The sequence below is a fragment of the Myroides odoratus genome (assembly GCF_965118575.1).
GTDB classification, from domain to species: Bacteria; Bacteroidota; Bacteroidia; order Flavobacteriales; family Flavobacteriaceae; genus Flavobacterium; species Flavobacterium odoratum_B.
This window is the reverse complement of the sequence record NZ_CBCPHW010000002.1, coordinates 1-115,343: the sequence shown is the minus strand read 5'-3', so window position 1 is coordinate 115,343 and position 115,343 is coordinate 1. Positions and strand designations below refer to the sequence as shown.

Genomic DNA, 115,343 nt, shown 5'->3' with positions numbered 1-115,343 from the left:
AAGAATTCGATCCGTGATTAATCCCTGAAACACATAAATCAGGTTTGCGATCTAGAATTTGCCCTAAAGCAATTTTTACACAATCTACAGGTGTACCCGAACAAGCATATTCATGCGTTAATTCTGGGTCGATATTTACCTTCTCTAGCGTTAGTGTATTATTGATGGTAACCGCATGCCCCATTCCAGACTGAGCACTGTCAGGAGCGACCACAACTACTTCCCCTATTTCTTTCATCACATCAATCAAAGCACGGATTCCTGGCGCCGTAATACCATCGTCATTCGTAACAAGTATTAATGGTTTTTGCATCATTTCAAATTTTTAATTACTTTCGTAAAAGTAATAATTATTATGTGAAACACTTCGTTATTTTAGACTTTGTAAACAGTAAACAAAACGATATAGCGCCGTAGGTTGTGATTTAACAAATAATTATCGGCTTACATAATAATTACTTCGCTTTTTTAACTACTTTAGTTCAAAACTATTTAATGAATACTATTTGGTCATTTATGAAAAGAAATTATAAGGTTATCATTCTTCTACTTGCAGTTTCAGCAGCACTCTGGAGTTTTATGCCTAAACAAGAGACTGAAGATCCAGAAAAAGACCAACTTTTATTAGAGTTAGTCACTTATTTAATGGAACGTACCCATTATGATCCACCCAAGTTAGATGATAAATTTTCACAGCAAGTGTACAAAGAGTATATCAAAGCCCTTGATCCGATGAAACGCTATTTTCTTCAATCTGATTTAGATGAATTTAGCAAATATGAGCTTTTAGTTGACGATATGATTCAATTGAAAGAGCTTTCCTTTTTTGACTTAACCTATCAGCGGATTACAGCTCGAATGAATGAGGCTAAAGGAATATATAGTGAAATTCTAGCTGAACCTTTTGACTATACAAAAGACGAGTCTTTTGATGCGGATTACGATGCAATTGGTTATGCTAAAACACCTGAAGAATTAAAAGACCGTTGGAAAAAGCAATTAAAATTAAATGCTTTATCTACTTTGACAGACAACATCAAAATTCAAGAAGGCAAAGACGTGGTTGAAGCAGAGGAAGACGAAGTGGATGATTATGGCAATACGGTAGAAACAACCAAGGCAAAGAAAAAGAAAAAAGACGATAAGCCTAAAGAAATTAAATCGTTTGAGCAATTAGAAAAAGAAGCCCGTGAAAGCACAAAAAAGTCCTTGGATGAATACTTTGATGCTTTAAATGATTTAGAACGCAAAGATTGGTTTTCTGTTTACTTAAATTCGATTGTAGAGCGTTTTGATCCGCATTCATTTTACTTTGCTCCTGAGAACAAAGAAAAATTTGATGCGAGTATGAGTGGTAGCATTGAAGGTATTGGCGCTGTTTTAAGAAAGAAAACAGAAGGCGTTGAAATCAATGAACTTGTACCAGGGGGACCTGCATGGAGAGGAAAAGAAATTGAAGTTGGAGATATCATTATTAAGGTAGCACAAAGTAAAGAAGAAGAGCCTATTGATGTAGTAGGCGTTCGCTTAGACAATGTGGTTAAATTAATCAAAGGTAAAAAAGGAACTACGGTTTACTTAACGGTTAAGAAGATAGAGGGTACTATTAAAACTATCGCCATCACGCGTGAAGTAATTGAACTTGAAGAGACATTTGCTAAATCGAGTATCATCGAGGATGGTGGTAATCGCTACGGAATTATTCAATTGCCAAAATTCTATATCAATTTTGAGAATAAGGATAATCGCAATGCCTTTACCGACGTTCAAAAAGAAATCATGGAGATCAAAAAGCAAAATGTAGATGGAATTATCATGGATTTAAGAAACAACGGCGGAGGATCACTTCAAACGGTGGTTGATATGTTGGGGTTATTCTCTAAAGAAGGTCCGGTGGTTCAAGTAAAATCTTCGAAAGGCAAGCAACAAATATTAGATGATAAAGGCACTCAAATTGTTTGGGATGGTCCTTTAGTTGTATTGGTAAATAACTTCTCAGCTTCAGCTTCTGAAATTTTTGCTGCTGCTATTCAAGATTACAAACGTGGCTTAATCATTGGCAGTAAACACACCTATGGAAAAGGGACGGTTCAAAATTTAGTTGACCTAAACGAATTATTAAAAAAACAACCTTTTGGTGATTTAGGAGCTTTAAAAATTACACTTCAGAAATTCTATAGAATCAATGGAGGATCAACTCAAAGAGAAGGTGTATTAAGTGATATCGTTTTACCAGATCGCTATTCTTATATCGATATGGGAGAAAGAGACATGGACAACGCTATGCCGTGGGATAAAATTGACCGTGCGAATTACACGCCTTATAACAATGATTTCACTTCTGTTATAGACAAAAGTAAATCAAGGATTGCAGGGAATGATCAATTCAAATTAATCGATGAAAATGCTAAGTGGATTAACGAAAGAAAGGATGAAAAAACCTTTACGTTAAACTTAAAAGGCTATGAAGAAAAACAAAAAGAAGTTGACGAGAAAGTAAAAAAATTCAAATCAATTTCAAAATACAACAACCATTTAAAATTCTCTTCTTTACCAAGTGAGATGGAGCGCGTTAAAACCGATACAATTTTAGAGCAAAAAAGAGATAGATGGCATGAATCTTTAGGTAGTGATGTGTACGTTGAAGAAGGAGTAAAAATCTTAAAAGACATTCAACAGGTTACTAAAGCGCCTAAAAACACAAAAACATTTACAGATAAAAAACTATAATCAAATAGTTTAATGGCTAAAAATAAGAATAGTAACACAAATATTGCGCTCCGAAAATTCAAAAAGGATTTTCGGGGCGTTTTGTGTTTTTGGATAATTATCGCTTTTATCTTGGTAAGTATATTTGCTTATTTTATCATTCCTGATTCTTCAGCAAATGCCAATGCAGGTGATTTAGCTATTCGCTCCAAACACCCTGGTTTTACGACTGCCATGCTGGTTTATCCCGATACCACTAAAACAGCCTGGTCTGACTATTGGTTTGGCAAAAAAAAAACCCGTGAGCAACTCCCACTGAGCGACTATCACATTCAGAACGATACTTTATTTTATACCCCTTATACAGATTTAAAGCATTTAGCGCTAGAGCAAACCTTAGCCTTAACTGCATTTACGGATCAAGAAAAGCCCCACCTCATCCAATCCCAAACCTTTTGGTTAGGCACGGACAATCAAGGAAGAGATTATTATAGTCGCTTAATACTAGGCTCCCGCATTTCCCTTTCTATTGGTTTTATTGCCGTATCCATTTCTTTGCTTATTGGCATTGGTCTTGGTGCTATAGCAGGGTATTATGGCGGTAAAATAGATGCTTTTATCTTATGGATAATCAATATTTTTTGGTCTATTCCAACGTTGCTTTTGGTCATAGCCATTACCTTGGCTTTAGGGAAAGGATTTTGGCAAGTTTTTATTGCCGTTGGTCTAACCATGTGGGTAGAAGTTGCTCGTGTAGTTAGAGGGCAAGTTATCACCGTCAAACAACAGCAATATATTACTGCTGCCAGAGCGTTAGGCTATTCGGATTATAGAATTATAGCCAAGCATATTTTACCTAACTGCATGGCGCCTGTTATTGTGATATCAGCTGCTAATTTTGCTTCTGCTATTTTAGTAGAAAGCGGATTGAGTTTTTTAGGTATAGGCACGCAAGTTCCTACACCCAGTTGGGGTGCAATGATTAAAGAAAATTACAATTATATTTTAGTTGGAAAAGCCTATTTAGCTCTATTGCCTGGTTTGGCGATGTTTATCATTGTCATGTGTTTTACACAATTGGGAAACGCCATTCGCGATGCTTTTGACGTACGCAAGTAAATCACTATTTTACGAGTATATTTCGGATATCTGATTTTGTACCGTTGTAGATATTCAAATCCACTTTACCGTCGATTCCCTTAACCACCCCTTTTTCTGTGAATTGCCAAAAATGCCATTCTGGTTTTATCTCTTCTACAAAAAAGTTGTAATTGGCAATCCAAACGATGTGATCTGGAAACCATTTCTTTAAGTTATTGGTATAATAGTGTTCCCCTGAATAGAGAATAGGTTGTACGCCATAGTGTTTCTCCACCATTTCCATCCATCGTTTCAACCCTAAGACTAAGTTCTCCATGGATTGGTTTTTAGGTAAATCTTCGATATCTAATACGGGTGGAAAATCTCCTTCGGATAATTTTACAGTTGCGATAAAATTTTCGGCTTGTTTGATTGAATTTTCATCGGGACGATAGTAATGATAAGCTCCGCGAATAAAGTGATTCGCGCGTGCACCCTTCCAATTTAAATTAAACGCTTTGTCTTTGCCATCATCTCCCATTGTTGCGCGAACAAAAACAAATTCCAAAGGCGCTTGTTGTGCAACAGAATCCACAGCTCCCCAATCAATCACACCTTGATAATGAGAAACGTCAAATCCAATGAGGTGTTCTTTATGACGATGTAAGACTTCAACGGTTCTGAAGTCAAAAAAGGATTTATCCTCTGCTTCTTTGCGTTGGGAACTAAAAAAATACTTGATTCCATCTTGGAAGGTAATACCAAACCAAATTCCTAATCCCACCAAGAAAACGATGATACATACCCACTTCAAACGCGTTAGAGCATGTCCACCATTCTTTTTCTTCTTAGTAGGTTGTCTAGAAGATGGCTTTCTTCTAATTGGTTGTTTTTTATTCACAACCGCTATAGGAGAATTTTTCCCTGTTCCGTATTTTGTAGAAGCCATAAGTACAATAAAAAAACAAAAGTACACATTTTACTGAAATCCTCCGTACTAGAATTAACCAATAGGCGTTTGATCCACCTTTAAAACGGGTACTGGCAATGGAATATTATTCAATTTAAATTTTTTGTCAATTGCAAAGCGAATTTCACTTGAGATACGATCGTTATCAAAGGCATTATCAATGAAATAATAGAGAATAAAACGAATCGAAGAATCTCCAAACTGATCGATAAAAACAATCGCTTGTGGATTTTTTAATACCTCATCATTATCTTCCACAGCAGATAACAGCACTGCTTTTACTACTTCTACATCAGTACCAATATACACTCCTACATCAATTCGAGCGCGAATTATAGGGTCTTCATGTGTCCAGTTATATACAATATCATCAATCAACTTTCGATTGGGAATCACAATATCTTTTAAATTTCGCGTTTCTACAATCGTACACCTCAAATGGATGGCCTTCACACGTGCTACTTGTCCATTTACTTCAATAACATCTCCCATATTCAGTGTTTTATCGAATAGAATATAAATGCCCGCAATGATATCTCTAAAAATATCCTGTAAGGCAAATCCCAAACCAACAAATAACGCCGCCGAAGTGGTCAAAAACATACTAATATTTAATCCAATCACGTTGAGTATGAAAAAAAACATGATGATATAAATAAAGTAATTGACAAAATTAAAAACACTTCTCAACCGAAGGGTTACATCCGAAGGAGAGTTTCTAATGATGGTCCTTCTCAAAAAACCTAAACCATATTTGGTAATCAACCAGGTAAAAACAATAAAAAGAATAGTGCCTATTGTAATACTGATTGATTTACTTGCGTAAAGTTCAAATTCTAAAAACTTAGAAAGCAATAGTTTTAAATTCAAAATAAGTCGCTGTATTAGGTGTATCTATACTATTTTGGACGTGTAATCGTAGAAAAATTACTTTACATAAGCAATCCAATTGATAAATTTAAGGATTTATAAGAAATTAAGAAAGCGAATGCTTAAATAATTACCTGTATTCATCTATCGTTGACGACTCCAGAATTACTTGCTTACAAAAGTCTCGAAACGAGATTTTTATTTCTTATTTCAATTCTATTCTACCTTCCTAAAGCGAAGGATAAGCATGATAAATATCACGTTTTGAGCGAATTAATTTTATTATTTTTCATTCTTATAACTAAACTAAACCCAAATGAAAATAAAACCAATGCATTCCATCCACATCCCTGTGATGGGTCTTGCCTATACCATTGACAGTCCGATCCGTGTGGCTCAATATGGCCTAACCTCTACCTTGTCTGTAATGGATGATGAGCTCATTGAGCGCATGAATAAATTCTATTGTGAGAAGTTTGAATTGCCCTATTATGAAATCACAAAAAAAATAGAAGACTTCAGAGCCAAAAGAATTACTGCCTATCTCAATACACTAGATACGATTGTAAAGCGCAAATTTGACCATCTAAAAAAGGATTTGCTACAAAGCAAAAAGAACATTGAGGACTATATTGATCTATTACCCAATGTATCAGACATCCGCAAACAATTGCAAACGTATATCGATGACAAGATCACGATAGAAAATCTAAAACAGATTCTCGACACTGCTCTTACACCTGGAGATATTGATGTCAACATCATGACCAAAGTCGATCGAGAAAACTTTGACAAAAAAGAATCGCTTCCTGCAAAATACAACGATGCCCATGCTGCTTTACGCGGATTTAGCAACAGTACATTAAACTCATCCGTGGTTTTATCTGCGGGAATGAATCCCAAGCTATTCAGTTATTTTGAAGAATTTGAAGCTTTTTATCCAAGTCCCAATCAATCCCTTCAAAAAAGAATTATTCTGAAAGTTAGCGATTACCGATCTGCGTTAATCCAGGGTAGTTTCTTAGCGAAAAAGGGACTTTGGGTATCCGAATATCGCATTGAATCTGGATTAAATTGTGGGGGACATGCCTTTGCAACAGACGGTCATTTATTGGGTGTAATACTTGAAGAATTTAAAGCAAAGCACAGCGAGCTCATCCAAACCACACATGAACTCATGTGTAAGGCATTGGCACAAAAAGAGCGCTATGTTCCCGAAACTCCTTTAGAATTAAAGATAACCGCACAAGGAGGCGTAGGTACTGCGGCAGAACATCAATTTTTATTGGATCACTACCGCGTGGATTCTGTTGGTTGGGGATCTCCCTTTCTACTTGTTCCTGAGGCAACTTCTGTAGATGTAGCAACCCGACAGCTCTTGGCTAATGCCAAAGAAGAAGATCTGTATTTGAGTCATATTTCTCCTTTGGGAATTCCATTTAACAACATCAAAGGAACAACCAATGAGCTCCACAAAGCCCAACGCATTTCCAAAAACAAAGCAGGAAGCTCTTGTCCAAGAAAATATTTGGCTTTAAACAAAACCCATGATAACGAAGGGATTTGTACCGCATCTCGCAAATACCAAACCATTGAACTTGAAGCATTAACTAGCAAAAAAAGCGAAATGAGCGAGGAAGAATACCAACAGCAGTCGAATGCTATTACGGAGAAAGCCTGCTTGTGTATTGGTTTAGCTAATGCCTCATTTCTTGAAAATGACTTACAGATTAAAGGGGAAGCACAAGGGGTTGTTATTTGTCCAGGACCCAATATTGCGTATTTCACAAAAGAAGTTTCTCTTAAAAACATGCTCCAACATATTTATGGTAGAACTAATATCATAGATGTTGAGAATCGCCCTCATTTCTTTATTAAAGAATTGCGCATGTATATCGATCACTTCAAAGAAGAGAAACGTCAATTAAAAATGGATACTCCACTAGTAAAAGTAAAAAAAGTAGAAAAAATAAAAGAAAATCTACTCGCTGGTATTGATTATTATGTGTCTTTATTTGAACAAGACAACACGTATTTCAAAGAAAATAAATCGGCTATTCTAACTGAACTAACCGACAGTAAAATAGCGTTAGTACACGCATAGCCCCCTAATTAGTTTTTTAATTGTTAGCAGGTTCTCCTTCCCGGAGAACCTGCTTTTTTTATAAATAGCTATCCTTCACTACTCTAAAGGTTTTACAATTAAAATAGAAAACACCTAATACATATACATATCACACCTATACAAGGCATTACATTGTTTTTTACTTAGTTTTAAAACAAAAAATGCAGCTTGATCCCACACTAACGACTTTCTCTCTCTACCTTGTTCTTATACTAGTAATTGGCATTATTGCTTATCGAAAGACTAAAAATTTTTCTGATTACATCTTAGGAGGGCGAAGTTTAGGCCCTATAGTTACAGCTTTATCTGCAGGATCCTCTGACATGTCGGGTTGGCTTTTAATGGGTTTACCAGGTAGCATTTACACCTTGGGTATAGCCCAAAGTTGGATTGCCCTAGGCCTGTTAGTTGGCGCTTTTTTCAATTGGAAATTAGTAGCCGGACGATTGCGTATACACACCGAGCTGAATAACAATGCCTTAACCTTACCTGATTTTTTCTTTTATCGATTCGGCAAAGAGGGGAAAAAAATCAAAACAATTGCCGCATTTGCCATCCTATTTTTCTTCACACTCTATTGTGCATCGGGTATGGTAGCAGGCGCGCAACTATTTACGGTTATTTTTCATGTTACCTACCATCAGGCTTTATTCTATAGTGCCTTAGCGACAATTACCTACACTTTTATTGGAGGTTTTTTAGCGGTGAGTTGGAGTGATACCCTTCAAGCGACTTTAATGCTGTTTGCTTTGATTTTAACCCCTATTATGATCCTCTTTCATCTCGGTGGATGGGATATCGCCCAAGAACAGATCATCACAGCTATGGAAACGCATCATCTCGAATATACTAGTTTACTACACAAGGTAAGTTTCATAACCCTTATAAGTGCAGCAGCTTGGGGATTGGGTTATTTTGGACAACCGCACATCTTAACGCGTTTCATGGCTGCTGAGGGCGTTAAAACCATGAAAAAAGCACGTCTTATTGGTATGACCTGGATGTTTTTATGTTTATCTGGTGCCGTTGCTATTGGATACTTCGGTATTAGTTACTTCCAACTCCATCCCGATCAAGCGTATCAGGTCAATAAAAATAGAGAATTAATATTTATAGAACTGATTCATTATTTATTTAATCCTTGGCTCATTGGTCTTTTATTAGCTGCAATTTTAGCTGCAATTATGAGTACACTAAGTGCACAGCTACTTCTGTCATCAAGTACATTGACTCAGGATTTTTACTACTCGTATCTTAGGCGTCAAGCCAGTCAAAAAGAATTAGTTTGGCTAGGTCGATTCGCTGTCTTACTCATCTCTTTGATTGCAATTCTCATTGCCTTCGACGAGAACAACAGTATTTTGGCTTTGGTTGCTAGCGCTTGGGCAGGTTTTGGTGCTGCTTTTGGCCCGCTTATTCTATTTTCATTATTTTGGAAAAAAACAACCGGCCAAGCGGCCTTTTCAGGAATACTAATCGGAGGGCTTACCGTTATTTTTTGGCCTATTTTTCAAGAAAAAATATTGAGTGGGCAAATTTTTGGGTATCAAGAACCGCTTTATGAGCTAATTCCTGGTTTCTTCTTGAGTTCACTGAGTATCTACCTTATTTCAAAATATGGAACACCAGCTCCTGAAAGCATACAAGTCATTTTTGATCAAGCGAATGACTTGTATCATCAAGAAAAATAATTTTCAATCCGCAGGTGCGAATTGAAATTGATGCTAGTTATTCTCTAGCTAAAGCTATCTTAACTTTTTTATTTTTAAGTTTAGTATTCTCTAATGTTCGCAATAAAGGCTTTATTTTAGCTGTGCGAACAGCAACAAAGGCTTGAGTATCGCGAACATCAATTAAACCAATATCCTCTTTATTGAGTCCTCCTGTTTTAATTAAATACCCAACGATATCTACTTTATTCACTTTGTCTTTTTTTCCTGCACTAATATATATCGTTTTAAAATCAGTGCGGTTATCTATGCTATAGGTACCCTTTATCTCTTCAATAGGCATCTTAGGATCAATAAAGTTGAATTTATCTTCATTGGTAACAATTACATAGACTTTCCCTTCTGCCTTCATACGAGCCGTACGGCCATTTCGATGAATAAAGGCATCTTCCTTTTCTGGAATCTGATAGTGAATGACATGTCCAATTTCGGGAATATCCAATCCTCTAGCAGCTAAATCGGTAGAGATTAAAATATGACAACTTCTATTTCTAAATCTCATCAAAGCTCTTTCGCGATCTTCTTGTAGGAGTCCTCCGTGAAAAGCACCGTTGGCCACTCCGTTATTCGTTAGGGTTTCACTAATTCGCGCCACTGCATCTCTGTGATTGCAGAAAATCAATATCGTATCCTTGCCAATTTTGCCAATCAATTGAATGACGGTCTCTAATTTCTCTTCTGCCGTAGTGATAATTTTGCTAAAAGTAAGGGCCGGTTGATCTTCCACTTTATTCAAAAAATGAAGGTGTTCCGGATTTTCAATTCCTGTAAATGCGGGTATTCTTTTTAAAGCCGTCGCAGAAGTAAGCATACGGAAATCTAGCTTATCAAAGGCCTGAATGATATAATCCATATCTGATTGGAATCCCATTTCCAACGCTTTGTCAAACTCATCAATCACATAACTATGTACGTATTGGGTATCAAATGAATTTTCTTCCACATGAAAAGCAACTCTTCCGGGAGTACCGACTAAAACAGCTGGAGGTGAAGCTAAATTATTCAATTCTATTTTGGTGGAATGTCCGCCATAACACGCATTGATTTTAAAAGCTGTTCCAATCTTTTTAAAAACCGTTTCAATCTGAATAGCAAGTTCACGCGTAGGAACAAGGATTACGGCTTGTACTCCACGTACCGCAGGGTTTAATCGCTGTACAAGGGGCAATAAAAAAGCGAGCGTTTTACCCGAACCCGTTGGGGATAATAAAACAATATTGTTTTTTTTCTGTGCGGTGTTATAGGTTTGAAGCTGCATTTCATTTAATGCTGCAATCTCTAGTTTTTGAAGTATTTCTGCTTGATTCATACCGCAAAGGTAGGGTATTTTGTTTTTTGTTGTTATTTTTTTACTCTTCACTCTTAACCATTCACCACTCACTCTTCACTATTTACCCTTCGTTCTTCAGAAAACAAACAACAATCATCTATTCCATACTAATATCAAATAGAAAAAATCTTGTTTTCTTTTTGAGAAAAAATAATTTATTACAAGAATCACCCAACAATCCATGAAGTAGAATAATCGTTTTTTTCTGAGACTTTAAGGAATGATAGAGTACGCAACGATTCAAACCTTTGGTTTGATCTAAAGGCTAAATATTTTGCAAATAAACAATTTAAAAAAAACCGTCTATTCGAACGGGGTTTTATTTTTTAGCTGTTCTTCTTTCAAAGAGCCTTTGACTTAAAAAAATCACTAATTAGGTAACGTTCTCAATATATTCATCAACGTTCCTTTTTCAAAAAGATAGATACTCCCCCTATATTCGTCCTGTCTGACATTTCCTAAGAGATCTTCTTCAAAATATTTATTAGTATTCCACGCTCCTTTATAATATTCCTCATCAATAACTAAAAGAGGAGAATAGAAAAATTGATTATAAGACTCATCCAGATGATTCAGATCCTGCATTATCAGGAATAACTTATAGTTATTCTTGATCGCATAATCTTCATATACTTTTAATGGTACACAATAGTTCGATGTGCATTTATTTACAAATATAACCACCATTGAATTTTCATACTTCAACAATTCTGCTTTAAGTTTCTTTCCTGTAACAGGATAAATATAGCTCCTATCAAGCTTTTCTAAATCTTCTGTTCTAAGAATTCTTTCTTTCCACACCTCTGGCAACTTCTTGTAATAAGTTGCCGAGCATCCCATCAAAAGAAACATAAGAAAAATATATCTCATTTTTACAATGCCTCAAATATTATTCTATATCCGCCATACTTCCCCATATCAGGAGAATACTCTATTTCACCAGCTGGCAGTTTATAAATTTGTTTTCCAAGCTTTCTAACTATAGCCTCATCAATAATCATATTTGTTTTTTCTAAATTTAAATTGGGTTCAAGAACAAAAAGATCGATTATAGCTTTTCCACCTACCAAAATAACTGGAACAGACATTCCGCTTCCGTCACCTGTACTTCCGCCACCTCCAGGACCAGGACCCATTGGTGGAACTCCCCAATCTGGGGGTAAAGGAGGTGGAGGTAACGGAGGTAATGTAGGTGGGTCTTTAGGTCCCCATTCGAAGTTACAAATTCCAAATCCATTTTTACAATCCTTAGACGCTCTTCCCCAATCAAAGTTAGCAAGAACAATATCAACAAATTCTTTATAAGAGGTCTCACGTACCTCCTCTCTTACAACTTCCGTTTCACAAGAAATTAAAGTAAAAGCAAACATTGCCCTATGATAATTTTTCTCATAATTTAAAAATTTAACTAATTAATAAACTACAAACATAGTCAAATGTTTTACATTTTTATTAAAATAACAATAAATTTGTTATTTTAACATAACTAAAGAACTCCAAAAGACATTTACAAGCCAATACTTATAGTGAATACATAAACTTACTCAGATTCGTAAGCTGTTGTTCGATAATGATATTTAAGGAGCAATAACGACTATAATTCTACAGATATTAGCGTGTTCTTGAATTAATAGACATATAAACATATTCGTTAAATCAAATTTTAAAAGGAACAAATAGATCTTCAAAATATTGCGTTACGTCTAATTTTCTGTTTCCAAAAAGATCTAAATCTTCGATAATAGAGCGAATTAATAAAGGTTAACGCATATAGTCTAAATTAGTCCCTTTTGCACTTAATCCCTAAGTAGAAGATAACTTATAGGACGCGACCTCTCCTTGGTCGAGGTGATTACAAACTGGAAAAGTGAATCTAAAAAAAGACGATTTTTTGAGCGGTTTGTTGGGTTTGTTATTGCTGTTTTTTTCACTCTTCACTTAATTCTTCAGAAAACAAACAACTACCGCCTATTGCTTACTAATATCAAATAGAAAAATTATTGCTTTAGTATTTGCTGTAATTTTAATTAAAAAACAAATTAACATATTGTATTTCAATCAATTATATATTTTAATCTTTACCAAGAGATGTAAGATATACGACATCAAACTTATTTTAGTATGGATGTAGTCAGAAATACAGCAAGAATACGATGCAATCCTTATCATTTAATTTAGTAAAAAAGAAAGACCATGAAAAAATTAACTTCCTTTATTTGTTTCGTTTTTGTGTTGATTCTCTCTATCAGTTGTGAAAAAGAAGACTACCAAAAACCTTTGAGTGACAACTACTTCGAAGACGCTAAAGTACTCCAACAATTTGTTCAAATAGATAAACAGGAGATGCGTTACTATTTGGATCTAAACGCAAAACACGAGTTATTGAAGCTACTTCCAAACAATACCACTGAACAAGCGGCGCGTATAGGAGAAGTAAGCAAAAAACGCTTCATCGACCAATTGAATACATTGAACGCATATATCCAACAAGAAATTAAAAAAGGAGCAACCTATGTCGTGATGGCCACGGAGCAAGATTCTTGGTTTAAACAACTTGATTCAAGTGCTTCTTCCTTCTTCATTCAACCCAATTCTCCCCCCCTATCTCCGCTACAAAAAGCACTCAGTTTCATCTATTTCAACAAACCTGGAGAAGTTCCTACAGATACTGAATTTTATGCTTCTGATCACATCAATACTCAGGTGACGGTATCCTCTCAAGACGGAACGGGTAACATAGCTGCCACACTCAAATGCCGCACAGGTACAAGTCCACAAGGCGAAGTAACAGATTCTTCCACGTTGGTAATTACTACGCCTGGCACTACGTACGCGATGAGTTACTACTGGATCAATACAAGAACGGGAAATAACGTACAATGGATTTTTAAAGGAACGGTAAATCGAGACAACGTATGGGCTACTGCGGAAGTGAGTAATGATTGAGAGTTTATTACCATAAAAAAAGCCTCTTCTTTCGAAGAGGCTTTAGTGCGGGTGATAGGACTCGAACCTACACACCTTGCGGCACCAGATCCTAAGTCTGGCGTGTCTACCAATTTCACCACACCCGCAGTTGGCTCAGAACCTCATTACTGTTGTTCTTTTAAGACGTTGCAAATATACAACCTGTTTTTTAATGCGCAAGAAAAAAATAATTTTTTTTTATTCTTATGTTTGTAAGGCATAATATAACTGTATCTATACATACTATGAAAGATTCAAAGCAATTTGTTCAAGAAAACAAGCAACGTCTTCTAGATGAGTTAATTGAACTCCTTAAAAAACCTTCTATCAGTGCTGATAGTGCGTATTCTCAAGACGTAATTAACACCGCTGAAGCAGTAAAAGAAAATTTAATAAAAGCAGGGTGTGACAACGTAGAATTGTGTGAAACGCCAGGATATCCTATTGTTTATGGAGAAAAAATCATCGATCCTGCGCTTCCAACGGTACTTGTTTATGGTCATTATGACGTACAACCTGCGGATCCAATCGAACTTTGGACGTCTCCTCCGTTTGAACCTGTCATCAAAACGACGCCGATTCACCCTGAGGGAGCGATTTTCGCTCGTGGTGCTTGCGATGACAAAGGACAAATGTTCATGCACGTAAAAGCCGTGGAATATATGATTGCAACGAATACTTTACCTTGCAACGTGAAGTTCATGATTGAAGGAGAAGAAGAAGTTGGATCGGTAAGTTTAGGCTGGTTTGTAAAAAGAAATCACGATAAATTAAAAAACGATGTAATTCTTATTTCTGATACGGGGATGATTTCAAATCAACAGCCGTCAATCACAACTGGATTGAGAGGTTTAAGTTATGTTGAAGTAGAAGTTACGGGTCCTAATAGAGATTTACATTCTGGATTATATGGAGGAGCTGTTGCAAATCCAATCAATGTATTGACAAAAATGATTGCTTCATTACACGATGAAAATAACCATATCACGATCCCTGGTTTCTACGACAAAGTAGAAGAGCTTTCCCGTGAAGAACGCGATGAAATGGCGAAACGTCCTTTTTCTTTAGACGATTACAAAAAAGCTTTAGACATTGAGGAAGTATACGGTGAGACTGGTTATACAACCAATGAGCGCAACTCTATTCGCCCAACGCTAGATGTGAATGGTATTTGGGGTGGTTATACAGGTGAAGGTGCTAAAACTGTTATTGCTAGTAAAGCTTTTGCCAAAATATCTATGCGTTTAGTTCCTAATCAAGATTGGGAAGAAATTACTGAGCTATTCAAAAAACACTTTGAAAGTATTGCTCCAGCGGGTGTAACGGTGGAAGTAAAACCACATCACGGTGGACAAGGCTATGTAACGCCAACGGATTCTATTGGATACCAAGCCGCTGCAAAAGCCTATGAAGATACTTTTGGTGTACCCCCTATTCCAGTTCGCTCTGGAGGAAGTATTCCAATTGTGGCTTTATTCGAAGAAGAATTAGGATCTAAATCAATCATGATGGGCTTTGGATTAGATTCTGATGCTATTCACTCTCCTAATGAACACTTTGGTGTTTTCAATTATTTGAAAGGAATTGAAACTATTCCACTGTTCTACAAATACTACATGGAATTAGTAAAATAATTTATACAAAAAAGCGAGAACGTCAAGGTTACTCGCTTTTTTTATGCTTGTTTTTTTCTTCAATCCAAAGTGCCATGTATTTCGTACTTTGCGCACTATGATGTTTAAAGACTTCCAGTAAGAAATTGTCTTTTCTGTATTTTTCGAGATTTAAATCTACCGCTAGTAATTGTTTTCTTAACTGTTCGATATAATATGCCTTATCATACTTTGCTCTTAGCAAAGCAACTCCCTTTTGCTGTTTAGCTTTCCAAATTTCTTCCTCTTGGTATAGCGTTACAGCTTGGGCTACAAATTCAGCTACCTCATCACAAACAAAGCCACACCAATGCTCAATATCTGCCATAGCTTCTACGCCAACAGACGTAGTTACATTAGGTGTTCCTACGCGCATCGCATCGATAAATTTTCCTTTTATGCCTGCCCCAAAAGCAATAGGTGCTAACATGACTCTCGCTTTGCTAATAACAGCTAGGGCATCTTCCGCTCTACCCTCCACCAAAAAACCTTCTTTTTCTTGATGCAATTGCAAAACTTTCGCTGAAGGATAAGCCCCATAAATACGCAGTTTAGCCTTTGGAAGCTGTTTGCGCAGCAGCGGCCAAATTTCCGTTTTTAATCGCAAGACGGTTTGCCAATTGGGTTCATGAATAAAATTGCCAATAAAAACAAAATCCTCTTTTTCATCAAAAGTCAACCAGTTTTGCTGTTCACTTTCTGTTAGTTCTGGCTCCAAAAAAGGCAGTACAAAAAGAATATCACTCGGAAGTTTAAAGACTTCTTTTAAGAGATTATATTCAAATATTGAAATTAAAAGGGTCAAATCACAACGCATAATACTTGCTAATTCGCGCTTGGTTCGCTCCGTGTACAAATGGGCTTCTAAGGAATCGCTACCCTTTTTATACTGCTCCTGACGGGCGTAACGCAAAAAGTGCAAGTCTTCCGTATCGAGAATCGTCATCGCTAGGGGGCATTGTGCTGCAACCCGCCAACCAAATTGTTCTTCAATCATAAAACGGTCATACATTACCCAATCTGGTTGTAAAGCGGCTAACATTTGATCTGTCCGTTCATCATTGAGGAAAATGGATACTTCTTGCACAGCAAATGCACTCAAATCATCACTATAAGGCGTTTTAAGGGCAGTTGATCCAAAATAGATCTGCATCTGCCAGGATTGAAATACGTCTAACAATTGCAACATACGCTTACCCGCAGCTGATGAGCGCGATTCGGGCCAAACTTGACCGATAATTAGTATTTTCTTTGCCTGTACTGAATTCTCCATCGCACAAAAATACAGCTTCTTACGCAGTATATTTTCCTAATTTTTAATCTCTATTATATTTAGTATTTTTGCTAAAAACGAAAAGGAATTATGTTAGGACTTAAACTTTTAACGGATCCCAGATGGGCTAATATTGCCGAATCAAATCTCGAAGAGATTTTGACGGATCACTGCTGGTGTGAACAAAAAGCGGCCACCAATGCCATTACCTTGATTGCATACAATTCAGAACACGAAGACTTAGTAACTGAATTAACAGAAATTGCGATTGAAGAAATGCAACATTTCCAAATGGTACATGAGATTATCAAACAGAGAGGATACACCTTAGGGCGTGAACGCAAAGATGATTATGTCAATCAACTGAATAAATTCTGTAAAAAAGACGGAAGTAGAAATGATGCTTTTATTGATCGTTTACTTTTTGCTGCCATGATTGAAGCTAGAAGTTGTGAGCGCTTTCGCGTATTATCACAAAATATTCAAGATGAAGAACTTTCCAAATTCTATTACGATTTGATGGTTTCAGAAGCGAATCACTATACTGCCTTCTTAAAGTTTGCTCGAAAATATACAGAACGCTTTGATGTGGATAAACGCTGGCAAGAATGGTTGGAATTTGAAGGGAATTTAATCCAGAGTTACGGAACAAAAGAACAGATACACGGATAATACTACAAATGCGAGGGACAGGCTCGCATTTTTTTATTCTGCGTATTTAATTCAATCTAATTGTCTAATTGTCTTCAATAATTTACGCGCCTGACTTTGATATGCAGGGGTCTTTTCGGAAAACCTTACCTCTACTACTTCGGCAATCGACTTGGCTTGCTCAGGAAATTTAGCAGCTAATAGTCGAACGATTTGCATTGCATTGGCTTCCGTTGCTACTTTAGCAGTAGAAGTTAACCACACTAAACTTTGATTTAAAAGTTGCTCTTCTAGTATAGGATTGAATAATTTTCGCTTTTTTTCAAGCAGTAAAACACTCATTTTACTTGTTAATCGCTTTACACTTTCGTCTTCGACCAAGTACAACTGCTGAATAAACTTTTCAATATAATGATCCAATGCGTGGTTATTTACTTGCACTAAATCATCTAAAATAACACTTGCTATTACCTTGACTTTACAACCAACATCAAACGTAAAATCTACTAAAGTAGGTATGAGATTAGGTTGATGAATCAACTTTTCTATGGTATTTTTTCTGCTTGCCAAACTTGTATTACCTGCTGCTAAGACCTCGTAAATCATAGAACTATTAGTTTATAGGATTGTCAATCACCCTTTTAATACGCTAAAGATAATTCGTTTTATTAAAAAAAGTATAGAATTCATTTTGTTTTTATTTTTTTATTCTATATTTGTAGAACAATATCTACATAGATAGATACTGTAGTAAATTCACTCTTAGTACTTATTTTTATTTTCAGCTACCAAGTGTACCTAAAAACAAAAGGAATAAAAAGTAAGTTGTTGGCATTATAAAAAATAAACAGTTGTACTACCATGATAAAATTACCCCAAACCGAAGAGCAGCTTATGGAATATATTTGGGATTTGAAAGAAGCCTTTTCGAAAGACTTACTTGAAAAATACCCGGATCCAAAACCTGCACAAACCACCTTAGCTACCTTGTTAAAACGGTTAGCAGAAAAGGGTTTTATTACCTATAAAACCTTTGGTAATTCTAGAGCCTATGCTCCCTTAATTCGAAAGGAAGACTATTTTGAAACTCATCTAAATACAATGGTAGAGCAGCATTTTAATAGCTCAGCCTTGTCCTTTGCCTCCTTTTTTACCAAAAAAAGTAAAATGAGCAAAAAGGAATTAGAAGCTTTGAAAAAAATTGTAGAAGACCAACTAAAAAAATAGAACCATGCTGTTATATTTAACTCAAACTACCCTACTTTTATTTTTGATTCTCGTCGTTTATAAACTTGTATTAGAGAACCAAAAAATACATGTATTCAAGCGCTATTATTTAGTGTTTGCCTTGGTATTGGCGTTTCTTTTACCGCTAATTAAAATTCCTACAACGGGGGTTTTAACGCTAGCTAATATGAAATTACAAGAGCTAAATGAAATTAGTATAACGCCTGAAAAGGCAACTGCATCCACTAGTTTAACAATAATCACTTTGCAGTACGTGCTACTTGGTCTCTATCTCCTCGGTTTTGGTGTTATGTTAACTCGTTTTATAGCCTCCCTGCTTCATTTTAAAAGATTGGAAAAACAAGGCAGTATTATCTATGATCAAGGACAAAAATTTGTTGTATTAAACCATTTAGATACCGCATTTACATTTCGCAACACCATCTACTTACCGCTTAATATCCCCATTGAATGGAACAACAAAATCCTTTTACACGAATACAACCACGTCAAGCAAAAGCATTCTTGGGATATCTTATTGATTGAAAGTCTCAAAATCGTATTTTGGTTTCAGCCGCTTTTGTATTGGTATCAACAAAACATAGCTTTAAATCACGAATTCTTAGCCGATGATACACTGAATTCAAATCCAGCAGAAACGCAAGCCTATTTACAACTATTAGTAAGCCAAACTTATAAACAAAATGAACAACGCTTCAGTAGTTCGTTCAATTTTAACCTAACCAAAAAACGTTTTATTATGTTAACTAAATCAAACAATCCCATGAAAAATGCATTCGCTTCTATGGGGGCTATTGCACTACTATGTACCATGAGTACCTATACCGTTTTTGCGCAAAGTAAGCCTCAAGAACCGGTTGTAACTAAGGCTACTCCTGCTATTGAAGATCCCAATGAAGTTCACATCGCAGTAAGCGAACCAGCCAGTTATCCAGGTGGCATGATGGCTTTTAACCAAGACTTTATAGCTAATTTTGAAACGCCTCCTTTTGAAGGTGAATCGCTGCGCGTTATTCTCCAATTTATCATCGAAAAAGACGGAAGCTTAAATGAAATTAAAGTTGTTAGAGATCCTGGATTTGGCACTAAAGAAGCGGCTTTAAAAGCGATATCTAAAACCAAAAATTGGATACCTGCTGTAGATAAGGGTAAAGTAGTTCGCAGTCAATTTACCTTGCCAATTACACTACAAGCAGAGCAAACCACGGAGACAGAAGCTTAAATAGTTAGTAACACAAGTGATAGTCATCTATTACTTGTGTTACTTGAAACTACCTAATACAGGGCTCAAGAAGGTTAATGCTTTTATTCAAGTTTAACCTACAAAATGATTGTACTCAAAAAAAGGGATGCCCCTATAACCAGTCCCCTCGGCTTTATCCGACACTTTTGCCTATCTCCATTTTTTATACCTAGAATAAACAGTACCTTCGTGGTAAATTCATAAAACGACGACAATGCCGTTTACAACTAAAAACAACTATTTCATCGGTGTATTTTTTTTGCTATTCTTTACTTTTAACGGAGGTGTTAGCTACGCAAAAGAAACATTAACAAACCACAAAAATGTAGAATTTCAGGAAAACAGTCAAGCGAAGTATCCCGGTCCCTTTCTAAAAGATTTTCTACAAGCTTTTTACAAAAAGTTTAAATCTACCAATACCACTGAAGAAGCTTTTGATTTTACTTTAAGTTTTACGGTTAAGGCATCGGGTAAACTAGAGCGTATAGAGATTACGGGATTAACAGATACTTTGGTAAGTGAAGCAACAAAAAACATCGTACAAAGCATGAAGAAATGGAAGCCTGCCAAAGAAAATGGCGTTGCAGTAGATGGCAACTATAAGATTCCTTTTTATATCCTTGTAGAAGATGTTAAAGCGGGAAATTCTAATCCTAAATACTATGCGAAGAAAGAAGACACACGTTATCAACCAGCAAGCTATCCTACAGGAATAGATGGTTTTTGGGCAGAATTCCACAAAATACACGGACCTCAATCTTCAGCTAATTTTGTAGGGGATCAGATTAAATACACCATTATCCTTGCTATACAAACCGATGGAACCGTGACTGAAGTAGATTTAAAAGGTATTCAAAATGAAAAACTAAAAGAGACCTTTTTAGATGACTTTATTGATATAATCACACGAATGAAAAAATGGAATCCGGCTACTTATGATGGTACACCAATTAAGAGTAAACTCAATATTAAGTTTGTCCGCGACGTAGAGATTTTTATATTGTAACCTTGAGTTGCAACTAATTTTGACCGTGCTATTACAAACAAATAAAGGATAAAGTTAAAGTAAAACAAGCAATGCATTTATTGCTTGTTTTACTTTAACTACGCAGTCTAATCCACATAACTAGTCCTACCGCAAGGTTTCAATACTTCTACTCCAACTTAGTCCCTACGGGTTTAGGCAAATCTTAGGCTTATCCCCTATTTAGGACACCTATTGATTCTATAAATTTTTTATAGCCTGGAATACTCTTAGCTACCCATTCAACAGTAGTATCCTGTTCGATTCCATAGTAAGCATAAAATCCTATATAATTTGCCTTGACATAGTTAAAAGTCAATTCAAAAGGCGCTATCAGCTCTTTCAATGTATATCCATACTTTCCTTCTACACGGTATTCTATTTCATCAATTCCAACAGAAATAACCAAGCCTATTTTTTTTCCTTGTAACTTATATCCACTGGTACTTCCATACGCCCATCCATAGGTCAATACTTCATCCAACCACTTTTTCACCAAAGGAGGTGAACTAAACCAATAGAAAGGAAATTGAAATATAATTTTATCATAGGCTTCGATTAAAGCCTGCTCTTTTTCTACGTCAATTTTCTCATCTGGGTATGCTGTATATAAACAGTGTATATGAAAGTTTTCGGAATCCTTTTGAAGCTCTTCCATCCAAAGCTTGTTGGTCAGGGAGGTTTCTAAATTGGGATGTGCTATAATTACTAATGTTTTCATCTTTCTAATTATTTAATACACAAATTTAAAGCGGTTATCTTTAAATCTGTACATTAGCTATTAATTGTATGGTACTAACAAAAATGTAAGTATGGGAAAAATAAAGGAAGCCTCAGTAAATTACGAGAACAAGCAAACTTTAGGTGCGGAGTGTGCAGAGATCTATGCGTCAAATCTTATAGGTGGACAATGGACCATTGCTATATGTTGTATTTTACTCGAAGGAAAATTGCGATTTGGCGAATTAAAAAAACGACTGCCTAGAATAACAGAACGCATGTTGACGCTTCAATTGCGAAAAATGGAAGAAAATAAACTCGTAACAAGAACGGTTTATGCTGTAGTTCCTCCAAAAGTTGAGTATGAACTTACACCTATTGGCCTAAGATTAAATCCTATTTTAATAGATTTACAAAAATGGGGTGTAGCACATATGGAACTCATGGGGGTAGATACCTCTCGAGTAACTACTAATTACGCAACGGATCAAGATAAATAGTTTTTAGGACACTAATTTCTTTTCGCTTTAACCTACAAAGCATTCTTTTTATGTTTAAATGAAAAAAAATATTACATTTACAGCACCTAAATACTACAGATTGAGAATTCACCTTACTACATTTTTCTCTTTTTGTTGGTTTAGGTCTGCTTTGTGTAACTAAGTATTTTCTTCTAAACTCTCTTTTACTTTTTGAGTTAAACTATTGTAAACGAGTTCATACGAATGATCAATCAAGTCTTTCAGCAACGTCCATTGGACCGAACCTCCTAAATGCACACTGTTCCAATGTTTTTTACTCATGTGATAACCAGGTGTAATTTCATTGTAATCTGCCCGAAGCTCTTCGGCTTTTTCAGGATCGCATTTTAAATTTACAAAGCAATTTCCCTGCTCCCATTTGGTCAAATTGAGTAGCAAATAAATTTTACCTCCCACTTTAAAGGTTAGGGTTTCTTGATCAAAAGGAAAATCTTCGCGTGTTCCTTTTTTGTTTAAACAATAATCGTAAACAACATGTACATCCATAACACTCTATTTTAGGTAAATATCTGATAAATAATCGGTTTACTTGGTGAGGCATCATTCACAAAAGAAGCGATTTGCAAATTCAAAATATAAAAGCCATCTACAACAAGCTCAGGAACGTAAATCATTTCTGTAATCGTAGCATTAAATCGAGCATCTGCATTGACATCATTGACATTGGTCAGGTTCCAAAAAGCTTTATGCGCTACCAATTTACCTTCATCTTTCTCTTTATCCACACTAGGCAAGTCAATTAATAGGTGTTCAACTCCTTCTTCTCGCAAAAAAGTAGCTGCAGTTGCCTCTAAATACGGCGGATTGGTATGGGAATATTTGCTGTGTTTTTTTCCTTGTTGATTAGGTAAAGTGCGAATGACAATGGCCTTTTGTTGTTGATTATCCCACTGTTTTCGGATCTGATCAAGCGTTATAATAGCATCTCCATTATCTATTAGAATAGGTTCAACAGTAATAACTTGTGCTAAAAAAATAAAGGTTTTGAGTGTATCATTGATACTGTAAAAATCACGCGTAATGTGACCTAAGCATTCGGTATGTGTTCCATGTCCATGAGGATTAAACGCGATGGTATTAAAATTAGTAGAAGACTGTCCTTCACTCACTTTGCCAACCCAATCTCCCATACGCACTGGCTCAATAGACGGTTTATCCAAATACCAAGCAATGGGATTATCATCGGTATTGGTTAAAGGAATAGAGATATCAATTGGTTGTGAAAAATCAATTGCATAGGTAGAATCCGAAATAGAAATAGTTGCTTTCAAGGTTTTATTTCAAATCTAACCAAAATAAATCAGATGCAATACCATCACTTAAAAATTTTCCTTTGTCGGTTATGGTTAAAATATGGTCTTGCTTTTGCATGAATCCATCTGCAATCAAGGAGGCTGATCCTTTCAACAAATAATCCAAATAGGCTGTCCCGAATTCTTTTTGTACACGATCAATATCGACGCCCCAAATGGTGCGTAAACCCGTCATAATATATTCATTATAGCGGTCTGAAAGCGATAGCTCTTCAATTTCAGAAGGCAATGTACCTGCTTCAATTGCCTTGATATACAACGGATTATTGGCAATGTTCCAACTTCTGTATTTCCCATCAAAACTATGGGCAGAAGGACCTATTCCCAAATATTTTTTCCCTAGCCAATAGGCCGAATTATTTTTAGAATAATACCCCGGTTTAGCAAAATTAGAGAGTTCATAGTGCACATATCCATTTTGTTTTAACTTTTCAATCAATAGCATAAAATGCGCATGTGCTACTTCTTCTTTTGGACTGGGAACTAAGCCTTTTTGGATCAATTTATTCAACGCCGTACGTTCCTCAACGGTTAGAGCATAGCAAGAAATATGAGGAATACCCAAATCCAAAACACGTTGAATATTTTCTACCCAACGTTCATCAGATAAATTGGGAATTCCATAAATTAAGTCTACCGAAATATTATCAAAATAGAGTACCGCTTCTTGTAAACACAGGAGTGCTTCTTGGGCATTATGGGCGCGATTCATCATTTTCAGATCCTCCTCCCCGAAGGACTGAATGCCAATACTCAATCGATTTACCTTAGATTGAGCTAAACGGTGAATGGTTGCATGATCTAAATCATCTGGATTAGCTTCTAGCGTAATTTCCGGTTTTTCACTAACCCGATACCACTGATACACACAATCCAAGAGACTATTGATTTCCTCAACGCTTAGAATACTCGGTGTTCCGCCTCCAAAGTAGATGGTTTCAATCGGTTCATGCGTCAATTCATCTTTGCGCAAAAAAAGCTCTTTCTTTAGCGCAACCATCATCTCCTCCTTTTTCTTTAAAGAAGTGGAAAAGTGAAAATCACAATAGTGACAGGCTTGCTTGCAAAAAGGAATATGAATGTAAATACCTGCCATTATTTTTTTACTCTATCTTTATTTTGTTTGACAAAAGCATCCCAATCGGTATACGATTTACCAACCACTGTTTTACCAGAATTAAAAAAATGACAAACGGCTGCTGCTAATCCATCTGTACTATCTAAGTTTTTAGGCAATTCTTTTAGCCCTAATAATTGTTGTAACATTTTAGCGACTTGCTCTTTACTTGCATTTCCATTACCCGTAATAGCCATTTTTATCTTTTTGGGTTCATATTCAGTAATAGGAATACCACGAGAGAGTCCCGCCGCCATTGCTACGCCTTGTGCACGGCCTAATTTAAGCATCGACTGTACATTCTTGCCAAAAAAAGGAGCTTCGATTGCAATTTCATCGGGGCAATGCGTTTCAATCAATTCAATGGTACGTTCAAAAATTCGACGTAATTTAGTATAGTGATCGTCATACTTATTCAATTGTAATTCATTTAATTGAATGAACTCCATCTTTTTATTTACCACGCGAATGAGTCCAAAACCCATAATGGTCGTACCTGGATCAATACCTAATATAATTCTATCTAGTGTCAAATTTCTTTTTTTTTCTTTTCGATTCATCAAGACCAAAAAAATATGATTTACTTTGTATTGATGAAATTTCTATCTAGCAAAACTAAACAATTCCTTGTACTTCTACTTAAGATACTAGTTGTAAGTAGTGCATTTTATTATATCTATAACAAACTTTCAAGTGATCAAACGTTAGATTTCACCTTATTGAAAGAAGTTTTGATTAATCCTCAGCATACTTTTGCTTTATTGGCCTTGCTCTTTTTGACTTTTTCCAATCGATTTGTGGAAATTTTAAAATGGCGAAATTTAGCATCGTTGATTCAGCCTGTAAGTATAGGTCAAGCGACGAAACAAGTTTTAAGTGCCCTTACTTTGGGAATTTTCACACCTAATGGAATTGGTGAATATGCTGGTAAAGCCTTATATTTCCCTAAAAAAGATACAGGAAGGGTTATTTTTCTCAATATGGTTTGCAACGGAATACAGGTTATTTGTGCTATTGTTTTTGGCTTACTCGGACTTACAATTCTCAATTATACCCATCAATTTATTCCGCCCTACTATTTGTGGATTCTCTATGGAATTGCCTCCGTGATTATCGGTTTGGTTTTTACCCTTCGCCATTTGACTATTAGAGGATACTCCTTAAATACGGTGATACAAATGCTCCGCGAAATTCCAAAAGGCAAGCATCGCAAGAATCTGTTTCTGGCCTTATTGCGTTACGCTTCTTTTACCCATCAATATGTTATTTTGTATTATTTATTTGATGTCCATATTCCATACTTCGAATTACTATGTGCGGTATCTGCTATTTATCTCTTAGCTTCGTCCCTGCCTAATTTTCAGTTTTTGGAGTTTGCTGTAAAAGGAAGCATTGCTCTATTTATCTTTTCTGCTTTGGATGTCAATCAATGGGTTGTTGCTTTAGTGGCTACCCTGATCTGGCTATTGAACATTGTTCTACCTATTTCAATAGGCAGTTATTTTGTCTTGACTTTTAAACTCAAAAAATAATTATTGTTTGTTTAGAACCAAAGGCAATACAAATTGACTTGTTACAGGTACACCTCTTTTCATAGCAGGTGAAAGATTTTGAATTTTTTTGCCCTTTTCTGCCAAAAGGCTATCTACACTTTTTAATTGTAGCTTTAAACTGTCATTCAACTGATATAACGTCAGAGAAACTCGGGCATCTGATTGTATCGTAACTAACACTTTTAGCGTATCAATGGCTGCAAAGGTTCCGCGAAGCGTATCTAAACTAAGATTCTCTTCTAAAGCCGTTGTGATATAATTAAAAAAACAAGCTTTACGCGCCGTGGCATCAAAAATAGAGTCACACGTTTCCACACTAGGATAGGTATCTACCGTAGTCCAATCTACTTTATTTAATTCTTCTTCAAGCAGTTGTTGTTCGTCGGGAATTCGAGCGGACATCCATTGACAAGAAGTGAATAAAAAAGGCAAAAAGAAAATTATCCAACTCGATTTCATGAAACAATATTGTTGTAATTTGGTTACTCAAAAGTACAAAAAAAATAGAGATGGACTATTTCTTATTAGTTTTAAGCGTTTTACTATTCATTTTGGGTATAATTGGCAGCGTGCTTCCAGCATTACCAGGACCTCCAGTTAGTTGGCTGGGTATCTTGTGTTTGTATTTTGTCAATGGAATTGAACTCAGCGCATTCGCTCTTTGGGGTAGTTTATTTCTTACGCTCGTTATCGTTATCTTGGATTACCTTATTCCCGCTCAAGGAACCAAGCGATTTGGCGGTAGCAAATACGGTGTTTGGGGAACCAATATAGGTTTAGTCCTCGGTATTATTGCTCCTGTTCCTTTTGGCTTTATTCTAGGTCCCTTTCTAGGTGCTTTGATTGGCGAACTAATCTATGATAGTCGAGATGTTTCTCGTGCCTTAAAAGCGGCTATAGGCTCTTTCATCGGGTTTTTAGCTTCTACTTTTCTAAAGGTTGCCTTTGGATTCGCCTTTCTTATTTGGGGACTCATCCTGATTGTTCAGAAATTCTCCTTGTAGGCGTTAATGCTGTACTCGAAATAAAGGTTTATTGATAAAGGTAATTCCTATTCCCACTAGAATTATACATCCCCCTACAAGCATCTGCAAGGATATCGCTTCATCTAAGAAATACCACGCGAGTAGCGCGGCAAATAACGCTTGGCTTAACAAACTGAGTGATACCCTAGTTGCTCGCATATTTTGTGTAGCAAAACTAATTAACAACCACGCCAGTAATTGGCAAACTATACCCTGAACAAAAAGCGTCAGCCAACCCTGCATTGAAAAGCCTGTAAACGCTGAGCCTGCAACTAGATTTAAACCCGCTAAAAATAGGGTAGAAACACCGATACTGTAAGCCATAAAAGAAACAACACCTACTTGTTCCAACACTTTTTTACTCATCAAAATATAGGTAGCATACAGCAATCCAGATAGAATACTGAAAAGAAAAGGGATATCAAACGACAGGTTTACAAATACATCAATACCCACTAAGGTAATCATTCCTATAAGCGCCAATAAAGTGCCTACCCAAAAATTAATTGTCGGTTTAATTTGTAGGAAAAAATAACTCCCCATTCCCACCCACACCGGGGCTAAATTTCCCAATAAGGTGGCTTGAGTAGCGGTTGAACCTTGAATGGCTATATTCCAAACGCCAATATCCAAGCCAAAACAGACCCCACACAAAACAATCAATAGCATGGTTTTGCGATCATATACTTTTATTTGCTTGGTAAAAATCGCATAAGGAACTATAAATAAGGCAGCAATAGCCATGCGGTAAAAGGCAGAAATTAAACCCGGTACCAAAGCCATTTTTACTAAAACAGGAAAAATAGAGATGCACAAAATTCCGATAAGCAAAGCGATTCTAGGTTTAGCAGCCATTTGATTTTTTTATTTAACCATACAAAGTAAGTCGGTTTTTCCGTAAATCTACGCTTTTGATTTAAATCTATTAACACTTTGACTTGTTACAATAAAAAAAGCCCCACAATCTAGTGTAGGGCTCTCTAAATATTGTGTATTTATTCTTCTATAACATCAACTGTTAGTTTATCCATCGTAAAATACAAGGCTGTATTCGCATATCCTTGTGCATTAACATCTGTTGTTTCAAGGAAGAACAATAAATATTTCACTTCGCCTAAAGAAGATAAATCTACTTTACCCCATTCTTTACTAACTGTGTTTACGCCATTTCTGAAATCAACTAAGTAATGTGTTACAGGTTCTGCTGAAGTTAATTTCATATCTTCCCCTACCCCATAAACTTTAAGGGCAAAGGAATCTCCTGCCTCAAATTTAGTGGCAAAGTCATCGCCTTCAGTAATTCCATAGTAAGACCATGGACTAAGAGCCACTGACGTACTCACTGCTTTATATCTATTGCTGTCATCTAAGGTAACCACCGCACTGAAATTTTCAATCTCAATTGCTGCTCCTGGTTGTAAAACACTTGCATCTGGTTTATGATCTGCATACGCAACTAAGAATGGTTTTCCTTTTCCATCGACACCCCCTTGTGCCATAGATCCCCATTGATTTTTCACCCAACCTCCTTGCATTTCCAACTGATTGGTATTATCTGTACTATTAGAAACCGTAAATCCATACCACGTATTCCAATCTGTAATTGCCTTGTGGTTGAAGGTAAAAATAGACGCTTGCAATACTTCCTCTTCGGTAAACGTATCTTTCCAAATTTTTCCACCTGCTGTTGCTAATCCATCTGCAAGATTAAAATCTTTCAGATCCAAAGTAAGATAGTTATAGTCCGCAGATTTTGTCACATTTACCACATAGGTATATAATTTCAGATCTTTATTAGTATGCGCTACTTTTATTGATATCTTATGTGCACCAGGGGTTTTAAAAGCATGTCTTAAAACCGCTTCCGTTGAAATTACCTCATTCGTAGTATGATCAAACCAAGAGTAAACGGCTCCTTGCATTTCTAGTTTAGGATCTACAACAATTTCTTCAAAAGTAACTGCATTTAGCGTTCCTTGGTCAACCGCGATATTATATACACCGCTGTCATCGTTCGAACAGCTCGTTAGTAGAGCTGTTGATACACTTAGTCCCAAAACAAAAAGTGTACTAAGTCGTAGTAATTTTTTTTTCATACGTATTATTTAAGTGTTTCAATTGATGTTCCTTCAATATGCAAATCAATGGCACCTGCAACTTCCGTTGATGTTTCGCCCAACCAACCCGCTTCTTGATTTAAACCGGTATAAACTTTTACAAAATCTATGCCTGGCAAATATACTTTAGTCCCTTCTTTATCTACCGCCCAATCGATATCAAAGGTGGCACCATCCCGAGCATTCGGATAATTATCTGCATACCCCCAACCCAATGTTTTTAATTGCCAATCCTCTGCTGTATTCGTGGGATTAACCGCATTAGTAGGTAACAAAGTTCCCTTAAAGGTTATGCTTTCTTCTTTTACCCATTGCGGATAATACCTTTGTTTGTGAAACTTATTCTTTGCCTTCCATCCTGCATTTCCTTGGTTGTCTGTCCATCGAATATACAGTTCAATTTCTTCCTGTGTTTCATCTACATCCGCAGTTGGTTTATAATAGGTAATTTCGTAATTTCTGATTGTTGCTGGATTCAAATGTTCACTTCCGGCTATTTCATACCATTCCTCCTCATCGGGAAAACCATTTTTATTTTTGTCATACGCCACCCAGACAATTCCTGGCTCTGCATTGTTTGCAAAGGCATTGCCTAAAATTCGCAAATCTCTTTTTCCTGAAACATTTGCAATCGTATGATCAAAGCCAAAAATGACATAACCGCCAAATCCTCCCAAACTAATTACTTCATTATTCACTAGGGCTTTTTCCGCTTTTATTCGCATTGTTTCAGCCGTATCTCCAACTTCATATTTAGGTAATTCATTAATAAATTGGCCAAAAGCAGGAACATACGCCACTACTTTTGTAATCGTAGCTTTATGTTGCTCTGGTGCTTCTTCTTTTGAATCTTGATCGCTGGAGCAACTGATGCAAGTAAACAGCAAACTACTTACAAGCGCCCCTAGTCCTATCTTTCTTTTTATATTTTTCATTGCTTATTTTTCGTTGTTTATTTTTTAACAAAAGTGATATGTGCCGGAATATTCCCTGCGGTAGTCTTCCATTTTAATTTTCCTTCTGGAGAGAAGCAATAGATATATCCGGTTCCAATATAGTCTTGTGCATCAGTCAGATAAATCTCTTTGGTTTCTGGGTTCACTGCTAGCCCATAAGGCATTAGGATTTGCTGATCGGTTCCATCCGTGCTTATCGAATTGCGGAGGATTTGCTTGGTCGCCGTATCTAAGATTCCAAAAGCTTTGGTATTTTGATTGGTATTCGTTTGATAGCTTGTTCCAAAGTAATACAATTTATCGGCATCAATCGTCATCGTCGAAACTGAAATATTGAGTTTTTGTTTCACTTCATCTAAATGAGAATCAATAACATATAGATTGGGAAGTAGCTCCTTGTAATCCCCTCTGGAACTAACATAAATATCGCCCTTGCCGTCAATTTGCATCCGATGCAAATTGGGAGCTACCTCTATTTTCTTTTGCACGGTAAAAGTGGTTAGATCCACAACAGAAACCGTTGTATCATACTGAGGGGCTCGATATCCTCCTGAATTTGCCACATATAGTTTAGTGCCTTTAATCACCATTTCCTCCGGTTGGTAGCCAACCTCCACCTTTCTCGTTATCGCTAAAGATAGGGTATCTATTTCGGCCACAAAGCCAATTTCTGCATTGGGATCCGTTGCTATTTTTCCAGAAAAAGAACTCACATATACTTTTCCCTTATCAAAAGCTAAATACCTGCAATTAGGCAGGTGTATTTGTTTGATATGTTTGCCTGTCTCCACATCAAAAACTTCTACAAAATTGGAGGCATTAATCGTTGCATACGCCTTTTTTCCATAAATTTTGAGGTCATTGCCCACATCGCCTAATTCCCGAGGAATGGAGGGATTTCGCTCTGAAAAAATATCGCGTGTGTACACTCCTGTTTCATAGTCAAACCAGTCAATTGTGGCGCGATTCATTCCCATATTCCCCTCATTTAAAAGGTAAAATCCACGGTACGCTTCCAACTGAACTGGAATAGATACCGTTGAACTGTCAGAAACAAAAATGAGTTCGTCTTTGCGACAACTGACAAACGCCATACAAATACTTAAGACTATTAGATAGATACTATTTCTCATGGGCTATAAATCTACACGTACTGTTAAACGGAAATTTCGACCTGGCATGGGGAAATTAGTGACTACTTCATAGTACTGATTAGCTAAATTATTAGCTTCTGCACTGAGTTGAATGTTCCACTTGTTCCATTTTATCTTTTTCTGGACAGCCAAATCGTGTGTATACCAAGGTTGTAATTCATTGCGTTGACTGTTATTTTTATTGCCGTTATATCGTTTTCCGACATAAATAAAACTGTAATTCAATCCCCAATTACGGTAATCAATCCCCACAACCGAAGAACCCGAATGCCAAGGAGCATAGGGAATTTGATCTCCATAATACGAAGGTTTGCCTGAAGGCGTTACACTCAAATCCTTCGCAATCGTATATTCATAGGTCAATCCAACATTTACCTGTACCGCTTGTAAAACTTCCCAGGTTGATTTTACTTGACTTTCAATCCCGTAGTTTTCAACTTTTCCTAAATTGGACATCATCCAACGCATCATACTCGAAGTAGGAGAAGCAATAATTTTATCTGTAATACGCGCATAATAGGTATCTAAAGAGAGCTCCACGCTTTTTAATGCTTTCGATTTTACTTCTTGCTGATGGGTAAATCCAACATTCACTTGACGCGTATACTCCGGTTTCAAATGAGCCGTTCCAATTTGGGTGTAATACAGGTCGTTAAAAGTAGGTAAACGATAGATGTGTTTATAAAAAGTGTGAATTGTAAAATTTCGGTCCTCCCAAGGCTTATAACTCAAAAAGAGAGAAGGCGTAAAGAGAGATCGATTTGGTGCTTGATAGTTGTATTTGACTTTTTCGTTTGTAAAAGTTCCCAAAACAGAGGCTTGCGCTTTGAATGCTCCTAGATCTAAATGCGTGGATAACGCAGTATAAAAAGTATAGCGCTCCGGATAAGAAAAAGGCGTCCCTTGCCCTAAACGAGTAGCATTTAATTTCGCATACTGCAAATCCGTTGCTAAAGAAATTTTCCAAATGGGTGAAAGCGCAAAGAGATGAGCTGCCGAAACATACCAATCTTGTTGGCAATAGGTATTGTCAAATTGAGGATTATACGTTACTTCTTCGCCTTGGAAATCAACTGTTTTTCTGGATTTATAGTGCATTTTATCGTAGGCAAACTTCCCTTTAAGCAAAAATTGATAAGAGGCAGAAACCAAGCGCGTCCATTCACCTTGGATTCTAATATTGGTATCCTTTTGTTGTTCGTTGTTTTTTTCTGTTTCTAGGGTTGCTGTACTCTTTTTAATCACCGCTTCGGGTAAGCCTCGATGCGACTGGTAATAGTAAATATTGGCCTGCCACGTATTGACTTCGTCTTTTCCAAACCAGCTATTTTCAAAGCGATAGGATTCAATACCACTATTCTTGCGATGTCCAAGCGTATCGTAAGCGACAGAGCCATCCAAGTTGAATCGCTTTTGTCTAAACTTGTAATCTCCGTTAGAATAAAGGTATTCCGCACTGATACTCGTGCTAATTTTTTCATTGATTTTTAAATCCATACGGGCGGAAGGGTTGGTCCATTGGATCGATCCTAACTTATACTTGAAATAGGTGTGTATTTTTTCATCCGCAGCAAAATGAGGTTTCTTGGTCTGTATGTACAGGGAAGAAGCAGAAGCGTACTCTTTAGCTGCCTGAAGGGGTGTACTCCTTTGGCCTTGATACAAACTAATTGCCTCTATATTATCTAGGGAAAACTTGCTCAAATCAACAAGACCATTTTGGGCATTACCTACTTCAATTCCATTGTAAAAAACGCCCACATGATGGGTTCCCATATTGCGCACATCTACGGTTTTCATTCCTCCCATACCGCCATAATCCTTAATCTTTACTCCGGCAAAATAACGCAAGGCATCAGCCACACTATAACTATTTAAGCGTTGCAAGGATTCTCCTTCTAAAGTTTGAACGGGAATTAGATTAGCATACGCTTCTTTTCGAATCACGATTTCTTTTAATGAAGTAAGGGTATCCCGAGGTTGCTGAGCAAATCCCACGTGAACTAAACTACTCCATAAACCTCCTAGTAAAACACAGCGGTATCGTAAACGCATAAATTAAAGCTTTTTAAACTAGCCAAGACGCATAGCATTATCCTCTTTATAGGCATAAAGAAGAAGCTTTACGTTGTATGTCTTGGCATCGAAAACATCAAACAAATCCTAAAATGGCAGGTATTCTGACTTACTCTTCGCAAGGTCCTTCCCATTTGACAACAGTGGACAACTAAGCTTGCAAAACCAATGAGTTTACAGCAGCGGGCCTGTTGAAGATTTTCACTCCATTCCCTTTTGCATTATCCGTTTACAGATAAACCATTTTATTTGATGACAAAGATACTTAAAATAGTTTACGGAGGACAGTTTGACAGTAGGTTGATCACTTTTAACCAATTCGTATAAAATCAAAAAAGCTCTCCGTGAATTTCAGGAAAGCTTTTCATTGGTCTAACTACTAAACCTAGTGCTTGCGCACTTAACAACACAACTAAATTTTACAATCTAATAAGCAGTGATTATTAGAGGGCAAAAAAAGCCTCTCAAGAAATGAGAGGCTTCTTTTTACTGGCGGTCTGGACGGGACTCGAACCCGCGACCCCATGCGTGACAGGCATGTATTCTAACCAACTGAACTACCAAACCAGTATTAACCATTAAATCATTACAGCAGCAAAGATAGACTTTTTTTAAAAAAAACAAAGAATAAAATTCTTTTCTTCTTTTCGCTTGCTCAAAATCGCTTTTAAGCTTTGCGGTCTGGACGGGACTCGAACCCGCGACCCCATGCGTGACAGGCATGTATTCTAACCAACTGAACTACCAAACCTTGTCTTTATTGCTGTAACGCGGTGCAAATATACAACCATTTTCTACACTTCCAAATCCAACGGCAAAAAAAATCAAACTATTTTCAATCAAAATCAGGAGCCACCTGAGTTTCAACACTATAAAAGGTGTAAAAAAAGTAAACTTTTTTTACTGTTTTTGTCGCTTCTCTTACAAAAGGATCATTATAGGGTGTCTGTTGTCCATAAAAAAAGGACAGATTGTTGAATCTGTCCTCTTTTTATTTGATAAATCTGCTTTTTACAAAGCTCCGTTGATTAAATCTTCATATGCTTTTTTAGGAGCAACTCCTACTTGACGACCTACAACTTCTCCGTTTTTGAATACTAAAACGGTAGGAATGTTACGGATTCCGTATTTTGACGCAAATTCTTGGTTATTGTCAACATCAACTTTTCCAATTACTGCTGTTCCTTCGAAATCTTTACTCAATTCAGATACAACTGGAGCTAACATCTTACATGGTCCACACCATACTGCCCAAAAATCTACTAAAACGGGTTTGTCTGATTTTAATACTACTTCTTCAAATGTAGCGTCTGTTATTTCTAATGCCATGGTTCTTCTTTTTTACGTTATGACACAAAACTACTAAAATAATTATACTTACCTCTTCCTTTTTCATCAATTTTATCTATTCCAAAATATAGAAAGGCTATCTAATGCTTGTCATTAGTTCTAAAAATACTCTTTCTATTTTGCTCTAACCTCCTTTTTAAAACTAAAATACCGTACCTTTCCTCTGTGGAATCCCTTTGACAAATGCTCCATATAGGACGTCCAGAAGTTTATTCCTCTACTCCTTATTGAATAAAAACTATAGCATACAAATCATGCAAGCCGAATTAAAACAGATTGAAACACGCCTTCATCAACATTTAGGTTTACAACTCTCTACAGGTACCCAAGATAAAGAATGCGCAGACTATTTAGGGTATAACTATCAAGTAGACCAACTTGCCATTAAGTTTCGAAAAGCTAAAATAACACCTAAAAAAGCAGGTCAGTTTGTGACGTTGTGGAAAAGAAATGCTCAGCAAATCACAGTCCCATTCGATATAACAGATCCTTTTGATTTTTACTTTATTGTTGTAGCAAATCAAGAACAATGGGGTTGTTTTATCTTTCCGAGGCAGTTACTAGGTGATAAACATATCCTCACAACCGCAGGAAAAGAAGGTAAAAGAGGATTTCGCGTTTATCCGCAGTGGGATATCCCCACTAGTAAACAAGCCCTACAAACAAAAGCATGGCAAGGTGATTACTTTATTTCTCTTTCGTCTAAAATGGATTGTGCTATTGAAAAAGCAACCCATATTCTACAAAATACAATGGCTCACCCATAACCCATACCCCATAACCCATAACCCATACCCCATAACCCATAACCCATAACCCATAAAAAAAGCCTCAATTCTAAGTGGAATTAAGGCTTTTAAATCGGTTTATTTGAACGTTCTAATTTAATTTGAACATCACTTGTTGACGTTCCAATTCTTCTAACAAATCAGCACTAAGGGTAATTCGACTATTTCTACTTGCCATTTCTATGCGGTTGACAATTCTAAACTCTTCTCTTTTCTCTTCTACTTCAAAAGAAACATTCGCTTCTCCTTCCACATCATCCATACTTTCTTCCTCTTCATTGATTGGTATATTGACTATTGGTCTGGTTGTCGTTTGCTCTTCCAATGCTAGTTTTTCAAGCTCATAAATATCAAAAAACACCTGTTTATCTCCTCTATACTTCGTTAGGATTTCTTTGATTTGATTTAATTTCACTTCACTGAGGTCTTTTACATTCAGTTGAACCACTAATTGTTTAGCAAAAGCGGGAATTACCTCATGCAGCAATTTCATCTCCATAAACTGCAAACGGGGTTCTCCACGCTCGCCGGTATCTTTTCGAATCCATCCTTCATTTATTTGTACGCGAACAAACACAAACGTATTGATCAATAGAAAATGCCTGAATTTCAAGAAATCTTCGTTAAACAGTCGGAATTCAAAAGATTCGTCATAGCCTTCAATTGTAAAAGCAGCCCAATCTTTTCCTTTAGCGGACGTTCTAAATTGAACATCGCTAATCATTCCACCAAAACTCATAATACGTCCTGTAAAGTTTTCTAAACGCGTGAGTTCTTCTACTCGTACATTGCAAAAATTCTTCAATTCAAAGCGAAAATCATCTAACGGATGCCCTGATATATATATACCGACCACTTCTTTTTCTTTGGCCAGTTTCTCCATTGTACTCCACTCTTCACAAGCAGGTAAAAGGGGTTCTGGTATTTGAACCTCACTGCTATCGCCAAACAAACTGACTTGTGCTGAGTTTTCACTTTCTTGCGTTTTAGCCCCGTACTTAATTGCTTTTTCCAAAAAAGTATTCGGATCTGAGGGATCTGTATAGAAATACTGCGCGCGATGTGTATTTTCAAAACAATCAAAACCGCCTGCTAAGGCCAAGTTTTCAAAGGCTTTTTTATTGGCCGCTCTCAAATCAATTTTCTTGGCTAAATCAAAGATAGAACGATATGGTGCATTGGTTCGTTTATCGACAATGGTTTTCACAGCCCCTTGTCCAACGCCTTTTACGGCTCCCATTCCAAAGCGAATTGCATACTCATCGTTTACCGTAAACTTGTAAAATGACTCATTGACATCCGGTCCTAATACGTGTAATCCCATGCGTTTACATTCTTCCATAAAGAAGGTTACTTGCTTGATATCATTCATGTTATTCGATAGCACGGCAGCCATATATTCCGCTGGATAATGTGCCTTTAAATAGGCCGTTTGATACGCAATCCAAGCATAACAGGTAGAGTGAGATTTATTAAACGCATACGAAGCAAAAGCCTCCCAGTCTTTCCAAATCTTCTCTAAAACGACAGGATCATGTCCTTTTTGTGCCGCTTGATCCACAAACTGAGGCTTCATTTTATCAAGCACTTCTTTTTGTTTCTTTCCCATGGCCTTACGCAAAACGTCCGCTTCACCTTTGGTAAAACCAGCCAATTTTTGCGACAACAACATCACCTGTTCTTGGTAAACCGTAATTCCATAGGTTTCTTGCAGATACTCTTCACAAGCATCTAAATCATATACTATAGGTTCTTCTCCGTTTTTACGGCGAATAAAGGAAGGAATATACTCCAAGGGTCCTGGGCGATATAACGCATTCATTGCAATTAAATCACCAAAAACCGTAGGTTTTAGCTCTCGCATGTATTTTTGCATTCCCGCCGACTCATACTGGAATACGCCAATAGTTTCACCGCGTTGGAAAAGCTCATAGGTTTTCTCATCGTCAATAGGAATCAAATCGGGATCAATTTCTATTCCCGTTCTATATTTTACGAGCTTAACTGTATCTTTTATCAGGGTCAATGTTTTTAACCCTAAGAAATCCATTTTTAAAAGACCCGCACTCTCAGCTACAGAGTTATCGAATTGCGTGACATATAAATCCGAATCTTTAGCTACTGTAACAGGAACGAATTTGGTAATATCATCAGGGGTAATAATAACCCCACAGGCGTGAATTCCCGTATTTCGCATGGATCCTTCTAATATTTTTGCCTGCTGTATGGTTTCTGCTGCTAACGTATCTTCTTTTGCTAAAGCAATTAATTCTTTTACTTTATCAAAATCCTCGCTTCGCAACACCGCTTTAATAGCATCTTCACCTTCCGATAAGAAACGAGCCAAAGTCCATTTGGAAGGCATCATTCCCGGAATTAACTTGGCAATTCGATCGGCTTCAAATAGCGGTAAATCCAATACACGAGCTGTATCTCGAATGGCTGATTTGGTTGCCATTTTACCGTAGGTAATAATTTGCGCCACTTGATTTGAACCATACTTATTAATTACATAGTCCATGACTTTACTACGCCCTTCGTCGTCAAAATCAATATCAATATCGGGCATCGACACCCGATCTGGATTTAAGAAACGCTCAAAAAGCAAATCGTATTCAATCGGATCTAAGTTCGTAATTTTCAAACAATAAGCTACTGCAGACCCCGCAGCAGAACCACGTCCTGGCCCTACAGAAACACCCATTGCCCGAGCTGCAGCAATAAAGTCTTGCACAATTAAAAAGTAACCTGGATATCCAGTACGCTCAATCGTTTCTAATTCAAAATCTAAACGCTCTTGTATTTCTGGTGTTACTTCCGAATAACGGTGTTTCGCGCCTTCGTTAGTCAAATATTTTAAATAGTTATTTTCCCCTCGTTTCCCAGAGCCATCGCCTTCTAAATCACTCGCATCTTGAAATTCTTCTGGAATCTCAAACTTGGGAAGTAATACATCGCGATGGAGTACAAAAGGTTCCACTTTATCGACAATTTCTTGAATGTTGTAAATCGCTTCAGGCAAATCCTCAAACAGTTTTTTCATTTCTGCTTCCGACTTGAAATAGTACTCCTGATTGGGCAATCCATAGCGATAGCCTCTGCCTCTTCCAATAGGCGTGCTTTGTTTTTCACCCTCTTTTACACAAAGTAAAATATCATGGGCATTGGCGTCCTTTTTGTCTAAATAATATGCATTATTCGTTGCAATCATTTTAACGTTGTGTTTACGTGCCAATTCAATCAAAGCCTGATTCACACGCTTTTCATCTTCTTGACCGTGACGCATCAATTCAATATACAAATCCTCGCCAAATTGCTCTTTCCACCATACTAAAGCTTCTTCTGCTTGGCGCTCACCAATATTTAGTATCTTTCCTGGAATCTCTCCATATAAATTTCCGGTAAGTACTAGTATATCCTCTTTATACTGTTCAACCACACTTTTATCAATACGCGGTACATAATAAAAACCATCCGTATAAGCGATAGAAGCCATTTTTGCTAAATTGTGGTACCCCTTTTTATTTTTAGCTAAAAGTACCACTTGGTAACCGTTGTCTTTTTTACTGCGGTCTAAGTGATTTTCATTAATAAAAAACTCACAACCTACAATTGGCGTAAGGATAGGCAAAGCTGCTTCTCCATTGGCTAAACGCTCTTTGTTCTGGGCTTCTATTGCTTTATTGTGATTGCTCACCGCCATAACAAAATGAAACGCACCCATCATATTCCCGTGATCGGTCATTGCAATAGCAGACAAATTCATCTCCCCTGCTTTCTTTACTAAATTAGGAATACTTATGGTAGATTGTAAAACCGAAAATTGGGTATGCACATGTAAATGAGCAAATTGAGCATTTTGAAATTTCAAGCGTTCCTCCTCAGAAATAGTACCTGTAGCACTATTTTGCTGCTTCGCTAAACGCGCTCTTATTTCATCTGATGCCTTTTTTAGATTGATGTGTTTTAATCCAACCGGTTGAAAAGGTTCTGGATTAAAAGCTTTATAGCGTTGAATATACGTATCATCACAGTGCAATTCTGCTTTTGAAAACGTTTCGCGTTTCACCAACTCTAAAAAGCAACGCGTCGTTGCTTCCACATCAGCCGTTGCATTATGAGCTTCTGCAAAAGCATCCCCAAACAAATAGGTATGTAACTCCGTTAGTGTAGGTAATTTAAATCGTCCTCCACGTCCTCCAGGTAGCTTAAGTAACTCTGCTGTAACTTCCGTACAAGTATCTAATACAGGCATTTTAGTTAAACGACTATCTACCCCCATACGATGCAACTCACACCCCATGATATTGACGTCAAATCCAATGTTTTGTCCTACGACAAAATGTGCTTTTGACAAGGCAATATTAAATTTAGCTAAAGCTTCTTCCAAATCAATTCCCTGCTCCTGAGCTAATTCCGTAGAAATTCCGTGAATTCGCTCTGCATCATACGGGATATTAAATCCTGTGGGTTTGATTATATAATCTTGATGTTCAACAAGTCGCCCCATATCATCGTGCAACTGCCAAGCAATTTGCACACAGCGAGGCCAGTTATCAGTATCCGTTAAAGGGGCAGACCAACTCTTCGGAAGCCCAGTGGTTTCCGTATCAAAAATTAAATACATACTTGATTTATAGAATGTTAACCTAAAAATAGGGAGATTTATAACAATTTCAAAGGTACAAAAAAAGTCGCTTACTCGGTAAGCGACTTTTTTCAATATAAATAAATTTACAACTTTTTATTCTCCTCTCTCAAGTGGAATTCTATAGAAAACCCCACTGTCAAATGCTTTTCTATCTACGAAGCGCTTGATTTTTTTCCCGTTAACAGGATCTAGTACATCTTCTGGTAATTTTGATGCATTCATATTGATTACAAATGTCCCAGAGATTGTTCCTGGTACTTGTTTATCCGCAGGATCTAAGATTACGTATCCCGGACGATTTACTGGCTTGTTATCACTCATTCCCATAGCATCTGTAGCATAAGCAGAAGTAATATTTCCAAAATCGTTAGAGACTAAATAATCTGCCTTGATATTATCCGTAGCATTAAATTCATATTTCGCACCAAATTCATAATCTGGCAAATAAATTCTCAATTGTGTCGAATCTGTCTTAGCATCAATAATCAACGTTTTATCATTAACTACATAGGCGGTAAAGCTTTGTGGTTTATATTCAGCAAATTGACTATATGGATTCCCATTTATTCTTGTCGAATCAATAATTGCATCTACAGTCATTGTAGCATGCATGCCAGGGTCTGAAAATTTAACATCATTTTCACACGCCATAAATCCCAGAGCTAAAGCAAATATTCCTATTATCTTTCTCATATTGTACTAACCTTTATATGTTATATATACATCGCAAAAATATATTTTTTATTGTTCATAAAAAAATTTTTTTAATAAAACTTTAACTTTGAAAGGGAAGTTATATTACAATTTCTTTAAAAATAAATTTTAATCCTACACTATGCGACCTACTGTGGTTCATTCTTTTGAGAAAAATACATTTTTTATTTCTTATTCTTTCCTAAAAATCAATTTATTTTCACTTTATCCTAATTTTTGCAAATTATAAAAAAGACTTCCAGACAGAAGAACAAGAAATACTTCCTCTTATTTAGTCATTTAAAAATAAAAAGATACCCTCGATGCCTATTTTAACAAGAACTACCCGCTCACTAAATTACTAATACACTTAGAATCAAGGGACTTAAAAAACACATTTTTACATTTTATTATTTCAACTAATTAAAAAAGTTAGTATCTTTGCACAGATTTTTAATAGAGGTCGGGTACCTCAAACAAAACAAATAATTATGTCTGTAAAAATTAGATTACAAAGACACGGTAAAAAAGGAAAACCTTTTTACTGGGTAGTAGCTGCTGATGCGCGTGCTAAAAGAGATGGTAAATACTTAGAGAAAATTGGTACTTACAATCCAAACACTAACCCTGCAACGGTTGAGCTTGATGTAGATTCAGCTGTTAAATGGTTATTCAATGGTGCGCAACCAACGGATACTGCTAGAAACTTACTTTCTTACAAAGGTGCTTTATTGAAACACCACTTACAAGGTGGAGTTAACAAAGGTGCTTTAACTCAAGAGCAAGCAGATGCTAAATTTGCTGCTTGGTTAGAGGAGAAATCAAACAAAATCAACGCTAAAAAAGAGGGTTTAACCTCTTCTAAAGCAGTTGAAAAAGCACAAAAAATCGCTGCTGAGAAAGAAGTTAACGCTAAGCGTGCTGCTTCTCAAGTAGTTAAAGCTACAGAAGAAACTACAGTTGAAGAGACTGAAGTAGCTACAGAAGAAAGCAACGAAGAAACTCAAGCCTAATTTCTAAGCGATATGCGTAAACAAGATTGTTTCTATTTAGGCAAAATCGCAAAAAAATTTAGCTTCAAAGGGGAACTTTTGGTCTATTTAGACACAGATGAACCTGAGTTATACGAAAATTTGGAATCAGTGTTCGTTGACTTCAACGGACAATTGGTTCCTTTTTTTATTGAAGATGCTTTTTTGCACAAAAATGATTTCTTAAGAGTCAAATTTGAAGACAGCAACTCCGAAGAAGATGCTGAGCATTTAATTGGTTCGGAATTGTATTTGCCTTTAAACTTATTGCCTAAATTAGAAGGAAATAAGTTCTATTACCACGAAGTGGAAGGATTTGAAGTTATTGATACTACACTAGGTCCCATTGGTACCTTGGTTCGTATTAATGACCGCAATTACCAAGTTTTATTTGAAATTGATCACAAGGGAATTGAAATTTTAGTACCCATGATTGATCAGTTTATCGAGCAAGTGGATCGAGAAAACAAAAAATTAGTGCTAAATATTCCTGCTGGTCTAGTAGATTTATATGTAGATAACTAGTTTTACCATTCATAGTATGCAACACCTCAAGAGAAGAAATTCTTTTGAGGTGTTTTTTTTTGGTAGGTAGTGAACAAGGAAGAGTGAATGTTCCTAAATAGAGGTAGTAAACCTTTTATTCCATGCTCAACTTTCCTGCTGTAAAAAACCTTTCACCGCACAATTCACATCAATACGAAGAAAGATATACTTTTGAGAATCACTCAACACTTCCTCAACACTTCCTCAACCATACTTCAACATTCCTTCAACAAAATAACCTCTAACCTAGTATTCTCCAAGCATTGTCCTACTATCCTCGAAGGAACTCCGTTTCAAATAGAACAAAGCAAGATTTCAGATCCATGCATAGACTACCTCACCTGGGTTGGATTGTATTTTTATACGCGCTTGTCTGAAGGGTTTAAAGTAGTAAAAGTGTAAAAACAACAAACAAAAGAGTTGAAAACTCAAAAAGTCTTTCTACATTTAATAGAAAAAAATGAAAATAAGTGCAATAAGTAAAGTTACCATCAATCCAGGCGAAGACATTAGGGCTAAAGATATTAGAAAAGGTGTTTTCGAGTTGATTCAGCGCGATTATCCTACCTTTTCCAAAGAGGATTATATTACCTTAAACGAGCTCAATCGATATAGACGCCTTTACTTGGCCGACTTAATGCGCCAAGAAAAGGGAGAATTAGCCGTATTGGATAAAGATGTTTTAGAAGCGATTCAAAACAATTCTATTCTCTCAGAAAATATTCAAGATGACAATGAAACCCAATTGACCTTGGGGCAAAGAATTGCAGATAAAGTCGCTGATTTCGGTGGAAGCTGGACGTTTATCATCACTTTTTTTTCCTTTCTTATCGTTTGGATGATTATTAATATCTGGGTATTAACAACCAAACCTTTTGATCCGTTTCCCTTTATTTTACTCAATTTAATCCTCTCTTGTTTAGCCGCTATCCAAGCGCCCATTATTATGATGAGTCAGAATAGACAGGAACAAAAAGACAGGCAACGCGGAGAACACGATTATAAAATCAACCTTAAAGCAGAACTAGAAATTAAATTACTCAGCGAAAAAATAGATCATTTACTGGTGCACCAAAACAAAAAACTCCTTGAAATACAAGAAGTGCAAGTCGATTATTTAGAAGATTTAATGAAAGAACTCAAAAAGAAAGATAAACTATAACTTTGTACATTTACACCTAAAAAAGAATGAAACTCGAGCTTTTAGGCAAACGCATTTGTATTATTGGCACTAGTGCTGCAGGTAAATCTACGTTGGCACAACAGCTAGGTAACCACCTCAACGTAGCGATTTGTCACCTGGATCAAATCGCTCATCTTCCCCATACCAATTGGCAAGCGAGAGACCGTGAATTGATGAAACAGGATCATCAAGCCTTTTTAATTCAGCATGATCAATGGGTTATTGAGGGAAACTACAGTTACTTGATGCCTGAGCGCTTGGCTCATGCTACTTGTGTAATTTGGCTTGATTTTTCAAGGCGGAACTCCGTCTATTGGTATATCAAGCGCTGTTTGAGCAATCAACCGAATCGGGCAGGAAATCTCGATGGTGCGACTCAACAGTTTAGCTGGAAAATGGTGCGTCACATTTTGATTCACGTTCCTAAAAACAAGGTGAAATATCAACAACTCATCGAAAAAAGTAGACTGCCACTCATTCGGATTACAAGTTTTAAAGAATTAAATAAATACAACAAAACCTGGGAACTAGTATAAGATAAAAATATAGACCTACTCTTTTTTTTTCCTTTTCCTTTCCCTTTCTATCACAAAGACGCTTATCCTATTACCCATTCCTTTTTTGTACTTTTGAAGCATCGAAATTATATTTACTCTTATGTTTCAATTCAAACAATTCACCATACACCAAGATAAATGTGCGATGAAAGTAGGCACAGATGGCGTATTATTAGGCGCATGGACTCCCGTAGACCACAATCCAGTGAAAATTCTAGACATTGGTTCGGGCACAGGTTTACTCGCCTTAATGCTAGCTCAACGCACATACGCCGAACAAATTGACGCCGTCGAAATCGATGCAGATGCGCATGAACAAGCCATTGACAACTTTGAAAATAGCCCTTGGGGCGATCGTTTATTCTGTTACCATGCTGGTTTGGAAGACTTTGCTAATGGGATGGATGAAACCTATGATCTCATTGTATCAAACCCTCCATTTTACAGTGAAGATTACCATACCCCTGATGAAAAAAGAGATCAAGCGCGTTTTCAAGACTCCCTCCCTTTTGACTTACTCATAGAAGCTGTAGAATTCTTTTTAGCTGAAAAAGGAATATTCAGTATTATCGTTCCTGCCAAAGAAGAAGAACGCATCATATACCTTGCTGCAGAATTTGAAATCTATCCGTTAAAGGTTACAAGGGTAAAAGGAACCCCTACGAGTGAGATAAAACGCAGTTTAATTGCTTTCTCCAGAGAGCGAATAGAGAAAATTCCTCTAAATGAACTCATAATTGAAGAAAAAAGACACTGTTACACCCCTGAATTCACTACCCTATTAAAGAATTTTTATCTAAAATTATAGCATTCAAAGTTTTTATGCCTGCTATTAAAAATATTTTGTAGAAATTTGCTCTATAAATAGATAGATTCAAAGAACCTTAAAAAAAGGTTTTTTCATTTTATAACCTAAACCATGATTTTAAGAACTAACCCTTTGATGATGCCCCTAATGATGAACACGATGATGTTCACCTCTTGGTATGGCCGAAAGTCAATAAGTTAACCTGTTATATAGTAGGATAAATTAGTTGAAGTCTCATCGGTCTGCCGATGGGGCTTTTTTTTATGTCTTTTTCAAAATCTTTAAACAAAAACCATGAGCAATTTCAATTTTTCAACACAAGCCTTGCACGCAGGGCATCAAGTAGGACAAACAGCGGCTACAAGAGCGGTGCCTATTTATCAAACTTCATCTTATGTATTTGACAATGCAGATCATGCAGCTGGTGCTTTCAATCTAACTGTACCTGCTTATATTTATACGCGTTTAAACAATCCAACCAATGCTATTTTAGAGGAGCGCTTGGCTGCCTTAGAAGGAGGAATCGGAGCGGTAGTAACTGCATCTGGTGCTTCTGCTATAAGCACTACTTTGTTAACCCTTTTAAAAGCAGGGGATCACATCGTTGCCTCCAACAGTTTATATGGAGGAACCTACAATTTACTCAATGTCACTTTACCGCGATTCGGAATTCATACCACTTTTGTTGATCCTTCTGATTTGGAAAATTTCCGTGCGAATATTCAACAAAACACAAAAGCCATTTTCGTAGAAAGCTTAGGTAATCCTAAACTAGATGTGATTGATTTACAAAAGGTATCTCAAATTGCACAAGCACACAAAATTCCTTTTATCGTGGATAACACCGTTCCTTCTCCTTCGCTTTTAAGACCCATTGAGCATGGTGCTGATATTGTTATCCACTCCTTAACTAAATATATTGCAGGCAATGGAACAAGTTTAGGAGGTGCAATCATTGATGCGGGCACCTTTGACTGGAGCAAGGGCAAATTTCCTGAATTTACAGAACCCACAGCTGGCTATCACGGATTAATATACCACGAAGCCCTAGGTAATGGAGCTTTTATTGGCAAAATACGCTTAGAAGGGTTACGTGATTTAGGGGCTGCCTTGAGTCCTTTTAATGCTTTTCAAATTATTCAAGGGTTAGAAACACTGCCACTTCGAATCAAAAAACACAGTGAGAATGCCTTAGCCTTAGCGGAATGGTTAGAAAAACAGGAAGCTGTCGCTTGGGTTAATTACCCTGGACTAAAATCGAGTGCTTACCATACGTTAGCAAAAACGTATTTACCTGAAGGTCAAAGTGGTGTACTTACTTTCGGTTTGAAAAAAGGATTTGAAGCGGCTAAAAAAGTAGCCAATGAAACGCAACTTTTTTCTTTGGTTGCCAATATTGGCGATACAAAATCACTCCTTATTCACCCCGCCTCTACAACACACCAGCAATTGACTATTGAAGAGCAAAAAGCAACAGGGGTAACCCCTGACTTGATACGTCTATCTGTGGGAATTGAGTACATAGAAGATCTAAAACAAGATTTAAACCGCGTTTTTCAAACCTTATAAGATGAGTACACAAACCGATATACTAAATCACATTCCCATTGACCCTCATACAGGGGCAATTGCAGTGCCAATTTACCAAACGACCACGTTTGTACAAGAAGCACCAGGCGTTAATAAGGGGTATTCCTACACGCGTACTAGCAACCCAACGCGAGAAGCGTTAGAAAATTTAATTGCTTCCTTAGAAAATGGGACCCATGGTTTTGCTTTTAGCAGTGGATTAGCCGCGATTGACGTTGTAATTAAACTCCTTGCTGCGGGAGATGAAGTGATTGCCGTTAAAAATATTTATGGCGGTGCCTATCGGTTATTTACTTCGGTTTACGCAAAATTTGGAATTAAAACTACGTACGTTGATACCACGGATATCGAGCAAATAAAAAGGACTATTACTTCCAAAACCAAATTAATTTGGGTAGAAAGCCCTACCAATCCAACCTTGCAAATTTCTGATATTTCAGCGATTGCGCAACTGACAAAAGCACATCAAATACTCCTTGGTGTGGATAATACGTTTGCTACACCTATTGCGCAAAAACCGCTAGATCTAGGAGCCGATCTTGTGGTACACAGCGCCACCAAATACATTGCAGGGCACTCAGATGTAGTGGCAGGTTTGGTTGTCACAAAAAACGAGGCACTAGCTCAGTTAATTGGATTTCACCAAAACGCAACGGGTGCCATCTTGAGTCCTTTTGATAGTTTCTTAACGATCCGCGGGATTGAAACGTTGCTATTTCGCTACCGCATTCACTCCGCTAATGCTGGAGAAATTGCCTCTTATTTAGCCCATCACCCCAAAGTAAGAACGGTGTATTACCCTGGGCTAACCACCCATGTGGGGCATGAACTGGCTCAAAAACAGCAAAAGTATTTTGGAGGGGTGGTAACCTTTGATTTGCATCAGGATACCAAAGAAGCTGCGTTAACCGTCATTCAAAATCTGAAACAATTCAAACTAGCAGAAGGATTAGGCGGTATTAAAAGTACAAGCAATTATCCGCGTGAGATGTCTCATACCACAGTTCCTGAAGCAGACCAGATTGAAGCAGGTATAACCCCAAGTTTACTTCGATTGTCCGTTGGATTAGAAGAGGTAGACGATCTGATTGCCGATTTAAAACAAGCCCTAGAAAAAATAGTATAACTAACGTATGAGTCGTTTAAAACACCTTCAATTTCCGGATTATCCTTTACCAGATGGCACCAAGCAAACCATTCATTTGAGTTATGAAATATTTGGTCAGCCTTTGCATCAAGCCCCTCTTGTTTTGGTTAATCATGCCTTAACGGGTAATAGCACAGTGGCTGGTGAAAAAGGCTGGTGGAAAAACCTCATCGGTTGGGATAAAGTAATTGATTTAAATCGATATACCGTTGTGGCGTTCAATATTCCGGGAAATGGCTATGAAGCAAATGAAGAACATTTAATTCACAACTACACTTCCTTTACAACGGCACTAATTGGAACTTTGTTTTGGAAGGGACTAGAAGTATTAGGTGTAACCCATTTATATGCAATCATTGGCGGGAGTCTAGGTGGAAATATCGCTTGGGAAATGACCTTTCAAAAGCCAAATGCAGTAGAGCGATTAATTCCAATAGCCACAAGTTATCAGGCCTCCGATTGGCTAATTGGTCAAGTTCACGTGCAAGAGGCCATACTCAGTCATTCTAGTCATCCTTTAGAAGATGCCAGAAAACACGCGATGTTATTGTATCGAACCCCAGACTCCTTGGTGCAGAAATTCAACAGAAAACACCTGCAGGAAGAGCAAGAATACGCGATTGAAAATTGGTTAAACTACCACGGTAATGTTTTAAAAGAAAGGTTTCAACTGGTTGCTTATCGCTTGCTAAACCACTTGCTAAAAACCACAGGTACACAGCTTACTGAAGACTTTCTTTTGGCATTTGCCCAAACTAGTCCAACGGCAATTCACATCATCGCTGTCGATACCGATTATATGTTTACGCAAAGGGAACAGAAACAAGCCTATCAGAAAATGGCGCTCCACAAAGCAAACCTTACCTATCAAGAAATACAATCCATCCATGGACATGATGCTTTCTTACTAGAATACGATCAATTAAACCACTTATTAGAACAAATATTTTAAATCAGCAATCTTATGAAAATATTAAAATTTGGAGGAAAATCACTAGCATCAGGACAGGCTTTTGACCAGGTTATCCAAATCGTAAAAAACAAAGCCACTCAAGGTAAAATTACCTTGGTCGTTTCCGCTATTGGCGATACAACAGATACGTTAGAAACCATCCTAGACTTAGCTAAAAACCAAGGGGATTACCTTTCGGCCTTCCACAATTTTAAATTGAGAAGCTACCATTCCGCTGTGGATCTAGAAGATGAATTTAACGTGCTTAAAAAACTATATGAAGGGGTTTCACTCCTTGAAGACTTCAATCTAAAAATCAAAGACCAAATTTTAGCACAAGGTGAAATCATATCGGGTAAAGTATTAACCCATCATCTAACGAGAGAAGGCCTACCCGCTACTTTTGTAGATAGCCGTCATTTTTTTATTACGGATACTCATTTTGGCAATGCTCAAGCATATGAAGAAATATCAAAGGCTAAAACCCAAGTTTATTTCAAGAATTTAGAGCCAAATACCCTAGCTGTTGTCACGGGTTTTATAGGCGTAACGGAAAAAGGGGAAACCACAACCTTAGGAAGAAATGGCAGTAATTACTCTGCGGCCTTGTTAGCAAATTTTATTGGAGCTGAAGAATTGCAAAACTACACCCATGTAGACGGCATTTATACTGCTAATCCAGATTGGGTAAAAAACGCACAGAAGATTGAAGAGCTTCATTTTGATGAGGCCAATGAATTAGCTCATTTTGGGGCTTCTATTTTACATGCAAAAACTATTTTACCACTCGTAGAAAATAACATCCCACTGCGTATTTTAAATACGTTAAACCCCGAAAATACAGGAACCTTAATTTCTGCAAACCCTACGGCACAAGGAATAAAATCAGTATCGGTACAATCCAATGTTGCTTTAATTCAATTAGAAGGACGCGGTTTATTGGGTATTGTGGGTATTGATGCACGTGTATTTACAGCTTTAGCCCATGTAGGGGTCAGCGTAGGTGTAATTTCACAAGGATCCTCAGAACGCGGTTTGGGTTTTATTGTGGAAGATAAAGATGCTCCTCTTGCGGTTGAAGCTTTGAACAAAGAATTTAAAAATGACTTTTATACCAAAGATGTAAATGCGATTTCTATCCTCAATTCAATTGCTGTAATTTCTATTATTGGTCAGGATTTAAGCACCTTTGATAAACCTTATGCGGCTTTGGTAAAAAATAAAATAGTTCCCATTTTATTCAACAATACCGTAACAGGCAAGAATGTGAGTTTAGTGGTTCGCAAAGACGAGGCTCAAAAAGCAGTAAACGTCATCCATGGCCAAATTTTTGGTATTGCTAAAAAAATCAATTTAGCCATCTTCGGACATGGCGTAGTTGGCGGAACCTTAATTGATCAAATCCTAACCTCAGCCGCTGCGATTGAAGCCAAAAAAAACATCACCCTTCATATTTTTGCTATTGGAAACTCTAAAAAAGTATTGCTTTCGGATCAGGGCATAACAACCCAATGGAGAAATGATCTCCAAGAGAAAAGCATTCCCTATCAAATAGAGGATATTGTGGCATTTGCACATCAGAATCACTTGGAGAACCTCATCGCTATTGACAATACAGCTTCGGGTGTATTTGTTGAAAATTATCTTTCCTTAATCAACGGAGGATTTGATCTGGTGTCTTCCAATAAAATAGCCAATACCACTGCCTATACTTTCTACAAAGAACTTCGCAATACCCTAAAGAAAAACCACAAGGAATATTTATACGAAACCAATGTAGGAGCAGGTTTACCGCTCATAGACACGATTAAACTACTGCATTTATCGGGGGAAAATATCACCAAAATAAAAGGTGTTTTTTCGGGTAGTTTGAGTTATATATTCAACAAGTATTCCATTGAAGACAAACCCTTTAGTGCGATTTTAAAAGAAGCAATTACCCAAGGTTTTACAGAACCTGATCCGAGAGAGGATTTATCGGGTAATGACGTGGGACGAAAATTATTAATCCTCGCTCGCGAATTAGATTTACAAAATGAGTTAGAAGAAATCCAAATTCAAAACTTAATTCCATCAACCTTACAAACACTTAGTACCTCTACCTTTTTAAATAGTTTGGAACAAGTAGATCCCTATTTCGATCAAATCAAACAAGCGTTAAAACCGAATACCGTTTTGCGTTATGTAGGGGAGCTTTCGGGCGATCTACAACAGGACAAAGGCGTTTTAGAAACCAAATTAATAGCGGTGCCTATTCATTCTGCTTTGGGGCAACTGAAAGGTTCAGACAGTATTTTCGAAATATATACGGAGAGTTATGGCGAAAATCCAATCCTTATTCAAGGTGCTGGTGCTGGTGCATCGGTAACTGCCCGCGGTGTATTTGGCGATATTCTTCGCTTGGCAGATAAATAAAATAAGTATGAAAAACAACAGCAACACCCTCAATCTAGACTTTGAAACGCAAGCCATCCGCACACAAACGGAACGCACCCAATTCAAGGAACATTCTACACCTCTATACGTAACTTCTAGTTTTGTATTTGAGGATGCGGAAGCTATGCGTGCCACTTTTGCCGAAGAAATCGATTCGTATTCGTATTCCAGATACGGCAATCCCAATCAAACAGAACTAGTTGAAAAAATCAAACGCTTGGAAAAGGCCGAAGATGGCTATGCGTTCGCGACGGGAATGGCAGCTGTGTATTGCAGTTTATTTCCGCTGCTGAAAACCGGAGATCACATCCTATCTTGTTCGCATATCTTTGGCTCTACACGTGCTTTATTTAGTACAATGTTTCCCGAATGGGGGGTTGATACAACCTATTTTAGCATTCATGAAATTGATGCTATCGAGCAGTATATCCAAGCCAATACTACAATTTTATTTGTAGAAAGTCCAACTAATCCAAGTGTTGACCTCTTGGATTTAGCCTTTCTCGGAGCGCTTGCCCAAAAGCACAACTTAATTTTTATTGTGGATAACACTTTTGCAACGCCTTATTTACAGAACCCTATTGATTTTGGTGCGCATTTGGTGGTTCATTCCGCAACCAAACTTATGGATGGACAAGGCCGAGTTTGCGGAGGGATTGTTGTTGGGAAAAAAGAGCTAATACGCACTATCTATGTTTTTGCGCGAACCATTGGCACTTCTATTTCCCCTTTCAATGCCTGGGTATTATCCAAAAGTCTGGAAACATTAGCTATACGCGTGGATCGACATTGTGAAAATGCATTGAAAATTGCGCAATATCTCGAACAACACCCTCAGATTGAATTTGTAAAATATCCGTTTTTGCCCAGTCATCCCCAATATGAATTGGCAAAACAGCAAATGAAACAAGGGGGTAACATTATCGCTTTTGGTATCAAAGGGAAATTGGAACAAGGTATTCAGTTTATCAATCAATTGGAGTTGTGCAGTCGTTCTGCCAACTTGGGAGATAGTCGAACAATTGTTACACATCCAGCCTCAACAACACATAGTAAAATCCCTCCTGCAGAAAAACAGGCAACAGGTATCACTGATACTTTAATTCGATTATCAGTCGGCCTAGAAAGTGCAAAGGATATTATCGAAGATTTGGATCGCGCTTTAGCATCTTTATCTCAATACAAAGACACAACTCGTCTTCAGTAAGTCTTAAAAAAAATAAATCATGATAGCAATGAAAGTAAAAAGAGATATTCAAAACCTAATTCAAACCAAAACCTTAGTTCTCGATGGAGCTATGGGAACGATGTTACAGGCCTATCATTTTACGGAAGCTGATTTTAGAGGAGAGCGCTTTGCTGATTTTGCTCATCCGCTAAAGGGAAATAATGATTTATTATCCTTGACGCAACCTGAAGCAGTCAAGGAAGTGCATCGCCAATACCTTCTTGCAGGAGCGGATATACTATCTACCAATACCTTTTCAGGGACGACAATCGCCATGGCGGATTATCACCTCGAAGCGATTGTTTATGAACTAAATTATGCTTCTGCTCAACTCGCGAGAGCAGTTGCTGATGAAGTTGAATTGCTAACACCAAACAAACCTCGTTTTGTAGCTGGAGCCATTGGTCCAACTAACAAAACAGCGAGTTTATCTCCAGATGTAAACGACCCAGGATATCGCGCCATTACTTTTGAAGAACTGCGCATCGCCTATAAACAACAAGCAGAAGCGCTTTTGGATGGCGGTTGTGATTTGTTACTCGTAGAGACTATTTTTGATACCTTGAATGCAAAGGCAGCTCTATTTGCTCTTGATGAAATACAGCATGAGAGAGGTATTGACCTCCCTATTATGGTTTCAGGTACAATTACGGATGCCTCAGGAAGAACTCTCTCGGGGCAAACCGCAGAAGCTTTCTTGATTTCAATCTCACACATCCCTTTATTGAGTATTGGTTTTAACTGTGCCTTGGGGGCTGAACAACTAGAACCCTACCTCAAACAATTGAGTCAATATGCTGCTGTAGCGCTATCTGCCCATCCCAATGCGGGATTGCCCAATGCTTTTGGCGAATATGATCAATCGCCTCAAGAGATGGAAACCTTAATCGATCACTTCCTCCAACAAAACTTAGTTCAGATTATTGGTGGATGCTGTGGTACCACTCCGGAACACATCCGATTAATTGCTCAAGCCGTTGAACGCAATCAGCAAGCGCGCACTATTGTCAATCGAATTCCAACACCTCCTGTTCTTTCTTTATCAGGTTTAGAACCTTTGTATGTAACCAAAAACCTCAATTTTATCAATATTGGTGAACGCACGAATGTTACGGGATCTCGGCGTTTTTTGCGCTTAATCAAAGAAGAAAAATTTGATGAAGCCCTAGCCATCGCCCGAGAACAAGTAGAAGGGGGTGCGCAGATTATCGACATCAATATGGATGAAGGTCTATTAGATGGGGTACAATGTATGACCCATTTTTTAAACCTCATTGCTTCTGAACCCGACATCGCCAAAATCCCAATCATGATTGACAGTTCTAAATGGGAGATTATTGAAGCAGGCTTGCGTGTGGTACAGGGAAAAGGCATCGTAAACTCCATCAGTTTAAAAGAAGGCGAAGCTAAATTCATCGCCCAAGCTCATTTGATTAAACGCTATGGAGCAGCAGCGGTAATTATGGCGTTTGACGAAAAAGGACAAGCAGATTCCTATGAAAGACGTATTGAAATCTGTCAACGTTCGTATGAAATATTGGTTCATCACGTAGGGTTTGCACCTCAAGACATCATCTTTGATCCCAATATATTTCCAGTAGCCACGGGCATGGAGGAACACAACAACAATGCCCTTGATTTTTTTAGAGCCACGAAATGGATTAGAACTCACTTGCCGTATGCCAATGTAAGTGGTGGCGTAAGCAATGTTTCGTTTTCCTTTCGCGGCAACAATAAGGTTAGAGAGGCCATGCATGCAGCTTTCCTTTATCATGCCATTCAACAGGGCATGAATATGGGCATCGTAAACCCTGAAATGCTGGAAGTGTATGACGAAGTAGACCCTACCCTGTTGGAATACGTTGAGGATGTGCTGTTAAATCGCCGCGTAGATGCTACTGAACGCCTATTGGATCATGCAGAAACCTTGATCAACGACACCGATGAATCTTCCCAAGTGGTTAAGATTGAAATGTGGCGCTCAGGTTCGATTCAAGACCGGTTGACCCATTCTCTGGTAAAGGGAATTGAAACGCATATTCATGAAGATGCAGAAGAAGCGCGCTTAAGTGTAACTCAACCAATTCAAGTCATTGAAGAGTATTTGATGAATGGGATGAATGTAGTAGGCGATTTATTTGGCGCAGGCAAAATGTTTTTACCTCAAGTGGTTAAATCCGCTCGAGTCATGAAAAAAGCCGTGGCTTACCTGCTACCCTATATTGAAGAAAGCAAGCGATTAAATGCCACTGCCTCTACGGGAAATGCGGGCAAAATACTGATGGCAACGGTTCGTGGGGATGTCCATGACATCGGCAAAAATATTGTTTCGGTCGTACTGGCCTGTAACAATTACGAAATTGTTGATTTAGGGGTGATGGTTGCTCCCGAAAAGATCATCGAAACGGCCTTAAAGGAACAAGTAGACATCATTGGCCTCAGTGGGTTAATCACACCTTCTTTGGATGAGATGGTCCATTTGGCAAAGGAATTGCAAAAAATAAACGCTACCATTCCCGTTATGATTGGTGGTGCAACCACATCGCGTGTGCATACAGCGGTAAAAATCGCTCCCGAATACGACCATTGTGTCGTCCATGTACATGATGCCTCCCGTTCGGTAACGACAGTGAGTTCACTCTTGAAAAAAGAGACCAAAACACAATACCAACAAGCCATTAAAGATGAATATAACCAATTAAGGACGGACTATTTAGGCAGAGCAAGAGACAAAAACTACCTCTCTTTGGCAGAAGCACGCAAAAACAAAGTAAAGATTAATTGGAAAGAAGAGGAAATTCAAAAGCCCAATTTCATTGGAACAAAAATTATTTCCGTTGAACTTTATGAATTACTAGCCTTCATTGATTGGTCGCCCTTTTTTCGTTCCTGGCAATTATTTGGCAAATTTCCCCAACTATTAACAGATGAAATTGTTGGGGAAACAGCGACTCAGGTTTATGAGGATGCCCTCCAGCTGTTAGATCGCATTATTGAGGAATCGTGGTTTGAAGCTCGGGGAATCCTAGGTATTTTTCCAGCGAATCAAGTCAATGATGACGATATTGAAATCTATGATGCCGAAGGACAAGTGCTAGATCATGTATTGACTTTGCGCCAACAAGCCGTAAAAAATAGCAGAGCTTCCAATATTGCGCTTGCCGATTTTATTGCGCCCAAAGAAACAAACAAACGGGATTATGTTGGGCTATTTTGTGTAACCACTGGATTTGGCGTGGAAGAAAAAGCCAAAGCCTACGAAGCGCAACTCGACGATTATAATGCCATTATGGTCAAAGCGCTTGCCGATCGATTAGCAGAAGCCTTTGCAGAATATTTGCACCATAAAGTGCGTACAGAGCTTTGGGGTTATGCCTCTGGAGAAACCTTAAATAACGAGGAACTAATCCGTGAGACTTATATGGGTATACGACCAGCTCCAGGGTATCCTGCTTGCCCCGATCACCTTGAAAAAGGAACCATCTGGAAACTACTAGAGGTAGAAAAAAACATCGGCGTTACCCTAACCGAAAGTTATGCCATGTTTCCAACGGCTGCGGTTTCGGGTTATTATTTTGCCCATCGAGAAAGTCGCTATTTTGGCTTGGGCAAAATAGAACAGGATCAACTCGAGAGCTATGCGCAACGAAGAAAAATTACAATTGAAGAAGCTGAACGTTGGTTAGCACCCAATTTAGCTCAACAAAAAACACCCTCTAAAAAAGAAGCATGAAAGTAACTGAACATATCCAAAAAGCAAAAGGGAAAACTCAATTTTCCTTTGAGATTTTACCGCCTTTGAAAGGGCAAAACATCCAAGCAATTTTTGATTCTATTGAACCTTTATTGGAGTTTGAACCTCCTTTTATTGATGTTACCTATCATCGCGAAGAATATGAATACAAAGCAGCGAGCAATGATTTATGGGAAAAAAGAGTCGTTCGCAAACGCCCAGGAACGGTGGGTATTTGCTCCGCGATTCAAAGCAAGTTTAAAATAGATGCTATTCCGCATATTTTATGTGGTGGTTTCTCCAAAGAGGATACAGAAAATTTCTTGATTGATTTAGATTTCTTGGGCATTGACAATGTGGTTGCTCTGCGTGGGGATGCTGTTAAAAACGAAACGTATTTTAAAGCAGAGTCCAAGGGAAATAAATATGCTTCGGAATTAGTAACACAAATCTCCGATTTAAATCGAGGGAAATACCTCGATCCCGAATTGGAAAACAGCAATCAAACGAATTTCTGTATTGGCGTAGCGGGCTATCCCGAAAAACACATGGAAGCCCCTAATTTAGATACCGATTTAAAATACCTCAAACAGAAAATTGACCAAGGAGCATCCTACATCATTACACAGCTATTTTTTGACAATGCGAAATTCTTTGAATTTGTCGAAAAATGCAGGGCAATTGGCATTACTGTACCTATCATTCCTGGGTTAAAACCGTTGGTATCTTTAAATCAATTGAGTATCATCCCTCAACGCTTTAATGTTGACTTGCCTGATGCCTTAGTCAACGAGGTACTCAAAGCCAAAAATAACCAAGAAATAAAAGAAATTGGCATGGCCTGGTGTGCGGAACAAACCAAAGAGTTAATTCAAGCAGATATGCCTATTGTGCACTATTACTCCATGGGGAAAGCGGATACAATCAAAAAAATAATTACTCAAGCCACTTTATAGTTGTTGTTTTATTCTAAATTTCAAAATGAAAATGTCCTTCGATTGAAGGACATTTTCTATTATTCTAACCAGGCTTTGATATCCTCTTCCATATCTTCTGAATATCCCACTTGGATATTCTTTACCTTTCCTTGAGGGTCAAATAAAACATAATTGGGTGTACCTGTATTCCTATATTTCGCCAAAACGGTATCTAATCTGCCCTTTTTATTCCAGAGCAAAATCCCTTGATTTCCCTTCAGTTCATAGTACATATCCATGGTATCAAGTCTACTATCTACATAATACGTAACATAGGTGACTTTATCTTTGAGCTCTTCCGCCAATTTTGCTGTTTTAGGAGCTGCCTTTTGACAATAGCCACAATGCATGGTCGAAAAATCTAATAACACGTATTTTCCATTGAAAAAATCACTAAACTCTACCGATTTCCCTTGCTTATTCAAAGCACTAAAGTTGTAATACGCATCACCAATTTTCAATTCTTTATATTCCTGTAAGGTTTTTAAAAATTGTACTTCTGTTGTGTTTTCAAACTGGGGATCGACCAATTGCAACAATTCCCTCATTTGCTCATCCGTCAATTTAGCTGTAGTATACTGCAACATCGAACGCCCATAATCTGTATTAAGGTGTTCTTTTACAAATATAAAATCTCGTTCTGCTTGTTGATCAACAACCTGCTTCATTTTGCCCACAGGTTCAACCTCATTGTAAAAAACCTTAAAAAGACTATCTCTATCTACCCCATCCTCCAAAAGTTGCATTAGCTCATTTTGATACGTATCCATCAAATCACTTAAGTCTTTATTGATCAATTGATGCTCATATCGCAGCCCGTCATATTTCGAATCTAAGGCCTGAATCCTATGCGGGAATTGTTCGATGGAACCTTCAATACGCACCGATTCATTACCTAAATAAAAACTTGTATATTTAGAATCCTCAGCCTCATCGACATATAAATAAACCACTTGTGGAGCATCTACTACTTGCAACTCTACCTCAAAAATACCGTCTTTGGCTTGAAATTCTTTTTCTTGATCTCCCGCTATAAGGGTCCATTTTGCCTCATTTGAGATTCCTGCGATTTTTCCTTTGATGTGCAATTTCTCTTGGGCAAAAACAGTAAGGGACACCAATAAGAAAGAAAGTAATCCTATTTTCTTAAACATAACGTTTACTTAAATTATTAAAAACACATTCGCAATTTAACCTATTCTATTGAAATTTCAATTAACAAAACCGGAGACCTATTTCTGTCTTTCGCCTTTCGAAACCAAAATCACTATTTTTAGTAGTACTGAAGCTTCTTCTTTTCTCTCTCTTTTTTTATACCTTTACTTTGTGTATCTAAACTAGTTTTCTAGTTTAAGAACTAGATGAAATTTGCTAAAAAAGAAACTATGAAAAAAACGATTTCCCGTCTGATTATTGCCTTGTCTCTCCTGGTAACCCTATCGGCATGTAATCAAAAAACAAATCACGAGGCCAGTCTAGCTTTTGATGAAATGGCTCCTACTACAGCCCCTGCTAAAAATCTAGAAAACGCACAAACTGTAGAGCGCAAAATAATTCGAGAGGGAACGATTCGCTTTGAGACTGGCAATGCGGTCGAAACAAGAAAAAAAATCACGGAAACCGTTGCCCAATACAAAGGATATATCTCTCAAGACAATACGGATACCTATGGGGGTCGAACGGTACATACCTTAACCCTTCGAATACCCGCTGAAAACTTTGACACCTTACTTGCAACCGTATCGAGTCAAGCTAGTAATATAGAGGCCAAAGAAATCAAAGCTTTAGATGTAACAGAAGAATATATCGATGTTGAATCGCGCCTAAATACTAAAAAAGAATTAGAAAATCGCTATAAAGCACTTTTAACGAGAGCGAATAAAATAGAAGAAATTCTCGCTATAGAAAGAGAAATTGAATCTCTTCGTTCGGATATTGAATCCTATGAAGGAAGGTTAAACTACTTGAAAAACAGTATTTCATTTAGTACCTTATCGATTACCTTCCATGAAAAAGGGGAATCAACCACTTCTTTTGGCTTTGAGTTGTCAACGGCTTTTGCGGAAGGATGGCAGAACCTGGTTTCATTTACCTTAGGATTGTTCTATATCTGGCCGTTTATTTTGATCACAGTTGGTGTTTTATTCTTCGTGAGACGCAGACTGAAACGCAGAAAACAGAAAAATAAGTAATGAATAATAGGCCAAGCACATTCATAAGCTACACCCTATAAATCAACCTATTATAAAAAAATGAGCCGATTAGCGCGTTTAATCGGCTCATTTTTTTCGTATATTTGAGCCGATTAACTCCATTATTCGGCTCATGAATTACAATTGGCAACATAAAAACTGGCCCAACTTCAGTTATGATACTACTGCCCTAGATGCTGCTGTGTCGACTTTTACATTGGCATTTGGAGAAGTAAAAGGCATTCTTGATACCCTAAAAGAGGACGTTAAACAAGAAACGCTGCTTCAATTTATGCTAGATGAGGCAATGAAAACATCTGAAATTGAAGGAGAATACTACAGTCGTCGAGACATTCTATCCTCGATAAAAAACAAAATTGGGCTAGCCGTTCCCAAACATTTAATTTTTGATAAACGCGCTGAAGGAGTAAGTGAATTAATGGTCGAAGTTCGCGCTAGTTACCACATACCACTATCAGAAGACTTGCTTCAAACTTGGCATCAAATTTTATTTGCTCAATCCTTTACCGTCCGTTCTGGTTTTTACCGAGAAGGAACAGATCCAATGCAAATTATATCAGGATCATACGGAAGGGAGCTTGTACATTATGAAGCCCCCCCTTCGGGTCAAGTCCCGAAAGAGATGGAGCATTTCATTGACTGGTATACTCACTATAAGGTAGCTCCGCTAGATTTTAAAAATGCTTTAATTAAAACAGCTATTAGTCATTTGTACTTTGAATCTATTCATCCTTTTGAGGATGGCAACGGGCGAATTGGGCGTGCTTTGGCTGAAAAATGCTTAGCTGAATCTCTTCAATTCCCCCTGGTATTAAGTTTGTCCAAAACGATTGAAAAAGATAAAAAAACCTATTATTTAGCCTTAAAAGAAGCTCAAAAATCCCTCGACCTTACCGCGTGGATTATTTATTTTAGTCATATTCTTGTAGAGGCACAGCAACAAGCCAAGCAGACCATTCACCTTATTGTCAATAAAACTCACTTTTTGGATCTACATACCGCTCAACTCAACGAGCGCCAACACAAAGTCATCCTTAAAATGTTTGACCTAGGGCTTGAGCATTTTGAAGGGGGTATGTCTGCCAAAAAATACATGTCCCTAACAAAAACATCAAAAGCGACGGCAACGAGAGATTTACAAGATCTCGTAGAAAAAGGCATTCTTGTCCTAAGTGGCGCAGGTCGTTCGGTTCGTTATCACCTAACTGTATAGTTTATAGCTATACTTTGCCGTTAAGGCGTAAATTAACAGCAATTTACTTATAGTTTCACCTGCAAAAATTGCACATATCTAAATATTACTTATTTTTGTTGTCACAACTGATAAACTTAAGAATATATGAAACCAGATTTATTTCAGGCACCGGATTACTATCTTTTAGATGATTTACTTACCGAAGAGCATAAATTAATTCGCGATGCTGCGAGAGCATGGGTTAAAAGAGAAGTATCTCCAATTATTGAGGAATATGCTCAAAAAGCAGAATTCCCAAAACAAATTATCAGTGGATTAGCTGAAATTGGAGGATTTGGTCCTTATATTCCAACAGAATACGGCGGAGCAGGGTTAGACCAAATTTCATATGGTTTAATCATGCAAGAAATTGAAAGAGGTGATTCAGGTGTACGTTCAACTTCATCTGTACAGTCTTCTTTAGTTATGTATCCAATATGGAAATACGGTAACGAAGAACAACGCAATAAATACTTACCAAAATTGGCAACTGGTGAAATGATTGGTTGTTTTGGTTTAACAGAACCTGATCACGGTTCAAATCCAAGTGGAATGATTACCAATTTTAAAGATATGGGTGATCATTATGTATTGAATGGAGCAAAAATGTGGATTTCAAATGCCCCTTTCGCTGATATTGCAGTTGTTTGGGCGAAAAACGAAGAAGGACGAATTCACGGATTAATCGTAGAAAGAGGAATGGAAGGTTTCACAACTCCAGAAACACATAACAAATGGTCCTTGAGAGCTTCTGCAACAGGAGAGCTTATTTTTGACAATGTAAAAGTTCCAAAAGAAAATTTATTGCCAAACAAATCAGGATTAGGAGCGCCACTAGGCTGTTTAGATTCTGCTCGTTATGGTATTGCTTGGGGTGCTATTGGTGCTGCTATGGATTGTTATGATACCGCTTTGAGATATTCAAAAGAGCGTATCCAATTTGACAAACCGATTGGAGCTACTCAATTGCAACAAAAGAAATTAGCTGAAATGATTACTGAAATCACGAAAGCACAACTATTAACTTGGCGTTTAGGTGTTTTGAGAAATGAAGGAAGAGCTACAACTGCTCAAATTTCTATGGCAAAACGCAACAACGTTGCCATGGCTTTAGAAATTGCTCGTGATGCACGTCAAATGTTAGGTGGTATGGGAATCACAGGTGAGTATTCAATTATGCGTCACATGATGAACCTTGAATCAGTAGTAACCTATGAAGGTACACATGATATCCACTTGTTAATTACAGGTATGGATGTAACAGGTTTCCCTGCATTTAAATAATAATCTATTCTTAAATAGATAAACTTTATATAAAGAGCTTCTCCTAACCGAGAAGCTTTTTTACTTTTGTATAAATCTTTACTCCTTATGAATATTCAAACCGTCAATCAACTGATTACAACTGAGCGCCAAACGCTACTAGAACATCCTTTATATCAAAAAATTACGACAATTACACACTTGCAAAAATTCATGGAAGGCCATGTATATGCGGTTTGGGATTTTATGTCTTTATTAAAGGCTTTGCAGCAAAAATTAACCTGCACTACAGTACCCTGGTTTGCTTCTCCTTATCCTCAAACGCGTTATTTAATCAATGAGATTGTATTAGCGGAAGAATCTGACTTAGCGTTGGATGGACAGCGTTTGAGCCACTTCGAAATGTATATTGATGCCATGCTAAGCGCCAAAGCAGATGTAAATACAATAGAAACGTTCATTGGTCATTTACAAACAGGAAGTGACCTTAACGAAGCCCTTACAGCCTTACAGGTAGAGCCAGAAATCAAAGCCTTTTTAACCTTTACCTTTGAGGTTATTGCACAAGGTAAACCGCATGAAATTGCTGCAGCATTTACGTTTGGTCGTGAAGATTTAATTCCAGCGATGTTCACCGAAATACTCCAAGGTTTTCAACTTAACTTTCCAGCAACAGATTTGTCAAAATTAATTTATTATTTTGAAAGACATATTGAATTAGATGGAGATGAACACGGCCCTATGGCGATGCAAATGATTACAGAACTTTGCGGTTCTGATGACCAGAAATGGCAAGAAGTAGTTCACATATCCAAAGAAGCTTTACAAAAGAGGTATGGCTTATGGAATGCTATTGAACGCACCATCGAAACAAATTAATTACTAAAAAATAAAAAGCTATGCATACACTAAAAGGAAAAAATGCCATCATCACAGGTGGTGGAAGAGGTTTAGGAAAAGCAACTGCACTGGCCTTTGCTAAAGAAGGAATCAATGTTGCTATAACAGGTAGAAATGAAGCGCGTTTAAAACAAACCGTTGAAGAACTTATAAACTTAGGCGTAAAAGCTACGTATGCACAATTTGATGTGGTAGATAAAGAAGCGGTTCGATCAGAAATTGCCAAAGTCATTGCTTTTCTAGGCGGGATTGATATCTTAGTCAACAATGCTGGTATTTCAGAATTTGGGAAATTTGTAGACATGCCCGCTGAGCGTTGGGAAGAAATCCTCCTAACCAATGTAATGGGGGTTTACAATGTAACCCGTGAAGTATTGCCGCATTTAATCGATCAAAATGAAGGCGACATTTTCAATGTTGCTTCTACCGCTGGATTAAATGGAAATCCTACAACGTCCGCTTATTCTGCTTCAAAATTTGCGGTTATCGGTTTATCCGAATCCCTGATGAAAGAAGTGCGTAAAAACAACATTCGCGTTTGTACCTTAACGCCAAGTACGATTGCATCGGATATGTCTATTGAATTAGGTTTAACAGATGGAAATCCAGATCACATCTTGCAACCTGAAGATTTTGCAGAATTAATCGTAGCAGCGTTAAAATTACCGCGAAGAGCGATGTTAAAAACAGCCTCTTTATGGACGACAAACCCCGTATAAAACACCAATAAAAGCTATCTCAATCGGGTAGCTTTTTTATTGCATTTTTTTTTCTTACTACAGATTGCAATTCACAATATGTTACTACCTTTGCAAAAGTTTTCATATGTTATAAATCTATGGTTCGCAAACTTCTACGTCTTCTTCTAAGGCTTATTTTGTGGTTCTTTGCTATAAGCATCCTTTCTGTTATTGTATTCCGTTTTGTTCCGATTCCTTACACACCGTTGATGTTTATAAGGTTATACGAGCAAAAAAAGGAAGGCAAATCCTTTACTTTGGAACACGATTGGGTATCGTTGGACAAAATTAGTCCCAACTTACAAAAAGCAGTCATCGTCAGTGAAGATGGACACTTTTTAAGTCACAGTGGTTTTGATTTTAAAGCCATTGAAAAGGCGATGAAGAACAACGAGAAGGGAAGAAAAATCAAAGGGGGGAGTACCATTTCTCAACAAACGGCCAAGAATGTGTTTCTATGGCCAGGACGAAGTTATATTCGAAAAGGATTTGAAGCCTATTTTACTGTTTTAATTGAATTTTTATGGTCCAAAGAACGCATATTGGAAGTCTATCTCAATAGTATTGAAATGGGCAATGGCGTTTATGGGGCTGAAGCAGCTGCGCAACACTGGTATAAAAAGAGTGCCGCTAAGCTAACCCCACATGAAGCAGCAGGAATTGCAGTAATCCTACCGAATCCTCGAAAATACAACCCTATAAAATCTGGGCCTTATGTCAGTAAACGCAAACAGACAATTGCGCGATACATCAATGGGTATGGTCCTTTGGATTTGAAAAAATCGAAAAAGAAATAAAAAAAATTCACCTTTTCAATCAATTATTTTCATATAAACTAGATTTTTCATAACTTGTAGTCAAACTCAAATTAGTTTGTTATGAAAAAAATTGTATTATCATTAGCTATTGGTGGATTATTATTCGCTACAGCTTGTAAAGACAACAAATCTGAAGCTATCGAAAATGAAACAATAGCGACAGAATTATCAGAAGGAAAATCTGAAGCTGAGGTTAAGTATGAAGAAGCCAAACAAGCGCTTGAAGAAGCCGTAAAAAGCGGAGACAAAGCAGCAGAAGCGGCAGCTAGAAAAACCTTAGATGATGCTCAAAAAGCTTGGGAAACCACAAAAAACAAAACAGAAGAAGTGGTAAACAAAATGGGAGAGAAAGCAGATGAATTGAAAAAAGATGCTGAAAACTCCTTAGACGAAGCCAAAGACAAAATCAATGAGGTAAAAGACGACGCGAAAGATAAAGCGGACAAAACAAAAGAAAAAGTAAATGAAGCTGCAAAAGAAGCCCAAAAAGGTTTAGAAAATGCCGCTGATAAATTGAAAAAATAACAAGAAAAAGGACCTGGAAACAGGTCCTTTTTTTATGTCCCATACCAACGGATTCTTATAAAGAATCAGAAAAAATAATATTTTATCTTTTATTTATTATTTAACTCCATGGTTTTCTCTTCTTTTTTTCGTAATTTGTAAACAACTAAAAATCAAATACTATGAAAACAAACATTGGTCTAAAAGACGAGTCAAGACAAAAAATAACCGATACACTTGCTAAATTACTTGCAGATGAATTTGTACTTTTTACAAAAACTAGAAAAGCACATTACAACGTAGAAGGTATCGATTTTCATTCCATGCATCTATTTTTTCAATCCCAATATGAAGCTATTGAAGAATATATTGACGAGGTAGCGGAGCGCATTCGCCATTTAGGGCATTATGCACCTAGTACATTAAAAGAATACCTCGCTTTAACGCATTTAACAGAAACAAGAGATAATGAAAGTAATGACAGTGCATCTTGGATTAAAGACTTATGCAAGGATCATGAAGCGATTATTATTTTCTTGAGAGAAAACATTGATGCCATTGATGCTTTACACGATCAAGGTACCGCAGATTTCCTAACGGGTCTGATGGAAAAACACGAAGAAGCAGCTTGGATGTTACGATCACATATCAAGTAATCTCCATTCTTTTATTATAATAAAGGTTTGTCTTTAAAAGGCAAACCTTTTTTGTTATTTTTACGGCAACCCAGAACAAGATAAAAAATAATGAAACGATTAATTATGCTCGGTGCTATACTTTTAGTACAGCTCGCCTGCACAGCCCCCAAAACTGAAAAAGACAAAGCCCTAATATTTCAAAAAAGCTTAAACAAAGAATTTGCTGCTAAAGAAACCTCACCACTAGTACCTGATGCTTTGAAAAAATTTAAAGGCCTGGATTTTTTTCCCGTCAATGAGCGTTTTATTATTGAGGCAACCTTCACTCGTACCCCCGATGAAGTGCCTTTTGAAATGCCAACAACAACGGAACGCAAACCCATTTATGTCAAATATGGGGAAGCTACCTTTTCCCTAAATGGAAAACAACATACCCTTGCCCTTTTTCAAGATATTAATTTACGCAATCAAAAAGAATACGAAAAACATCTATTTCTACCTTTTACAGATCTAACTTCAGGCGTTAGTACTTATGGAGGGGGTCGCTATATTGATTTAGAAATTCCCGAAGGAGAAATGATTATCTTAAACTTTAATTTAGCTTATAATCCCTATTGTGTGTATAATCCTAAATTCTCCTGTCCAATTCCTCCCGCACAAAACGATATTAATGCCGAAATTAATGCAGGTATTAAAGATTATAAAATGGTGAAGTGATGGTGATGGGTTATGGGTGAATTTTCTGAAATATATGATTTACACAATAAAAAAAAAGCTTGAGTTAGACTCAAGCTTTTTTATTTTCAATTCAATATTTATTTCAATTTCTTTATTCCCATACTATACAAAGTGAATGCTTGTAAGTCGACGTTCTCTTGAATTTGTTGCGCGATTGATTTACCTGCACCATGTCCGGCATTGGTTTCAATGCGAATCAACATTGGGTTATTTCCGTTGTTTTTCGCTTGTAATTCTGCAGCGAATTTAAAACTATGTGCAGGTACAACGCGATCATCATGATCTCCCGTTGTCACCATCGTAGCAGGATAGGCTTCTGCTTTTACATTGTGCAAAGGAGAATATCCTTTTAAGTAGTCAAACATCTCTTTGCTATCTTCAGCTGTTCCATAATCATAAGCCCAACCAGCACCAGCTGTAAACGTATGATAACGCAACATATCTAATACACCAACTGCAGGTAAAGCAACTTTCATTAAATCTGGACGCTGTGTCATCGTAGCTCCAACCAATAATCCTCCATTTGATCCTCCGCGAATAGCTAAGAAATCAGATGAGGTATATTTATTGTCAATTAAGTATTGAGCTGCAGCAATGAAATCATCAAATACATTTTGTTTTTGCATTTTTGTTCCTGCTACGTGCCAAGCTTTTCCATATTCGCCACCCCCTCTTAAATTTGGTACCGCATATACACCTCCATTTTCTAACCAAATGGCATTAGCAATACTAAAAGAAGGCGTTAAGCTAATGTTGAAACCTCCGTAAGCATATAACATCGTTGGATTTTTACCATTCAGCTCAATGCCTTTTTTATAAGTAATGATCATCGGTACTTTTGTTCCATCCTTAGAAGTATAAAATACTTGTTTTGATTCATATTGAGAAGAATCAAACTTTACTTTCGGTTGTTCATATACTTTAGAAGCACCATTGGTCACATCTAAAGCATAAATTGTTCCTGGTGTAATGTAGTTTGTAAATGAATAATACAACGTTGTCTCTTCTTTTTTACCATCAAATCCACTCGCTGTTCCAATACCTGGTAATTCGATCGTTCTTACTTCTTTTCCAGTGTAATCGTATTGTTTAACCATAGAAACCGCATCTTTCAAATAGCTAGCAAAAATATACCCACCGCCTTTGGTTGGGGATAGTACATTTTCTGTTTCTGCAATGAAATTAGCCCAATTTGCTTGTTGTGGTTTAGTAGCATCTACCATTACCACACGTGAATTAGGTGCATTAAAATCTGTTACAATATACAATTTACCGTCTTTGCTATCCAACACACTGTTACTACTGTCAAAATTGTTAACTAGCGTTACAATAGGGCTATTCGCTTTTGTAAGATCTTTGATATACAATTCATTTCCATACGTAGAAGTAGCAGCAGAAATCACCAAATATTGATTATCTCCGGTTACAGACCCGCCTACATATCTTCTCTTTTGAGCTGCACCAAAAATAAGAGCATCTTCTTTTTGAGTAGTACCTAATTTATGGTAATACAATTTATGTTGATCCGTTTTGGCAGATAATTCACTTCCTTCTGGTTTATCATAGCTTGAATAGTAAAATCCTTCATTCTTAAACCAAGAAACGCCACTAAACTTAACATCTACTAAAGTATCTCCAATAACTGCTTTCGTTTCCGTATCAATCACGATAACTTTTCTCCAGTCGCTTCCTCCTTCAGAAATGGCATAAGCAGCTTTGCTTCCATCTTCAGAAAAATCTATACTTCCTAAAGAGGTTGTACCATCTTTAGAGAATTTATTAGGATCTAAAAATACTTCTTCTTTTCCAGCAGCATCTTTACGATACAAAATCGATTGATTTTGTAACCCATCATTTTTGAAAAAATACGTGTATTTCCCTTCTTTAAATGGAGCACTAATTTTTTCATAATTCCAAGCTTCCTCCATTTGTTTTTTCAATTGGTCTCTAAATGGAATTTGTGCTAAGTAACCATACGTTACTTCATTCTGTGCTTTTACCCATGCTGCAGTTTCATCCGAACGGTCGTCTTCTAACCAACGATAAGGATCCGCTACCTCAACGCCAAAATACGTATCCACTACCTCACCTTTTTTCGTTTCAGGGTATTGAATATCTACGGCTTGTTCTTTCGCCCCTTCATTTTTACATGAAATAATCAAAGTTGCTACAAGAAGTGTCATAAGCGATTTTCTCATAAAAATAATTATGTTTTAAGTTTCTTTAAAAGTAAATATATTAATAATTAATGCAAAAGCAAGGCATTACACCTTGCTTTCTACAAATATAAACCAATTAAGGCGGACTACTAATGTGCGTGGTCGTGATCGTCGTGGTCGTGATCGTGGTCTCCACCATCACCTTCACCACTAGGAACGATTTCGATGTTTCTAAATACCATCGTTTGGTTCCCTGATTTATCTAAAACTTTTACAGCAAAATGATATTTCCCAGGGGTTGCATTTTCAGCAATGATAATTTCATGATGGTGAATCTTATCATTTTTAACACCACCTAAATCCCAGGTATTATTATAAGTAAAAGGTTTTGTTTCTACAATTGCTTTTAATGCATGTGTATGGTTTTCTCCTGAATGGTCATGTCCATCAAAATTATTGTGGATATCCACATTGTATGAACCTAAGCCTTCATTGTCAGAGACAATCATATCAAAATGAATGTCTTTTCCTGCTTCTAACTTCGCTCCTTCTGCAGGGGCTACTAAATTTACTTCTGGCTTTTGTGTGTCTGTATTATCATCACTTGAACATGAGGTAAAAGCGAATAAACTTGCGATTGAAACGACAGCTAAATATTGTATTTTTTTCATTGTTTTAAATTTTAAAATGATTTGTATTATTTGTAAAAATGTGTTGTTCCCAGTTTGTTTACCCTTTGCCCCGGTGGGCCCCGATTAAAATAAAAAAAACTAGGTTGTTGTTCTACAATTTTACTTGCTGTTAAAACAGTGCTTCTGTATACAAATAGGGGGACAATTTCAATAAAAATACAAGGTACTTCAACCGCTGGATGAATCTTGAATAAGTCTTGATCACAGTAGTGTACTTTACTACCATCAATCCATTCTAATCCACGAGTTCGCTTTCCAAATTCATGCTCAATAACAACATAGTGTAGTAAATTGCTAATCAGCGGAATAAAAAAGATTACACTTAAAACAAAATACTTACTAACACCTATGTTAGTTTTTTTCATTAAAAAGGAATTTGTAGCATTAACTGAATCGATCTTCCTAATTCTGGAATTCCCAAGGGTCTGTAAAAACTCATGTGGTTCAATATTTTGGCATCAAAAATATTGGTGGCTGTCAAACTTGCTTTTGCCTCCACGCGTCCTACGTGAAGCGTCGAGGAAATTCCCAAACCGTAACTTTGTGAACTTGGGGTAATTTCTTCTCCTTGTGCAATTCTCTTCTGTTGCGCATACCATTTTCCATTGATAAAAATTTCCGAATCTTGAAAAACACTCCAATTGGGAAGGGTATAGCTCACCTGTCCAAAAAAGTTAGCCGGGGTTGAAAAAGGCAATGGATAATTTCCTGTTTTACCATTGTCTAGCTGTTTGTTGTAGATAAATTCAAACACCCCTTCTACTGTTAATCGATCCCACAAACGTTGCTCCGCTTTCCATTCGAATCCCGTGATTAACGCTTTAGATTGGGTGTATTCATAAATTTGTCCACTATCTGGCAAAATAGAAAATGTTCCCGTAGGTTTTAAAAAGATATAATTGGTAAAATAATACGCATATGGGCTTATAGTAGTACTGAATGTTTTGGTTTGATAGGTCGCTCTAAAGTCAAAAGCAATTCCCTTTTCAGGATCTAAATCTGGGTTTCCTTTCTCATGGCGAAAAGCTCCGTGATGTACTCCATTTGAGGCTAACTCAATAGCGGTTGGGAAACGGAAATTGGTTCCTATTGTTGCACCGATATTAAGTTGATCTGTCCAATCGTACTTCGCGCCAATCATTCCATTGAAACTACTAAAACTGCGATTTTGCTTTTCACTGCGTTGGGCGTAATTCGAGGCAACAGCAGAAGATTGTCCTTTATCAATCAAATAATCATATAGAATTGTATCGTAAAAAGGTTTCACTTCTATACTGGCATAGTCTGCACGGATACCTGCTTCCCATGTGAGGCGCTCATTGACAAAATACTCGTACATCCCAAATGCACCTACGCCTATTTTATTAAATTTAGGCAATAGAAATCCATAACCGCCAATGGTATTATTTTGATAATTTTGTTGGACGCCAACGGTTAATTTGTGTTCATTGGTAAATAGATGCTCGTACTTTACAGCCGCATCAAATGTATTCAAGACAAACTCCAATTCTAGGTTTGGATTTTTTTCTGGTGGACTTTGATTAGCAAAATGGGTATGAAACAAGCTATTTTCTTGTCTCTTATTATTTTGAAAAGCAAGTAATACAATCAATTTTTGATTCGCATCAAAATCCCAAGTTGCCGTATTGGTAACCTTAAAGTGGTTCACCGATTGATTGGGTAATTCTATATTTCTGTGGTTGCCATCCTCTTGCACAGCTGCAATATTAGGTATACCATGTGCTCCAGGAAAGAAACCACTTTTATCATATACATTACTGATACTTAGTATGTTTCTAAATTTAGTATCTACATAGCCTATTTGTCCATATAGGGCTAAATTATTTCCGGCTGTATTTTTCATACGCCCTCCTTCGATGGGAATAATCGTATTTAAGTAATCAATCTGTTTGATAGGAACCCGATAATCTCCATAATCTTGTCCTGTCACTTTTAACTTATAAAAGAAGCGTTCCCCTCTTTGTTTTACTTGAACAGAGGCTCCTACGGCATCATTTACTGATTTGCCATAGACAAGAGTTCGTCCCTCAAAGGAATGGACTTGTGGGATTTTTTCGTTGTTAATTTTAATTACACCTCCAATGGCATCACTGCCATATTCAATAGTACCGACGCCTTTGATGACTTCCACTTCTTCAGTGCTAAAGGCATCAATTTCTAAGCCGTGATCGGCTCCCCATTGTTGTCCTTCTTGTTTAGCTCCATTTTCTGTAACAGCCACGCGATTAAATCCCAATCCCCTAATAACGGGTTTGGATGCACCTGCCCCTATATCCATGGCATTAACACCTGCTACAGATTCTAGTGTTTTCGCTAAAGAACCTGCAAATTTGTCTACTAACTGCTGATTGGATACTTTATCAACATGTTGTACACTGTGTTTGGCCTGGCTAGCAACGACAACCTGATCGAGTAGCGTTGAACTCTCTTTTACATGTAAATCTAATTCTTGATTGGATTGAATCTCCAATTGGGTAGTCAATGTTTCAAATCCAAGATAAGAAACGACTAATTGATAAAAACCTTTTTCAATAGGTTTGGTTTGAAATCTTCCTTTAGCATCTGTCATAAAGGCTTGATTTCCTATAGTTAGGGTAGCGCCAATTAAGGCTTCACCATGGTAATCCGAAACTCTCCCTGAAACCGTATATTGCTGAGCAAAAATACTGAAAGAGAACAACAGAGCAATCCATGTACATAGAATTCTCATAGTATACAATACGTTTTAATTAATGAAATAGTGGTCAATGCAATAGATTGACGAACTAAAAATCGAGGAATTAAACCGTAACTGGAGGGGCGCGAAGGGAATAGTAAACGTGAGATAAAGGAGTAAATAACAGTATTTTCTCCTCTTGTACTTCTTGAATGGTTTGGTAAACCACACTTTGCCATTCTATTTGAATAGGAACTAATCCTGAAGTAGGAATACTATCACAGGCAAAACAATGGTCAGAGTGACTGTGATCTTCTGTAAGTTGACTACTTGTATCACTTCCTCTTTTTTCAATATAATGTGCATGGGTACGATGTTCCTGTTCATAAGCAACAGCGGCAGAAATATGTTGATAGCTATGCACTAATTGGAATACAGTGGTAAACAAAAAAGCTACCACTAATAAAATCCTTGCTATCATTTTTTTTCTACTCATCGTAAGACAAATATAGTACAGAATATTTAGTTAGAAGTAATTTTTATATTTTTTTTACAACCTATTCATTCTATCAAATTGATTATCAAAATTTTATGTATTTTATAAAAACCCTCTTTTCACTGATTCCCTTTTTATTTATAAAATACAAATCGTATTGTTTCCGACAATACCAACTACTTAATGACTTCTCATCCCTTATCCATGGGTTACAAACAGATAAAAAGTTGAGTATGCCTCTCCACTACCGCTTTTGACACAAGCGCATCTATACCTTAAGTAACTTCTGTCGATTATATTTTAAAAAACAGATAATGCACAATTTCTAGGTAAAAAAGAGATTAATCGAGTCAAACTCTTTTCAAAAAAGGGTTATCTTTAATCTATAGAATTTCTGTTTTTAAACAATTAACTCCTTTTCACACAACAAATTCTCTTACCATTAAAAGAATAAGCCTAAAAGCTTTTTATCTTTGTAGCTCGTCAAAATTTTAAACGTATGAACAGTAAATTGATCGGTAGCATCTTACTAATTGCAGGCTCTTGTATTGGAGGAGGAATGCTTGCTATGCCAATAACATCAGCAGGTGTTGGTTTTTGGGGAACCACTTTACTTCTGTTTGTTATTTGGTTTGCTATGTGCTATACCGCTTTACTGATGGTCAAAATATATGACTTCAATACTCCGACAGCTGGTTTTAATACGTTAACCAAAAAATACACGGGCTCTTTTATCAATAAACTAGCAGGCTTTAGTCTCATGTTTTTGATTTATGGTTTAACGGCCGCCTATATGTCGGGAGGAGGAACAATTGTGAAAGCGAATATTGATCTTTTGTTGGATACGAATTTCGATACACATACCGCCATTTTAATTTTCTCACTCCTTTTTAGTGGAATCGTCATCATTGGTACGCAATGGGTGGATTGGTTATCACGTGGCCTGTTTATTGCTAAACTTATTTTTTTAGTTTTACTCGTAACCTTATTATTCCCTTTTGTCAAACAGGCTAATTTATTACCCCCCCCCCTATCACTTAGTATAACCCTAACAGCCATACCCGCTATCTTTACTTCTTTTGGTTTTCACGGCAGTATTCCGACCATAGTAAACTATCTCGGTGGAAATAAAAAGCAATTAAAACTTGCCTTTATTATGGGTAGCTTACTTCCTCTTGTCATCTATTTGATTTGGCAGATTGTGGTTTTGGGCAGTATCGATCAAACGCGATTCATGCAGATTCTCAATGGAAACTCAGAATTAAAAGGACTTATTTTGAGTATTCGTGAAATGTCAAATTCGGTTCATATCGAAACCTTGTTTAGTTTATTTGCTGCTACTGCTTTGGGAACTTCTTTTTTAGGGGTAAGTATTGGTCTTTTTGACTATTATAAGGATATATTCAAACAAAAGAAACAAGCCTGGATAACAACAAGTACCTCGGGCTTATTGACCTTTATTCCTCCTTTGCTTTTTGCTTTATTTTATCCGGAAGGATTCATTCTTGCCCTAGGTTATGCTGCAATTGCCGGCGTAATCTTAGCTTTGTTTATTCCTTCCTACTTATATATAAAAGCGATGGCTTATCACAACCAAAAAATAAGCCTTGCCCAATTTACCGTGATTATACTTATTTTTATCTTAGCAGCTATTGTTATTTGTGCCCAGATAAAAATTGCTTTACAACACTAAAAACACAGCATAAAAACACTTTACATAAACCATGAAAAATACAAATCATCTAGTTTTACTGCTAGTTTTTTTTAGCACCTTGTGCTCGTATGCACAAACAGAGCTAACTAAACCTAGTGATACGCTAGAACCTAAAAAGTTTTTTGAACGGGTTGTTCATTACTTTGAGGAAGCTAAAAAGGATAAATCTCAAAGTAAATTTGACTTGTCTTTTATTGGTGGGCCTAGTTATTCTGTAGATACTAAGTTGGGATTGGGAATCGTTGCTTCTGGTTTATATCGCCTTGATCCCGATAATCTAAACCTATCGCCTTCCAATGTATCTATTTATACCAATATTACAACTAGTGGCTTTTTTGCCATTGGCGTAGAAAACAACACCATTTTTCCGGAAGATAAATTCCGAATTAATTCGGATATATCCTTTACCTATATGCCTAGTAAGTATTATGGGGTTGGGTATGAGGCAGGCGCGTCTAATGACTATTCAAAATACAATGAATATCGCTTATCCCTCAAAGCAGACTTTTTAGCGGAAGTCATCCAAAATGGTTATATTGGCCTTACCTTTACAGCTCAAAATCTAAAAGGAAGTGATTTTGAAAGAATTGAATTTGAACCTCTTGAAAACCTTACGACAACTTTGGTTGGTGGGGGCTTAATTTTCACTTACGATACGAGAGATTTTATTCCCAATCCAGATAAGGGAATATTCTTGCAATACCAACAAACTTTTTTTTCAAGAACCTTGGGGAGCAACCTTCATTTTAGTAGCATTGAAACTACCGCAAGATACTTTCAACGTCTAACCCCTAAATCGGTTTTAGCTTTTGATTTTAATGGTATTTTCAACAATGGGGATGTTCCCTGGAATAGGATGGCTCAGCTTGGTGGTGCCAGACAAATGCGCGGTTATTTTATAGGGCAATACCGCGATCGAAAAGAACTAAACAGTCAAGTTGAATTGCGTCAAAAAATATACAATCGCCATGGCTTTGTCGTTTGGGGTGGGGTCGGTGCTATTTTTGATAAATTCAAAAACGCTACCTGGTCAGAAGCTCTACCAACCTACGGTATTGGTTACCGATGGGAATTTAAAAACCGCGTGAATATCCGCTTTGACTATGGAATTGCAAAAGGACAAAGTGGCTTCTATTTTAATATAAATGAAGCTTTTTAAGATTATTTTTATGAACAAAGAAGTACAACAAAAAAGTCTATTGCGCAAACTCAGTACAAGCGCCGTCGTGCTATTCTATCTTTGCTTATTTGCAAATATGGTACCTTCTTTTTATTTTGCTTTATTTCAACCTTTAAATTTAATGGGAAAAGCAACGGTATTTTTATTTCCCTTGAGTTTGTATATCCTCCTTTTTTCACTGTTTAAGAATTTAGGGCGAACACAGCTTCTCTTATTTCCTGTTTTATTTATTCACGCTTTTCAGATTGTTTTGTTTTATCTTTTTGGAGAAGATGTGATCGCCGTTGATATGTATTTGAACGTCGCGACTACCAATACATCTGAAATTACCGAACTATTGGGCAGCTTACTTCCTTCTATTGCCTTTGTCTGTCTCTTGTATATTCCAACGCTTATAGGGGCCGTTCACCAATGGAGGCGAAAGATTTTTCTACCTAAGCCCTTTAGATCTAACGCTCTTAAAATAGGTATTCTTCTTTTAGTCAGTTCCTATGTATTGTCTTTCGGCGCGCTAAACAACAATCGAAAAGCATTTGCTTTTACGATCGATGTCTATCCTGTCAATGCGTACTACAACCTACATTTTGCTATTGATAAATGGAAAAAAGTAAAAGCATATCCTGAAACATCCAAAAACTTTACCTTTAACGCCACGGATACAGCAACAGACAGCATCCGTAAAATTTTTGTTTTAGTAGTTGGAGAAACGAGTAGAGCGCATAATTGGCAGCTCTATGGGTATGATCGACCGACTAATCCTCTTTTATCCAACCAAGAAAATATTGTTATTTACAAAGATGCCTTAACGCAATCGAATACTACACACAAAAGTGTATCGATGATTTTATCCGATGTTAGTGCGGCGAATTACGATGAAATATACTTGCGAAAAGGCATCGCTCAGGCCTTTAGAGAAGCCGGCTATGCAACAATCTGTTTGTCCAATCAATCGGAAAACAATTCATTTATTGAATATTTTACGAAAGAAGCAGATCAGTATCAAACCATTCGAACTACGGATCCCAAAACAAGATTAACCGTAAATCGTCCAGATGAAGATTTAATTCCTTTGATGACGGATCTAATCCATAAAACACCGGGTAATTTATTTATTATTTTACACAGCTATGGTTCTCATTTCAATTATAAAGAGCGATATCCTCAAGCTTATCAAAAATTTACACCCGATAATCTAACCGCTGTTAGTCGTAAACAAAAGGAGCAATTAGTAAATACGTATGACAATAGTATTTTGTATACGGATTATTTTTTAGCGGCTACAATTCAGGCTTTACAGCAAATCGATGCTGCTACAATGCTGCTCTATACCTCTGATCATGGGGAGGATTTATTTGATGATTCTCGAGGTTTATTTTTACATTCCTCACCGACTCCCTCCTATTATCAATTGCACATTCCTTTTTTTATGTGGTTTTCGAATTCATTTATCGCTACCTATCCCAAGCAATATCAGGCAGCTCAAGCACATCAAATGGATCCAATCAGTACGCATGTAATTTTTCATACTTTATTAGATGCTGCTGGCATACAAACTTCGTATTTGAAACCCGAATATTCTCTGGTCAATAAACAGTTTAAAGCAGGTACACGGATGTACTTAAACGATCATGATCTGGCTGTTCCTTATCAACAAATGAATCTGAAAAAGGAAGATTTTGAACAAATTAAAAAACTCAATTTAAAAAATTAAATACGTATGAAGACTTATTTACAAATGATACCATTTCTGGTTTGCTTTTTGTTATCCACAAGTCTTTGGGCACAAAAAGAGCGTTTCGAACTATTGCCTTTTGGCAATATGAACCAATGGCAAGTTCGAGAGATTAAAGAATCTCTCCTCATTGGAGGGAATATGCGTTATTTATATGCTATTAATGATTCAAAAGACACCTTAAAAGACAATGCACCTTATAAGAATACGCGTTCTCCTTGGGCTACTTCTTCTGTTTTAGCAGTGGTAAGTGGAATTACCAAAGGAAGTGTAACTGTTTTTCCTGAAAAAAGAGGCAATGGTTTTGCGGCACGTTTAGAAACTAAAATCGAGCATGTCAAGGTCTTAGGAATAATTAATATCAATGTATTAGCTAGTGGAACTATTTTTCTTGGAGAAATGCTCGAACCGATAACGGATACAAAAAATCCACAGAGCAAACTCGTAACGGGCATTCCCTTTACCAAAAAACCGAAAGCGCTGCAATTTGATTACAAAGTAACCACAGGCGGCACCTCAAGTCGAGTAAACGGCATGGGTAAAGGAACAGTCTTAAACCAAAAGGACAAAGCGGAGATTCGCATTTTATTGCAGAATCGATGGGAAGATAAAGACGGAAAAGTACATGCCAAACGCGTAGGAACAGCTTGGCTAAACTTAGCACAAACGGTAAAAGAATGGAATACTAATTTCCAACTTCAAATCCAGTATGGTGATATTAGAAATCAGGCCATCTATAAAAGTGATATGGCACTTCGAACAGGAGATTTAACAGATTATACCCGCAATAGCAAAGGCAAAATGACTCCAATAGTAGAAGAAGGATGGGGCAATGCTAATGATCCAGTCACCCATCTTATTGTTCAGTTTTCATCGAGTAATGGTGGGGCTTATACGGGCAACGAAAATAGTAAGTTGTGGATTGACAATGTCGGATTGGTTTATGAATAATTTGGTTTACAGTGAACGTTTTACGGTTAACCGTAAAACGTCCACTGTTAATATCAACTATCTTTCTCCTGCTTTAGGATCAGATCCATATTCATTTGAACCGGCTGTTCCTTCGATACAAGCAAAATAAAGTACTACTAAAGTTCCGATACCCGTTAAGCCAAGTAACATCCACCAACCACTTTTTCCAGTATCGTGTAAACGACGTGCTAAAAGTCCTAATGAAGGTAGTAATACAGCTAAACTGAATATATATCCTAAGAAACCAATACCTAAATTTCTTAGTATTGAATCTACAATTCCTAGTACGATTGAAATAATAACACTTACTAATGTAAATGACCAATAGTCTTTTCTTCTTACTCTTCCATTAAAATCCGCATAGTGATTTTTTAGGATGTTGATAAAGTTTTCCTTTAATCCATTAAAACTCAGTTCCATATTTAATTTTTTATATTTTATACTAACAAATTTAACATTCTTTCTTGAATCTAGCTAAAAAATAAATTAAACTTCACTATAAATGGTGAAGAGTGATGTATGAAGAGTGATGTGACCGTAATCCTTCAACTCTCACCATTCACCACAAAAAAAGGATACTCCGAAGAATATCCTTTTGCACTAAAATGATCTAATATTATTATTTTCTAATACTGTCATGGCTATGTGTTTCAACCCCATCATTCCATAAGGTCAAGATGTCTGTTGCAACAGCAGCACCACTTCCAGCTGCGATAGCAAGTTGACTGCGGTGTCCCGCTAATGTACCTGCTACATAAATCCCCTCGGCTACAAAGTGATCTATATTTTTCAATTGAATTCTATTCTTTGCAGGTATTGATTTTTTGTGAGGTTCCACATACTCCATCAATCCTTCAATAGCAAATGTAGCACTTGAATTAACCGCTACAACTACCATACGCGCCAAATATTGGTCTTTATTGGTTTCTATGACAAACAAATGGTCTTGATTTCTCACTACTTTGTTTACCTTTTCACCTTCCAATTGGGTCACGTTAGAATAGATCGTCAAATCTTCTTTGGTTTGTTTAAGTAAATCACTTCCTAAAGTTCCCGGTTTTATACCAAATGCATTATTAAAAAGTGCGTCTTGTAACATACTTGCTTTTTGGTGCATAAAAATACCGATTGACTTTCCTTCCATGAACGTCTTTTTAGCAGCACTCCCCAATATTTGGGCACAAGAAACGCCAGAAACGCCTCCTCCAATAATTAAAACATCATAAATCAACATTTCTGATCTATTTTGTTTTCTCGTCAATTAACTTTGAAGTTCTGTAAATCAACAGAATACAAACTGCACATAAAAGTGCTACAATACCAATTATAGCTATTAAACTGTTACCTTGAAATAAGTTATTAAAATCAAGCATTGTAATATTTAATACAATTAAGGCAGCAACAAATGCAATAATAATGTAACTGAATATTTTCATTATTTCTTAAAAGATTTTAATTCTATTCTTCGAAAGTACAAAATAAAAACTAGCTAGATACTGCTTTAACATTCCAAATACATATTTTAACAGCCAAAGAAAGAAATAGAAAGTCACTAAAAGTGCATTTATCCGCGCTAAATTCCTCAAATATCTCTCTTTTTCGCGTCATTTTCAGTTTTTTGTTAGGGTTTATTTTTCGCTTCTGAGAAGACCTATTTTATTTTATTTCATCTTAAATCGTCCTTTTAGCCGTCTTTATATATCGTTCAACAATTTAGTATCATTATAAAATAGCGGATGAATTGAAGGGAAAAATCATTCCTACGCGAAAGATTTGTAATTTTGTGAACTCAAAAAAATAAATTACCATGTTTCAAATCGGACAAGCCTTAGTATCAGAGGATATTTTAGAAAAAGAATTTGTTTGCAACCTTACGGCTTGTAAAGGTCAATGTTGCATTGATGGGGATGCAGGTGCTCCGGTTGAGGAAGGGGAAACGGTTATTTTAGATGAGATCTATGAAACGGTAAAACCCTATTTACGCCCTGAAGGAATTGCCGCTATTGAACAACAAGGGACCTATATTATAGGAGAAGATGGTGAATATGAAACGCCTTTGATCCACGGTGGGGAATGTGCCTATGTAATTTATGACAAGGGTATGGCTTTATGTGGAATCGAAAAAGCGTATCTGGAAAAGAAAATCGATTGGAAAAAGCCGATTTCTTGTCATCTCTATCCGATTCGCATTAAAGAGTATTCTTCTTTTTCAGCAGTCAACTACCACAAATGGCATATTTGCAGTGATGCTTGTGCATTGGGTAAAGAATTAGAGGTTCCGGTTTACAAATTTCTAAAAGATCCTTTGACACGCAAATACGGTTCAGCCTGGTTTGAAGAACTTGAATTGGTTGCCAAAGAATATTATAAGAAATAAATTTATTTTACTTCAGATACAGGGTCTGTTGTCCATAGTCGAGAATGGCTTGACCTAATCCGAAAACATCAGACCCAATAATACCATGTACATTTTTCGTTTTGTATTCGGTTAGTGCTGTATTGACATGACTCAAATCCAACAACACAAAACTGAAATCGCTTTTTTTCCATCTCCCCATTTGGATATCATTGCTATGGCTCACTTGAGTAATCATACCATTTGCCCCAGCTCCCGAAGCTTTTGTCTCTGAATTTGAAGCCCTTAAACCAAAGTAAGTGGTGCATTGAAAATCAATACAACTATTCGAAGCCCCTGTATCCAGGATAAAATCTCCCCATACTCCATTTACTTTTGCACGTACAAAAAGGTGGTTTGTTCGCGCTATTTTAAAGCGAATTTGTCTATAGCGCTCTTTTTTTAACCAATCTTTATAGTTTTCCATCAATTAAGTGTAGTTTTAATACTTTTTATAAGGTACTTTTGTAGTTTGAAAGATACTACTTTGTAGAATATTACCAAAGCATGATTTTTACCGATACTCATACACATCTTTACGCTGATGCATTTGCAGAAGATCGCAAAGAAACAATAAATCGCGCAATAACAAATGGAGTTACGCGTTTTTTTATACCCGCCATTGATTCAAGCTACGCCCAGGCGATGTTTGATTTGGAGGCGCTGTTTCCTGCTAGTATTTTCTTAATGATGGGACTACATCCTACGGATGTAAAACCCGAAACGTATAAGCAGGAGTTGGCTTTTGTTGAGCAAGAATTAGCGCGTCGGAAGTATTATGCAGTTGGAGAAATTGGCGTCGATTTATATTGGGACAAATCTACTTTATCAATTCAACAAGAGGCCTTTCAACACCAGATTCAATTAGCTAAAAAATATCACTTACCGATTAATATTCATTGTAGAGATGCATTTGATGAAGTATTTGAGGTTTTAGAATTGGAAAAAGACAAAGCACTCTGGGGTATTTTTCACTGCTTCACAGGAACGGAAGACCAGGCGCAAAAGGCGATTAGCTATAATTTAAAATTGGGAATTGGAGGCGTAGCAACCTTTAAAAATGGAAAGATAGATCAGTTTTTAGGTAAAATACCGTTAGAACATATCGTATTAGAAACTGATTCTCCGTATCTTGCACCAGTACCTTTTCGGGGTAAAAGAAATGAAAGTGCTTATATTGTAAACATAGCCGAACGGCTTGCGGAGATATACGCTCTTCCATTAGAAACAATTGCAAACCAAACGACTGCCAATTCAAAAGCAATATTTGGTATTTAATTGTAAAAGATAGAAACATAACATTTCAGTTTACATAAATATTTAAAACACTAATGTCTAAGTTTGATTCAATACGCCATTATCAAGATCAAGAGGTAAATGAGGTTTTACAAAAAATCGCTAAACATCCAATGGTCAAAGCGTTAATGGGTTTTACTTTTCCAAATAAAACCGAACAGGAATGGATGGAAGATTTGAGTAAAGTAACTTCAATTCAGCAATTTCAAGAGGAATTTGCTTACCACTCTATTCGTCGAATCTTAGAGAAAAGTTCCAATGGACTTTCAACGTCTGGTTTTGAGAAATTACAAAAAGATACTGCTTATTTATATATATCTAATCACCGTGACATTATTATGGATACATCGTTATTGAATGTAACCTTAAAAGAGAACGGCATGATTATGACAGCTTCTGCTGTTGGAGATAACTTGGTCCAGAAATCGGTTTTATTAGCTTTAGCTAAAGTAAACCGCAATTTCTTGGTACGCAGAAAAGTGACGCCAAGGGAGCTTTTAGAAAGTTCTCGATTGATGTCTGAATACATCCATCATTTGCTTATTGAACAAAACCGTTCGGTATGGATTGCCCAACGCGAAGGTCGTACCAAAGATGGCAATGATGCTACACATCCTGGTGTATTAAAAATGCTAGGTATGGATGCAGGGGAAGAAAATTTAATGGACTACTTCAAGCAATTGAAGATTGTTCCTGTATCTATTTCGTATGAATACGACCCTACAGATGCCTTAAAGATGCCGCAATTATTGGCTATTGCTAATAATGAGACCTATATCAAGGAAAAGAATGAAGATTTCGTCAACCTATATAGTGGTATTATTGGTCAAAAGAAAGGCATTCACATTCATGTAGGTGATGTAATTGACACCGAATTGGATCAAATTCAAGCCGTAGCGGATAAACCCAACAAACAACTTCAAGCGTTGGCTCAAGTGATTGATCATTCAATCATTACCAATTACCATTTGTGGCCAACGAATTATATTGCGTATGATATTATGCATAATACAACAAAATACGCCGATCGATACAGCGAAAAAGAAAAACAATTGTTTGAGCGTCGTCTGGAATTGAGAGTCAATAAACAAGAACAAAAAGTGGTTGATAACTTCTTAGCCATGTATGCAAATCCTGTAATCAATAAACTGAAATTACAAGATGAACAATAAACCTTCTATTTTACTAATCTATACAGGTGGGACAATCGGTATGGTTAAAGACTTTAAAACAGGCGCTTTGCGTGCTTTTAACTTTGACCAATTGGTAGAACGTATTCCCGAGTTGCATTTGTTGGATTGTGCTATAGAAACACTTTCATTTGAAGTGCCTATTGATTCTTCGGATATGCAGCCCAGCCTGTGGGTTCAGATGGCCAATATTGTGGAGGACAATTACGATCGCTTTGATGGATTTGTCATTCTGCATGGTTCAGATACGATGTCATATTCGGCTTCGGCTTTGAGCTTTATGCTTGAAAATATTCACAAGCCCGTTATTTTAACGGGATCTCAATTGCCTATTGGCGATTTGCGCACAGACGCGAAAGAGAATCTAATTACAGCCATTCAAATTGCTGCTTTACAGGAAAATAACCTGCCTGTCATTCAAGAGGTATGCCTGTATTTTGAGTATAAATTATACCGCGGTAACCGCACCTCTAAGGTCAGTGCTGAATTATTTAATGCCTTTACTTCTCCCAATGTTTCACATTTAGCAGAATCAGGTGTAAATTTGCGCATCAACCATGCATTATTAGTACAAAAACCATTATCTTTGCCGCTCACTATACACAAGGAGATGTCGCGCAATGTGATGATCTTGCGTTTGTTTCCGGGGATTCAACAACTGGTTTTGGAAGGGGTTTTAGCCATTCCAAATTTAGAGGGAATCATCCTTGAGACGTATGGTGCAGGCAATGCGCCTACAGAGCCTTGGTTTTTGGAAACACTACAACGTGCCATCCAAAAAGGCTTAAAGATTATCAATGTAACGCAATGTTCTAGTGGTAGTGTAATTATGGGGAAATATGAAACCAGTACTGCCCTTAAAGAAATTGGGGTTATCTCTGGAAAAGATATTACAACCGAAGCAGCGATTACCAAATTGATGTTCTTATTAGGACAACCGAATATTCAAGATTTTAAAACGGCTTTCGAAACGCCTATTTGCGGCGAAATGGAAGTTTAATAAATATAAAGAGAGGTGGCCGAGTGGTCGAAGGCGCACGCCTGGAAAGTGTGTATACGGCAACGTATCGAGGGTTCGAATCCCTTCCTCTCTGCAAGAAAAAACCAGTAGCGTAGGCTACTGGTTTTTTTATTTGTATCCCTCTCGTGGGGAGCTCGCTCACCTAAGAAGAGGGTACAAATAAAAAAACGAGCGCGAATGCAAGGAGCGCGTGGTTTTTCTTGTGAAAAACATCCTCTCTGGGAAAACCGGAGCGCAGCGGAGGTAATCCCTTTTATGATACCCTTCGTGGGGAGTTCTACTCACCTAAGAGTATGATACGTACAAAAAACTCTATTATCAAAAAAAACCGTTTCGAAGAACAGCTTTTTAATTATAAGACATCAATTTTACATAAAAGTAACTACTTCACTGTAAACCATAGGAAGACGTGAAATTACTGTATGAGAAACCCTAATAGGACCCGAGTAAGAGATACGATTAAGAATATATAAAATCTATATACCAAAGCTAAAATAAGCCTTCTTTATTATTGAAAAACCAACTATCAAGAATACCAATACAAAAGTAGATTATTAAAAAATTACAGAAAAAAAACAAAGAATGACCTATCGAGGTATACCTTGTTTTTTTATCTTTCAAGTAGAATCCTTAGTACTATAATTTATAGCTTAAGCTAAAAAAACGTTTACTTTTATCCCTATCAATTAAAATGGCAGATTTTGATTTCGTACAAGACCCCTAACCTTATCTTCCTATTTGACGGTACCCCTAAAAGTTTAAGAGCCATCTCATGAAACAAATTATACTCCCTGATGAACTAAAATTAGAAAATAAGCAAGCCGTACAAGTTTATAATTATCAGAGTTCACAAGCGATTACCAAACAACAAATCACCCTCAATCAACACACCTTCAGCTTTTTGATAGAAGGAACCAAAGAAGTTTTTTTTGATCATTCGTCTTTAACCCTTGATTCTTCAAAATTTATCATCATGAGATCCGGGAACTGTTTAATGACGGAAAAACTTTCTGCTCATAACCAGTACCAAAGTATACTCTTATTTTTTACCAAGGAACAACTGTCAAAATTTATTCAAAAGACGGAGTTTAATCTAGTGCCAAAAAAAACGTATAAATCCATTCACTCCTTTGGATATGACGAATTTATTCAAGGATTTGTAAAGAGTTTAGTAAACATTTCTACTCTTCCCCAAAAATTGCAAAACCAATTACTTGAAGTGAAGCTAGAAGAAATTATACTGTATTTAATAGCACAATACGGGGATGACTTTTTACATGGATTACTACAAAAAGGGGATAACACAACGCAAAAATTCATCCATACAATAGAAAACAATAAATTCAATAAATTGTCAATAAAGGATTTAGCCTTCTTGTGCAACATGAGTACCTCCACTTTTAAAAGACATTTTGAAAAACACTATACAGTATCGCCAATGAAATGGTTTCAAAATGAAAGGATGGAATATGCTTATTACTTACTCCACCAGGAACAAAAGAGCTCTTCTGAAATTTACCTTGAGTTAGGATATCAAAGTTTATCCAGTTTTATACAAGCTTATAAGGCGAAATATGGAACTACGCCCAAACAACATCAAAAAAATTGAACTTTTAGCAACAGTTTTTGATCTTTTAGCTAAAATTAGATGACTCTGTTCCAACTACATTTGCTTCAACTTTTAAATCTCAATAAAATGAAAAAAGCACACTTAGTTTGGATATTATCGTTAATCTTTACATCCATAGCTTTTGGTCAAGAAACATTTACATTAACGAGTCAAGATCTTGGCGGACAAGCAACCCAGCGACACGAATTCAATGGTTTTGGGTGTTCAGGAGATAATCAATCGCCTCAATTATCTTGGCAAAATGCACCAGAAGGAACAAAAAGTTTTGCCATCACGATGTACGATCCAGATGCTCCTACAGGAAGTGGATTTTGGCATTGGATTGTTTTTGATATTCCAGCAAACGTAAATGAACTAGTAACTAATGCTGGAAATATCAACCTCAATTTAGCTCCAAAGGGCACTATTCAAAGCATAACAGACTATGGAATTAAAGGTTTTGGAGGTCCCTGTCCACCTGAAGGTCATGGATTTCATCACTATATCCTTACCGTCTATGCGCTAAAAACAGCCACTCTTGGATTGGATGATACGGTAAACCCAGCTATCGTTGGCTTTAACCTCTGGAATCAAACTTTAGCTAAAGCGAGCATTGTTGCTTATTACAAGCGATAAATCTCATACCTAAGCATTAAGTGCAAAAGCTAGAAACATTCCGTAAAAGAAATAAATAGCCCATTCACTTCATAAGGAAACTTATTTTAAAGCCTGATTAATAGCTGTTCTTTTAATCAGGCTTTTTTGTTTATACAACTAAATAAAATAAATTTTAATGGAAGTAGAGTCATACACTACAAACAACAGAAGCTAAAAATGAAGATCTATCTTTAATGCATACCCTTTACTCTCAGAATAGAATGAAGAAACTAACAGGAATAGAGACTCACAATTTCATTACTGATTTTGAATATTACTTAAAAAAAGCACGAAACTATCATTCAGATTAACCTCAATCATCCTTTCAAGTACTAGTCCTTTGGATCTATTTTAACCAACGTTTCACGAGGTTTTCCTATGGCTTAAGCAATTCTTTAACTTTTCGTTGTATCCATATTCCCCTACATTAATCTCACTAATTCCAAATGAGAAAGACTATTTAATTCACTTCGAGTCTTTACATTTTTTCCAACGGTTATTGATAAATCTAAGTCCATTATAAAAGCTTCTTCCCAATGAGAACAACAATATTCCAAATTCATCCTCCCTTCACTTTTACTAAATAAAAATAACTTAACACAACAATTTAAAAGAATAAAATATAAAATTTTAAAAATTAACCAAAAACAACATAGGTGTTCTGTTCAATTAGCTTAAGTTTACATTAATTTTAACCTTATTTTTACTACCTAATTCGCCTTACTAATGGTAAATAAAAATGAAGTAATAAAATCATTATTCACTTGAATTTAAATTTGATTAATTTTTTATTTATGAAAAAACACCTATTATCAATTCTGTTTATTGTTACACTATTTGGTTGTGAAAAATCAGATACTGAAGCGATAAACTATCAGGAAAAAACTGTATCTGACAATTTTGACTACCATTCAAACGAATTATCTAGATGAATTATTTGCAAACTGGTAAAACAACGTTTTTATGAAAAAATATATTTATTTATTATTATCCATATGTACAGCAATACTATTGATGAATTGTGAAGCGGGCAATTCTGTAACCTATAACTATACATTGGAAAATCAAAGTGGTGTTCCCATTAGATTAAAACTCTATTCCCTTGATGAGGAAGGAAAAATTTCATTAACGACGTATATGAATCTAGATAACGGAGAGAAATTCGAAAAGAAAACAAAACTTTATCCTCCGTCATTTGATTATAATTTTGTTGATTTTTTTAGACAGAGAGACGGCACTCCTAATACAATGGAAGTTATTTATAACAATCAAAAAAAGACTGTATTTTTTGAACAACGTTATACCAATGTAGTTAAAAACACATGCGAAGATACTTTTGGTAAAGAAGTACCTTGTGATCCGAGAAACTTACTCAATACCTTTATTTATAGCAATGTCAATGAACATTATATCTTTACGGCTGAAGATTATCAACAAGCCGAAGATTGCAAAGGAGATTGTGAGTAAAACACTAAATAAACAGGGATACCTCGATAGGTATCCCTTATTTTATAACTTTTCCTTTTCACATCTATTTAGACCACTTGGTAGCACAAACAGGTGGGGTTATGAAAAATAGATCCGTACTTCAACGTTTCTTCTGATAAAACCTTATCTACAAGGATATACTACAATCTTCACACACGATGACGATACGCAAAGTTTCGGATTTTCCATGCAATATAATTTAGAAGAGCAATAAAGAAAAGGAAGAATCCCATATATAAAATGTTGCGTTATATTCAAGCTAACTCATGGTACAACAATTGAATAGATCGCTGTATCCACAAAATTGCCATTATGAAATTCGGAGAAAAGTATATACCCCCGTTTCCGTTCGATAATGCTGTCATTTCATCCGATAAAAACCAATGGTACCTATCATTTGTCTTGTTTCTTTTAGAGTGATGGACCAATTGATGCACTCTTTATTCTCCATGCGACGACTCCTGTAAAGAGTTGATATCATCCTATTTACAAAACAAAAAATGACATCTTTATTCATGAAAAGGTTAAATCTTCCGAAAATTTAGCAGATGCATGTGAATTTGTTTTCCAATATAAAAAACAAGCGTATATTAAATAAAAAATAGTATTACTAGTAATTCATGCAGAAAACCTATATTTTAATCTTATTCTATATCACAAATAGTTTAATGTGGTCAACAATAGCGCAAAACCTTAATAAAGAAGAGTTAATTCAACATTTAAAAGCAAGTCCGAATACTTTTTTTGTAATTAATGGAAATGTTTTTTCTCCAGAAGAGACTACACTTCAAGAAGAGCTAAACAAAATAGATCCCATTAAAATAGTATCTATAGACCTATTAAAAACGGCAGATCAATTCTTTTGCATTCGAGAAGATACTATAGTTATTAATTATGCTTATGACCTTCCATCAGACCAAATTGGATCCAAATTAAAAGAAATTGTTCCAAGATTTGTGGATGAATACTATGGGTATTCCGCCCATTTTTTTTCGAATGCAAAAAATCCTGTTCTATATATAAACGGACATAAAATTCAACATACAGAAGCAAAAAAATTGATTAACGAATTGAAGGCTTCTCAAATTGCTTACATCTATGCGAATCAAACTCTGCAATCCGTGGAATAGTATGGACACAATGCAAAAAAAGGCCTTGTAATTATTTGGACAAAAGATAAAATTTAATTACTCTTTTAGCTACTCAAGCTGATTTTTTTATCTACTTCTTATACACTAAATAAATCATTATAATGTATTAATGAAGGACTAAATAATTAAAAAAAACTAACCTATTTTGCGATAATACGTTTCAAAAAATAATTGTATTTTTATTCCATTACAAATTATACGTTGGTCTATTGTCTTATTTTTTATGACTCTATTTTCTTATCATTTAGCTAGAGTATCGTTAGTTACAGCCTTAAAGCTACTACTTTTCCCTCCGAAAGCAAAAAAAGTTTCTGGTTTAATTCATGCAGAGACGATGCACGCAATGACTCTAGGGTCCGCTGTATTTTCACCGTCGCGCTTTTTAATCCGTCGCGTTGTGGTATTTGCACAATGGGAAAACGAAGAAGCATTAAATCAATATTTAGCCCTAGATATTATTGGTAAAAAACTAGCTAATGGATGGCATATCCGTTTGCAATTTGTTCGACAATGGGGTAATTTTTCTAAATATCAAATCCCAAAAGAAGGAGTGATATTAGACCCTGAAAACGAACCAGTTATAGCCGTCACCTTGGCGCGAATGAAATATTTTCAAATTCCACGATTTCTTCGTTGGGGTCGACCCACAGAAAAGCTAGTTCGCGATCATCCCGCAACTACGTTATCTTTAGCGTCCTTTAAATTCCCTACAACAATTTCCACTTTTTCCATTTGGCATTCGGTCAAAGCAATGACCGATATGGTACATGGACATAGTCAAGTTGCTCAACCTAAAAGACATAGAGAAGCAATGACCGAGAGAAACAGAAAAGATTTTCATATCGAATTTACAACTTTACGTTTTAAACCTATTGCCGAATTTGGTACATGGGAAGGCAAAAAACAGTATATTCTCCATTTACACCAAACAATCTAATATGGCTACAGCCTCCTTCAAACAAAAATTTCAAGATTGGTTTACCCAACAATGGATTATCCTTTGGGGTAAAAAATTTAATCCATCCGATTGCCCTTGGCTATTAGGTCCATTTGGACAAGTAAATGATAAGGGGGAAGATTTTATTGTGCGATTAGCAAAAAAAGAACAATTACTACTACTGAGAAATTGCAAGCCTGCGGGCTTGTTATCTTCTATCACCCATCTTCATTTATCTGAAGGAGAAATGGACAGATTGGCAGAAAACGTGATCAATTTTTATGAAAAAACTTCAGATTACAACTTAGCAATTACCCTCAAATGGAATCCTTTGTTTCAAGGCTTTGGGTATTTAGTACGCCTTTTATTTAGCAGAAGAATTAAGCAATTAGACCTTCCTACATCTTCCAACACAAACATGGATCAGCTAACCAGTGAGATTATCCAATTAGTTAATCCTAATACTAAAAAAGTACATTATACTTTTTGGTTGAGGACAGTAGCTTCTAGTAGTACTATCGTATTTTTAGGCATCTACGGAACTTGCCAATTACCCAATGGCAATACGGCAATAAAAGTGATATTTCCCTTGCCGAATGGCAATGCAACAGTACTTATGAAGCCCAACGTTGGATTAAAAGGAGAATTAATCTTGGATTCCAATGGAAAACGATGGGGAGATGTAGGTTTTTATTTTCTTCTACAAGATACTAAAGGGCAGCATTGGGCTCAATATATCGCTACGTTTAAAGATAAACTGATTGTCCAAGCTCATTCAGATAAACTAAAAGCACAACAGCAACTAAAGCTTTATGGCTTATCTGTATTATCTATTAATTACAGCATAGCAACCAAACCCTAAAAAACATGAAAACGCATTTTATCCTCTATTCTTAACTCTATATCCCTATTTTGTATACTGAAACAGCCAATTGTATAAATCAATATGGCGGTATAAATCTTCTACACTGCCGTGATTCCCTCCCTTAATGATTTGTAACTCTACTGGCGCTTTGGCGTTGCAATTTTGAATAGCCGTCATCATCTTTTTGGACTCTTTTAGGGGAACAATAAAATCTTTATCGCCGTGGATTAACTTAATAGGAAGACTCGTCAAGTTACAAGCATCCCCTGTTTCACCGCCGCCACAAATGGCAATTGCCGCTGCAAGACGATTGGCATATTTACTGGCATATTTCATTGTGCCATATGCCCCTAAACTCATTCCCGTAACATAAATTCTACTTTCATCAATTGCATAGTGCTCAATCATATAACTGACTACTTCGTCAATTTTATCGGGATTCCATGCCCCTGAAGGCAATTGGGGGGCTACTAAATAAGCAGGGAGTTTCAACCCTTTTTCAATTCCTCTTAAAGGTCCATAGCGCTTCACGCGATCTATATTGGTTCCCGACAAACTTCGCCCATGTAAAAAGATAACCAATGGATTTTTATCTTGTACTGTACTGGGTTCATTTACCCAAAAGGGATAGGTTGTTTGATCTATTATTGCTTGAGGTTGAGCAAATAACGAAAAGGAAAGCAAACAAAGAAACAAAGTAAATAAACGCATAGAATTTTTACCTAAATATAGTTGTATTCTTGAAAATGTAAGTCACAAAAATTAGGATTTAATGCCTATTATCGTATTCTTTTTATATTAATTACACTCCTTTCGCTTTCAGCCATTTAGAGAAAATAAACTACTTCGATGCAATTGTTTTCTTAAAAACAAATTAATTTTATCTTAATTTATACAATAAAAAATTAGCCAATAAATTAATAAGTCCTATTTTAGTCGAAATTAAAACCAAATAACACACTAAAATGAAAAAACTAGTACAATTAGCAGCTTTAGCAAGCCTTAGTTTGTTTGTAGCAAGCTGTAATTCAGATGACAATTCAATCGTGGACCCTCCTATAATTGAAAAAACCTATCATTTAAGTAAAATTGAACAGAATATCTATGAGGAAGATGATACAACGGATGAAGAGAATCCAGAACAATATGTACTCCATGTGATCTACAAATTTGATTACGATGCTAATTATAAATTAAATAAGATTTTCTACGAGGATACAGGTTATAATGGCAACAAGGAAGTTGTGCGAAAACAAGCTTTTGAGATGCTACATACCTTAGATGAACAAGGTCGATTGAAAATATTTGAAATTAAAGATGGAGCAACCACGTTGAATAGTTATGCTTATACGTACGAAAATGATTTATTGCAAGCAACAACCTACAACCTGATTAATCAAGGTGGTGCTTTCACAAGTACTTTCACCTACAACGAAAAGAAACAACTAATTACAAATAAAGCACTTAGCATTAATTTACTTATCGATTATTCATACAATGCTCAAAATCAAATGAATCAAATTAAAATGAATGGGCAAGGTATGAAGATCACGTATGATGATAAGTTATCACCCTTTTATAATCTACCTTATGATTTAACGAGTTTATTGATTCAATTTAATTATGCCTTTCCCTATACCTATAAGTTTCCAAATAACATTACCTCTTTTAGGGCGGGAGATGAAGGTGCTGATATAGAATTTACCTATAATGAAGCGGATCTTCCGATTAAAGCCATCTACTATGAGGGTAAAAAAGAAGAAGGTGGTATTGCTTTTGAGGTTATGTATACGTATGAAATAAAAGAAACCATAATCAAACCATAACTATTATATTTCTAAACCGATTAGTTGACTAATCGGTTTTTTTATCTTGTAACAGATCGGTTAAACCCCGCCAAGCGTCCAACTTCTGAGCAAACGACATTCGCGCATTTGCGCCACTTGGAGAAGGCATCGTAATCATCTGAATCCCTTCTATTTGACCGATGTATTTTTTAAAATACTGTGCAGCCTTTTGACTGGAAAAAACAAGGGTATGAATGCTCGGATACTCTTGAAGCAATTGTCGGATAGCATTCGGTACTTCCTCTTTAATTTCACTATCCAAACTTCCTTGTCGTTCACAGGATTGTAAAACATCCCAGAGTGCCAAATGATTGTTATGTATAAAAGTGATTTTTTCTGCATAAGTAGCGGGTAATTCTTGACCTGCTACGGTAAACATTAGCTTCCAAAAGACATTTTGCTTATTGCCGTAATACTCTTGCTGTTCGAGTGACTTAACGCTGGGCATGGTTCCTAAAATCAACACTTTAGGCTTCGAACTCAGTAGGGGTTGAAAAGATTGTATGCGTTTATTTTTCTCTTTCATTGCAGTTGTATGAGTGGTTTATCTGACGATATTGCCTCGGACTTTGTCCTACATATTTCTTAAAATACCGACAAAACGTAGTCGCATCCGTAAAATGCAGCTGTTCAGCAATTTGATAAATGGGTATTTCTGTTGCTGTTAAATAGGTTTTTGCTTTTATTATTACCAACTCAATAATAACTTTTGAAATTGATTTGCCTGTTCGTTGTCTAATCAAGGTAGTGAGATATTTGGAGGTTAACTTCAATTGACTGGCATAAAATCCCACAGATTTCTCAACTAAGTAAGATTGATGGAGTAAATTATAAAACTTAAATACTGTTACATCTTTTCGCGTACTTGGTTCCATCGTTTGCTCTTCTTGCTCATACACGCGATTAATATGGGCAATCAACGAATACAGCAGGTAACGCACAGCGTCGGGTTGAAAAATAGAGGTCATCGAAATTTGTTGTTGAAAAAGAACGCTATATTGCTCGAAAATAAGTTGATCTTCCTTCTTTAATTCAATGAGGGGTTGTTCAACCAAAACATTTAAAAAATTGTAATTGGTTGGTAAAATAATTTCATCAATCGTTCGAAAACTAAACAAAAGGTGCATACATCTAAAATCAGAACTCTCCGTTTTGAAAACCACAAAACTTTGAGGCATCAAGGTCAACAGCCTCCCTGTAATAAAAGTATAAGGATGCGCGTTAATTTCAATCTCCATTGAACCTCCCATACAAAAAGAGACAACAAGTTGTCCATCTTGTGCCAAGGCCGTAGGGTTCCATAGTGCGAGAACCTCTTCAGAGGTTATGATTCGAATCGCTTTAGTTTGCATATTTCATTTATCTATACAAATATAACCTTTTGCACATTATTTAATCAGATTAACAGCCTTACTTTTAGATTGAAAGGTAGTACTTTGCACATTATATCCAATCTTATGCAAACAAAACAGGTTACTATCAACAACAAAGCATACACCTTGCACATTGCTTATCAAACGAACGAAACCTTGAGAAAGGCATTCAATACGATGACTTTTGGCTTTTGGGAATTTTCATTTGAATCCTATTACCAATCGGGGTATTGGGATGATACTTGTCTAATTTTTTCTCTATTTGAAGAGGAAGCTATTGTGGCACATACGACCTTGAGTCTATTTACTACCTATATTGATAATAAGCAAGTACAGCTTGGCCAAGTAGGTACCGTAATGACCCTCCCTACCCATACTAAACAAGGATTATCTCGGTTTTTAATGGAATATATTTTTGAAGCATATCGCGATCAAGTAGCAGGTTATTTCTTATTTGCAAATGCTAGTGTTTTAGATTTTTATCCTAAATTCGGATTCATCAAGGCAGCAGAATTTCAAGCGACTAAGCATTTCGAAACACAACCGCATACTTGGACAGTTCAAAAATTAAACCTCGCCCTAGAAGAGGATTTATTGTGCTTTCAACACTACCTCAAAAACAGTCAGACTACTTGTCGTTTTGATACCCGGAGTTATGGATTAACGCACTTTTATTGCTATGCTAACCCCGAATTTGGCTTTGGTAATTCTATATATTTTATGCCTGAACTTGAAACAATTGTACTTGCACAACAAGAAGAGGAAACCTTGGTAGTATATCAGGTTTACTCCCTCAATACAAAAGCGATAGATCAAGCCTTTCAAGCGGTTGCTGCAAAAAACACCAAAAGAATTGTATTGGGTTATACCCCAATTGATGGAGATTATCAATTTATCCCTCATGTAGAAGAAGACCTAACACTTTTTGTGACTCCTTCCATTCACTCCTATTTTGTAGACCAACAAACGATGATTCCCTTACTATCGCATACTTAACTACCGAAGAGTTCGTGCTCTCTTGTAACTAAGTAAAGTGGTACTCTATTCCGGTTTCAGCTAACTTCATAAAGTCCAAAAATATTTCAATGCCAGCCCATTCTTCTTTTAGTATAGCAAGGGATTATCACTTTTTTATCAATCTTATTCATTTTCGTTTACCTTTGTACGACCACTTTTAAATACGGGAATTATGCACAACTTGGACGAAACAGATTTAAAGTTACTCAACTTACTATCAGAGAATTCAAATGTAACAACAAAAGAACTCGCCCAACAGGTGAATCTCTCTTCTACTCCCGTTTTTGAACGCGTAAAACGATTAGAACAGGAAGGTTTTATCAAAGGGTACATTGCTTTGGTTGACGCCGAAAAACTAAATCGTGGGTTTGTTGTTTTTTGCAACATCAAACTCAAACAACATGAACGAGTAATCAACAATAAGTTTATTGAAGATATTTTAAATATTGAAGAAGTAGTAGAATGTTATAATATTTCTGGTGAATACGATTTCTTATTAAAAGTATATGCCAATGATATGCGTCATTATCAAGATTTTGTTTTCAATAAATTAGCCATGGTAGACAGTATTGGAAGTACACATAGTTCTTTCGTTATGCGAGAAATTAAAAATGATCACAACATTAAAATAAGTTTACGTTAAGTTCATTTAGGCTTTATTGGGTCTAGAAATTCACTTCCAATCCACGGATAGAGGACTGGGAGGTAATCTTTTTAGTTTCTTCAATTTTCCAATCATTAATGCTTAATTTTGTAAGAAAAGAAAGTCTATGAAAAAATATATCTCTTTATTTTTAGTACTAACCGTTGTTGTTGGGTGTAATACCAAAGACAAATCGTTAGAACTTTTGCAATTTGAGCAAAAGGAATTTGTTCAATCTTCGGACAATTGTGTGGATGACGAATGTACGAGAATTCAATTGAGCATTCCCCTAATCACCAATCAAGATCACGCTATTGCAGACAAAATCAACCAGCGCATTCTTGCAGAAATTGACGCTATCGTTGCCGTAGATGACACCACAGCAAGCAGTCGTTCTCTGGATGAGCTTACCCAAAACTACCTAGCCAATTACAAAGCCTTTCAAGCCAAATATCCCGATGAAACCCTTCCGTGGAAGGCAGAAGTAGAAGGAGATATTACGTTTTATAATGCCGATTTGCTTTCAGTAGCTTTTGAATATTACACCTTCGTTGGGGGCGCTTATGGTTTTAAGAGTGAGCTAGCCTTAAACTTCAATCCAAAAACGGGTGAACTTTACAAAGTTGCGGATTTAATTAGCAATTGGGAAGAATTACAAAAACTAATGACTTTACAGCTCAAAGATAAAATGGACATTTGGACATCCAACCACAGTTTAGAATATCCAGAAAGTATTTTCTTTTATGAAGATATGGTGGGCTTTATTTACAATGCGGTTGATGATGATGCCCAATACAATGGTCCTACTAAAATAGATTTTCCCAAAGAGAGGATTCTTCCATTTTTGAATATAAACTTAGATCCCTTACCTACCGAAAAATAAAGCATTGACCCTTTAACTCTCTATATTTTGAGTATTTATAAAAAAATTTTTAAACAAACAGCCATCTATGGATTAGCCGCTGTTTTTCCAAAAGTAATTGGTTTTTTCTTGGTTCCGTTTCACACGGATTTAATGAAAAATGACGTCTATGGAGCTTATAGCGTTATTTTTTCCATTATGATGTTATTAAACGTCATTTTGTCTTTTGGAATGGAAACCGCTTTTTTTAGATTTTATAATGCTCGCGATAATAAGCAGGAGGTAATTAACAACAGTATGTTGTTTCTCAGTGGAACAACCTTGATTTTTGCGCTCTCAGGATTCTTTATGCTCGATTTTTGGTCTAACCTCTTACAAATTCCAGTCAATATTTTGCAATATGTGCTGTGGATTTTAATTTTAGATGCATTGGTGATTGTACCCTTTGCCAAATTGAGAGCGGATCAACGACCGATGTATTACAGTGCGATTCGAATTGGCAATGTTTGTATTTATTCCGTTCTCAATGTCTTCTTTTTATACTTTTTGCCTTTATTGGCTCAAGCAAATCCCTCGTCCTTTTTTGGCTCGTGGTATGTTGAGAACTTTCAGGTAGAATATATTTTCATTGCTAATTTAGTGGCAAGTGCGGCAACGTTTTTAGTATTTACTAAAAACTACCTTCAGCTTAGTTTCAACTTCAACAAAGAATTATTGCAACAGATGTTGCGCTATAGCTTTCCTGTGATGATTGCTGGTTTAGCCTTTGCCATCAATGAAAGTTTTGACAAAATCTTACTTCAACGCTTATTACCCGCGGATATTGCTTCTGCTGAAGTTGGAAAATATGCCGCTTGTTATAAACTAGGCCTTTTTATGGTGCTCTTTAGACAGGCGTACACCTTGGGAATCGAACCTTTTTTCTTTAATTATGCGAAGAATGACGATGCCCCTACCAAGTACGCAACGGTAACGAAATATTTTATCTTGATGGGTAGCGCTATTATGTTGGGTGTTGTCGTATTTGCAGATATTTTAAAGGTATTATTTATTCGCAATGAAAGTTATTGGGATGCTATGGTTGTAGTGCCCCTTATCATCTTAGCGAATTTATGTATGGGAATCTACACCAACTTATCTGTTTGGTATAAGCTACGTGATAAAACCAGTATGGGGGCTTATATCTCTATTTTTGGCGCTGTGTTGACCTTGATTTTTAACTATGCATTAATTCCTGTTTGGGGCTATATGGGATCGGCAATCGCTACGCTTTTAGCTTACGGTTCTATGATGTTGGTATCTTATGTTTTAGGACAGAAGTATTATCCCATTCCCTATGATAAAAAAGCGATTGGTTTGTATCTAGGCGTATCTATCCTTCTATCTTACCTCTATTTTTATCATTTTAGAGAAAACTATTTTGTTGGTTTAGCGGTGATACTCGTTTTTGGAGCAGTGGTTTACAGCCAGGAAAAAAACGCCTTGAAACGCATGCTTAAAAAATAAAAAAAGCCACGCTAAGCGTGGCTTTTCAGTATAAAATAACAGCTTAATACGCGATATTTTCAATATTTTTGTCTTTACTGTACTTCATTATATAACTCATTCTCACTTTTTTCACTTCATTCGGTTGCAATTGAACCTCCCAAGTCACCAATCCTTTTTCTTGGTCTACTTTTCCTTTTGGCGATTCATTTAACGTAATCTCAATGGAGTTATCTGTACTAATTGGATACTGATCTTCTACTTGAATAGTTACTCCTTCTTTCTTATTATTCTTTATCGTAATTTCATATGTAAAGGTCTGTTCTTTTTTAGAAGATAGCGTTTTGGTCCCTGATTTATCAGAAATCAACGTACGGCTAATCGAAATATTGGGGTCTTTACCGATATTTAAACGCAATTTCTCTTCTGTATTTTCTGTAGATAAATACGTCTGTCCGATATTCATCCCATCGTATATTACATTGGCTTGACCCGATAATAAGTTGTGTTTCCCATAGTCGGAAATCTCGGTTACCAAATAGGCATTCGCATCTAATTTTGGTGCGGAATAATATTTGTAATCTCCACTTAAATTAAAGGTATTTAAATCTACACTGTGGCGTTTTCCATTGCTTAAAATTGAATAGGGAATAGCAATATCGAAAGTTACATTCAATTCACTTTGATTCACTGTCGTATATTCTGCTAAAGTTTTACGATCCTCATAGGAAACTTCTTCAAGAGCGGGAGATAGCGTAGTATAATTCAGGTTTTCCATTGCCCTATCTTTTTCAGTAATTGCGACCATTGATCCCGTCATTTTTCGTTTAGAAACCGTACTATACCCTTGGCTAATAATCACTTCATTCGGCACTTCATATTGAACAAACCAAGTACTCCATGTAGGTAAACTATAATTTTGATTCAACTTACCTGAAGTTAGACTTAATTTCACATTGCGCCAATCGATACCCGATGTTTGCACAACCTGTGCCTTATACATCATCTTAATAGGTTCATTTACTCTTTCGATACGCAAGTCATACGATGGAATCCATTGTGCTCTGTTTGTCGCATAATTCACCTTAAACGGGATCAGTCCTTCTTTTGCACTCATCACTTGGACGATTAATTTACCTTGACTCACGCGTTCCGATTTGTCTCCTCCAATCGTCAATTGTGCTTTCAAATCATTCCACTTGGTCTCTACGACCTCCTTATCCTTTTTCTTTAGGTACAGTGCATTTTGCAATTCCTGACGCTTTTTACTGTAGTATTCTACCCATTTGGTTACATCGGTATAGCCAAAATTCTTAAACGACTCACTTGAACTCGTGCGATCTAATAAGTTAATCGTTTGTGTATCGGCATTAATCGCATTCGTTATTTTATCCAATCGCAAGGCTACAGCAGCGATACTATCGCGAAGTGGTTTCATTAAAGGAGAGTTATTGACATTGTCATATTCCTCGATGTATGCATTGGAAAATTGCACAGACATCACCGTTACATCATTAATCGACCCCACTTTAATGGTGTTTTCCATCAGCTGATCCGATACATTGGTAATGACTACTTCTGATAATCCTTTAGGTAAAGTAATTTGTGCATTTTGGGTTAACTCCGCTCCATCGTAATACACACGGGCACTTTCTAAATTTGCCTTGGTGTATACGGGTTTTTGTGCCCAAGCGCCAATAGCACTTAATGCCATAGCTAAAACAATTCCTTTTCTCATGCTATTTTCTTTTTTCAATTTTTATCCAAAGAGATGTTCAACTACATCTTCAATCTTGGTTACTAATACTACTTTAATCCCCGTTCCAGCGTATGAAATTTTATTATACTTAGAAACGAGTATTTCTGAAAACCCTAATTTTTCAGCTTCTAAAATGCGTTGATCTACGCGGTTAATCGGTCGAATCTCTCCGGAAAGTCCTACCTCACCGGCAAAGGTTACTCCTTTTTGAATTGAGATATCCTGATCTGAAGATAGAATCGCAGCAACTACACCTAAATCAATAGCTGGGTCATCTACGGTTATTCCACCTGTTATATTTAAAAATACGTCTTTTTGTCCTAAGCGAAAACCCGCTCTTTTTTCTAATACGGCCAATAGCATATTTAACCGCTTTAGGTTATATCCTGTTGCACTGCGTTGTGGGGTTCCATAAACCGCGGTACTCACTAGTGACTGCACCTCTACCATTAAGGGGCGCATCCCTTCCAAGGTTGCGGCAATAGCTGTTCCTGATAATTCTTCATCTTTATGTGAAATCAGAATTTCAGATGGATTAGAAACTTCTCTTAATCCACTGCCTTGCATTTCATAGATACCCAATTCGGCAGTCGATCCAAAGCGGTTTTTATTGGCGCGTAAAATACGGTATACGTGATTGCGATCTCCTTCAAACTGTAGTACCGTATCCACCATATGCTCCAACATTTTAGGTCCTGCAATACTTCCATCTTTGGTAATATGACCAATAATCAATACAGGCGTTCCCGTTTCTTTGGCAAACTTGGTTAACTCAGCAGTCGTTTCTTTAATTTGAGAAACGGTTCCTGCAGAAGATTCAATATAATCAGTATGGAGGGTTTGAATCGAATCAATAATCAACACATCGGGTTGAATCTCTTCAATTTGGCGAAAAATATTTTGGGTATTGGTTTCTGTTAGAATATAGCAATTTTCATTAAAGGGATTGATGCGCTCTGCGCGCATTTTGATTTGCTTCTGACTTTCTTCTCCAGAAACGTATAGTACTTTAAAAGGCAAGCGCAAAGAGATTTGCAACAACAACGTACTCTTTCCGATTCCAGGTTCTCCACCTAGTAGGACCATCGATCCGGGAACTAATCCACCGCCTAAAACGCGGTTTAATTCCCCATCTAATGTATTCATCCGAATTTCTTCCGCACTGTCAATTTCCTTAACTCGTAAAGGCTTAGATAGGCGTTTTGAAGTTGATGCACTAGTACTAACTGCTTTCCATGCTGTTTTTTCTTCTTTCTGAATCACTTCTTCTATTAACGTATTCCATTCCTTACAAGCAGAGCATTGTCCCATCCACTTCGCAGATTGAGCGCCACAACTTTGACAGAAAAAAGCAGTTTTTACTTTTGCCATATTAATTGATCCTTTAAATTCTAAAATTCAAATTTACAACTAAAAGCTTGAATATAGCTTCCTTGTTTGTAGGTATAACATCCCTCGTTTAGACAGATAGGTCCTGAATGCATCGCTCTCGTATCTCCCAAATTTCTGCTGCCGTATAAGGAATATGAGGATTTTCTAGCAACCATTGAACAATAAACTCACGGTGCTTGCCTAGCTTAACCTGCGTTATTTCATCGGGTTCAATCTCACATTCTTCTAATAAATCTGCTTGGAAATCACTGGCTGAAGAATTTATTCTTGTAAAATCTAAGCGCTGCCCTTTATACTGTAGATACATATGCGCTTCAGGAATATAAGGCAAATCATATTGAGTTAATGTACCTGCAATTAATGGCGTATTTATTGCATTCATTTTAAATATTCCCATGGTTAATAGAAGTTCATCAAAACCTTGTTCAATAGCCACTTTTTTGAGTACAGCGTGTTTCGTACTACAGGTGCCTTTACAATCATCAAAAAAAGAAAGTAAATCCTCTTTATTCGTATTTCTCCCATAAGGCAGCTGTTGAATAAAAACCGTAGCCTCAGCAAATGTAAAAATGGCTCTCGTTAAAAACGCTTGTGAAATACTGCCTTTTGGTTGTATTTTGAAATTAATTAGTTCACTCATACTCGTTAATTTACTTATGATTTTTTATCCAAAGTTGAAACTGATCTACATAGGTTTTTCCAATCGGAATAATTTTATCCGCTATAAATAGGCGATTGCGTTCAATCGTATCAATTTGATCTAAGCGAATAGTATACGATCGGTGGACGCGCATAAATTGTGTTTGAGGCAATTTTTTTTCTAATTCAGCAAACGTATCGAGAATAATGATGCGCTCTTTTTTTAAATGCAAACACAAATAATCTTTTAACCCTTCAACAAAGAGCAAGTCCTTCAAAAAAATCTTGATCAGTTTTCCCTCTGTTTTTACAAATAAAAATTCTGCCTCCTCAAGCTGTTTAGGTTGGGGCATATCTTTTACTACAGGTTGAAAGTGTTCTTTTGCTTTTTGAATACTCTTGTAAAAACGCTCAAAAGAAATGGGTTTCAACAAATAATCCAACACTTGATATTCGTAGCCTTTTAAGGCATATTCACTATAAGCAGAGGTTACGATATACTTGGTTTTATCTCCTAAAATATCCATAATTTGAAGTCCCGTCAATTGTGGCATTTGAATATCAATAAATAACAAATCAATCGGTTCTTCTTCTAGCACACGCAAAGCTTCCAAGGCAGACGTAGAAGCCCCCACAAGTGCTAATTGCGGAATATTCTTGGTATATTCCGTTAAAAGGGAAATGGCTAAGGGTTCATCATCTAAAATAAAGCAGCGAATAGGATTCATAGTTCAATCGTTAGGTTACAAAAATACGCAGATTCAGTTTGTTTTATTGTCAAGCTATGCTTTTCGGGAAAATGCAAAGCCAATCGCTTTTGTATATTTTCTACTCCTATTCCTTTTTGTTTGTCCTTTTGATAGGTATTAATCTTATTCTTCGATTCAAAAATCAACGTATTATTTCGCTGCACAATAGAGACAACATACGGGTGTGCGCCATCCGTCACTTCACCGTGTTTAAAGGCATTTTCGATAAATGGAAGTAATAAAAGCGGAGGAATCTGCAACAGGGGTTGCTCAATTTCTTTCTTGAATTCAATATACGTTTCTCCTTGGATTCGCATACATTCTAACTCAATATAACTATCCATATATTCAATTTCAGCCTCTAATGAAACTGCTTTTTGTTGACTTTCATAGGTAACGTAGCGCATTAAGTGGCTCAGTTTTTCAATAGCTACTAAGGCTAAATCCGATTTTTGATACACCAAATAATAGATATTATTCATGGTATTGAAAATAAAATGCGGATTTACTTGCGACTTGAGAAAGTTGATTTCTGCTTCGGTTTTCAAAGCCAACGCCTCTGTTTTTTCTTTTTGGGATTGCACAAAATGAACAATCAACCAAATGGTAATAGAGGGAATAATACAAAGACTCGCAAAATATAGGTTATCAAAAACATAGAAAGAAATAGGCAATAGTGGATTGTAATTGGTAAACCCAAAAAGCAATTGCAAGAGATACTCCTCTACAAAATAGCGCAAGCCAATAAAGGTGGCATAAATTAAAAGAATACCAAAAATGGTTCGCCCAAACTTCTTGGACCCTATAAACTTGGGAATGATATATAAATAATTGAAGTAAAAGACTATTGCACTAAGTAGTGAAAAAACAAAAGTATAATAGCGAAACATCTTCTTTTCTGCTGCTTCTCCCCAAAAAGTCAATTCATATTGCAAATTGTCGTAATTAAACTGAATGGAAGTACGAACGATAAAAACAAGCCAAAAAATAATGTGAATGAGAATAATTTGCTTCTTTGTCATGATAATTAGCTAAATACAGGGATAAAGGTACGTGTAAAAACCAAAACGTCGTTTAAATTTCGACCAACACTTCTAAAAACCCGACCAACTGTTTATCGGAAAAGAAAGGGAGTTGGTCTAAAAAAAAATCCACCGCCTTAAAGCTTTCGCATCTTTGTCTCAAACAAATGAACATGAAATACACCCTTCTCTTTTTCTTTATTTCCTTTTTTACTTTTAGTCAAACCGTTCAGCTAACGGGTAAAGTATACGAAGGCGAACAACCAACAGAATTTGCTGAAATACGCTTGCTTCAGCTTTCAAACAAGCAAACCTATTCCGCTTATACACAAGAACACGGAAACTTCGAATTTGTGATTCCACCAGCAGACTATCTGCTTATAATCTATCAATTCAACCAACAAGTTTATGAATCCCCTCTAAATCTTGAACAAAGTATGGATTTGGGTAAAATAAAACTTGAAACGGCTCAACTTTTAGATGAAGTCCATATCCAAGCACAGCACAAAATTATAGAACGCAAAATAGACCGTCTCGTTTTTAATTTAGAGCATGCTGTCGTTGGTACAGGTGGCAATGTCTTAGATGCATTGAAAGTTACTCCTGGTGTTCGAGTTTCTTCTACTGGCATTCAAATAGTAGGTAAAAGCCAAGTATTAGTTCTACTCGATGACCGTCCAACCTATATGTCTGGAGACGAATTGACCCGTTATTTAGAGAGCTTGAGTAGTGCAGACGTAAAAAGCATTGAAGTTATCACAACTCCTCCTGCCAAATACGAAGCTGAGGGCAATAGTGGTATCCTCAATATTGTCACTAAAAAACCGACTTCCGACTCATGGAATGCCTTACTAGGTACATCTTATCAACGCAGCAAAAGAAATACACTACGCCACAATGGTAGTTTTACTTTTAATCAAAAAGGGTGGAGTGTCAAAGCACAGGCAAATTTTGGTGATGCGCGCTTTTTACGCGAATGGAAGAACGATTTATACTACCCCTCTGAAACTTGGGAAAGTAGAAGTAAAACGGATGGTAGAAACAACTACTATAACGTGAATGTGGCAGCTGCTTACCAATGGACCCAAAATTGGGAAATGGGATTGAAATTTGCCAAAAACAGCTACAACTTTAGAGGTCCTATGAGCGGAAAAACGACGCGTTTCTCTAATCGAGAAATTCACTCGTTTATCACGGATGATTCGTATGAACAATCCAAATCAGACCGTTTTATCTTGTCGTATTTTAATGAAGTTAAACTTGACACTTTAGGCAAAAAAATAACCCTAGATTTAGATTACATCAACAGCGATCAACCGAGTACGAGAAATTTTTATTCTGAAACGCTAAATCCGCAAATGCACAGCCTACCTGATCATTTTCTACAAGGGGGAAACAACAATCAAAACACGATGGAAAATTATGTAGGTAAACTAGATGTGGAGCTTCCTTTAGAGGGAATAAACCTAAATCTAGGCACCAAAATATCTTCTTCAAGAACCAAAAATAATTTACAGATATATAGCAACAAGGCCAATGCAGAACCAAGCCTACAACAAAATCAATTTGATTATACAGAGCATAATCAAGCGTTTTATGTTTCAGCCAATAAAACATGGCAAGATAAACTAACCGCTCAAGTGGGCGTGCGACTTGAAGCAACCCAAACCGAAGGCTATGCTTCTGCCTTAGATCAAACCCATAAAGATCAGTATTTAAAAGTATTTCCAACGGTATATTTGAGTTATGTATTCAACGAAAATCACACGCTAGGTTTTAACTATGCCACGCGTATCAGTCGTCCAAATTTCGAGAGCCTCAACCCAACGCGATCTACCTATAACGAGTATAGCTATCACGAAGGAAATCCCTTTTTAAAACCTGCATATACTACTAACTTTGAATTGACGCATACCTACAAAAAATTAGAATCTAAAATATTTTACAGCCACTTAAAAGACGGGATTTCTCAAGTGTCACAAATTGATTCAGAAACCAAGCACTACAACTACATTTGGATGAATTATACAACGATGGACTTAATTGGAGTAACCGAGAGCTTGTATTTCAAACCTATGCCGTGGTGGAGCAGTTCCAATGAATTTACTTTTACTTATTCCTCTACACAAACCGCATTAGAAAATGAAGAAAAAGTCAAGGGAACAGCAGCCTATTTTTCTACTTCCAATGACTTCACATTGAATGCGATACAAACCCTGTTTTTGGGAGTTAATTACGAACATAGTTTTCGAGGCGTTTCAGAGAATTTTCATTCTAAAACCTATGCTGATTTAAGTATGGCGCTGAAATATTTGATGGCCAATAAGAAGATTGAACTTTCCCTTCAAGTGAATAATATTTTAAACAGTACCTACGCAACATACAAAGAGACTACGACAGCAACACAATTATTTAAAAACAATTGGGATAATCATACCCTTCGCTTTTCTGCGAGTTACAAATTTGGAAATAGCAAACTAAAAGTAAAAGAAAGAGCGAATGCGAATGAGGAGGAACTCCGTCGTTTGTAAGACTATTTTTTACGGGTGTAATACAACGGTAAAAACAAAAAGGACAAAGCCCCTAATGCCACAACAATAGCTGTTTGTGTAGTCCAAAGAATCCAGCCAAAGGCGGTACCTGCGACACTAGAAATATGATACAAAACAAGTATTTCCGTTAGGATTAAAGGAAAAGCACCAAAGCCGCCATTGGTAAAGGAAACTGCAAAACTACCTGCTACAAAAGCAGACATAAGCATCGGAAAACTCAAAATACTCGTTTCTTGTAAGGCTAATGTTCCAAAATAAAAGGTAGCGATATACCCCAACCAAATCACACAAGTATAACACAAGAATTCTATTTTTTGGGGCATTTTAAAAATGCTGTTTACCCCTTCAACAAGGCCTTTTAATTTGCGTTTAACAAACAAAATAGGTTTCCAAGTCACATACATAAAAGCGAGTACTACCAATACAAAACCTCCAAAAGCTAAAAGCCCTAATCCCAAGAGTTGATTAACGGGAACATAGTTTAGCAAAAAGCCCTTTAACAGGTCATATTGCAAAATAAGTGCGGTAACAACACAAAGCAACAAGCAGATTAGATCTACGACACGTTCCGAAACAATACTTCCAAAACTCTTATCGAAGGGAATTTGCTGGTACTTTTGTAAAACTAAAGCTCGAGATATCTCTCCCGATCGCGGAACGGTAAGATTCATGAGATATCCGATATTAATCGCCATAAAATTAGTCAGCGTTGACGAAGCATACCCCATGTAATTTAAGGCGTACTTCCAACGATAGGCACGCGCCCAAAGACTGATAATAGAAAAGATTGAAGCGATGACAATATAACTGTAGTTTGCTCTCTTAAAGTGCACAATCATCTCTTCAATCTGCTCTTCGGTAAATTTTGAAAAAGCGTAATAAACTAAAAAAACTCCCAACGCAAGTGGGAGTAAGATAGGTATTACTTTAGTAAGTGTCTTTTTCAATGATTGACTACGTTAAGCTATTGTTCTCCTCATTAGGAAAAACAATAGAAGGTCTAAATGTTTTTGCTTCTTCGAAATCCATTATTCCATATGAAATAATAATCACGATATCTCCTTGGTGCACTTTTCGTGCTGCTGGTCCATTTAAGGTAATTTCTCCACTATTTCTTGGACCTGGAATAGCATACGTTTCAAAGCGTTCGCCGTTGTTTATATTAACAATAGAAACTTTTTCGCCTTCAATCATATTAGCCGCCTCCAATAAAGCTTCGTCTATGGTAATACTTCCAATATAATGTAAATCAGCACCGGTTACAGTTACACGATGAATTTTTGATTTTACTACTTCAACTTGCATTTCGCGATAGTTTAGTTAAAAGATAAATTGTCTATTAATCGAACACCCTCAATGTGAGCAACGATAAACCCCCTATAGGCATGTCCTGCTTGCTTTACAGTGACAACCTTGAGCGTTTCTTCATCGGCAATTGTAAAGTATTCGAGGTCAAAGGTAGAATTATTTTTAAATTGAGACTCAACAAATTGATTAACTTTTTCAATCTCTTCGGTTTTAAATAACGCGTGGGCCTGTTTCAAAACGTCATATAAAAAGGTGGATTTTTTTAACCCTTCCATAGAAATGCGCTCGTTTCGTGAACTCATCGCCAAGCCATCCTGTGCTCTAAAAATCGGAACACCGATAATTTTTACCTCCAATTGTTCTTTTTCAACTAATTTTCGAATAATTTGAAGTTGTTGAAAATCTTTCTCTCCAAAATAGGCGTGGGTGGGCTGAACCACTTCAAAAAGTTTGTTTACGATTGTACCCACTCCATCAAAATGACCTGGGCGTTGAGCCCCTTCCATTTCAAACTCCAAACCGTCATAATCGAAATTTTTAGCTACCGTTTGTCCGGTATACATTTCTTCCACTGAAGGGGAAAATACGACAATATGGTCTGATAATGAGCGAATAATCGCTAAATCGCGTTCTAAAGTACGCGGATATTTTGCCAAATCTTCCGCGTTATTGAACTGCGTTGGATTGACAAATATACTAACAACAGTACACCCGTTTTCTCTCAAGGATTGCTCCATCAAAGAAAGGTGACCCCTATGTATAGCTCCCATTGTAGGAACTAAACCAATGGCTTGGTTCGTCTTGTGAAAAGTCGCTAAATAAGCTTGCAATTCGACTTTTGTATGAAAAAGAAACATCTACTTCGTGTTTTAAATAATGGCAAAATTAGTTAATTCGACAAATAACTCCATAAAATTTCGTAAATTTGGACAGTTTTATTTATTTCAACAGAAACTATTTTTGAAGATGAAAGATAAGAGGATATTGTACGTATCATCTGAAGTGGTACCCTATTTAGCAGAAAATGAAGTTTCATTAATGTCTTATGATGCACCTAAAATGATTAATGAACAGGGAGGTCAGATAAGAATTTTTATGCCGAAATACGGTAGCATCAATGAAAGAAGACACCAATTACATGAAGTAATCCGCCTATCAGGGATGAATCTCGTAGTAAATGATATGGATATGCCTTTGATAATCAAAGTGGCTTCTATTCCTAAAGAGAGAATTCAGGTTTATTTCATAGATAATGATGAATACTTCAAGAGAAAATCGACGTTTTCAGACGAAGACGGTGTACTGTACCCAGATAATGACGAAAGAGCTATTTTCTTCACCAAAGGGGTAATTGAAACAATTAAAAAATTGAACTGGGTTCCAGATATTATACACGTTCAAGGATGGATGGCTTCCTTATTGCCCACCTATTTAAAGAATTACTATAAAGACGAAGCCATTTTTGCAGATACAAAAATAGTGACTTCTATTTTTGAGGAAGGTTTTGAAGGAACATTAAGTAGTTCTATGCATACCAAAGTAGCTTTTGATGAATTGCCAAAAGGCGATATTTCGGATTTTGAAAAAGCAACTTATCACAACATAATGGTTAATGCAGTTAAGAATTCGGACGGAGTGATCCTAGCATCTGAGAACATCCCATTAGATTTAACAAAATATATTGAATCTTCTAATAAACCTTTCTTACCTTACGCAACCAAAGAAGAATTTGCTCAGGCGTATACTACTTTTTATAACCAATTTTTATAATACTAACGCATATATCGATTTAGTAGATGAATTACAAAGGCATCATAAAGACATTCGTAATCTTAGCTAGCATGGCTAGTTTACAATCTTGTGACAAAGATTTTAGTGAAGTTGGAGGCGATATTATTGGAGACAATAATTTAAATATTGACACCTATCAAGTAACTGACATGGTTACTTACACACAACCGTATGGTGCTTTGGCTACCAAAAATTTAGCCAATATGCCTTTTGGCTCTTTGGATAATGGCGAGTTCGGAAGAGCAAATAGTAGCTTTGTAACCCAAGTATTATCCTCTTCTACCTCATTCACTGCGGTAAAAGTAAATGCGGTTATTGATTCTGTGTATGTTTACATTCCGTATTATTCTCAATATGACAAAGTCGAAAATGAACTAACACTTTATAAATTATTGAATGTAACCGGAGATGGTAATTTCAATCTAGAAGTGTATGAAAATGGTTATTATTTAAACGATGTAAATCCTGGAACAGGTAAAGCAGTCGAATATTTTTCAGATGCTACTCAACAGTACGAACAATATAAAAAACCTACGCTTTTAAATGACTCGAACGATTTAAAACAAAATAAAGAGTTCTCTTTTACAAAGCAAAACATTATCGTCTACAAAAGAGATGCTAGTGGAAATATCATCAACGACGAAAAGACTGGTAAACCGCTAGAAGCAGAGAAACTAGCTCCTGGCGTATGGTTAGATTTAAATAAAAATCACTTCAAAAAATTAATTGACAACAAAGCAGTTTTAAATGATCAATCCCGATTTAAAGATTTCTTTCGAGGTTTATATTTTAAAACTTCTGGCAATAGTTCAGTAGGTGCATTAGGCTTGTTGAATTTAGCACAAGGAAAATTAGTTATCAAATATCATCAAGAAGTTGAAGAAACAGATGGCGAAGGAAATGCTATTAAAAAAACAGAGCGTGGAAGCATCTCACTACCTTTTAGCAATGCATCATCAAGCGACACGACTATTGCCTTTGGATCTACCATCAATGTTAGTTTAAATACTACGGTTGGAAATACGCATACAGAAAAAGGAAATACAACAAATGGAGATCCTTTATTGTATGTTAAGGGAGGTGAAGGAAACGTTGCTGTTATTGATTTATTTAATAAAAATGATTTTGAGGAATTGAAAAAATTAAAAGACTTGAATCTTTTAATCAATGATGCCATCTTAACAGTGCATGTCGATGATGCGGCCATGAATAAAAATCAAATTCCACAGCGCTTGTACTTATACAACTATGACAATGGAACGCCAATTTCTGATTTTCTAAATGACAATTCTGCAAACTCGGAGTACAGTAAATTACTTTATGGAGGAATCTACCAAGCAGCCATTGAATCTAGCAATATCAAAGGGAATACGTATAAATTTAGATTGACGGAATACATTCGCGCCATCCTAAAAAATAAAGATTCAAAAAGTCCAAAACTAGCTATTGCAGCAACTTTTAACTACAATGAAGCGTTATTAAATACCGTTAAAAACGGGATTAATAGCAAGTTGAAAACAGATATTGAAAACACACCTGAAAACGTAACTTATGTACCCGCCTTATCAGCAATGCAACCTTTAGGTACAGTAATTTACGGAACGAATACGAGCTCAACCAAAAAAATGACACTACAAATATTTTATACTAAAACTAAAAACTAATTATTTATGTGTGGAATCGTTGGATACATAGGTCATAGAGATGCATATCCAGTAATTATCAAAGGACTAACTAGACTAGAATATCGAGGATATGACAGTGCTGGCTTAGCTGTTTTTGATGGAGAAACGATTAATCTTTGTAAAACAAAAGGAAAGGTTGCCGATTTAGAAGACAAAGCTACAGAAGCAATTAAAAAAGGAACAATAGGTATTGGTCATACTCGTTGGGCAACGCATGGTGTACCTAACGATGTCAATTCACATCCTCACTTCTCCAATTCAGGCCAGTTAGTTATCATACACAACGGAATCATTGAGAACTATGATTCTTTAAAACAAGAGCTTATTAAACGAGGATATACTTTTAAATCAGAAACCGATACAGAAGTATTAATCAATTTGATAGAAGACGTTCAAAAAACGCAAAAAGTAAAACTAGGAAAAGCTGTTCAAATTGCACTTAACCAAGTAGTTGGCGCCTATGCAATCGCAGTAATGGACATCAAAAAACCCAATGAAATTGTAGCGGCTCGTTTAGGAAGTCCACTTGCAATCGGAATTGGCGAAAATGAGTATTTCATTACTTCGGATGCCTCACCTTTCATTGAATACACGAACAATGCCATCTATTTAGAAGATGAAGAAATGGCTATTATTCGTTTACATAAGCCTTTAACCATTCGAAAAATTAAGGATGACTCCTTAGTAGATCACTATGTTCAAGAATTACAATTGAACTTAGAGTCGATTGAAAAAAATGGGTATGATCATTTCATGCTGAAAGAAATCTATGAACAACCTGATGTAATTCGCGATACGTTTAGAGGTCGTTTACTAGCTGAAAAAGGGCTAGTTAAAATGGCTGGAATCGAAGACAATTTAGATAAATTCATCAATGCAAAACGCATCGTTATCGTTGCGTGTGGAACCTCTTGGCATGCCGCATTAGTAGCTGAATACGTAATTGAAGAATTTGCAAGAATTCCCGTTGAAGTAGAATACGCTTCAGAGTTCAGATATAGAAATCCAATTATCAATCCTAACGATGTGATTCTTGCTATCTCTCAATCTGGAGAAACAGCAGACACCTTAGCTGCTATCAAATTAGCTAAGACGAAAGGAGCTTTTGTATTTGGTGTATGTAATGTTGTAGGATCTTCGATTTCCAGAGAAACTCATGCCGGGGCTTATACCCATGCAGGTCCAGAAATTGGCGTTGCTTCAACCAAAGCTTTCACAACCCAAATTACCGTTTTAACTTTAATTGCATTGCGTTTAGCAAAAGCAAAAGGTTCTTTATCTAATTCTGAGTATTTAAAATATTTACACGAATTAGAACTGATTCCAGAACGCGTCAAAGAAGCACTTACCCAGAATGAAGAGGTTTTAAAGATTGCAAAAGTTTACAAAAATGCAACCAATTGTTTATATTTAGGAAGAGGATATAACTATCCTGTAGCACTAGAAGGAGCTTTAAAACTAAAAGAAATATCTTACATCCATGCGGAAGGATATCCTGCAGCAGAGATGAAACACGGTCCAATTGCCTTGATTGACGAGCATATGCCTGTTATTGTAATTGCACCAGACCAAATGCACTATGACAAAGTAGTGAGCAACATCCAAGAAATTAAAGCCCGTAGTGGTAAAATCATTGCTGTTGTAACCAAAGGTGATAAACAAGTAAGAGAGTTAGCAGATCACGTAATTGAAGTACCTGGTATATCAGAGGCATTAACCCCTATTCTTACCACAATTCCTTTACAGTTATTGTCTTACCACATTGCCGTTTTAAGAGAATGTAACGTTGACCAGCCACGTAATTTAGCGAAGTCAGTAACCGTTGAATAATTTAAAAATGCGAACCCTAAATAGGCTCGCATTTTTTATATATAAATAAATTTTTAATCATTTTCATATTAAGAGAAAAAAACTATCTTTGCACTCTGAAAAAGTAGTTTTTTTCATTAAACGTAAATAGCTGTTAAATAAATACATAAGCAATGTCTAAAGTTACAGGAAAAGTTGCGCAAGTTATCGGTCCAGTAGTTGACGTAGTGTTCAACACAGGGAATGCCGAACTTCCAAAAATTTATGATTCATTAGAAATCATTAAACCAGATGGTTCTAAATTAGTACTTGAAGTACAATCACACATTGGAGAAGATACAGTTCGTACAATTTCAATGGACTCAACAGACGGATTAAGTAGAGGTTACGCAGTAGCTGCTACAGGATCTCCTATTCAAGTTCCAGTTGGAAAAGAGGTATTTGGTAGATTGTTTAATGTTGTTGGAGACGCTATTGATGGTCTAGGAAACTTACCAAAAGAAGGAGCAAGTGGATTGCCAATTCACAGACCTGCACCAAGATTCGAAGACTTATCTACTTCTACTGAAGTATTATTCACAGGTATCAAAGTAATCGATTTAATTGAACCTTATGCAAAAGGTGGTAAAATTGGATTATTCGGTGGTGCTGGAGTAGGTAAAACAGTATTGATTCAAGAGTTAATTAACAATATCGCAAAAGGTCACGGTGGACTTTCTGTATTCGCAGGAGTTGGAGAGCGTACACGTGAAGGAAATGACTTACTTCGTGAGATGTTAGAGTCAGGTATTATCAAATACGGAGATGATTTCATGCACTCTATGGAAAATGGAGGTTGGGATTTATCAAAAGTAGATAGAGCTGGTATGTTAGACTCTAAAGCTACTTTCGTATTTGGTCAGATGAATGAGCCACCAGGAGCACGTGCTCGTGTTGCCTTATCAGGTTTAACAATTGCTGAATACTTCCGTGATGGTGCTGGAGACGACCAAGGAAAAGACGTCCTTTTCTTCGTTGACAACATCTTCCGTTTTACACAAGCGGGTTCTGAGGTATCTGCCTTATTAGGGCGTATGCCTTCTGCAGTAGGTTATCAACCAACGTTAGCAACAGAAATGGGTGCAATGCAAGAGCGTATTACATCAACAACAAAAGGATCTATTACTTCAGTTCAAGCGGTATATGTACCTGCGGATGATTTAACTGACCCGGCGCCTGCTACAACTTTTGCCCACTTAGATGCTACAACGGTATTGTCACGTAAAATTGCAGAGTTAGGTATTTACCCAGCAGTAGACCCTTTAGATTCTACTTCTCGTATCCTAACGCCTTTAATTTTAGGAACGGAACACTATGCTTGTGCACAAAGAGTAAAAGAAATCTTACAGAAATACAAAGAATTACAAGATATTATTGCAATCTTAGGTATGGAAGAATTATCTGAAGATGATAAATTAGCAGTACACCGCGCACGTCGTGTACAACGTTTCTTATCTCAACCTTTCCACGTAGCTGAGCAATTTACAGGTATCCCAGGTGTTCTTGTAGATATTAAAGACACAATCAAAGGATTTAATATGATTATTGACGGTGAATTAGATCATTTACCAGAAGCAGCTTTCAACTTGAAAGGTTCAATCGAAGAAGCGATTGCAGCTGGAGAGAAAATGCTTGCTGAAGTTTAATAATCATCTAAAAAAGAACTATTATGAGATTAGAAATTGTATCACCTGAAGCTACCTTATTTGCTGGAGAAGTTACTTCTGTATCTGTTCCAGGCGTTGATGGTGAGTTTCAAATGCTAAACAATCACGCCGCTATTGTTTCATTATTGACAAAAGGTAACGTGAAGTTTACAGGCAGTAACATTTCTATTAAAGAGCCTTTTAATTCAAAATTCATTAAAGTTAGCAACGATACCTATCATTTGCCAATCCAAATGGGAACCCTTGAGTTAAATGACAACAAGATTATTATTTTAGCTAATTAATAGCTTAAAATCACAAATATAAAAAAGCCTGATTCTTGCGAATCAGGCTTTTTTTATATCCAAAACCAAGACGTTTTTCTTATTTTACTGTAATGACCAACCCCTGACTTTTACTATATCCTCCTTTTATAGCTACAACTTTAAATGTGCCACTTTTAGTAGGTTTCCAAGGATTGCTAATCAACACATCATCAGAAATTACCAATTCAGCATTTGTGATGCTCATACCATCGTCATTCCTAACATCAAAGTAAATCCTATCACCGACTTCAAACGTTGTCATCCCAGTTACCGTAGTTACCGTCAAAAAGGGATATTCAAATCCATTCTCAGGATCAGCCTCTATCACTTTAATACGAATTGGAGAACTATCCTTTACACCCTCAGATTTGCCAACGATTTGATATTCTCCAAGTTTGTCAAATTTATAATAAGACGAAGTTTCTACGCCGTCAATAAAATAGCGCACATGATTGTTATATATATTCAATACATCTCCATCTACTGTATACGCACTAAAAAACACTTCTTTCCCCTTTTTAACTGTATTGTTCTCTGCATCTGAACGGATAACCAATTGTTCTCTTTTTTCTTCTACTTTGTTATCATCACTACTACATGCAACATTGAGCACAGTGAGGCATACTATTGCTAAAAATACCCTTAATTTCTTCATGTTAATTTGTTTAAATTTTGTTAATAAAATGATTCGGAAGATATAAAAAAAATTAACGCGTTGAAATATTTCAATAAAAATATATATTTACAACACTTACTCTCAACTAAATAAGAAAAAAATCTTTAATACTATATTAAATAATATTTTTAATTCTGTTTTTTTTTAGGAAATTACTTGGAGAACACCAAGTACACTCAGTATGTAATACGGACGAAGGAAGTATCGCATTGGTTATTCAAACTTTGTTTTATAGAATGTAGCAGTATTGAATAGATACTTCTCCTTCATTTCATACAAGATAAGTAATGAAATGCTTTTTAATTCAGGATAGATATGGAAATTAAAAC

The 115,343-nt window shown here is 36.5% G+C and carries 104 protein-coding genes, 4 tRNA genes and 1 riboswitch (1 of these 109 running past the window's edge); of the genes, 61 read left to right on the top strand and 47 right to left on the bottom strand.

The features are described 5' to 3' along the window. Positions 1-313: the 5' portion of a 5'/3'-nucleotidase SurE gene (gene surE, locus ACMHJ2_RS01945; protein ID WP_413511449.1), read on the bottom strand. 458 nt of this gene lie to the left of the window's left edge; 313 of the gene's 771 nt are visible here — the first part of the coding sequence; it begins with the start codon at positions 311-313; the stop codon falls past the left edge of the window. A gap of 182 nt (positions 314-495) precedes the next feature. On the opposite strand from surE, the gene ACMHJ2_RS01940 reads away from it, so the two are divergent. Both ACMHJ2_RS01940 and ACMHJ2_RS01935 read left to right on the top strand, forming a co-directional pair. Then, the gene (locus ACMHJ2_RS01940; protein ID WP_413511279.1) at positions 496-2,730 is read left to right on the top strand and encodes a carboxy terminal-processing peptidase; all 2,235 of its coding nucleotides are present in this window, start codon (positions 496-498) and stop codon (positions 2,728-2,730) included. A 12-nt stretch (positions 2,731-2,742) separates the two neighbouring features. Beyond that, positions 2,743-3,828 carry an ABC transporter permease gene (locus tag ACMHJ2_RS01935; protein ID WP_413511278.1) on the top strand — a complete coding sequence of 362 codons (1,086 nt, stop codon included), beginning with the start codon at positions 2,743-2,745 and terminating at the stop codon, positions 3,826-3,828. Between the two features lie 4 nt (positions 3,829-3,832). Here ACMHJ2_RS01935 and ACMHJ2_RS01930 read toward each other — a convergent pair whose 3' ends face one another. Both ACMHJ2_RS01930 and ACMHJ2_RS01925 read right to left on the bottom strand, forming a co-directional pair. Beyond that, positions 3,833-4,738 carry a glycoside hydrolase family 25 protein gene (locus ACMHJ2_RS01930; protein ID WP_413511277.1) on the bottom strand — a complete coding sequence of 302 codons (906 nt, stop codon included), beginning with the start codon at positions 4,736-4,738 and terminating at the stop codon, positions 3,833-3,835. A gap of 54 nt (positions 4,739-4,792) precedes the next feature. After that, the gene (locus tag ACMHJ2_RS01925) at positions 4,793-5,629 is read right to left on the bottom strand and encodes a mechanosensitive ion channel family protein (protein ID WP_413511276.1); all 837 of its coding nucleotides are present in this window, start codon (positions 5,627-5,629) and stop codon (positions 4,793-4,795) included. Positions 5,630-5,945: 316 nt separating this feature from the next. On the opposite strand from ACMHJ2_RS01925, the gene ACMHJ2_RS01920 reads away from it, so the two are divergent. Both ACMHJ2_RS01920 and putP read left to right on the top strand, forming a co-directional pair. After that, positions 5,946-7,733: a hypothetical protein gene (locus tag ACMHJ2_RS01920; RefSeq protein WP_413511275.1), complete on the top strand. Its 1,788-nt coding sequence runs from the start codon at positions 5,946-5,948 to the stop codon at positions 7,731-7,733. Positions 7,734-7,915: 182 nt separating this feature from the next. Then, positions 7,916-9,445 carry a sodium/proline symporter PutP gene (gene putP, locus ACMHJ2_RS01915; protein WP_413511274.1) on the top strand — a complete coding sequence of 510 codons (1,530 nt, stop codon included), beginning with the start codon at positions 7,916-7,918 and terminating at the stop codon, positions 9,443-9,445. 37 nt (positions 9,446-9,482) lie between these two features. On the opposite strand, the gene ACMHJ2_RS01910 is transcribed toward putP, so the two are convergent. From ACMHJ2_RS01910 to ACMHJ2_RS01900, 3 genes are all read right to left on the bottom strand, one after another. Beyond that, entirely contained in the window at positions 9,483-10,793 is a 1,311-nt protein-coding gene (locus ACMHJ2_RS01910) for a DEAD/DEAH box helicase (RefSeq protein ID WP_413511273.1), read from the bottom strand. 390 nt (positions 10,794-11,183) lie between these two features. Then, entirely contained in the window at positions 11,184-11,654 is a 471-nt protein-coding gene (locus tag ACMHJ2_RS01905; RefSeq protein ID WP_413511272.1) for a hypothetical protein, read from the bottom strand. Positions 11,655-11,686: 32 nt separating this feature from the next. After that, entirely contained in the window at positions 11,687-12,184 is a 498-nt protein-coding gene (locus ACMHJ2_RS01900) for a hypothetical protein (protein ID WP_413511271.1), read from the bottom strand. An 823-nt stretch (positions 12,185-13,007) separates the two neighbouring features. Between ACMHJ2_RS01900 and ACMHJ2_RS01895 the strand changes: the two genes are divergently transcribed. Further along, the gene (locus ACMHJ2_RS01895; RefSeq protein ID WP_413511270.1) at positions 13,008-13,760 is read left to right on the top strand and encodes a hypothetical protein; all 753 of its coding nucleotides are present in this window, start codon (positions 13,008-13,010) and stop codon (positions 13,758-13,760) included. 46 nt (positions 13,761-13,806) lie between these two features. Here the strand turns inward: ACMHJ2_RS01895 and ACMHJ2_RS01890 are convergent. After that, positions 13,807-13,888 (bottom strand) — tRNA-Leu (locus ACMHJ2_RS01890). Positions 13,889-14,026: 138 nt separating this feature from the next. Between ACMHJ2_RS01890 and ACMHJ2_RS01885 the strand changes: the two genes are divergently transcribed. Then, positions 14,027-15,415, top strand: coding sequence for a dipeptidase (locus ACMHJ2_RS01885; RefSeq protein ID WP_413511269.1), 1,389 nt, complete (start codon positions 14,027-14,029; stop codon positions 15,413-15,415). A 28-nt stretch (positions 15,416-15,443) separates the two neighbouring features. On the opposite strand, the gene ACMHJ2_RS01880 is transcribed toward ACMHJ2_RS01885, so the two are convergent. Further along, the gene (locus tag ACMHJ2_RS01880; RefSeq protein ID WP_413511268.1) at positions 15,444-16,706 is read right to left on the bottom strand and encodes a glycosyltransferase family 4 protein; all 1,263 of its coding nucleotides are present in this window, start codon (positions 16,704-16,706) and stop codon (positions 15,444-15,446) included. A 90-nt stretch (positions 16,707-16,796) separates the two neighbouring features. Here ACMHJ2_RS01880 and ACMHJ2_RS01875 point away from each other — a divergent pair, with 90 nt between their 5' ends. After that, on the top strand, positions 16,797-17,378 hold the full coding sequence (locus ACMHJ2_RS01875) for a tRNA-(ms[2]io[6]A)-hydroxylase (RefSeq protein WP_413511267.1): 582 nt from the start codon (positions 16,797-16,799) through the stop codon (positions 17,376-17,378). Between the two features lie 51 nt (positions 17,379-17,429). Here ACMHJ2_RS01875 and ACMHJ2_RS01870 read toward each other — a convergent pair whose 3' ends face one another. Continuing rightward, complete coding sequence (locus ACMHJ2_RS01870) at positions 17,430-17,963, bottom strand: hypothetical protein (RefSeq protein ID WP_413511266.1); 534 nt, start codon at positions 17,961-17,963, stop codon at positions 17,430-17,432. A gap of 255 nt (positions 17,964-18,218) precedes the next feature. Between ACMHJ2_RS01870 and ACMHJ2_RS01865 the strand changes: the two genes are divergently transcribed. The 3 genes from ACMHJ2_RS01865 (at position 18,219) to ACMHJ2_RS01855 (ending at position 20,854) form a co-directional block, all read left to right on the top strand. Continuing rightward, positions 18,219-18,584: a BlaI/MecI/CopY family transcriptional regulator gene (locus ACMHJ2_RS01865; protein WP_413511265.1), complete on the top strand. Its 366-nt coding sequence runs from the start codon at positions 18,219-18,221 to the stop codon at positions 18,582-18,584. 4 nt (positions 18,585-18,588) lie between these two features. Beyond that, positions 18,589-19,827 (top strand): M56 family metallopeptidase, encoded by a 1,239-nt coding sequence (locus ACMHJ2_RS01860; RefSeq protein WP_413511264.1) that lies wholly within the window; start codon positions 18,589-18,591, stop codon positions 19,825-19,827. A 235-nt stretch (positions 19,828-20,062) separates the two neighbouring features. Next, positions 20,063-20,854, top strand: a complete 792-nt coding sequence (locus ACMHJ2_RS01855) for an energy transducer TonB (RefSeq protein WP_413511263.1) — start codon at positions 20,063-20,065, stop codon at positions 20,852-20,854. 190 nt (positions 20,855-21,044) lie between these two features. Here ACMHJ2_RS01855 and ACMHJ2_RS01850 read toward each other — a convergent pair whose 3' ends face one another. Further along, positions 21,045-21,593, bottom strand: a complete 549-nt coding sequence (locus tag ACMHJ2_RS01850) for an NAD(P)H-dependent oxidoreductase (RefSeq protein WP_413511262.1) — start codon at positions 21,591-21,593, stop codon at positions 21,045-21,047. Positions 21,594-21,684: 91 nt separating this feature from the next. Between ACMHJ2_RS01850 and ACMHJ2_RS01845 the strand changes: the two genes are divergently transcribed. Continuing rightward, positions 21,685-22,092: a winged helix-turn-helix transcriptional regulator gene (locus ACMHJ2_RS01845; protein WP_413511261.1), complete on the top strand. Its 408-nt coding sequence runs from the start codon at positions 21,685-21,687 to the stop codon at positions 22,090-22,092. A 159-nt stretch (positions 22,093-22,251) separates the two neighbouring features. On the opposite strand, the gene ACMHJ2_RS01840 is transcribed toward ACMHJ2_RS01845, so the two are convergent. Genes ACMHJ2_RS01840 through ruvC form a run of 4 tightly spaced genes read right to left on the bottom strand, consistent with a single transcriptional unit; the run spans position 22,252 to position 25,097 of the window. Next, complete coding sequence (locus ACMHJ2_RS01840; RefSeq protein ID WP_413511260.1) at positions 22,252-22,620, bottom strand: MmcQ/YjbR family DNA-binding protein; 369 nt, start codon at positions 22,618-22,620, stop codon at positions 22,252-22,254. 11 nt (positions 22,621-22,631) lie between these two features. After that, positions 22,632-23,405: a cyclase family protein gene (locus ACMHJ2_RS01835; protein ID WP_413511259.1), complete on the bottom strand. Its 774-nt coding sequence runs from the start codon at positions 23,403-23,405 to the stop codon at positions 22,632-22,634. A gap of 4 nt (positions 23,406-23,409) precedes the next feature. Beyond that, positions 23,410-24,543 carry a radical SAM family heme chaperone HemW gene (hemW, locus tag ACMHJ2_RS01830; protein ID WP_413511258.1) on the bottom strand — a complete coding sequence of 378 codons (1,134 nt, stop codon included), beginning with the start codon at positions 24,541-24,543 and terminating at the stop codon, positions 23,410-23,412. Then, a complete protein-coding gene (gene ruvC, locus ACMHJ2_RS01825; protein WP_413511257.1) occupies positions 24,543-25,097 on the bottom strand; it encodes a crossover junction endodeoxyribonuclease RuvC in 555 nt (184 codons plus the stop codon). The genes hemW and ruvC overlap by 1 nt, the downstream gene beginning before the upstream one ends. Positions 25,098-25,157: 60 nt before the next feature. On the opposite strand from ruvC, the gene ACMHJ2_RS01820 reads away from it, so the two are divergent. Continuing rightward, a complete protein-coding gene (locus ACMHJ2_RS01820) occupies positions 25,158-26,096 on the top strand; it encodes a hypothetical protein (RefSeq protein WP_413511448.1) in 939 nt (312 codons plus the stop codon). Here ACMHJ2_RS01820 and ACMHJ2_RS01815 read toward each other — a convergent pair whose 3' ends face one another. Then, positions 26,097-26,576 carry a hypothetical protein gene (locus ACMHJ2_RS01815; RefSeq protein WP_413511256.1) on the bottom strand — a complete coding sequence of 160 codons (480 nt, stop codon included), beginning with the start codon at positions 26,574-26,576 and terminating at the stop codon, positions 26,097-26,099. Positions 26,577-26,626: 50 nt separating this feature from the next. Here ACMHJ2_RS01815 and ACMHJ2_RS01810 point away from each other — a divergent pair, with 50 nt between their 5' ends. Continuing rightward, positions 26,627-27,121 carry a DUF456 domain-containing protein gene (locus tag ACMHJ2_RS01810; protein ID WP_413511255.1) on the top strand — a complete coding sequence of 165 codons (495 nt, stop codon included), beginning with the start codon at positions 26,627-26,629 and terminating at the stop codon, positions 27,119-27,121. Between the two features lie 3 nt (positions 27,122-27,124). Here ACMHJ2_RS01810 and ACMHJ2_RS01805 read toward each other — a convergent pair whose 3' ends face one another. The 8 genes from ACMHJ2_RS01805 to trxA form a co-directional block, all read right to left on the bottom strand. Next, entirely contained in the window at positions 27,125-27,997 is an 873-nt protein-coding gene (locus tag ACMHJ2_RS01805; RefSeq protein ID WP_413511254.1) for a DMT family transporter, read from the bottom strand. Between the two features lie 140 nt (positions 27,998-28,137). Next, positions 28,138-29,238, bottom strand: a complete 1,101-nt coding sequence (locus ACMHJ2_RS01800; RefSeq protein WP_413511253.1) for a DUF4465 domain-containing protein — start codon at positions 29,236-29,238, stop codon at positions 28,138-28,140. Between the two features lie 5 nt (positions 29,239-29,243). Beyond that, entirely contained in the window at positions 29,244-30,194 is a 951-nt protein-coding gene (locus ACMHJ2_RS01795; protein ID WP_413511252.1) for a PKD domain-containing protein, read from the bottom strand. A gap of 17 nt (positions 30,195-30,211) precedes the next feature. Beyond that, on the bottom strand, positions 30,212-31,348 hold the full coding sequence (locus tag ACMHJ2_RS01790; RefSeq protein WP_413511251.1) for a YncE family protein: 1,137 nt from the start codon (positions 31,346-31,348) through the stop codon (positions 30,212-30,214). A gap of 3 nt (positions 31,349-31,351) precedes the next feature. Continuing rightward, positions 31,352-33,424, bottom strand: coding sequence for a TonB-dependent receptor (locus tag ACMHJ2_RS01785; RefSeq protein ID WP_413511250.1), 2,073 nt, complete (start codon positions 33,422-33,424; stop codon positions 31,352-31,354). 97 nt (positions 33,425-33,521) lie between these two features. Then, positions 33,522-33,705, bottom strand: a riboswitch (cobalamin riboswitch). A gap of 230 nt (positions 33,706-33,935) precedes the next feature. After that, positions 33,936-34,012 (bottom strand) — tRNA-Asp (locus tag ACMHJ2_RS01780). A 110-nt stretch (positions 34,013-34,122) separates the two neighbouring features. After that, positions 34,123-34,196 (bottom strand) — tRNA-Asp (locus ACMHJ2_RS01775). A 260-nt stretch (positions 34,197-34,456) separates the two neighbouring features. Further along, positions 34,457-34,774 (bottom strand): thioredoxin, encoded by a 318-nt coding sequence (gene trxA / locus ACMHJ2_RS01770; RefSeq protein ID WP_413511249.1) that lies wholly within the window; start codon positions 34,772-34,774, stop codon positions 34,457-34,459. A gap of 275 nt (positions 34,775-35,049) precedes the next feature. On the opposite strand from trxA, the gene ACMHJ2_RS01765 reads away from it, so the two are divergent. Then, positions 35,050-35,562, top strand: a complete 513-nt coding sequence (locus ACMHJ2_RS01765; protein WP_413511248.1) for a MepB family protein — start codon at positions 35,050-35,052, stop codon at positions 35,560-35,562. Positions 35,563-35,674: 112 nt separating this feature from the next. Here the strand turns inward: ACMHJ2_RS01765 and dnaE are convergent, their stop codons facing one another. After that, entirely contained in the window at positions 35,675-40,210 is a 4,536-nt protein-coding gene (gene dnaE / locus ACMHJ2_RS01760) for a DNA polymerase III subunit alpha (protein WP_413511247.1), read from the bottom strand. A 117-nt stretch (positions 40,211-40,327) separates the two neighbouring features. Continuing rightward, on the bottom strand, positions 40,328-40,927 hold the full coding sequence (locus ACMHJ2_RS01755; RefSeq protein ID WP_413511246.1) for a DUF6252 family protein: 600 nt from the start codon (positions 40,925-40,927) through the stop codon (positions 40,328-40,330). Between the two features lie 491 nt (positions 40,928-41,418). On the opposite strand from ACMHJ2_RS01755, the gene ACMHJ2_RS01750 reads away from it, so the two are divergent. From ACMHJ2_RS01750 to metF, 12 genes are all read left to right on the top strand, one after another. Then, positions 41,419-41,940 carry a 30S ribosomal protein S16 gene (locus ACMHJ2_RS01750; protein ID WP_413511245.1) on the top strand — a complete coding sequence of 174 codons (522 nt, stop codon included), beginning with the start codon at positions 41,419-41,421 and terminating at the stop codon, positions 41,938-41,940. A 12-nt stretch (positions 41,941-41,952) separates the two neighbouring features. Beyond that, positions 41,953-42,483 (top strand): ribosome maturation factor RimM, encoded by a 531-nt coding sequence (rimM, locus tag ACMHJ2_RS01745; RefSeq protein ID WP_413511244.1) that lies wholly within the window; start codon positions 41,953-41,955, stop codon positions 42,481-42,483. A 481-nt stretch (positions 42,484-42,964) separates the two neighbouring features. Then, on the top strand, positions 42,965-43,666 hold the full coding sequence (locus tag ACMHJ2_RS01740; RefSeq protein WP_413511243.1) for a DUF1003 domain-containing protein: 702 nt from the start codon (positions 42,965-42,967) through the stop codon (positions 43,664-43,666). A gap of 26 nt (positions 43,667-43,692) precedes the next feature. After that, entirely contained in the window at positions 43,693-44,223 is a 531-nt protein-coding gene (locus ACMHJ2_RS01735; protein ID WP_413511242.1) for an adenylate kinase, read from the top strand. Between the two features lie 121 nt (positions 44,224-44,344). Next, positions 44,345-45,052: a tRNA1(Val) (adenine(37)-N6)-methyltransferase gene (locus tag ACMHJ2_RS01730; protein ID WP_413511241.1), complete on the top strand. Its 708-nt coding sequence runs from the start codon at positions 44,345-44,347 to the stop codon at positions 45,050-45,052. 294 nt (positions 45,053-45,346) lie between these two features. Further along, positions 45,347-46,621 carry an O-acetylhomoserine aminocarboxypropyltransferase/cysteine synthase family protein gene (locus ACMHJ2_RS01725; protein ID WP_413511240.1) on the top strand — a complete coding sequence of 425 codons (1,275 nt, stop codon included), beginning with the start codon at positions 45,347-45,349 and terminating at the stop codon, positions 46,619-46,621. 1 nt (position 46,622) lies between these two features. After that, on the top strand, positions 46,623-47,768 hold the full coding sequence (locus tag ACMHJ2_RS01720) for a trans-sulfuration enzyme family protein (RefSeq protein ID WP_413511239.1): 1,146 nt from the start codon (positions 46,623-46,625) through the stop codon (positions 47,766-47,768). A 7-nt stretch (positions 47,769-47,775) separates the two neighbouring features. Further along, positions 47,776-48,741 carry an alpha/beta fold hydrolase gene (locus tag ACMHJ2_RS01715; RefSeq protein WP_413511238.1) on the top strand — a complete coding sequence of 322 codons (966 nt, stop codon included), beginning with the start codon at positions 47,776-47,778 and terminating at the stop codon, positions 48,739-48,741. Between the two features lie 12 nt (positions 48,742-48,753). Further along, the gene (gene thrA / locus ACMHJ2_RS01710; protein WP_413511237.1) at positions 48,754-51,156 is read left to right on the top strand and encodes a bifunctional aspartate kinase/homoserine dehydrogenase I; all 2,403 of its coding nucleotides are present in this window, start codon (positions 48,754-48,756) and stop codon (positions 51,154-51,156) included. Positions 51,157-51,163: 7 nt separating this feature from the next. After that, the gene (locus ACMHJ2_RS01705) at positions 51,164-52,384 is read left to right on the top strand and encodes a trans-sulfuration enzyme family protein (RefSeq protein WP_413511236.1); all 1,221 of its coding nucleotides are present in this window, start codon (positions 51,164-51,166) and stop codon (positions 52,382-52,384) included. Positions 52,385-52,403: 19 nt separating this feature from the next. After that, positions 52,404-56,138 carry a methionine synthase gene (metH, locus tag ACMHJ2_RS01700; protein WP_413511235.1) on the top strand — a complete coding sequence of 1,245 codons (3,735 nt, stop codon included), beginning with the start codon at positions 52,404-52,406 and terminating at the stop codon, positions 56,136-56,138. Next, complete coding sequence (gene metF / locus ACMHJ2_RS01695; protein WP_413511234.1) at positions 56,135-57,094, top strand: methylenetetrahydrofolate reductase [NAD(P)H]; 960 nt, start codon at positions 56,135-56,137, stop codon at positions 57,092-57,094. The genes metH and metF overlap by 4 nt, the downstream gene beginning before the upstream one ends. Positions 57,095-57,153: 59 nt before the next feature. On the opposite strand, the gene ACMHJ2_RS01690 is transcribed toward metF, so the two are convergent. Further along, positions 57,154-58,269 (bottom strand): TlpA family protein disulfide reductase, encoded by a 1,116-nt coding sequence (locus ACMHJ2_RS01690; RefSeq protein ID WP_413511233.1) that lies wholly within the window; start codon positions 58,267-58,269, stop codon positions 57,154-57,156. A gap of 231 nt (positions 58,270-58,500) precedes the next feature. On the opposite strand from ACMHJ2_RS01690, the gene ACMHJ2_RS01685 reads away from it, so the two are divergent. From ACMHJ2_RS01685 to ACMHJ2_RS01645, 9 genes are all read left to right on the top strand, one after another. After that, positions 58,501-59,307, top strand: a complete 807-nt coding sequence (locus ACMHJ2_RS01685; protein WP_413511232.1) for a DUF4349 domain-containing protein — start codon at positions 58,501-58,503, stop codon at positions 59,305-59,307. A gap of 133 nt (positions 59,308-59,440) precedes the next feature. Next, positions 59,441-60,541: a Fic family protein gene (locus ACMHJ2_RS01680; protein WP_413511231.1), complete on the top strand. Its 1,101-nt coding sequence runs from the start codon at positions 59,441-59,443 to the stop codon at positions 60,539-60,541. A 126-nt stretch (positions 60,542-60,667) separates the two neighbouring features. Further along, positions 60,668-61,846 carry an acyl-CoA dehydrogenase family protein gene (locus tag ACMHJ2_RS01675; RefSeq protein ID WP_413511230.1) on the top strand — a complete coding sequence of 393 codons (1,179 nt, stop codon included), beginning with the start codon at positions 60,668-60,670 and terminating at the stop codon, positions 61,844-61,846. 87 nt (positions 61,847-61,933) lie between these two features. After that, on the top strand, positions 61,934-62,704 hold the full coding sequence (locus tag ACMHJ2_RS01670; RefSeq protein WP_413511229.1) for a DUF3050 domain-containing protein: 771 nt from the start codon (positions 61,934-61,936) through the stop codon (positions 62,702-62,704). Positions 62,705-62,724: 20 nt separating this feature from the next. Then, entirely contained in the window at positions 62,725-63,444 is a 720-nt protein-coding gene (locus ACMHJ2_RS01665) for a 3-ketoacyl-ACP reductase (protein WP_413511228.1), read from the top strand. Positions 63,445-63,563: 119 nt separating this feature from the next. Then, on the top strand, positions 63,564-64,262 hold the full coding sequence (gene mtgA / locus ACMHJ2_RS01660; protein WP_413511227.1) for a monofunctional biosynthetic peptidoglycan transglycosylase: 699 nt from the start codon (positions 63,564-63,566) through the stop codon (positions 64,260-64,262). 81 nt (positions 64,263-64,343) lie between these two features. After that, positions 64,344-64,808, top strand: coding sequence for a hypothetical protein (locus ACMHJ2_RS01655; RefSeq protein ID WP_413511226.1), 465 nt, complete (start codon positions 64,344-64,346; stop codon positions 64,806-64,808). A gap of 161 nt (positions 64,809-64,969) precedes the next feature. Next, positions 64,970-65,443 carry a Dps family protein gene (locus ACMHJ2_RS01650; protein WP_413511225.1) on the top strand — a complete coding sequence of 158 codons (474 nt, stop codon included), beginning with the start codon at positions 64,970-64,972 and terminating at the stop codon, positions 65,441-65,443. A 90-nt stretch (positions 65,444-65,533) separates the two neighbouring features. Continuing rightward, entirely contained in the window at positions 65,534-66,142 is a 609-nt protein-coding gene (locus ACMHJ2_RS01645) for a DUF1684 domain-containing protein (RefSeq protein ID WP_413511224.1), read from the top strand. 98 nt (positions 66,143-66,240) lie between these two features. Here ACMHJ2_RS01645 and ACMHJ2_RS01640 read toward each other — a convergent pair whose 3' ends face one another. The 5 genes from ACMHJ2_RS01640 to ACMHJ2_RS01620 form a co-directional block, all read right to left on the bottom strand. Beyond that, the gene (locus tag ACMHJ2_RS01640; protein WP_413511447.1) at positions 66,241-68,346 is read right to left on the bottom strand and encodes a prolyl oligopeptidase family serine peptidase; all 2,106 of its coding nucleotides are present in this window, start codon (positions 68,344-68,346) and stop codon (positions 66,241-66,243) included. Between the two features lie 125 nt (positions 68,347-68,471). Continuing rightward, a complete protein-coding gene (locus ACMHJ2_RS01635; protein WP_413511223.1) occupies positions 68,472-68,993 on the bottom strand; it encodes a DUF4625 domain-containing protein in 522 nt (173 codons plus the stop codon). 26 nt (positions 68,994-69,019) lie between these two features. Then, on the bottom strand, positions 69,020-69,379 hold the full coding sequence (locus ACMHJ2_RS01630) for a hypothetical protein (RefSeq protein ID WP_413511222.1): 360 nt from the start codon (positions 69,377-69,379) through the stop codon (positions 69,020-69,022). Continuing rightward, a complete protein-coding gene (locus ACMHJ2_RS01625) occupies positions 69,379-71,745 on the bottom strand; it encodes a TonB-dependent receptor (RefSeq protein ID WP_413511221.1) in 2,367 nt (788 codons plus the stop codon). The genes ACMHJ2_RS01630 and ACMHJ2_RS01625 overlap by 1 nt, the downstream gene beginning before the upstream one ends. A gap of 70 nt (positions 71,746-71,815) precedes the next feature. After that, a complete protein-coding gene (locus ACMHJ2_RS01620) occupies positions 71,816-72,172 on the bottom strand; it encodes a DUF2946 domain-containing protein (protein WP_413511220.1) in 357 nt (118 codons plus the stop codon). 514 nt (positions 72,173-72,686) lie between these two features. Between ACMHJ2_RS01620 and ACMHJ2_RS01615 the strand changes: the two genes are divergently transcribed. Genes ACMHJ2_RS01615 through ACMHJ2_RS01600 form a run of 4 tightly spaced genes read left to right on the top strand, consistent with a single transcriptional unit; the run spans position 72,687 to position 77,764 of the window. Continuing rightward, entirely contained in the window at positions 72,687-73,880 is a 1,194-nt protein-coding gene (locus tag ACMHJ2_RS01615; RefSeq protein ID WP_413511219.1) for an aromatic amino acid transport family protein, read from the top strand. A 31-nt stretch (positions 73,881-73,911) separates the two neighbouring features. Beyond that, a complete protein-coding gene (locus ACMHJ2_RS01610; RefSeq protein ID WP_413511218.1) occupies positions 73,912-75,060 on the top strand; it encodes a BamA/TamA family outer membrane protein in 1,149 nt (382 codons plus the stop codon). A gap of 10 nt (positions 75,061-75,070) precedes the next feature. Next, positions 75,071-76,792 carry a sulfatase-like hydrolase/transferase gene (locus ACMHJ2_RS01605; protein WP_413511217.1) on the top strand — a complete coding sequence of 574 codons (1,722 nt, stop codon included), beginning with the start codon at positions 75,071-75,073 and terminating at the stop codon, positions 76,790-76,792. A 6-nt stretch (positions 76,793-76,798) separates the two neighbouring features. After that, positions 76,799-77,764: a PCMD domain-containing protein gene (locus ACMHJ2_RS01600; RefSeq protein ID WP_413511216.1), complete on the top strand. Its 966-nt coding sequence runs from the start codon at positions 76,799-76,801 to the stop codon at positions 77,762-77,764. A 57-nt stretch (positions 77,765-77,821) separates the two neighbouring features. On the opposite strand, the gene ACMHJ2_RS01595 is transcribed toward ACMHJ2_RS01600, so the two are convergent. Both ACMHJ2_RS01595 and ACMHJ2_RS01590 read right to left on the bottom strand, forming a co-directional pair. After that, the gene (locus ACMHJ2_RS01595; protein WP_413511215.1) at positions 77,822-78,205 is read right to left on the bottom strand and encodes a DUF805 domain-containing protein; all 384 of its coding nucleotides are present in this window, start codon (positions 78,203-78,205) and stop codon (positions 77,822-77,824) included. 199 nt (positions 78,206-78,404) lie between these two features. Beyond that, positions 78,405-79,019: an FAD-dependent oxidoreductase gene (locus ACMHJ2_RS01590; RefSeq protein ID WP_413511214.1), complete on the bottom strand. Its 615-nt coding sequence runs from the start codon at positions 79,017-79,019 to the stop codon at positions 78,405-78,407. 573 nt (positions 79,020-79,592) lie between these two features. Here ACMHJ2_RS01590 and ACMHJ2_RS01585 point away from each other — a divergent pair. Next, positions 79,593-80,162: a DUF3109 family protein gene (locus tag ACMHJ2_RS01585; protein WP_413511213.1), complete on the top strand. Its 570-nt coding sequence runs from the start codon at positions 79,593-79,595 to the stop codon at positions 80,160-80,162. A gap of 7 nt (positions 80,163-80,169) precedes the next feature. Here the strand turns inward: ACMHJ2_RS01585 and ACMHJ2_RS01580 are convergent, their stop codons facing one another. Next, positions 80,170-80,607 (bottom strand): retropepsin-like aspartic protease, encoded by a 438-nt coding sequence (locus tag ACMHJ2_RS01580; RefSeq protein ID WP_413511212.1) that lies wholly within the window; start codon positions 80,605-80,607, stop codon positions 80,170-80,172. Between the two features lie 80 nt (positions 80,608-80,687). Between ACMHJ2_RS01580 and ACMHJ2_RS01575 the strand changes: the two genes are divergently transcribed. The 6 genes from ACMHJ2_RS01575 (at position 80,688) to ACMHJ2_RS01550 (ending at position 85,932) form a co-directional block, all read left to right on the top strand. Next, positions 80,688-81,458: a TatD family hydrolase gene (locus tag ACMHJ2_RS01575; RefSeq protein ID WP_413511211.1), complete on the top strand. Its 771-nt coding sequence runs from the start codon at positions 80,688-80,690 to the stop codon at positions 81,456-81,458. 53 nt (positions 81,459-81,511) lie between these two features. Further along, positions 81,512-82,648 (top strand): 1-acyl-sn-glycerol-3-phosphate acyltransferase, encoded by a 1,137-nt coding sequence (locus ACMHJ2_RS01570; protein WP_413511210.1) that lies wholly within the window; start codon positions 81,512-81,514, stop codon positions 82,646-82,648. Beyond that, a complete protein-coding gene (locus ACMHJ2_RS01565) occupies positions 82,638-83,666 on the top strand; it encodes an asparaginase (RefSeq protein WP_413511209.1) in 1,029 nt (342 codons plus the stop codon). The genes ACMHJ2_RS01570 and ACMHJ2_RS01565 overlap by 11 nt, the downstream gene beginning before the upstream one ends. Before the next feature lie 9 nt (positions 83,667-83,675). After that, positions 83,676-83,760 (top strand) — tRNA-Ser (locus ACMHJ2_RS01560). A gap of 699 nt (positions 83,761-84,459) precedes the next feature. Further along, entirely contained in the window at positions 84,460-85,296 is an 837-nt protein-coding gene (locus ACMHJ2_RS01555) for a helix-turn-helix domain-containing protein (RefSeq protein WP_413511208.1), read from the top strand. 87 nt (positions 85,297-85,383) lie between these two features. Further along, complete coding sequence (locus tag ACMHJ2_RS01550; RefSeq protein ID WP_413511207.1) at positions 85,384-85,932, top strand: YbhB/YbcL family Raf kinase inhibitor-like protein; 549 nt, start codon at positions 85,384-85,386, stop codon at positions 85,930-85,932. 443 nt (positions 85,933-86,375) lie between these two features. On the opposite strand, the gene ACMHJ2_RS01545 is transcribed toward ACMHJ2_RS01550, so the two are convergent. Then, a complete protein-coding gene (locus ACMHJ2_RS01545; protein WP_413511206.1) occupies positions 86,376-86,516 on the bottom strand; it encodes a hypothetical protein in 141 nt (46 codons plus the stop codon). Positions 86,517-86,916: 400 nt separating this feature from the next. Between ACMHJ2_RS01545 and ACMHJ2_RS01540 the strand changes: the two genes are divergently transcribed. The 4 genes from ACMHJ2_RS01540 (at position 86,917) to ACMHJ2_RS01525 (ending at position 90,391) form a co-directional block, all read left to right on the top strand. Continuing rightward, positions 86,917-87,420, top strand: a complete 504-nt coding sequence (locus tag ACMHJ2_RS01540) for a hypothetical protein (RefSeq protein ID WP_413511205.1) — start codon at positions 86,917-86,919, stop codon at positions 87,418-87,420. 641 nt (positions 87,421-88,061) lie between these two features. After that, entirely contained in the window at positions 88,062-88,571 is a 510-nt protein-coding gene (locus ACMHJ2_RS01535; protein ID WP_413511204.1) for a hypothetical protein, read from the top strand. Positions 88,572-88,815: 244 nt separating this feature from the next. After that, positions 88,816-89,529 (top strand): hypothetical protein, encoded by a 714-nt coding sequence (locus ACMHJ2_RS01530; protein ID WP_413511203.1) that lies wholly within the window; start codon positions 88,816-88,818, stop codon positions 89,527-89,529. A gap of 1 nt (position 89,530) precedes the next feature. Next, positions 89,531-90,391 (top strand): hypothetical protein, encoded by an 861-nt coding sequence (locus ACMHJ2_RS01525; protein WP_413511202.1) that lies wholly within the window; start codon positions 89,531-89,533, stop codon positions 90,389-90,391. Between the two features lie 45 nt (positions 90,392-90,436). Here the strand turns inward: ACMHJ2_RS01525 and ACMHJ2_RS01520 are convergent, their stop codons facing one another. Continuing rightward, positions 90,437-91,105 (bottom strand): prolyl oligopeptidase family serine peptidase, encoded by a 669-nt coding sequence (locus ACMHJ2_RS01520; protein WP_413511201.1) that lies wholly within the window; start codon positions 91,103-91,105, stop codon positions 90,437-90,439. 254 nt (positions 91,106-91,359) lie between these two features. Between ACMHJ2_RS01520 and ACMHJ2_RS01515 the strand changes: the two genes are divergently transcribed. Beyond that, on the top strand, positions 91,360-92,220 hold the full coding sequence (locus ACMHJ2_RS01515) for a hypothetical protein (protein ID WP_413511200.1): 861 nt from the start codon (positions 91,360-91,362) through the stop codon (positions 92,218-92,220). 28 nt (positions 92,221-92,248) lie between these two features. Here the strand turns inward: ACMHJ2_RS01515 and ACMHJ2_RS01510 are convergent, their stop codons facing one another. After that, the gene (locus ACMHJ2_RS01510; protein ID WP_413511199.1) at positions 92,249-92,767 is read right to left on the bottom strand and encodes a DNA-deoxyinosine glycosylase; all 519 of its coding nucleotides are present in this window, start codon (positions 92,765-92,767) and stop codon (positions 92,249-92,251) included. Further along, positions 92,751-93,593 carry a helix-turn-helix domain-containing protein gene (locus ACMHJ2_RS01505; protein WP_413511198.1) on the bottom strand — a complete coding sequence of 281 codons (843 nt, stop codon included), beginning with the start codon at positions 93,591-93,593 and terminating at the stop codon, positions 92,751-92,753. The genes ACMHJ2_RS01510 and ACMHJ2_RS01505 overlap by 17 nt, the downstream gene beginning before the upstream one ends. A gap of 105 nt (positions 93,594-93,698) precedes the next feature. Here ACMHJ2_RS01505 and ACMHJ2_RS01500 point away from each other — a divergent pair, with 105 nt between their 5' ends. From ACMHJ2_RS01500 to ACMHJ2_RS01485, 4 genes are all read left to right on the top strand, one after another. Continuing rightward, positions 93,699-94,610 carry a GNAT family N-acetyltransferase gene (locus ACMHJ2_RS01500; protein WP_413511197.1) on the top strand — a complete coding sequence of 304 codons (912 nt, stop codon included), beginning with the start codon at positions 93,699-93,701 and terminating at the stop codon, positions 94,608-94,610. Positions 94,611-94,803: 193 nt separating this feature from the next. Then, a complete protein-coding gene (locus tag ACMHJ2_RS01495; RefSeq protein WP_413511196.1) occupies positions 94,804-95,274 on the top strand; it encodes an Lrp/AsnC family transcriptional regulator in 471 nt (156 codons plus the stop codon). Positions 95,275-95,401: 127 nt separating this feature from the next. Continuing rightward, on the top strand, positions 95,402-96,157 hold the full coding sequence (locus ACMHJ2_RS01490) for a PdaC/SigV domain-containing protein (RefSeq protein ID WP_413511195.1): 756 nt from the start codon (positions 95,402-95,404) through the stop codon (positions 96,155-96,157). A 27-nt stretch (positions 96,158-96,184) separates the two neighbouring features. Beyond that, positions 96,185-97,642 carry an oligosaccharide flippase family protein gene (locus ACMHJ2_RS01485; RefSeq protein WP_413511194.1) on the top strand — a complete coding sequence of 486 codons (1,458 nt, stop codon included), beginning with the start codon at positions 96,185-96,187 and terminating at the stop codon, positions 97,640-97,642. Between the two features lie 43 nt (positions 97,643-97,685). Here ACMHJ2_RS01485 and ACMHJ2_RS01480 read toward each other — a convergent pair whose 3' ends face one another. From ACMHJ2_RS01480 to ACMHJ2_RS01460, 5 genes are all read right to left on the bottom strand, one after another. Next, positions 97,686-99,359: a DUF4139 domain-containing protein gene (locus ACMHJ2_RS01480; protein WP_413511193.1), complete on the bottom strand. Its 1,674-nt coding sequence runs from the start codon at positions 99,357-99,359 to the stop codon at positions 97,686-97,688. A 21-nt stretch (positions 99,360-99,380) separates the two neighbouring features. Then, a complete protein-coding gene (gene radA / locus ACMHJ2_RS01475; RefSeq protein WP_413511192.1) occupies positions 99,381-100,751 on the bottom strand; it encodes a DNA repair protein RadA in 1,371 nt (456 codons plus the stop codon). 88 nt (positions 100,752-100,839) lie between these two features. Beyond that, positions 100,840-101,412, bottom strand: a complete 573-nt coding sequence (locus ACMHJ2_RS01470) for a hypothetical protein (RefSeq protein WP_413511191.1) — start codon at positions 101,410-101,412, stop codon at positions 100,840-100,842. A gap of 10 nt (positions 101,413-101,422) precedes the next feature. After that, positions 101,423-102,139: a LytR/AlgR family response regulator transcription factor gene (locus ACMHJ2_RS01465; RefSeq protein WP_413511190.1), complete on the bottom strand. Its 717-nt coding sequence runs from the start codon at positions 102,137-102,139 to the stop codon at positions 101,423-101,425. After that, positions 102,136-103,182, bottom strand: coding sequence for a sensor histidine kinase (locus ACMHJ2_RS01460; RefSeq protein WP_413511189.1), 1,047 nt, complete (start codon positions 103,180-103,182; stop codon positions 102,136-102,138). Before ACMHJ2_RS01460 ends, ACMHJ2_RS01465 begins: the two co-directional genes overlap by 4 nt. 173 nt (positions 103,183-103,355) lie before the next feature. Here ACMHJ2_RS01460 and ACMHJ2_RS01455 point away from each other — a divergent pair, with 173 nt between their 5' ends. Continuing rightward, positions 103,356-105,713 (top strand): TonB-dependent receptor domain-containing protein, encoded by a 2,358-nt coding sequence (locus tag ACMHJ2_RS01455; RefSeq protein WP_413511188.1) that lies wholly within the window; start codon positions 103,356-103,358, stop codon positions 105,711-105,713. Between the two features lie 2 nt (positions 105,714-105,715). Here ACMHJ2_RS01455 and ACMHJ2_RS01450 read toward each other — a convergent pair whose 3' ends face one another. Genes ACMHJ2_RS01450 through panC form a run of 3 tightly spaced genes read right to left on the bottom strand, consistent with a single transcriptional unit; the run spans position 105,716 to position 107,899 of the window. Further along, positions 105,716-106,681 (bottom strand): lysylphosphatidylglycerol synthase transmembrane domain-containing protein, encoded by a 966-nt coding sequence (locus ACMHJ2_RS01450; protein WP_413511187.1) that lies wholly within the window; start codon positions 106,679-106,681, stop codon positions 105,716-105,718. Positions 106,682-106,688: 7 nt separating this feature from the next. Beyond that, a complete protein-coding gene (gene panD, locus ACMHJ2_RS01445; RefSeq protein WP_002989232.1) occupies positions 106,689-107,039 on the bottom strand; it encodes an aspartate 1-decarboxylase in 351 nt (116 codons plus the stop codon). 11 nt (positions 107,040-107,050) lie between these two features. After that, positions 107,051-107,899 (bottom strand): pantoate--beta-alanine ligase, encoded by an 849-nt coding sequence (gene panC / locus ACMHJ2_RS01440; protein ID WP_413511186.1) that lies wholly within the window; start codon positions 107,897-107,899, stop codon positions 107,051-107,053. A 109-nt stretch (positions 107,900-108,008) separates the two neighbouring features. Between panC and ACMHJ2_RS01435 the strand changes: the two genes are divergently transcribed. The 5 genes from ACMHJ2_RS01435 to ACMHJ2_RS01415 all read left to right on the top strand — a co-directional run bounded on the left by ACMHJ2_RS01435 (position 108,009) and on the right by ACMHJ2_RS01415 (position 114,317). Continuing rightward, positions 108,009-108,812 (top strand): glycogen/starch synthase, encoded by an 804-nt coding sequence (locus ACMHJ2_RS01435; RefSeq protein WP_413511185.1) that lies wholly within the window; start codon positions 108,009-108,011, stop codon positions 108,810-108,812. A 71-nt stretch (positions 108,813-108,883) separates the two neighbouring features. Further along, positions 108,884-110,497 carry a DUF4270 domain-containing protein gene (locus tag ACMHJ2_RS01430; protein ID WP_413511184.1) on the top strand — a complete coding sequence of 538 codons (1,614 nt, stop codon included), beginning with the start codon at positions 108,884-108,886 and terminating at the stop codon, positions 110,495-110,497. Between the two features lie 6 nt (positions 110,498-110,503). Then, on the top strand, positions 110,504-112,348 hold the full coding sequence (gene glmS, locus ACMHJ2_RS01425; RefSeq protein ID WP_413511183.1) for a glutamine--fructose-6-phosphate transaminase (isomerizing): 1,845 nt from the start codon (positions 110,504-110,506) through the stop codon (positions 112,346-112,348). Positions 112,349-112,500: 152 nt separating this feature from the next. Next, the gene (gene atpD / locus ACMHJ2_RS01420; RefSeq protein ID WP_413511182.1) at positions 112,501-114,012 is read left to right on the top strand and encodes a F0F1 ATP synthase subunit beta; all 1,512 of its coding nucleotides are present in this window, start codon (positions 112,501-112,503) and stop codon (positions 114,010-114,012) included. A gap of 23 nt (positions 114,013-114,035) precedes the next feature. Further along, entirely contained in the window at positions 114,036-114,317 is a 282-nt protein-coding gene (locus ACMHJ2_RS01415) for a F0F1 ATP synthase subunit epsilon (RefSeq protein ID WP_413511181.1), read from the top strand. A gap of 79 nt (positions 114,318-114,396) precedes the next feature. Here the strand turns inward: ACMHJ2_RS01415 and ACMHJ2_RS01410 are convergent, their stop codons facing one another. Continuing rightward, positions 114,397-114,993 (bottom strand): hypothetical protein, encoded by a 597-nt coding sequence (locus ACMHJ2_RS01410; protein ID WP_413511180.1) that lies wholly within the window; start codon positions 114,991-114,993, stop codon positions 114,397-114,399. Positions 114,994-115,343: the final 350 nt, after the last annotated feature.

What these genes read in the sequence shown, in the direction of transcription:
- ACMHJ2_RS01940 (WP_413511279.1), top strand. Translation starts at nt 496, where the DNA reads ATGAATACTATTTGGTCATTTATGAAAAGAAATTATAAGGTTATCATT.
- ACMHJ2_RS01935 (WP_413511278.1), top strand. Translation starts at nt 2,743, where the DNA reads ATGGCTAAAAATAAGAATAGTAACACAAATATTGCGCTCCGAAAATTC.
- ACMHJ2_RS01930 (WP_413511277.1), bottom strand. Translation starts at nt 4,738, where the DNA reads ATGGCTTCTACAAAATACGGAACAGGGAAAAATTCTCCTATAGCGGTT.
- ACMHJ2_RS01920 (WP_413511275.1), top strand. Translation starts at nt 5,946, where the DNA reads ATGAAAATAAAACCAATGCATTCCATCCACATCCCTGTGATGGGTCTT.
- putP (WP_413511274.1), top strand. Translation starts at nt 7,916, where the DNA reads ATGCAGCTTGATCCCACACTAACGACTTTCTCTCTCTACCTTGTTCTT.
- ACMHJ2_RS01910 (WP_413511273.1), bottom strand. Translation starts at nt 10,793, where the DNA reads ATGAATCAAGCAGAAATACTTCAAAAACTAGAGATTGCAGCATTAAAT.
- ACMHJ2_RS01905 (WP_413511272.1), bottom strand. Translation starts at nt 11,654, where the DNA reads ATGGGATGCTCGGCAACTTATTACAAGAAGTTGCCAGAGGTGTGGAAA.
- ACMHJ2_RS01900 (WP_413511271.1), bottom strand. Translation starts at nt 12,184, where the DNA reads ATGTTTGCTTTTACTTTAATTTCTTGTGAAACGGAAGTTGTAAGAGAG.
- ACMHJ2_RS01895 (WP_413511270.1), top strand. Translation starts at nt 13,008, where the DNA reads ATGAAAAAATTAACTTCCTTTATTTGTTTCGTTTTTGTGTTGATTCTC.
- ACMHJ2_RS01885 (WP_413511269.1), top strand. Translation starts at nt 14,027, where the DNA reads ATGAAAGATTCAAAGCAATTTGTTCAAGAAAACAAGCAACGTCTTCTA.
- ACMHJ2_RS01880 (WP_413511268.1), bottom strand. Translation starts at nt 16,706, where the DNA reads ATGGAGAATTCAGTACAGGCAAAGAAAATACTAATTATCGGTCAAGTT.
- ACMHJ2_RS01875 (WP_413511267.1), top strand. Translation starts at nt 16,797, where the DNA reads ATGTTAGGACTTAAACTTTTAACGGATCCCAGATGGGCTAATATTGCC.
- ACMHJ2_RS01870 (WP_413511266.1), bottom strand. Translation starts at nt 17,963, where the DNA reads ATGATTTACGAGGTCTTAGCAGCAGGTAATACAAGTTTGGCAAGCAGA.
- ACMHJ2_RS01865 (WP_413511265.1), top strand. Translation starts at nt 18,219, where the DNA reads ATGATAAAATTACCCCAAACCGAAGAGCAGCTTATGGAATATATTTGG.
- ACMHJ2_RS01860 (WP_413511264.1), top strand. Translation starts at nt 18,589, where the DNA reads ATGCTGTTATATTTAACTCAAACTACCCTACTTTTATTTTTGATTCTC.
- ACMHJ2_RS01855 (WP_413511263.1), top strand. Translation starts at nt 20,063, where the DNA reads ATGCCGTTTACAACTAAAAACAACTATTTCATCGGTGTATTTTTTTTG.
- ACMHJ2_RS01850 (WP_413511262.1), bottom strand. Translation starts at nt 21,593, where the DNA reads ATGAAAACATTAGTAATTATAGCACATCCCAATTTAGAAACCTCCCTG.
- ACMHJ2_RS01845 (WP_413511261.1), top strand. Translation starts at nt 21,685, where the DNA reads ATGGGAAAAATAAAGGAAGCCTCAGTAAATTACGAGAACAAGCAAACT.
- ACMHJ2_RS01840 (WP_413511260.1), bottom strand. Translation starts at nt 22,620, where the DNA reads ATGGATGTACATGTTGTTTACGATTATTGTTTAAACAAAAAAGGAACA.
- hemW (WP_413511258.1), bottom strand. Translation starts at nt 24,543, where the DNA reads ATGGCAGGTATTTACATTCATATTCCTTTTTGCAAGCAAGCCTGTCAC.
- ACMHJ2_RS01820 (WP_413511448.1), top strand. Translation starts at nt 25,158, where the DNA reads ATGAAATTTCTATCTAGCAAAACTAAACAATTCCTTGTACTTCTACTT.
- ACMHJ2_RS01815 (WP_413511256.1), bottom strand. Translation starts at nt 26,576, where the DNA reads ATGAAATCGAGTTGGATAATTTTCTTTTTGCCTTTTTTATTCACTTCT.
- ACMHJ2_RS01810 (WP_413511255.1), top strand. Translation starts at nt 26,627, where the DNA reads ATGGACTATTTCTTATTAGTTTTAAGCGTTTTACTATTCATTTTGGGT.
- ACMHJ2_RS01805 (WP_413511254.1), bottom strand. Translation starts at nt 27,997, where the DNA reads ATGGCTGCTAAACCTAGAATCGCTTTGCTTATCGGAATTTTGTGCATC.
- ACMHJ2_RS01800 (WP_413511253.1), bottom strand. Translation starts at nt 29,238, where the DNA reads ATGAAAAAAAAATTACTACGACTTAGTACACTTTTTGTTTTGGGACTA.
- ACMHJ2_RS01795 (WP_413511252.1), bottom strand. Translation starts at nt 30,194, where the DNA reads ATGAAAAATATAAAAAGAAAGATAGGACTAGGGGCGCTTGTAAGTAGT.
- ACMHJ2_RS01790 (WP_413511251.1), bottom strand. Translation starts at nt 31,348, where the DNA reads ATGAGAAATAGTATCTATCTAATAGTCTTAAGTATTTGTATGGCGTTT.
- ACMHJ2_RS01785 (WP_413511250.1), bottom strand. Translation starts at nt 33,424, where the DNA reads ATGCGTTTACGATACCGCTGTGTTTTACTAGGAGGTTTATGGAGTAGT.
- trxA (WP_413511249.1), bottom strand. Translation starts at nt 34,774, where the DNA reads ATGGCATTAGAAATAACAGACGCTACATTTGAAGAAGTAGTATTAAAA.
- ACMHJ2_RS01765 (WP_413511248.1), top strand. Translation starts at nt 35,050, where the DNA reads ATGCAAGCCGAATTAAAACAGATTGAAACACGCCTTCATCAACATTTA.
- dnaE (WP_413511247.1), bottom strand. Translation starts at nt 40,210, where the DNA reads ATGTATTTAATTTTTGATACGGAAACCACTGGGCTTCCGAAGAGTTGG.
- ACMHJ2_RS01755 (WP_413511246.1), bottom strand. Translation starts at nt 40,927, where the DNA reads ATGAGAAAGATAATAGGAATATTTGCTTTAGCTCTGGGATTTATGGCG.
- ACMHJ2_RS01750 (WP_413511245.1), top strand. Translation starts at nt 41,419, where the DNA reads ATGTCTGTAAAAATTAGATTACAAAGACACGGTAAAAAAGGAAAACCT.
- rimM (WP_413511244.1), top strand. Translation starts at nt 41,953, where the DNA reads ATGCGTAAACAAGATTGTTTCTATTTAGGCAAAATCGCAAAAAAATTT.
- ACMHJ2_RS01740 (WP_413511243.1), top strand. Translation starts at nt 42,965, where the DNA reads ATGAAAATAAGTGCAATAAGTAAAGTTACCATCAATCCAGGCGAAGAC.
- ACMHJ2_RS01735 (WP_413511242.1), top strand. Translation starts at nt 43,693, where the DNA reads ATGAAACTCGAGCTTTTAGGCAAACGCATTTGTATTATTGGCACTAGT.
- ACMHJ2_RS01730 (WP_413511241.1), top strand. Translation starts at nt 44,345, where the DNA reads ATGTTTCAATTCAAACAATTCACCATACACCAAGATAAATGTGCGATG.
- ACMHJ2_RS01725 (WP_413511240.1), top strand. Translation starts at nt 45,347, where the DNA reads ATGAGCAATTTCAATTTTTCAACACAAGCCTTGCACGCAGGGCATCAA.
- ACMHJ2_RS01720 (WP_413511239.1), top strand. Translation starts at nt 46,623, where the DNA reads ATGAGTACACAAACCGATATACTAAATCACATTCCCATTGACCCTCAT.
- ACMHJ2_RS01715 (WP_413511238.1), top strand. Translation starts at nt 47,776, where the DNA reads ATGAGTCGTTTAAAACACCTTCAATTTCCGGATTATCCTTTACCAGAT.
- thrA (WP_413511237.1), top strand. Translation starts at nt 48,754, where the DNA reads ATGAAAATATTAAAATTTGGAGGAAAATCACTAGCATCAGGACAGGCT.
- ACMHJ2_RS01705 (WP_413511236.1), top strand. Translation starts at nt 51,164, where the DNA reads ATGAAAAACAACAGCAACACCCTCAATCTAGACTTTGAAACGCAAGCC.
- metH (WP_413511235.1), top strand. Translation starts at nt 52,404, where the DNA reads ATGATAGCAATGAAAGTAAAAAGAGATATTCAAAACCTAATTCAAACC.
- metF (WP_413511234.1), top strand. Translation starts at nt 56,135, where the DNA reads ATGAAAGTAACTGAACATATCCAAAAAGCAAAAGGGAAAACTCAATTT.
- ACMHJ2_RS01690 (WP_413511233.1), bottom strand. Translation starts at nt 58,269, where the DNA reads ATGTTTAAGAAAATAGGATTACTTTCTTTCTTATTGGTGTCCCTTACT.
- ACMHJ2_RS01685 (WP_413511232.1), top strand. Translation starts at nt 58,501, where the DNA reads ATGAAAAAAACGATTTCCCGTCTGATTATTGCCTTGTCTCTCCTGGTA.
- ACMHJ2_RS01680 (WP_413511231.1), top strand. Translation starts at nt 59,441, where the DNA reads ATGAATTACAATTGGCAACATAAAAACTGGCCCAACTTCAGTTATGAT.
- ACMHJ2_RS01675 (WP_413511230.1), top strand. Translation starts at nt 60,668, where the DNA reads ATGAAACCAGATTTATTTCAGGCACCGGATTACTATCTTTTAGATGAT.
- ACMHJ2_RS01670 (WP_413511229.1), top strand. Translation starts at nt 61,934, where the DNA reads ATGAATATTCAAACCGTCAATCAACTGATTACAACTGAGCGCCAAACG.
- ACMHJ2_RS01665 (WP_413511228.1), top strand. Translation starts at nt 62,725, where the DNA reads ATGCATACACTAAAAGGAAAAAATGCCATCATCACAGGTGGTGGAAGA.
- mtgA (WP_413511227.1), top strand. Translation starts at nt 63,564, where the DNA reads ATGGTTCGCAAACTTCTACGTCTTCTTCTAAGGCTTATTTTGTGGTTC.
- ACMHJ2_RS01655 (WP_413511226.1), top strand. Translation starts at nt 64,344, where the DNA reads ATGAAAAAAATTGTATTATCATTAGCTATTGGTGGATTATTATTCGCT.
- ACMHJ2_RS01650 (WP_413511225.1), top strand. Translation starts at nt 64,970, where the DNA reads ATGAAAACAAACATTGGTCTAAAAGACGAGTCAAGACAAAAAATAACC.
- ACMHJ2_RS01645 (WP_413511224.1), top strand. Translation starts at nt 65,534, where the DNA reads ATGAAACGATTAATTATGCTCGGTGCTATACTTTTAGTACAGCTCGCC.
- ACMHJ2_RS01640 (WP_413511447.1), bottom strand. Translation starts at nt 68,346, where the DNA reads ATGACACTTCTTGTAGCAACTTTGATTATTTCATGTAAAAATGAAGGG.
- ACMHJ2_RS01635 (WP_413511223.1), bottom strand. Translation starts at nt 68,993, where the DNA reads ATGAAAAAAATACAATATTTAGCTGTCGTTTCAATCGCAAGTTTATTC.
- ACMHJ2_RS01630 (WP_413511222.1), bottom strand. Translation starts at nt 69,379, where the DNA reads ATGAAAAAAACTAACATAGGTGTTAGTAAGTATTTTGTTTTAAGTGTA.
- ACMHJ2_RS01625 (WP_413511221.1), bottom strand. Translation starts at nt 71,745, where the DNA reads ATGAGAATTCTATGTACATGGATTGCTCTGTTGTTCTCTTTCAGTATT.
- ACMHJ2_RS01620 (WP_413511220.1), bottom strand. Translation starts at nt 72,172, where the DNA reads ATGATAGCAAGGATTTTATTAGTGGTAGCTTTTTTGTTTACCACTGTA.
- ACMHJ2_RS01615 (WP_413511219.1), top strand. Translation starts at nt 72,687, where the DNA reads ATGAACAGTAAATTGATCGGTAGCATCTTACTAATTGCAGGCTCTTGT.
- ACMHJ2_RS01610 (WP_413511218.1), top strand. Translation starts at nt 73,912, where the DNA reads ATGAAAAATACAAATCATCTAGTTTTACTGCTAGTTTTTTTTAGCACC.
- ACMHJ2_RS01605 (WP_413511217.1), top strand. Translation starts at nt 75,071, where the DNA reads ATGAACAAAGAAGTACAACAAAAAAGTCTATTGCGCAAACTCAGTACA.
- ACMHJ2_RS01600 (WP_413511216.1), top strand. Translation starts at nt 76,799, where the DNA reads ATGAAGACTTATTTACAAATGATACCATTTCTGGTTTGCTTTTTGTTA.
- ACMHJ2_RS01595 (WP_413511215.1), bottom strand. Translation starts at nt 78,205, where the DNA reads ATGGAACTGAGTTTTAATGGATTAAAGGAAAACTTTATCAACATCCTA.
- ACMHJ2_RS01590 (WP_413511214.1), bottom strand. Translation starts at nt 79,019, where the DNA reads ATGTTGATTTATGATGTTTTAATTATTGGAGGAGGCGTTTCTGGCGTT.
- ACMHJ2_RS01585 (WP_413511213.1), top strand. Translation starts at nt 79,593, where the DNA reads ATGTTTCAAATCGGACAAGCCTTAGTATCAGAGGATATTTTAGAAAAA.
- ACMHJ2_RS01580 (WP_413511212.1), bottom strand. Translation starts at nt 80,607, where the DNA reads ATGGAAAACTATAAAGATTGGTTAAAAAAAGAGCGCTATAGACAAATT.
- ACMHJ2_RS01575 (WP_413511211.1), top strand. Translation starts at nt 80,688, where the DNA reads ATGATTTTTACCGATACTCATACACATCTTTACGCTGATGCATTTGCA.
- ACMHJ2_RS01570 (WP_413511210.1), top strand. Translation starts at nt 81,512, where the DNA reads ATGTCTAAGTTTGATTCAATACGCCATTATCAAGATCAAGAGGTAAAT.
- ACMHJ2_RS01565 (WP_413511209.1), top strand. Translation starts at nt 82,638, where the DNA reads ATGAACAATAAACCTTCTATTTTACTAATCTATACAGGTGGGACAATC.
- ACMHJ2_RS01555 (WP_413511208.1), top strand. Translation starts at nt 84,460, where the DNA reads ATGAAACAAATTATACTCCCTGATGAACTAAAATTAGAAAATAAGCAA.
- ACMHJ2_RS01550 (WP_413511207.1), top strand. Translation starts at nt 85,384, where the DNA reads ATGAAAAAAGCACACTTAGTTTGGATATTATCGTTAATCTTTACATCC.
- ACMHJ2_RS01545 (WP_413511206.1), bottom strand. Translation starts at nt 86,516, where the DNA reads ATGAATTTGGAATATTGTTGTTCTCATTGGGAAGAAGCTTTTATAATG.
- ACMHJ2_RS01540 (WP_413511205.1), top strand. Translation starts at nt 86,917, where the DNA reads ATGAAAAAATATATTTATTTATTATTATCCATATGTACAGCAATACTA.
- ACMHJ2_RS01535 (WP_413511204.1), top strand. Translation starts at nt 88,062, where the DNA reads ATGCAGAAAACCTATATTTTAATCTTATTCTATATCACAAATAGTTTA.
- ACMHJ2_RS01530 (WP_413511203.1), top strand. Translation starts at nt 88,816, where the DNA reads ATGACTCTATTTTCTTATCATTTAGCTAGAGTATCGTTAGTTACAGCC.
- ACMHJ2_RS01525 (WP_413511202.1), top strand. Translation starts at nt 89,531, where the DNA reads ATGGCTACAGCCTCCTTCAAACAAAAATTTCAAGATTGGTTTACCCAA.
- ACMHJ2_RS01520 (WP_413511201.1), bottom strand. Translation starts at nt 91,105, where the DNA reads ATGCGTTTATTTACTTTGTTTCTTTGTTTGCTTTCCTTTTCGTTATTT.
- ACMHJ2_RS01515 (WP_413511200.1), top strand. Translation starts at nt 91,360, where the DNA reads ATGAAAAAACTAGTACAATTAGCAGCTTTAGCAAGCCTTAGTTTGTTT.
- ACMHJ2_RS01510 (WP_413511199.1), bottom strand. Translation starts at nt 92,767, where the DNA reads ATGAAAGAGAAAAATAAACGCATACAATCTTTTCAACCCCTACTGAGT.
- ACMHJ2_RS01505 (WP_413511198.1), bottom strand. Translation starts at nt 93,593, where the DNA reads ATGCAAACTAAAGCGATTCGAATCATAACCTCTGAAGAGGTTCTCGCA.
- ACMHJ2_RS01500 (WP_413511197.1), top strand. Translation starts at nt 93,699, where the DNA reads ATGCAAACAAAACAGGTTACTATCAACAACAAAGCATACACCTTGCAC.
- ACMHJ2_RS01495 (WP_413511196.1), top strand. Translation starts at nt 94,804, where the DNA reads ATGCACAACTTGGACGAAACAGATTTAAAGTTACTCAACTTACTATCA.
- ACMHJ2_RS01490 (WP_413511195.1), top strand. Translation starts at nt 95,402, where the DNA reads ATGAAAAAATATATCTCTTTATTTTTAGTACTAACCGTTGTTGTTGGG.
- ACMHJ2_RS01480 (WP_413511193.1), bottom strand. Translation starts at nt 99,359, where the DNA reads ATGAGAAAAGGAATTGTTTTAGCTATGGCATTAAGTGCTATTGGCGCT.
- radA (WP_413511192.1), bottom strand. Translation starts at nt 100,751, where the DNA reads ATGGCAAAAGTAAAAACTGCTTTTTTCTGTCAAAGTTGTGGCGCTCAA.
- ACMHJ2_RS01470 (WP_413511191.1), bottom strand. Translation starts at nt 101,412, where the DNA reads ATGAGTGAACTAATTAATTTCAAAATACAACCAAAAGGCAGTATTTCA.
- ACMHJ2_RS01465 (WP_413511190.1), bottom strand. Translation starts at nt 102,139, where the DNA reads ATGAATCCTATTCGCTGCTTTATTTTAGATGATGAACCCTTAGCCATT.
- ACMHJ2_RS01460 (WP_413511189.1), bottom strand. Translation starts at nt 103,182, where the DNA reads ATGACAAAGAAGCAAATTATTCTCATTCACATTATTTTTTGGCTTGTT.
- ACMHJ2_RS01455 (WP_413511188.1), top strand. Translation starts at nt 103,356, where the DNA reads ATGAAATACACCCTTCTCTTTTTCTTTATTTCCTTTTTTACTTTTAGT.
- panD (WP_002989232.1), bottom strand. Translation starts at nt 107,039, where the DNA reads ATGCAAGTTGAAGTAGTAAAATCAAAAATTCATCGTGTAACTGTAACC.
- panC (WP_413511186.1), bottom strand. Translation starts at nt 107,899, where the DNA reads ATGTTTCTTTTTCATACAAAAGTCGAATTGCAAGCTTATTTAGCGACT.
- ACMHJ2_RS01435 (WP_413511185.1), top strand. Translation starts at nt 108,009, where the DNA reads ATGAAAGATAAGAGGATATTGTACGTATCATCTGAAGTGGTACCCTAT.
- ACMHJ2_RS01430 (WP_413511184.1), top strand. Translation starts at nt 108,884, where the DNA reads ATGGCTAGTTTACAATCTTGTGACAAAGATTTTAGTGAAGTTGGAGGC.
- glmS (WP_413511183.1), top strand. Translation starts at nt 110,504, where the DNA reads ATGTGTGGAATCGTTGGATACATAGGTCATAGAGATGCATATCCAGTA.
- atpD (WP_413511182.1), top strand. Translation starts at nt 112,501, where the DNA reads ATGTCTAAAGTTACAGGAAAAGTTGCGCAAGTTATCGGTCCAGTAGTT.
- ACMHJ2_RS01415 (WP_413511181.1), top strand. Translation starts at nt 114,036, where the DNA reads ATGAGATTAGAAATTGTATCACCTGAAGCTACCTTATTTGCTGGAGAA.
- ACMHJ2_RS01410 (WP_413511180.1), bottom strand. Translation starts at nt 114,993, where the DNA reads ATGAAGAAATTAAGGGTATTTTTAGCAATAGTATGCCTCACTGTGCTC.